Annotated in this window: 77 protein-coding genes, 2 tRNA genes, 1 other RNA gene and 1 pseudogene; 49 read left to right on the forward strand and 32 right to left on the reverse strand. The window is 57.7% G+C overall.

Annotated elements, in window-relative coordinates:
- The 6 genes from F591_RS30345 to F591_RS0112330 form a co-directional block, all read right to left on the reverse strand.
- Window positions 1-555: IS110 family transposase (locus F591_RS30345; RefSeq protein WP_019534906.1), on the reverse strand; the 555-nt coding region annotated here is incomplete at its 3' end.
- Between the two features lie 314 nt (window positions 556-869).
- Window positions 870-1,985 (reverse strand): efflux RND transporter periplasmic adaptor subunit, encoded by a 1,116-nt coding sequence (locus tag F591_RS0112310; RefSeq protein ID WP_019534907.1) that lies wholly within the window; start codon window positions 1,983-1,985, stop codon window positions 870-872.
- Window positions 1,986-2,011: 26 nt separating this feature from the next.
- Entirely contained in the window at window positions 2,012-3,391 is a 1,380-nt protein-coding gene (locus F591_RS0112315; RefSeq protein ID WP_019534908.1) for an ABC transporter permease, read from the reverse strand.
- Window positions 3,388-4,080: an ABC transporter ATP-binding protein gene (locus F591_RS0112320; protein WP_026326565.1), complete on the reverse strand. Its 693-nt coding sequence runs from the start codon at window positions 4,078-4,080 to the stop codon at window positions 3,388-3,390. The genes F591_RS0112315 and F591_RS0112320 overlap by 4 nt, the downstream gene beginning before the upstream one ends.
- Before the next feature lie 341 nt (window positions 4,081-4,421).
- Window positions 4,422-5,591: an MFS transporter gene (locus F591_RS0112325; RefSeq protein ID WP_019534910.1), complete on the reverse strand. Its 1,170-nt coding sequence runs from the start codon at window positions 5,589-5,591 to the stop codon at window positions 4,422-4,424.
- The gene (locus F591_RS0112330; protein ID WP_019534911.1) at window positions 5,588-6,961 is read right to left on the reverse strand and encodes a polysaccharide biosynthesis protein; all 1,374 of its coding nucleotides are present in this window, start codon (window positions 6,959-6,961) and stop codon (window positions 5,588-5,590) included. The genes F591_RS0112325 and F591_RS0112330 overlap by 4 nt, the downstream gene beginning before the upstream one ends.
- Window positions 6,962-7,178: 217 nt before the next feature.
- On the opposite strand from F591_RS0112330, the gene F591_RS0112335 reads away from it, so the two are divergent.
- From F591_RS0112335 to pfkA, 4 genes are all read left to right on the forward strand, one after another.
- Window positions 7,179-7,505, forward strand: coding sequence for a hypothetical protein (locus F591_RS0112335; RefSeq protein WP_425414357.1), 327 nt, complete (start codon window positions 7,179-7,181; stop codon window positions 7,503-7,505).
- 57 nt (window positions 7,506-7,562) lie between these two features.
- Window positions 7,563-8,168 carry a hypothetical protein gene (locus F591_RS0112340; RefSeq protein WP_019534913.1) on the forward strand — a complete coding sequence of 202 codons (606 nt, stop codon included), beginning with the start codon at window positions 7,563-7,565 and terminating at the stop codon, window positions 8,166-8,168.
- Window positions 8,169-8,214: 46 nt separating this feature from the next.
- Window positions 8,215-9,240, forward strand: coding sequence for a tetraprenyl-beta-curcumene synthase family protein (locus tag F591_RS0112345; RefSeq protein WP_051109185.1), 1,026 nt, complete (start codon window positions 8,215-8,217; stop codon window positions 9,238-9,240).
- Window positions 9,241-9,379: 139 nt separating this feature from the next.
- Window positions 9,380-10,345, forward strand: coding sequence for a 6-phosphofructokinase (gene pfkA, locus F591_RS0112350; protein WP_040741614.1), 966 nt, complete (start codon window positions 9,380-9,382; stop codon window positions 10,343-10,345).
- Between the two features lie 416 nt (window positions 10,346-10,761).
- On the opposite strand, the gene F591_RS0112355 is transcribed toward pfkA, so the two are convergent.
- The gene (locus F591_RS0112355; RefSeq protein WP_019534916.1) at window positions 10,762-12,390 is read right to left on the reverse strand and encodes an alkaline phosphatase family protein; all 1,629 of its coding nucleotides are present in this window, start codon (window positions 12,388-12,390) and stop codon (window positions 10,762-10,764) included.
- A 450-nt stretch (window positions 12,391-12,840) separates the two neighbouring features.
- On the opposite strand from F591_RS0112355, the gene F591_RS0112360 reads away from it, so the two are divergent.
- The 5 genes from F591_RS0112360 (at window position 12,841) to F591_RS0112380 (ending at window position 18,076) form a co-directional block, all read left to right on the forward strand.
- Window positions 12,841-13,377, forward strand: a complete 537-nt coding sequence (locus tag F591_RS0112360) for an NADPH-dependent FMN reductase (protein WP_019534917.1) — start codon at window positions 12,841-12,843, stop codon at window positions 13,375-13,377.
- Between the two features lie 150 nt (window positions 13,378-13,527).
- Entirely contained in the window at window positions 13,528-14,643 is a 1,116-nt protein-coding gene (locus tag F591_RS0112365) for a GntR family transcriptional regulator (protein WP_026326569.1), read from the forward strand.
- A gap of 106 nt (window positions 14,644-14,749) precedes the next feature.
- The gene (araD, locus tag F591_RS0112370) at window positions 14,750-15,439 is read left to right on the forward strand and encodes an L-ribulose-5-phosphate 4-epimerase (RefSeq protein WP_026326570.1); all 690 of its coding nucleotides are present in this window, start codon (window positions 14,750-14,752) and stop codon (window positions 15,437-15,439) included.
- Between the two features lie 30 nt (window positions 15,440-15,469).
- Complete coding sequence (locus F591_RS0112375; RefSeq protein ID WP_019534920.1) at window positions 15,470-17,152, forward strand: ribulokinase; 1,683 nt, start codon at window positions 15,470-15,472, stop codon at window positions 17,150-17,152.
- A 210-nt stretch (window positions 17,153-17,362) separates the two neighbouring features.
- Window positions 17,363-18,076, forward strand: a complete 714-nt coding sequence (locus F591_RS0112380) for a uracil-DNA glycosylase (RefSeq protein ID WP_019534921.1) — start codon at window positions 17,363-17,365, stop codon at window positions 18,074-18,076.
- A 404-nt stretch (window positions 18,077-18,480) separates the two neighbouring features.
- Here the strand turns inward: F591_RS0112380 and F591_RS0112385 are convergent, their stop codons facing one another.
- From F591_RS0112385 to F591_RS0112400, 4 genes are all read right to left on the reverse strand, one after another.
- Window positions 18,481-18,675 (reverse strand): hypothetical protein, encoded by a 195-nt coding sequence (locus F591_RS0112385; protein ID WP_019534922.1) that lies wholly within the window; start codon window positions 18,673-18,675, stop codon window positions 18,481-18,483.
- Between the two features lie 150 nt (window positions 18,676-18,825).
- Entirely contained in the window at window positions 18,826-19,659 is an 834-nt protein-coding gene (locus F591_RS0112390) for a YitT family protein (RefSeq protein ID WP_019534923.1), read from the reverse strand.
- A 50-nt stretch (window positions 19,660-19,709) separates the two neighbouring features.
- Complete coding sequence (locus tag F591_RS0112395) at window positions 19,710-20,411, reverse strand: DUF4247 domain-containing protein (RefSeq protein WP_019534924.1); 702 nt, start codon at window positions 20,409-20,411, stop codon at window positions 19,710-19,712.
- Between the two features lie 58 nt (window positions 20,412-20,469).
- Complete coding sequence (locus F591_RS0112400; protein ID WP_019534925.1) at window positions 20,470-21,009, reverse strand: DUF4178 domain-containing protein; 540 nt, start codon at window positions 21,007-21,009, stop codon at window positions 20,470-20,472.
- Between the two features lie 305 nt (window positions 21,010-21,314).
- Between F591_RS0112400 and cshA the strand changes: the two genes are divergently transcribed.
- From cshA to ssrS, 3 genes are all read left to right on the forward strand, one after another.
- Complete coding sequence (cshA, locus tag F591_RS0112405) at window positions 21,315-22,898, forward strand: degradosome RNA helicase CshA (protein ID WP_019534926.1); 1,584 nt, start codon at window positions 21,315-21,317, stop codon at window positions 22,896-22,898.
- A 440-nt stretch (window positions 22,899-23,338) separates the two neighbouring features.
- Window positions 23,339-24,220: a YesL family protein gene (locus F591_RS0112410; RefSeq protein ID WP_019534927.1), complete on the forward strand. Its 882-nt coding sequence runs from the start codon at window positions 23,339-23,341 to the stop codon at window positions 24,218-24,220.
- 131 nt (window positions 24,221-24,351) lie between these two features.
- Window positions 24,352-24,533, forward strand: a non-coding RNA gene (ssrS, locus tag F591_RS30350) — 6S RNA.
- 190 nt (window positions 24,534-24,723) lie between these two features.
- Here ssrS and xylB read toward each other — a convergent pair.
- Window positions 24,724-26,256, reverse strand: a complete 1,533-nt coding sequence (xylB, locus tag F591_RS0112415; RefSeq protein ID WP_019534928.1) for a xylulokinase — start codon at window positions 26,254-26,256, stop codon at window positions 24,724-24,726.
- A gap of 328 nt (window positions 26,257-26,584) precedes the next feature.
- On the opposite strand from xylB, the gene F591_RS0112420 reads away from it, so the two are divergent.
- Window positions 26,585-26,974, forward strand: a complete 390-nt coding sequence (locus tag F591_RS0112420) for a DUF1499 domain-containing protein (protein ID WP_019534929.1) — start codon at window positions 26,585-26,587, stop codon at window positions 26,972-26,974.
- 125 nt (window positions 26,975-27,099) lie between these two features.
- Here the strand turns inward: F591_RS0112420 and tpx are convergent, their stop codons facing one another.
- Window positions 27,100-27,618, reverse strand: coding sequence for a thiol peroxidase (tpx, locus tag F591_RS0112425; protein ID WP_019534930.1), 519 nt, complete (start codon window positions 27,616-27,618; stop codon window positions 27,100-27,102).
- A 102-nt stretch (window positions 27,619-27,720) separates the two neighbouring features.
- On the opposite strand from tpx, the gene gltC reads away from it, so the two are divergent.
- On the forward strand, window positions 27,721-28,611 hold the full coding sequence (gltC, locus tag F591_RS0112430) for a glutamate biosynthesis transcriptional regulator GltC (RefSeq protein ID WP_019534931.1): 891 nt from the start codon (window positions 27,721-27,723) through the stop codon (window positions 28,609-28,611).
- A gap of 49 nt (window positions 28,612-28,660) precedes the next feature.
- On the opposite strand, the gene F591_RS0112435 is transcribed toward gltC, so the two are convergent.
- Together F591_RS0112435 and F591_RS0112440 are read right to left on the reverse strand one after the other, a co-directional pair.
- Window positions 28,661-29,347 carry a zinc metallopeptidase gene (locus F591_RS0112435; protein WP_019534932.1) on the reverse strand — a complete coding sequence of 229 codons (687 nt, stop codon included), beginning with the start codon at window positions 29,345-29,347 and terminating at the stop codon, window positions 28,661-28,663.
- 41 nt (window positions 29,348-29,388) lie between these two features.
- The gene (locus F591_RS0112440; protein ID WP_019534933.1) at window positions 29,389-29,820 is read right to left on the reverse strand and encodes a MerR family transcriptional regulator; all 432 of its coding nucleotides are present in this window, start codon (window positions 29,818-29,820) and stop codon (window positions 29,389-29,391) included.
- 439 nt (window positions 29,821-30,259) lie between these two features.
- On the opposite strand from F591_RS0112440, the gene F591_RS0112445 reads away from it, so the two are divergent.
- The 3 genes from F591_RS0112445 to F591_RS0112455 all read left to right on the forward strand — a co-directional run bounded on the left by F591_RS0112445 (window position 30,260) and on the right by F591_RS0112455 (window position 33,840).
- Complete coding sequence (locus tag F591_RS0112445) at window positions 30,260-31,648, forward strand: ammonium transporter (protein WP_019534934.1); 1,389 nt, start codon at window positions 30,260-30,262, stop codon at window positions 31,646-31,648.
- Between the two features lie 233 nt (window positions 31,649-31,881).
- Window positions 31,882-32,949, forward strand: a complete 1,068-nt coding sequence (locus F591_RS0112450; RefSeq protein ID WP_019534935.1) for a DUF294 nucleotidyltransferase-like domain-containing protein — start codon at window positions 31,882-31,884, stop codon at window positions 32,947-32,949.
- A gap of 153 nt (window positions 32,950-33,102) precedes the next feature.
- Window positions 33,103-33,840 carry an exonuclease domain-containing protein gene (locus F591_RS0112455; protein ID WP_026326571.1) on the forward strand — a complete coding sequence of 246 codons (738 nt, stop codon included), beginning with the start codon at window positions 33,103-33,105 and terminating at the stop codon, window positions 33,838-33,840.
- Between the two features lie 30 nt (window positions 33,841-33,870).
- Here F591_RS0112455 and F591_RS27985 read toward each other — a convergent pair whose 3' ends face one another.
- Both F591_RS27985 and F591_RS0112465 read right to left on the reverse strand, forming a co-directional pair.
- Entirely contained in the window at window positions 33,871-34,305 is a 435-nt protein-coding gene (locus tag F591_RS27985; protein WP_019534937.1) for a M67 family metallopeptidase, read from the reverse strand.
- A gap of 210 nt (window positions 34,306-34,515) precedes the next feature.
- A complete protein-coding gene (locus F591_RS0112465) occupies window positions 34,516-35,841 on the reverse strand; it encodes an MFS transporter (RefSeq protein WP_019534938.1) in 1,326 nt (441 codons plus the stop codon).
- 154 nt (window positions 35,842-35,995) lie between these two features.
- Between F591_RS0112465 and F591_RS0112470 the strand changes: the two genes are divergently transcribed.
- A complete protein-coding gene (locus F591_RS0112470; RefSeq protein WP_019534939.1) occupies window positions 35,996-36,577 on the forward strand; it encodes a TlpA family protein disulfide reductase in 582 nt (193 codons plus the stop codon).
- Between the two features lie 132 nt (window positions 36,578-36,709).
- Here F591_RS0112470 and cimA read toward each other — a convergent pair whose 3' ends face one another.
- Window positions 36,710-38,329 carry a citramalate synthase gene (gene cimA, locus F591_RS0112475; RefSeq protein WP_019534940.1) on the reverse strand — a complete coding sequence of 540 codons (1,620 nt, stop codon included), beginning with the start codon at window positions 38,327-38,329 and terminating at the stop codon, window positions 36,710-36,712.
- Between the two features lie 203 nt (window positions 38,330-38,532).
- Between cimA and F591_RS0112480 the strand changes: the two genes are divergently transcribed.
- The 8 genes from F591_RS0112480 (at window position 38,533) to F591_RS0112515 (ending at window position 49,578) form a co-directional block, all read left to right on the forward strand.
- Window positions 38,533-39,876 (forward strand): DNA polymerase IV, encoded by a 1,344-nt coding sequence (locus F591_RS0112480; RefSeq protein ID WP_019534941.1) that lies wholly within the window; start codon window positions 38,533-38,535, stop codon window positions 39,874-39,876.
- A complete protein-coding gene (gene mobB, locus F591_RS0112485; protein ID WP_026326572.1) occupies window positions 39,869-40,393 on the forward strand; it encodes a molybdopterin-guanine dinucleotide biosynthesis protein B in 525 nt (174 codons plus the stop codon). Before F591_RS0112480 ends, mobB begins: the two co-directional genes overlap by 8 nt.
- An 86-nt stretch (window positions 40,394-40,479) precedes the next feature.
- Window positions 40,480-40,716, forward strand: a complete 237-nt coding sequence (locus F591_RS0112490) for a ferredoxin (RefSeq protein ID WP_019534943.1) — start codon at window positions 40,480-40,482, stop codon at window positions 40,714-40,716.
- A gap of 161 nt (window positions 40,717-40,877) precedes the next feature.
- Entirely contained in the window at window positions 40,878-42,680 is a 1,803-nt protein-coding gene (locus F591_RS0112495) for a CHASE2 domain-containing protein (RefSeq protein ID WP_019534944.1), read from the forward strand.
- The gene (locus F591_RS29580; RefSeq protein WP_083935458.1) at window positions 42,677-45,325 is read left to right on the forward strand and encodes a FecR domain-containing protein; all 2,649 of its coding nucleotides are present in this window, start codon (window positions 42,677-42,679) and stop codon (window positions 45,323-45,325) included. The genes F591_RS0112495 and F591_RS29580 overlap by 4 nt, the downstream gene beginning before the upstream one ends.
- A 20-nt stretch (window positions 45,326-45,345) precedes the next feature.
- Complete coding sequence (locus tag F591_RS0112505; RefSeq protein ID WP_019534946.1) at window positions 45,346-46,968, forward strand: stalk domain-containing protein; 1,623 nt, start codon at window positions 45,346-45,348, stop codon at window positions 46,966-46,968.
- A gap of 237 nt (window positions 46,969-47,205) precedes the next feature.
- Window positions 47,206-48,105, forward strand: a complete 900-nt coding sequence (locus tag F591_RS0112510; RefSeq protein WP_019534947.1) for a sigma-70 family RNA polymerase sigma factor — start codon at window positions 47,206-47,208, stop codon at window positions 48,103-48,105.
- A 57-nt stretch (window positions 48,106-48,162) separates the two neighbouring features.
- Window positions 48,163-49,578, forward strand: a complete 1,416-nt coding sequence (locus tag F591_RS0112515; RefSeq protein ID WP_019534948.1) for a L,D-transpeptidase — start codon at window positions 48,163-48,165, stop codon at window positions 49,576-49,578.
- Window positions 49,579-49,597: 19 nt separating this feature from the next.
- On the opposite strand, the gene F591_RS33265 is transcribed toward F591_RS0112515, so the two are convergent.
- Complete coding sequence (locus F591_RS33265; protein WP_019534949.1) at window positions 49,598-49,732, reverse strand: hypothetical protein; 135 nt, start codon at window positions 49,730-49,732, stop codon at window positions 49,598-49,600.
- A 467-nt stretch (window positions 49,733-50,199) separates the two neighbouring features.
- On the opposite strand from F591_RS33265, the gene F591_RS0112525 reads away from it, so the two are divergent.
- The 3 genes from F591_RS0112525 to F591_RS0112535 are packed head-to-tail and all read left to right on the forward strand — an operon-like array spanning window position 50,200 to window position 52,586.
- Complete coding sequence (locus F591_RS0112525) at window positions 50,200-51,303, forward strand: quinone-dependent dihydroorotate dehydrogenase (protein WP_019534950.1); 1,104 nt, start codon at window positions 50,200-50,202, stop codon at window positions 51,301-51,303.
- A 16-nt stretch (window positions 51,304-51,319) separates the two neighbouring features.
- Window positions 51,320-52,120: a GTP diphosphokinase gene (gene yjbM / locus F591_RS0112530; RefSeq protein ID WP_019534951.1), complete on the forward strand. Its 801-nt coding sequence runs from the start codon at window positions 51,320-51,322 to the stop codon at window positions 52,118-52,120.
- 58 nt (window positions 52,121-52,178) lie between these two features.
- Entirely contained in the window at window positions 52,179-52,586 is a 408-nt protein-coding gene (locus F591_RS0112535; RefSeq protein WP_019534952.1) for a DUF309 domain-containing protein, read from the forward strand.
- A 136-nt stretch (window positions 52,587-52,722) separates the two neighbouring features.
- Here the strand turns inward: F591_RS0112535 and F591_RS0112540 are convergent, their stop codons facing one another.
- Complete coding sequence (locus F591_RS0112540; RefSeq protein WP_019534953.1) at window positions 52,723-53,232, reverse strand: thioredoxin family protein; 510 nt, start codon at window positions 53,230-53,232, stop codon at window positions 52,723-52,725.
- A 444-nt stretch (window positions 53,233-53,676) separates the two neighbouring features.
- Between F591_RS0112540 and F591_RS0112545 the strand changes: the two genes are divergently transcribed.
- The 4 genes from F591_RS0112545 to F591_RS0112565 all read left to right on the forward strand — a co-directional run bounded on the left by F591_RS0112545 (window position 53,677) and on the right by F591_RS0112565 (window position 57,918).
- Entirely contained in the window at window positions 53,677-55,449 is a 1,773-nt protein-coding gene (locus tag F591_RS0112545) for an RsmB/NOP family class I SAM-dependent RNA methyltransferase (RefSeq protein WP_019534954.1), read from the forward strand.
- Window positions 55,450-55,452: 3 nt separating this feature from the next.
- Window positions 55,453-56,199: a pseudouridine synthase gene (locus tag F591_RS0112550; RefSeq protein WP_019534955.1), complete on the forward strand. Its 747-nt coding sequence runs from the start codon at window positions 55,453-55,455 to the stop codon at window positions 56,197-56,199.
- A 99-nt stretch (window positions 56,200-56,298) separates the two neighbouring features.
- A complete protein-coding gene (locus tag F591_RS32280) occupies window positions 56,299-56,598 on the forward strand; it encodes a hypothetical protein (RefSeq protein ID WP_026326574.1) in 300 nt (99 codons plus the stop codon).
- A 270-nt stretch (window positions 56,599-56,868) separates the two neighbouring features.
- Window positions 56,869-57,918, forward strand: a complete 1,050-nt coding sequence (locus F591_RS0112565; RefSeq protein ID WP_019534958.1) for a hypothetical protein — start codon at window positions 56,869-56,871, stop codon at window positions 57,916-57,918.
- Window positions 57,919-58,093: 175 nt separating this feature from the next.
- On the opposite strand, the gene F591_RS0112570 is transcribed toward F591_RS0112565, so the two are convergent.
- Both F591_RS0112570 and F591_RS0112580 read right to left on the reverse strand, forming a co-directional pair.
- Window positions 58,094-58,588 (reverse strand): small multi-drug export protein, encoded by a 495-nt coding sequence (locus F591_RS0112570; protein WP_019534959.1) that lies wholly within the window; start codon window positions 58,586-58,588, stop codon window positions 58,094-58,096.
- 343 nt (window positions 58,589-58,931) lie between these two features.
- Window positions 58,932-60,350 carry an RsmF rRNA methyltransferase first C-terminal domain-containing protein gene (locus F591_RS0112580; protein WP_019534961.1) on the reverse strand — a complete coding sequence of 473 codons (1,419 nt, stop codon included), beginning with the start codon at window positions 60,348-60,350 and terminating at the stop codon, window positions 58,932-58,934.
- A gap of 129 nt (window positions 60,351-60,479) precedes the next feature.
- Here F591_RS0112580 and queD point away from each other — a divergent pair, with 129 nt between their 5' ends.
- The 3 genes from queD to queC all read left to right on the forward strand — a co-directional run bounded on the left by queD (window position 60,480) and on the right by queC (window position 63,644).
- Entirely contained in the window at window positions 60,480-60,956 is a 477-nt protein-coding gene (gene queD, locus F591_RS0112585; RefSeq protein WP_019534962.1) for a 6-carboxytetrahydropterin synthase QueD, read from the forward strand.
- Window positions 60,957-60,991: 35 nt separating this feature from the next.
- Window positions 60,992-61,651 (forward strand): 7-carboxy-7-deazaguanine synthase QueE, encoded by a 660-nt coding sequence (locus tag F591_RS0112590; RefSeq protein WP_083935459.1) that lies wholly within the window; start codon window positions 60,992-60,994, stop codon window positions 61,649-61,651.
- Window positions 61,652-62,948: 1,297 nt separating this feature from the next.
- Entirely contained in the window at window positions 62,949-63,644 is a 696-nt protein-coding gene (gene queC / locus F591_RS0112600) for a 7-cyano-7-deazaguanine synthase QueC (protein ID WP_019534965.1), read from the forward strand.
- A gap of 250 nt (window positions 63,645-63,894) precedes the next feature.
- Here queC and F591_RS0112605 read toward each other — a convergent pair whose 3' ends face one another.
- Complete coding sequence (locus F591_RS0112605; protein ID WP_342665586.1) at window positions 63,895-64,332, reverse strand: helix-turn-helix domain-containing protein; 438 nt, start codon at window positions 64,330-64,332, stop codon at window positions 63,895-63,897.
- Between the two features lie 135 nt (window positions 64,333-64,467).
- On the opposite strand from F591_RS0112605, the gene F591_RS0112610 reads away from it, so the two are divergent.
- Window positions 64,468-64,677, forward strand: coding sequence for a helix-turn-helix transcriptional regulator (locus tag F591_RS0112610; protein WP_019534967.1), 210 nt, complete (start codon window positions 64,468-64,470; stop codon window positions 64,675-64,677).
- 91 nt (window positions 64,678-64,768) lie between these two features.
- On the opposite strand, the gene F591_RS31400 is transcribed toward F591_RS0112610, so the two are convergent.
- Complete coding sequence (locus F591_RS31400; RefSeq protein WP_019534968.1) at window positions 64,769-64,915, reverse strand: hypothetical protein; 147 nt, start codon at window positions 64,913-64,915, stop codon at window positions 64,769-64,771.
- A 495-nt stretch (window positions 64,916-65,410) separates the two neighbouring features.
- On the opposite strand from F591_RS31400, the gene F591_RS0112620 reads away from it, so the two are divergent.
- Window positions 65,411-66,409: a Gfo/Idh/MocA family protein gene (locus F591_RS0112620; RefSeq protein WP_019534969.1), complete on the forward strand. Its 999-nt coding sequence runs from the start codon at window positions 65,411-65,413 to the stop codon at window positions 66,407-66,409.
- Window positions 66,406-67,392, forward strand: coding sequence for a Gfo/Idh/MocA family protein (locus F591_RS0112625; protein WP_019534970.1), 987 nt, complete (start codon window positions 66,406-66,408; stop codon window positions 67,390-67,392). The genes F591_RS0112620 and F591_RS0112625 overlap by 4 nt, the downstream gene beginning before the upstream one ends.
- Before the next feature lie 191 nt (window positions 67,393-67,583).
- Here the strand turns inward: F591_RS0112625 and F591_RS0112630 are convergent, their stop codons facing one another.
- Entirely contained in the window at window positions 67,584-68,741 is a 1,158-nt protein-coding gene (locus tag F591_RS0112630) for a GGDEF domain-containing protein (RefSeq protein WP_019534971.1), read from the reverse strand.
- A 161-nt stretch (window positions 68,742-68,902) separates the two neighbouring features.
- Here F591_RS0112630 and F591_RS0112635 point away from each other — a divergent pair, with 161 nt between their 5' ends.
- Window positions 68,903-70,036 carry a glycosyltransferase family 4 protein gene (locus F591_RS0112635; protein ID WP_019534972.1) on the forward strand — a complete coding sequence of 378 codons (1,134 nt, stop codon included), beginning with the start codon at window positions 68,903-68,905 and terminating at the stop codon, window positions 70,034-70,036.
- Window positions 70,037-70,206: 170 nt separating this feature from the next.
- Here F591_RS0112635 and F591_RS0112640 read toward each other — a convergent pair whose 3' ends face one another.
- From F591_RS0112640 to F591_RS0112650, 3 genes are all read right to left on the reverse strand, one after another.
- Window positions 70,207-71,124, reverse strand: a complete 918-nt coding sequence (locus F591_RS0112640) for a DMT family transporter (protein WP_019534973.1) — start codon at window positions 71,122-71,124, stop codon at window positions 70,207-70,209.
- Window positions 71,125-71,172: 48 nt separating this feature from the next.
- The gene (locus tag F591_RS0112645; RefSeq protein ID WP_019534974.1) at window positions 71,173-71,934 is read right to left on the reverse strand and encodes an SDR family oxidoreductase; all 762 of its coding nucleotides are present in this window, start codon (window positions 71,932-71,934) and stop codon (window positions 71,173-71,175) included.
- Between the two features lie 132 nt (window positions 71,935-72,066).
- On the reverse strand, window positions 72,067-73,110 hold the full coding sequence (locus tag F591_RS0112650) for a YkvI family membrane protein (RefSeq protein WP_019534975.1): 1,044 nt from the start codon (window positions 73,108-73,110) through the stop codon (window positions 72,067-72,069).
- A 165-nt stretch (window positions 73,111-73,275) separates the two neighbouring features.
- Between F591_RS0112650 and F591_RS0112655 the strand changes: the two genes are divergently transcribed.
- Window positions 73,276-73,887: a DedA family protein gene (locus tag F591_RS0112655; RefSeq protein WP_019534976.1), complete on the forward strand. Its 612-nt coding sequence runs from the start codon at window positions 73,276-73,278 to the stop codon at window positions 73,885-73,887.
- Window positions 73,888-73,931: 44 nt separating this feature from the next.
- On the opposite strand, the gene F591_RS0112660 is transcribed toward F591_RS0112655, so the two are convergent.
- Window positions 73,932-74,633: a hypothetical protein gene (locus F591_RS0112660; RefSeq protein WP_019534977.1), complete on the reverse strand. Its 702-nt coding sequence runs from the start codon at window positions 74,631-74,633 to the stop codon at window positions 73,932-73,934.
- Between the two features lie 402 nt (window positions 74,634-75,035).
- Between F591_RS0112660 and F591_RS0112665 the strand changes: the two genes are divergently transcribed.
- Complete coding sequence (locus F591_RS0112665; RefSeq protein WP_019534978.1) at window positions 75,036-75,605, forward strand: xanthine phosphoribosyltransferase; 570 nt, start codon at window positions 75,036-75,038, stop codon at window positions 75,603-75,605.
- Window positions 75,606-75,788: 183 nt separating this feature from the next.
- Window positions 75,789-76,115 (forward strand): hypothetical protein, encoded by a 327-nt coding sequence (locus F591_RS0112670; RefSeq protein ID WP_019534979.1) that lies wholly within the window; start codon window positions 75,789-75,791, stop codon window positions 76,113-76,115.
- Window positions 76,116-76,189: 74 nt separating this feature from the next.
- On the opposite strand, the gene F591_RS0112675 is transcribed toward F591_RS0112670, so the two are convergent.
- Window positions 76,190-76,510, reverse strand: coding sequence for a hypothetical protein (locus F591_RS0112675; protein ID WP_019534980.1), 321 nt, complete (start codon window positions 76,508-76,510; stop codon window positions 76,190-76,192).
- A 164-nt stretch (window positions 76,511-76,674) separates the two neighbouring features.
- Here F591_RS0112675 and F591_RS0112680 point away from each other — a divergent pair, with 164 nt between their 5' ends.
- From F591_RS0112680 to F591_RS0112690, 3 genes are all read left to right on the forward strand, one after another.
- Entirely contained in the window at window positions 76,675-76,902 is a 228-nt protein-coding gene (locus tag F591_RS0112680) for a hypothetical protein (RefSeq protein WP_026326576.1), read from the forward strand.
- Window positions 76,881-77,633 carry an adenosylcobinamide amidohydrolase gene (locus F591_RS0112685; RefSeq protein WP_245581033.1) on the forward strand — a complete coding sequence of 251 codons (753 nt, stop codon included), beginning with the start codon at window positions 76,881-76,883 and terminating at the stop codon, window positions 77,631-77,633. The genes F591_RS0112680 and F591_RS0112685 overlap by 22 nt, the downstream gene beginning before the upstream one ends.
- 849 nt (window positions 77,634-78,482) lie before the next feature.
- Window positions 78,483-78,698, forward strand: coding sequence for a hypothetical protein (locus tag F591_RS0112690; protein WP_019534983.1), 216 nt, complete (start codon window positions 78,483-78,485; stop codon window positions 78,696-78,698).
- A gap of 85 nt (window positions 78,699-78,783) precedes the next feature.
- Here F591_RS0112690 and F591_RS0112695 read toward each other — a convergent pair whose 3' ends face one another.
- A complete protein-coding gene (locus F591_RS0112695; RefSeq protein WP_019534984.1) occupies window positions 78,784-78,999 on the reverse strand; it encodes a hypothetical protein in 216 nt (71 codons plus the stop codon).
- Between the two features lie 438 nt (window positions 79,000-79,437).
- Between F591_RS0112695 and F591_RS0112705 the strand changes: the two genes are divergently transcribed.
- Both F591_RS0112705 and F591_RS0112710 read left to right on the forward strand, forming a co-directional pair.
- Window positions 79,438-79,521, forward strand: a tRNA-Leu gene (locus F591_RS0112705).
- 37 nt (window positions 79,522-79,558) lie between these two features.
- A tRNA-Leu gene (locus tag F591_RS0112710) sits at window positions 79,559-79,645 on the forward strand.
- Between the two features lie 142 nt (window positions 79,646-79,787).
- On the opposite strand, the pseudogene F591_RS33270 reads toward F591_RS0112710, so the two are convergent.
- Window positions 79,788-79,883, reverse strand: a pseudogene (locus F591_RS33270) (tyrosine-type recombinase/integrase); the annotation flags it as partial.
- Window positions 79,884-80,073: 190 nt separating this feature from the next.
- Here F591_RS33270 and F591_RS0112715 point away from each other — a divergent pair.
- Entirely contained in the window at window positions 80,074-80,700 is a 627-nt protein-coding gene (locus F591_RS0112715; protein ID WP_281166695.1) for a restriction endonuclease-related protein, read from the forward strand.
- Window positions 80,701-81,577: the final 877 nt, after the last annotated feature.

The following is an 81,577-nucleotide window of genomic DNA, read 5'->3' on the forward strand; positions in this document are numbered from 1 at the left end:
CTCCGGTGTTCGTTCGAACCGGAGGGTACCGAGCCAGATCCGGTACGATTTGGTCCAACGTTTTTTGAGATGAGGGGGCTGATGGATTTGATGGCGCAGCAGAAATTTAATGAGCCGTTGCCGCGCACGATGTACATCTTCACGGATATCCTCACGGGCCCGAACCAAATCCCGCAGCGCCTCGTCGTCCCGATCGGGCACATAGATCGGAGTCAATTCGCCGGCACGACGCAGCTGAGCCAATTGCAGGGCATCTCTACGGTCTGTTTTTACCTGATCGCCTGCCCGTTTCGGAATAAGAGAAGGCGCGATGACTTCACAAGCTGCCCCCATCGATTGAATCCAACGGTACAATTCGTACCCGGTCGGCCCGGCTTCATAACAAAACGAAAGGGTGCTCGGATCTCCCAACTGTTTAATTAATTTCCGAATTGCCTCTGGTTTGTGAGGAATAGCTCCAAGATAACGAGGGGCTTCTCGACCGCTATCTGCCACCGCTACAGCAATTTTTTCTTTCGATACATCTAAACCAATGAATTTTGTGGCATACTTCATAGTAAACAGCTCCTTTTGCTTAGTAGCTCTGAAAATGTGTCCTACACTCACATTCTTAACCTACGATCGCTAGCAAATACGGAGCTGTTTTACGTTCATGTTAACTTACTCAAGCTCATTGGGCCCTTTTGGGATAAATAAGATCTTTTATCGTTCTTATTTTGCTTGGAGGCTACCCTGGACTGGACACGGTGACCCTGAGGTCAGGCTGGGGACTGGATCTGGTAGGCCGCATGCCGTACTTTATGGCGAGTTAAAAAAGGACGGCGGCAAATCTGCCGCGCGTCCTCATCAATTGCAGAGGGCGGCGCCTACTATTGCAGCACCACCGTTTCTCCTTCCTTCAATCCTTCGACAATTTCCGTCTTGTCCGGCGTCTCCAGACCGATCTTGATGTTGCGCCGCTCGACCGCGCCGTCGCTTTCGACCATGACGAAATCTTGACCTTGATCGCGCTGGATCGCCAAGGTCGGAATAACGAGCACGCCGGTTTTTTGAGCCGTCTGGATCGTCGCGGTCAGGCTGAGGCCGGCGATCAGCTGCTCGAACGGCTCCAGCGAGATGACGACCTCGAACTGGGCGGATGCCGAGCTGTTGTTCGTATTTGAATTAGAGGCTTCCTCCTTGGAGGTGCCGACTCCCTTGGCGAACTTGGACAGCCGCTCGACGGTGCCCTGCAGCTTGACGTTCTTGAGCGCGTCGATCTTCACCTCGACGGGCAGCCCTTCCTTGATGCGGAACAGGTCGTATTCCCCGACGTAGGCGATCAGCTCCAGCTGCGTCAAATCGACGATGCGCCCGACCCGCTCGTTCGCCTCGAGCGACTTGGGCTGTTTCGTTTTCTCGAACAAAAAGATACCGTCCTCCGGTGCGACAAAAACCGCATTGTTCAGCTTGTCCGTCTTCTCCCGCAGCTGAGTGCGGGCATGCTCCAGCTCGATGCGGGTAATCTCGTCCTGCAGCTTGCGGCTTTCTGACTGGGCGTAATGCCGCTTCGAGGCGTCCTCCGACAAGCCGCCTGCGGCCGCGTCGCCGGTACCGGTCGCTTCCTGAAATTCGGAAAGCTTCAGATCGGCTTCCTTCTTCTTGATCGTTGCCTGCAGCTCGGCGATCTCGTTGCGTAAGGAGGTATCGTCCAGCCGAAAAAGCGGCTCCCCCTTGCGGACCTGCTGCCCTTCGGCGACCGACCATTCCGTCACGTCTGCTCCGAACGGGGCATTGATGTACGTTTCTTTTTTATAGGACGACTTGCCTTTGACCTCGACGGTGCTGGACAAATCTTCGCGGGTGACCTCGAACCGGATCGCGTTCATGTTTTGCTGCATTGGCGGCTGCGGATTTGGCGAAGGCCGGCTTTGTATGTACAGGAACCCGGTGAAGGCTGCGACCAGGACGGCGGCCGTGGCGGCGATCCATTTTTTTCTGCTCATGGCTTACGATCCCCTTTCGGACGATGCTAGTCTCGTTTGATAGCTGTCAGCGCATCGGTGCGCGACGCTTTGACCGCCGGATAAATGCCGGAGACGATGCCCGTCATCACGGCGAAGAACAGGCCCAGCGGGAGAATCCACGGGCTGATGAACAATATTTCCTCCTGCGCGCCGGGCCGCGGTCCCGACAGCTTGATCACCGCGATGTTGATGCCCCAGATGACCCAATAAGACAGCAATATGCCGGCAAAGCCGCCGAGGAGTCCGAGCAGCGCCGATTCGATCATGAACATATTGCGGATTTGCCGCAAGTTGGCGCCGAGCACCTTCATGATGCCGATCTGGCGGCGCCGCTGGTAGGTCGACATCGTCATCGCCACGATGATCGAGATGGAGGCGACGAACAGGATGAACAAGCCGGCTCCGCCGAGAATGAGCCGAATAATCGCCATTTCTTCGTTCATCCGCTCCTGCATGCCAAGATTGGTTTCGGGCCTTAGCTTCAGCTTGCGCACGAGCTCCTCCACCTGCCGGACGTTGTCGGTATCGTCGATCTTCAGCCGCACTTGGCTGATTTCTTGCGAGTTCGCGCTGCTGCTGTCCGGCTGCATGCCTCCGTTCATTCGCTCCTGGATTTCCAGCAGCCGCTTGCCGAGAGCGGGGGAGACGTAGGCGGTCTTCTGGTTCATAATGATATCGTCGGCGACGCCCTGCGGTTTTTTCAAGATTCCGATAACCCGCAGCGGAATCGATTCCGGAGCCGTCGCCTCTCCGTTGCCGACATTCAGCGGCGTCAGCATGATCTGCTTTTGGTACATGGGGTACGGTATAAGCTGCCAAGACTCGATCGTATAGCTGTCCGAGTCCGTCTTCCCGCCCGCTGCCATTCGCCGGGCTTTAGCCATCTGCTCGTCGAACAAGCCCATCGTCGCCCCGTAGCTGAGAATGATCGCGTTGTCTTGATCGGACGCCTTGCCCTGCTGCAGCTCGACGCCGAAATCGTCCAGCGTATCCAGTTCGGTAGCGATGATCTCCCACACAACGCCGCGCTTGTTGTCTACGGTGAATTCAAACTCGTTCAAGGTTTGATAAGTCGCCGCCGCCTTGACGTGCGGCAGGCTCTTCATCAGCTCCACCTTGGCTTTCGTCAGCTCGTAAGGCTTGGCGGCGTTCGGATCTGCCGAATCGGAGCCTTCCGGGTTCCGGCCTTTGAACACGGTCATCTCGTCGGTTTTCAGATACATGCTCATCTGCACTTTGCTGTAGTGATTGACCGATTCGCCGAACGAAAGCGCCACGATGATCGAGGCCGAGCCGATGGCGATGCCCATCGCGCACAGCATCGTCACGACGATCCGCCGCCGCAGCTGCTCCCAGCCGAGCCGCAAGTAATCGTTCAGCTTCACTCCGCCTCACCTGCCTGTCCGCTTTCTTCGACCAGCTCCCCGTCCCTCAGCTGAATGACGCGTTTCGTTCTTCTGGCGACCTCCAATTCGTGGGTGACGATCACGAAAGTGATGCGCAGCGTTTCGTTCAGCTCGATCAGCAGGTCGATGATTTCTTTCTCTGTCTTCGTGTCCAGATTGCCTGTCGGCTCGTCGGCGAAGACGATGGCAGGCCGGGTAATGAGCGAGCGCGCGATGCTGACCCGCTGCTGCTGGCCGCCGGACAATTGCGACGGGTACATCTCCATTTTGCTGCCGAGTCCGACCCTTTCCAAGAGCTCGGCTGCCTTCGCCCGCCGTTCCTTCGCGCGGATGCCCTGAAAAACGAGCGGCAGCTCGACATTTTCCCGTACGGTCAGCTGAGGAATGAGCTCATACGCCTGAAAAATGAAGCCGATGTTGCTGCGCCGAAATTCCGCCAGCTGGTTTTCGTTCATTTTTTCGATGGCTTGGCCGTTGATCCGGATGCTGCCCTCGGTCGGCTTCATCAGTCCGGCCATCAGATTGAGCAGCGTCGATTTGCCCGATCCGGAGCTGCCGAGCAGAGCGACCATTTCCCCTTGGCTGACGGTGAAATGAACGTTTTTCAGCACCGTCGTATTTTCTCCGCCGTTCACAAAGCTGTGCGTCAATCGATCGACTTCTAACACGTCATCCCTCCGCCTTTCCTTGCAGTGCAGGAGCGTTCGTCCGCGAAAAAGCGGATCAGCGAACGTCCTGGGCGGCATCTCTATGGGGGCCGCCATCTATAAGACGTAAGGGCGGGCATTTTTTCCTTCGAATGACAGCGGGAACGCGCGAATTTAAGAAAAAGTTAAGGAGCCTGTGTCCTCTGTTGTCGAATGAGCTCGCTGCCGAGCCCGCTTCGGCCCGCCGCCGAGCGCCCGCTTGCAGCCGTTCGGCCACGCCAAAAAAGCTTTGCGCGAAAGCCGTGAGGTCAGGCGGTTCCTCGCACAAAGCTTGGGATGAGCGTATTCGTAGAGCGGTTCCGCTATGAAGTTCTGCCTGCGGAAACCGCATCGTCGCCGCTGCCCATCGCATGCAGCGCGATAAAGCCGATCATCGCTGCCAGCGCCAGCGCCGCGGCTGCGCCATATACCGCATGCGGGCTCCAGGCATTGAACAGCCAGCCGCCCATCAGGCCGCTCAGCAGCCCGGCCAGCCCCGACCACGTGACGGCGAAAACCGCTTGGCCGGAGGCGCGGTACCTGTCCGGCACGATCCGCTGGATGTACCGGATGGCCGTGAACAAAAAAATGCCGAACGAGACGGAATGCAGGCATTGGCAGGCCACGACCCATAGCGGGTTGTCGATCAGGCTCATCACCAGAAAGCGGATGCCATAGACGAGCGCGCTGACGGCCAGGAGGGGAAGCTCCTTGAATTTATGGCCGTACTTGCTGAGCAGGAAAAAGATCGGAATTTCGCTGACGGCCGACACCATCCACGACCAGCCGACGATCGCATCGTCGGCCCCGATCGCTTTCAGGAACAAGGCCAGGAATCCGTCGTTCATGCGGTGCGAGACCGATAAGGCCAGCACGACGCCCAGGAAGGCCAGGAACGGCCGGGATGCGACGATCGGGACGAGGCCGGAGAAGTCCGGCCGCGACACGCTGGCGTCTTTGGCGTCAAACAGCAGACAGGCCAAAAGCAGCGTGCAGGCGATCGAGCCCATCGTCAGCGGAGCGGTCCAGCCCGGCCCGAGCCTCTCCAGCAGCTGCCCGAATACGAGCGCGCCTGCCGCGAAGCCGATCGAGCCCCAGACGCGAAAGGAGGCGTAGCTTTTCTTCGTGCCGCTGATCGTCAGCAGCGTCAAACTGTCGTTCAGCGAGGTCATCGGCGATTGAAAAAAGTAAAAGCCGGCCATCAGCAGCATGAGCAGGCCGAACGTCCCGGTCTGAAACGCCAGGGACGCCATGACGAGCTGGCCGGTTAAGACAATGATCAGCACCTTCTTGACCGTGCGAAGGCGATCGCTCATGACGCCCCAGAACAACGTGGAGACGATCCCGATCATCGGGCCGACCGAATAGAGCAAGCCGATCTGCACGGTCGAGTAGCCCTGCGAGCGAAAATACAGCGGGAAGAACGAAACGATCACGGACATGGTCGTATAAAAGGAAAACAAAAACAGCTTCAGCATTCCGTCCCGGCTCATAGCGACTCCTCCTTGCCCTTGGAGGCTTGGAAAGCCGCACTCTGCCCGCCCCGTCCCGCTCCGATCCTTCCTTCCGCCTTGGCCGTCTCGCGCAGCACATAGAAGACGACAGCCGCCTCCGCCGCAAAGCCGAGCGACTGCGCCAGCGCGCCGATCATGCCGTTCCAGCCGGGCGCCAGCGCGACGCAGACGATAAGCGCAGCGAGCGTTGTCGCCACGTTGGCTCCCTGGGACCAGACCATGACCTTGGTCTGGGAGCGAAGCATCAGCAGCCCGTTGCCGAAATCGAGCCAGGGGAAGACGAGCGTCATCAATATGAAGACGCGCAGCGTATCCAGACTGGCCTCAAGCAGCCGCCCGTCCACGCCCATCACATGGGCCAGGAACCAGGGGCCGAGCGGAGAATAGGACAAGAGCGCCAGCAGCCCGGCCGGAATGAAGGCGAGCGTCACCGTGAACCTTCGCACGGCCACCGCGTCCTTGCGGTAGAAATTGAGCACGATCTGGTGAATATAGGAAAAGAAGCTCTGCATCAGCTGCGTCAAGCTGGCCGCGATCGCGAACGAGGCCACGGCGAGGCTGATGTTGGCCGTTTTGCCGAGCATCGCGTTGATAGCCGGACCGCCGATGACGGCGATGAGCGACGACAGCAGCATGGGACGGTAAAAGGCGAAGATGTCCTTCGTCCCCTCGACCGGATGCTCCGGCTTGACCGCCGGCATCGACCTGAGCAGCGAGCGGCCTTCGATGAAGCTGACGGTCGCCTCGATCATCATCCCGGTCAGGAAAATGATCGCGCCGTCCGATGCGCTGTCCACGCCGCGATGAATAAAATACAACGACAGCAAATACATGCCGGCCAGCCGCACCAGCATGCCGATCGTCAGCCATTTGGTCCGCATATTCGAAATGATGATGCCGTGAAAGACGCAGCGGATTCCGGAAAATATGCTGACGAACATCAGCACGCGGTAAGCGTTCACCATCGGCTGCACGAGCTTGTCCTCCGCGCCGAATACATGCGTGAAGACCCACGGGCCGATCGGGGTGTAGCTGATGAGGCCGCCGAGAAGGAAGATGGCGCCGAGCACATACAGGCTGACCAGCGCCATCGCCCGGAACGATCGCCGGTCCCGGACCAGCGCCGAGCAGGTTTGCCGCAGCAGAACCGCGGGCTTCTCGGTAAAGCCGAGAATGCTCAGGGGCAGGGCGTAGCTGGCGATCACGATCTCGGGATGCGCCGAGCGGGCCAGCGTGCTGTTGATAATGACGTGCGATATGGTCACCAGGCTGGCGGATATGCCGAGCGGGATGAAAAATTGCAGCAGCTGCCTGAAGGTGACTCGGGTCGTATGCAAAGGGTCGGCCATGATGCAACTCCTCGATTGGGCAATAGTGTCGCCGTGACGGCGATGCGTTCGTACGCAAGGCGGCAGCGAAGCCGCAGTCCACTCATTATAGCACGAACCGGACGGCGAAAGGACGAAAATTTTATGCCGCCCACTGGCAACAACCCGCGTCTTCATGGTACATTATTATAGATAATCTGCGTACGGCCGCCGTGCCTTTGAACGGATGGGAAGGGTGATGACTGGGGTGAGCTACTCTTTTGTAATGGATGAGCGTCTTGGCATTCCGCTGCCCGAGCTTCAGAAGGATTGGGAGGAGTATTCCCCGGCCGAGCAGGCCGACATGCTGCTGCAGTGGGAGGAAATCCGCGGGACGATTCCGGAGCAGATCAAGCGGCTGGAGCGCGTCATCGTCCACAAGCAGAATCAGCTGAACGTGGAGGACGATTTCGCGCACTCCTGCCGGCTGAACAGCGAAATTGCGGAGCTGGCCAGCACGATCAACGACCTTCATCTGTGGTTTAGAGTGAACCAGGATATGTCTGCTGCCAGAACCCATTATTAATCAGCGCCGGCGTCGAACGCGCCATGCGTTGCACAATCGACGAAGGAGGGATTTGCTATGGGTTGGACGGAAAGCTTGAATCGGCTGGCGGCGTCGCTGACGGAGCATCGGCCTTCGCTGTATCCCGAAGAGGAGCGGGACGATCTGGCCGATATCAAGATCGGCAAGCTGTCTGTCGAAGGGTTCACGGGGGAAAGCCGTTCGTATGCGCTGGCCGTGAAAGCCGGTCTTCATCTCTTCAACGAGAGCCTGGACCGTTCGCACGACCTGGCTCAGGAGATTCATAACCCGACAGGCAGCTATTGGCACGGCATCATGCATCGCATGGAAGGGGATTACGGCAACGCCAAATACTGGTTTCGCTTGGTTGGACAGCATCCCGTCTTCGTCGATTTGGAGGAGGCGGCGAAGCAGGCGTTCCGCTCGGCCGATTGGAGCGAAATAAAGAACGCGCCGCTGCGGGAACAGCTGCAGTCGTTCGCCGAGTCCGGCGCCTGGGACCCGTACCGTTTCACCGATCTGGTGGAGCAGCAGGTGACCCGGGTCAGGGACGAGGCGGCGGAGCGGTTGCTCATGCACATTCAGTGGTTGGAAATGAAGCTGCTGCTGCAATATTCATACGCGCAAAGCGGCGGCGAAGGTCGGTTGGTCGAGATTGGTTAGCCGCTCCGATTTCTTGGCCAGTTCGCCCCGCAACCCGTTTCAATTGATGGCGCGCGTCTATCGGCACGTCCTCCCGGGCGTTCGGGAGCAGCTTCAGTTCTGGCGGTCCAGAGCGGAAGCGATGCCGGACCCCGAACTGCAGCGGCAGGCAATCGCCAGCATGACCGCCAAGCAGTTCCACTGCCAGGGCGGAGCCGTCTATGCGGCTGTGAACCTGTCTCTGAAGCACGTGCTGATTCCGCTGATCGTCGCTTTTCAGACGATCAGCGATTATTTGGACAACCTGTGCGACCGCAGCACGTCGCTGGACCCGGAAGATTTTCGCAGGCTCCATCAATCGATGCTCGATGCCGTCGATCCCGCCGCACCGCTGCACGACTATTACGCCTTCCGCGACGAGAAGGACGACGGCGGCTACCTGAGCGATCTGGTCAAGACGTGTCAGGCCAGCATCCGGCTGCTGCCCTCTTACCACCTCGTGGAAGACAAGGTGCGCACGCTGGTCGGCTTGTACTGCGACCTGCAGGTGTACAAGCATATTCGCCGCGACTTGCGGGAGGAGGCGCTCGACGCCTGGTGGCAGCAGCACCGCAGTGATTACCCGGAAATCCGCTGGAACGAATTCGCTGCCGCTACCGGCTCCACGCTCGGCGTGTTCATGCTGTTCATGGCCGCCGGCGATCCGGGGCTGCAGCGCGAGCAGGCCGGAACGATCTTCGATGCATATTTCCCATATATATGCGGTCTGCATATTTTGCTCGACTATTTGATCGATCAGGAAGAGGACGAGCAGGGCGGCGACCTGAATTTTTGCAGCTATTACGAGGATGCGGATACGACGGTGGAGCGGATTGCCTTCATCGTCGCCCGCGCGCGCGACCGGGCCGGGCAGTTGGACGGTTCCGCCTTTCACCGCATGATCATCGAAGGGCTGCTGGCGCTGTATTTGTCCGACCCGAAAGTGAGCGAGCAGCGGCAGGTCAGGCGCGTCTCGCGGGAGCTGATGAAGGGCAGCCCGTGGATGAGAATCTTCTTCTTCGTGAACAGCATCTGGATCAGAAAAACATCATAGCTGCGCTGCGAACGGACGGGGCTTGGGGGCTTGGGCGGACAGCGATTCGAATGCATAGTTCGCCTCCCGTTCGTTCGGAGGGTCGCTTCAATCGTTCATTATGTATTTTTCCTTATACAATCATGAGGAGGACAAGATCATGTCAGTCAAAAAAATTGCGGTACTTACCAGCGGGGGAGATTCTCAAGGGATGAATGCCGCCGTTCGATCGGTCGTGCGCAGCGGGCTTTTTCACGGGCTGGAAGTGTTCGCGGTGCAGCGGGGCTACGCCGGACTTATTAATGACGATATTCGTCAAATGGACCTTCGCAGCGTCGGCGACATTATTCAGCGCGGGGGCACCATTTTGCAGACGGCGCGCTGCAAGGAGTTCATGACGCCGGAAGGACAGCAGCTCGCCGCCGACAACTTGCGCAAGCGGGGGATCGAAGGGCTGGTCGTCATCGGCGGCGACGGCTCCTATCAAGGCGCCCAGAAGCTCAGCAAGCTGGGAATCAAGACGATGAGCCTGCCGGGGACGATCGACAACGACATCCCGTTCACCGATTTCACGATCGGCTTCGATACGGCCGTCAGCATCGTTGTGGATGCCATCAACAAAATTCGCGATACGATGAGCTCCCATGAGCGCTCCTCTGTCGTCGAAGTCATGGGCCGCCATTGCGGCGATATCGCTCTGTATTCGGGACTGGCGAGCGGCGCGGAGACGATTCTCGTGCCGGAAGTGCCGTTCGATCTCGACGAAGTGGCCAAGCGGATGGCCGACAACTTCTCGCAAGGCAAGCGGCACAGCATCATTATCGTTGCCGAAGGAGTAGGCAAGGGCGAGGACATTGCCCGGGAAATTACGAAGCGCAACGGCATCGAACCGCGCACGACGGTGCTCGGGCATATTCAGCGCGGCGGCACCCCGACGCATAACGACCGGATTCTCGCCAGCCGACTGGGCGACTTCGCGGTGCGCAAGCTGATCGAGGGAGAATCGGGCAAAGCGTGCGGCGTTATCCGCAACGAGCTGGTCGCTACCGATATCGATCAAGTGGTCAGCACGAAGAAAGAATTCAACATGAACCTGTACGAATTGGCCATGCGCTTGTCTCAGTAAGAACGAGGCAGGTCCGCCGGAAAAAAACGGCCTAACTTGGGATCGGATATGCTCGATCTTGAGTTAGGCCGCTTTTTTTGTGAAAACCTGAGCGTGTGGATGCTGCTGAATGTTCAAGAAAGACGCCCATGCGGCTTGCGTGGCGGCATCAGATGATGAGAATGGTCCGCGTACCGATGATGTACAATGGTTTGTGTACCATGATTTGGGGCCTTCCAGGCGGCAAAAAGCAGGGTATCCAGAGAGATTGCGAAGTCACCTGAAAGGATGGAACCCTGCTCATGAATACTGTACACGAATTAGGCCCCCGTTCTACTTGAAAATCTTGTGCGGCACTTTGTTCAAGAGAAGATTGAACAACTTATGATCCCGCCCGCCTCGCACCGTCGGCCGCGCCTCTTCAATACCGCAGCATTTTACCAGTGAGCGCTGTCGGTGCGGCTTTGTTGCGGCGTTCCCGCATCAAGCAGGCGCAAAATCCAATCTCTCAAATCTTTAATCCTTAAATGCGCAGGCCTTTCTTCCGTGCCGACAGTGAGCAGCGGAACGAGCGAATCGAGCTTATGCAGCGAGCCGTGGGCGCCCCCGCCTTTGTGAACGTAGGTGCCTTCGCTGCGAAATTCCGACCGCTCTGCGCTTGTTGCGACGAGAAAGGAGCCTTCCTGCGAATGAAGGGCCCCGTATAGGCGCGCCAGGGCGTCGGGGTAATCCCCGTAGCTGACGCGGCCGCCGGAATAGTCCACGGTCAAGTCGAGCAGGCGAAGGTTCCCTTCGAGCGACCAAGTCTGCCCGTACGGATCGGTAGTATCGCCTGCGCGGGCATATACAAGCTCTCCTTCACGGTCTGCCAATCCCGACAGTACCCGGATTTTGCCTTCCGCATCCTTCCAGGCGATCACATCGATCCGCGGTTCCTTGCGCAGCGCTTCGGCTACGGCATCTGGAGCTAGCTGAGGATCGAGGAGGTAAATATAAGCCATTCGCTCGTTAACGCATATGACGAGCTGATCTTCGGGACGGATTTCCTCCAGCCCGGCGACCCGATAAGCGTCCAGCGTCTGCCGAATAGGGATCGCTTCTTCAGAACGGTCCGCCGCCATGGCCGCTTGACCGCTGTCCCCGATCACAATCCAGATGATGTCCTCCAGCGCCTTCTCCCAAGAACCGAACGCATTCAGCAAATTTTGCAGCTGCTTGTCCGCTTTCGCCAAGCCGCGCGGGTGAGCCGGCCCAAAGCGGTGAATATCCTGATCATTGCCGGGCAAATACAATAACGTAAACGGGGGAAGCTGACCTTGCTCGACCAAATAGCGGAATTCATGTACGGAATAGGCGTCGTTCATGCCGAGTTTTTGCCAGGAATGGGCGTGCTGCCTCCGCGAAGACGGATCGATCGAAGCGAAGGCGCCCAGGGAGAAGAGAGGAGGCCCGAACGTCTGATATCGCTCGGAGCCCGATGCGGCGGCGGCCACCGTCTTGGGAACCTCCAGCGTATGCGGCGACGGCCCGCGGTAAATGAGCGCATTGATCGAAGCGGAACGCATGCCTCTTGCGGCTAACGTTTCATGAAGCGTCGGCGTTTGCTTGCTGAGGTGCTCGTTGTTTAATGCAAACAAGCTGTCCGTTAAAACAGAATGAGGGCCGACCTTCATAATCTCAACCAGCGAGCTGCCGTAATTGACATAGCGGCGATGCGGGACGTCGAACCAGAACAAGCCCGGAATGCGGTGCTGGTCGGCGTAGGTTCCCGTCAGCAGCGTGCTGTCGATCGTGACGGACATTGTGGGGAACGAGCTGACCATGCCCGTCTCGTAACGCCCATGCTTCATGAGAAACGATAGCGCAGGCAGCTTGCCGCCGCGCAATGCTTCCTGCAGCGTCTCGTCCATGAGCGAATCGAGGACGATCAGCACGACGCGCTTGCCCGCGTGCGCGTCCGATTGCATGCGAAGCGGCGAAGTTGATTCCGGTCCGCTGCACGCCGCCATCCATCCGAGCAACAACCATCCGATTATGAAACGGCATATTAGATGTCTCGATTTCACCGCTGTCCCTCCTGGTCTGCTGCCGCAATCCGCGAAAATCCATGTTGTTCATAGGATTGCCAAAATACAAATAAAAAATTTTCGATTTCGTCTGCAGAGAAGGCGATGCTCTTGCGGAGTGGAGCGACGGAAATGCATACCGCGCAAACGCGGATGTTCGGCCTTGGCGTGATCTTGCCAATATCCTGGACTTTCGATAGGATATAAAGGAATCGCTGTTTGGCGGACGAAGCAGGCGGATGAAGCAGACGTACGAAGCAGACGTACGAAGCAGGCGGACAATGCAGGCGGATGATGCGGACGGACAATGCAGACGTACGAAGCAGGCGGACAAGCGGCCACCGCGGCAATAAAGCGGCCATCGGGCTATTGCGGCAAAATAAGCGGAATTAGAGGCAAATAAGCAGCTTTAGCGGCAATAGAGGAGAACATGGGAGAGGTGGAGTTCAGATGAAAATAGCGATGATAGCCGGAAGCAATCACAGTCAATCGACCAGTACGGCGCTGTGCCGATATATCGGCAAGGTGCTGGAGAGCAAAGGGCACGAGGCGGTTTTGTTCGATGTGTACCGCAAGCCGCTGCCGATGTATACGAATGACAGGGACGATTCCGAGCATGTCCATGTCGCGGAGCTGAGAAGGCTGCTGCTGGAATCGGACGGCGTCGTCCTGGCTACGCCGGAATATCACGGAGCCCCTTCGGGCGCGCTCAAAAATGCGCTGGACTTTACAGGCTTCGATCATTTTAACGGCAAAGTCGTCCTCAGCGTCAGCTCGGCCGGCGGAGCGGTAGGAGTCAGCTCGCTGCAGCAGCTGCAAACCATCGTGCGCAACGTGCACGGCATCAACTGCCCGGAATGGATCTCGATCGGGGCAGACCAGCGGCGGATGAACGAGCAGGGCGAGCCCGAGGATGCCAAGACGAGAGAGCGGGTGCAGCGAACCGTAGATTATTTTGTCAGCATGATCGAGAAATTTAAGGCATGACATCTTTCCGGTGCCGGAACAGGCGGATAGCCTTTCCGGTCGTTTTTTTGCTCAGCAGTGATGATGTACGTACAATGCAATAGCTGGTATAATGTCTTGTATTCAAGCTTCATTGTTACTTAAGAACGGTGTTTCGGAAGAGGTGCAGCGGTGGATTTGCAGTCGATACCCAAATATATGCAGCTGAAGCAGGAAATATTGCAATGGATCACCGGCGGAAGGCTGAAGCCGGACGACCGGCTGCCGACGGAATTCGAGCTGTCCGATACGTTCGCCATGAGCCGGCAGACGGTGCGCCAGGCCATCGGCGAGCTGGTGCAGGAAGGATGGCTGTATCGGGTTCAGGGAAAAGGGACCTTCGTCTCCAGCGCGCTGCCTCAGCAGAAGAAGAATGAGTCGGCGCCGGCGATCGGCATTGTCACAACCTATATATCGGATTACATTTTTCCGCAAATCGTGCGGGGAGCGGAAGCGGCGCTGCGCGGCAGCGGCTATCGTCTTGTGCTCTCTTGTACGGACAACGATAAGGATAAGGAAAAGCAGTGCCTGGAGATGATGCTGGAGCATCCGCTATCGGGATTGATCGTGGAGCCGACCAAGAGCGCGCAGGGCAATCCGAATCTCGATTACTTCCTGTCGCTCAATTTGTCCGGCATCCCTTATATGATGATCAACGAGCGGTATCCCGATTTGGACGCCCCGTGCATCAAGGTCGACGACGAGCTGGGAGGGTTTCTCGCTGCCGATCATTTGATCAGCCTTGGGCACCGGCGCATCGCCGGCTTCTTCAAGGTGGACGATCTGCAGGGCGTAAACCGCATGAAGGGGTTCATTCGCGCGCATAGGGAGCGTCAGCTAGGCCTTAGTCCGGACAACGTCATCCGTTACGTCACCGAGGAGAAGAGGACGAAGCCGTACAAGGAAGCGGAAGCGATGCTGGCGGGGAGCGGAGACGGGCGGCCGACCGCTTTCGTCTGCTATAACGACGAGCTGGCGGTGATGCTGCTCGAGGCGGTGCGTCGCATCGGACTGCGCGTGCCGGAGGACCTGTCGATCGTCGGCTACGACGATTCGTTCCTCGCCACCGCTACGGAGGTGAAGCTGACGACGCTGACGCATCCGAAGGAGGAGCTCGGCGTGAAGGCGGCGGAGATGCTTATGGCGATGATCGAGGCGAAGCGGCCGCCCGGCGAAGAAGAAGGGTACGTCTACCGTCCGGAGCTCATCGTTCGCGGCTCGACGTGCGCGCCCGGCGAAATGGCGTAGTCCGGTTTGTCCCATCCTCTGCAAAAATAATTGCTGACAAATTTGTACGTACAAATTATAATGGACGTAGCGAATTAGCGATAATTTTTGGGAGGAGGGACTTAAGTTGTTAGAACAACTGAAGAGTAAAGTGCTGCAAGCAAACCTCGATTTGCCCAAGTACGGTTTGGTCACCTTTACATGGGGGAACGTCAGCGGCATCGACCGGGAGCGGGGCCTTGTCGTCATCAAGCCGAGCGGCGTTCCTTACGAGACGATGACCGTTGACGATATGGTCGTCGTCGATCTGGAGGGGAACGTCGTCGGCGGCCACCGCAAGCCGTCGTCCGATACGCCGACGCATCTTGTGCTGTACCGCGCTTTTCCCGGCATTGGCGGAATCGTGCATACCCATTCCCCGTGGGCTACGAGCTGGGCGCAGGCCGGACGCGGCATCCCTGCTCTGGGAACGACTCATGCCGATTACTTCTACGGTGAGATACCGTGCACCAGACCGATGACGGAGGAGGAGATTCGCGGGGCTTACGAGCGCGATACGGGAACCGTCATTGTGGAAGCGTTTCAACAACGGGACCCGCTGCAGGTGCCCGGCGTGCTCGTGCATGCCCATGCGCCGTTTGCCTGGGGCACCGATCCCGATAATGCGGTGCACAATGCGGTCGTGCTGGAGGAGGTCGCCAAAATGGCCTGTCATACGTTCATGCTGAATCCCGCTTCCGGGCCGATGAGCCAGCATTTGCTCGACAAGCATTTTCTTCGCAAGCACGGGGCGAACGCGTATTACGGACAGAAGTAGCGCATAGCGACGAATGGGGGAGGAATTGCAATGACTCGAAAATATGCCATCGGCGTCGATTACGGCACAGAATCGGGAAGAGCGCTGCTTGTCGATGTCGCTACGGGAGAAGAGATCGCCACGCATGTGACGCCCTATCCGCACGGCGTGATCGACGAGAAGCTGCCGGGCACGGGGCAAATGCTGGAGCACGATTGGGCGCTGCAGCATCCGGACGATTATCTCGAGGTGCTGCGCCGCTCGGTTCCGGCCGTCGTGCGGGAGGCGGGAATCGATCCCGCCGACGTGATCGGCGTAGGCATCGACTTCACCGCCTGCACGATGCTGCCGGTCGACGAGACGCTGCAGCCGCTCTGCTTCGACGAGCGGTATGCCGCGAACCCGCACAGCTGGGTGAAGCTGTGGAAGCATCACGCCGCCCAGGACGAGGCGAACCGGCTGAACGCCGTCGCCGCAGAGCGGGGGGAGCGATTCTTGCCCCGTTACGGCGGAAAAATTTCATCCGAATGGATGTTTGCTAAAATATGGCAAATTCTGAACGAAGCGCCGGAGATCTACGAGCGGACCGACTTGTTCCTCGAGGCAACCGATTGGGTCATTGCGCAGATGACCGGCAATGCGCTGCGCAACAGCTGCACCGCCGGCTACAAGTCGATCTGGCATAAAGATGAAGGCTACCCGTCGCCCGAGTTTCTGTCCGCTCTCGATCCGCGGCTGGCGAATCTTACCGCGACGAAGCTGCGCGGCGAGATCGTGCCGCTCGGCACGAAGGCCGGCGGACTTAAGCCGGAGATGGCCGCGCAGATGGGTCTTCGCCCCGGTACGGCGGTTGCCGTCGGCAACGTCGATGCCCATGCGGCCGTGCCCGGCGTCGGCGTCGTCACGCCAGGCAAGCTGGTGATGGCCATGGGGACGTCCATCTGCCATATGCTGCTGGGCACCGAGGAGAAGACGGTCGAAGGCATGTGCGGCGTCGTCGAGGACGGCATCATTCCGGGCTATTACGGCTACGAGGCCGGCCAATCCGCCGTCGGCGACATTTTCGCCTGGTATGTGGAGCAGTGCGTCCCCGCATATGTCGAGAAGGCGGCACAGGAAGAAGGCATCAGCGTCCACGAATGGCTGGAGCGCCGGGCCGCTGCCTACAAGCCGGGCCAAACCGGGCTGCTGGCGCTCGATTGGTGGAACGGGAACCGGTCTGTCCTGGTCGATGCCGACCTCACCGGACTGATCGTGGGGCTGACGCTGTCCACGAAGCCTGAGGAAATTTACCGGACGCTGCTGGAAGCGACCGCGTTCGGCACGCGCAAAATCGTCGACGCCTTCCATATGAACGGTGTGGAAGTTCAAGAGCTGTACGCATGCGGCGGACTGCCGCAGCGCAACCGGCTGCTCATGCAAATCTACGCGGACGTGACCGGCAGAGAAATCAAAATCGCGGCATCGACCCAGACGCCGGCGCTCGGTGCGGCCATGTTCGGAGCCGTCGCCGCGGGCGGGGCTGCCGGCGGCTACGATTCGATCGTCGAAGCGGCTCAGCGCATGGGACGGGTGCGCGAGGAGACGTTCAAGCCGATTCCGGAGCATGTAGCCGTGTACGACAAGCTGTATGAGGAATACACCCGGCTGCACGATCATTTCGGCCGCGGCGGCAACGATGTCATGAAGCGGCTGAAAGTGCTGAAGGAAGAAGCATCGGCGCAGGCGCATTAATTAGGCCGCGGCGGCCGGCACAGACGCATGGTCCGTTCAGAGGGCAGCAGCTTCGCTGAAAGGCTTCCATTTCGGGAGCGGGCGAAGCTTGCTGCCTTCTATTTTTGCACTTGATTCCGGTCCCAGCGGCATGTCCTCTCATGGTATAATGAATCCGATATGAAGAGAGATATGAACAGACGCTCTCTGAAGAACGGAGGATACATAACGATGCCGCCTATTTTGAACAACGATTGGATGCCGCTGCTTGCGGCCGAATTCGAGAAGCCTTATTATTTGCAGCTCAGGCAGTTCCTGAAGCGGGAATACGCCTCGCGCACCATCTATCCGGACATGCACGATATCTTTAATGCGCTGCATTATACGGCCTACCGGGACGTGAAGGTCGTCATTCTCGGGCAGGACCCGTATCACGGGCCGGGGCAGGCGCACGGCCTCAGCTTTTCCGTGAAGCCCGGCGTCCCCGCACCGCCGTCGCTGCAAAACATGCTCAAGGAGCTGCAGAGCGATATAGGCTGCGCCATCCCCGACAACGGCTGCCTGGTGCCATGGGCGAAGCAGGGCGTGCTGCTGCTCAACACTGTGCTGACGGTGCGGGAAGGGCAGGCCAACTCGCACAAGGGTCAAGGCTGGGAGCAGTTTACCGACCGGGTGATCGAGCTGCTGAACGAGCGGGAGCAGCCGGTCGTCTTCATCCTGTGGGGCAGCCACGCGCAGCAAAAGGCGCATTTCATCGACGGGAGCCGCCACGGCATTGTGCGCTCGCCGCACCCGAGCCCGTTGTCAGCGCACCGCGGCTTCTTCGGGAGCAGGCCGTATTCCCAGGCCAACGCCTTCCTGCGCCAATTCGGCCGCGAGCCGATCGATTGGCAATTGCCGAATCTCGGCAGCTCCTGGAAGGAAACGGCTGCTTCCCGGGATTGAGGCGGGGGCGATCCAGCCTTTTTACCCTCTTGCCAATCATCGCATCCGGAATATATATTAGTGAGGAGATGATCCGGCGCCAGGCTGCAAGCCCCGACGGAATCGGCCAATACCTGTGCGAAAATGAGGGCCGATCAGCAATGAAGCCACTGTGGACTATGCGCGGATTGAATTTTTCCTATTATGCCACCTCCGCTGCGACGCCAGCGATACGGCTCGCGCTGACAGGATGCAGCAGAAAAAAAGGACGGAACCGGCCCTAAAGCCGATATCCGTCCTTCTTTCGTCTAATCGAATCGTCAAGACTTATTGTCCTGACATGCGCGGAGCGTTCTTAAGCGTTCGCGAAGGAGCGCCGGTATGGAAGGCTCCTTGCGGAGCGATAAAGCGCCCGCCCGAAAGCGTTAATGCAGATAGGCGCCTTTCTGGTGTTCGGAGATGCTGTGCTGGATGATTTCCATGGCGTCCTCGGCCTGCAGAGCTTCCAATCCGTTGCGCAGTACAATGACGGAATCCAGTTCATCCCGTTTCAAAAAATCGTACATTTCCGGTGTCAAGCGCATGACGATCGTTGCCAACTTTACCGTTTCCACATTCATCACCCTTCCCTTCCTTAAATTAAAGGTGTTCCGGAGGACAAAACGCGATAAACCAGGTAAAGCCGAGGACAACTTATCTGAAACTATTATAGCATAAAAGCGCGGGCTTATGGAGCCTTGTTTTTGCCCGGCGATGCCCGGAAATTGTTGTCAGGAGCGGCGGAATAATCCCATGACGCCGGTCGTTTCCACGATATTGACGAAAGCCTGCGGGTCCCACTGCCGGAGGATCGCCTGCACATCGTTCAATTCGTATCGGGTGATGACCGTCATCAGCATATGCTGCGGCTGCTTCGTGAACGCCCCTTCTGTCTGAAGGACGGTGATGCCGCGCTGCAGCTTGGACATTTTAGGCAGCAAAATGTCTTTTTTCCGCGTGACGACGAATACGGTGACCTTGACATGGCGGATATGAATCGCATCGACGATTTTCACGGTGATGTATATGGACAGCAGGGAGTAAAGCGCCAAATCCCAGTTTTGCTCGTAATATCCGAGGGCGACAATGACGATTCCGTTCATGACGAACAAAATCGCGCCGAGCGGAAAATCGCGCTTGCGGGTGAGGATATACCCGAGAATGTCGAAGCCGCCGGTCGAGCCTCCCGACCTCATCGCCAGGCCCGTGCCGATGCCGAGCAGCACGCCTCCCGTGACCGCGTTGAGGATCAGATCCTCGGCGACCGGAACGGCCGGAAGCCATCGGAGGAACAAGGAGGTCAATACGACGGAGACGACGCTTAGCAGGATGAATTTGCGGCCGACCGTGATGAGTCCCCAGATGAGCACCGGGGCGTTCAGCGCCATGTACAACAGCGATACATCCCACCCCGTTATGTAGGAGATGAGCATGGACAGGCCCGACATGCCGCCGCTCAGCAGCTGATGGGGGATCATGAAGAGATTGAAGCAGATAGCCGACAGGATCGCGCTGGCGACGGCCGCCAGCAACCCCCCGAGCCAGGAGCGCTGAAGCCAGAACAAGGAAAAACACCTCCTCAGACCTTAGTATGGGTCAGCGGAGGTGGCTTCAATCATCGGCGTCGGAACGAGCCCGAGCGCGAGCTCGTTTTCGGCTTGATGCTCTTCGGCGTGCTCTTGAAAGTCGGCGTGGAGCCGTCGCTTTTTCGTATTTTGCTCGAGGAAGACGAGCTGCTTGTCGTGCCGGACGACTTGCCGGCCGATCCGGAGGTCGTAAAGCTTCCCGTGCGGCTGGAAGTGGTCGGCGTCTGCTTGGTGTCGGATTTGGCGGCGGTACCGGTATTCTTGCCGCTGTCGGTATACGTCTTGGTCGACGTATAGCCGCGGTAATCGGTCCCCTTGTTGGACCAGCTGCTGCCAAACAGCGATTGCAGCAGGGTGGCGGCGATATAGCCTTCCAGGAACGAGGAATCGTAATGCTCCTTCGCATATTCGATGGAATCGACCTGGACCAGCGTATTGCTCTCGTTCTCCGTATCCTTCTGCACATTGACGATCTTGTTGTTATATACCAGGAACATCTGCTCGGCCGACTCTTTGCTGATTTCCTCCGGCTTCTCCTGCGCGGCGATCTCCTTGGCGACCGTCGGCACATCTTTGCCCTCGACCGAATATATTTTTGCTGTGCTCTTTCCCTGGCCCTGCACGTCGATCAGCGAATAATTGTGCTTGATATAATTGCTCGCGTCGCCGCATGCCGCCAGAACGAGGGCGAATACGAGCCAAATCGATATCCATTTGGACGTTCTCTTCACGGGAACGCTCACCTCCTGTTGCTTGTTGCCCGGGTGCCCGGATGACGGGGCCCTGCAGCTACAGCGATCCTTTCAAAAAACGAATCTGTCCGCCCGGCGTCCGGCTGCCTTCCATGGCGACATATTTGCCGTCCTGCCACTGCAGGAAGAAGTAACGCCCTCCGTCGGCGAAGTATTTCCAGATCATCACTTCATCGCCGCCGCGAAAATCGGTCCGGCCCTCCGTGCGCACAAGGTCGCTTCGGTTATGCTCCAGATAGTACATCGCGCCGTCTCCCATATCGAGCTCGGTCGGCACATCGTGCGGATCGTCCAGCGAGCCTTCGATAAATTCGCACAAGTAGCAGTCGTAGGTGCGGCCCTTCTCGACCAGCAGGCAGGCGTAATGGTTCCCGTTCTGCAAATAATAGGCGAACCGGTGCGGCGGAAAGCCGCGGTCGAAATAGACGGCTTTGCCCGATACGACGTACTCCTCCAGATCGACGGTAACGATATCGCCGACGGCCGTCTCCTCGAACGGGTTCGCTTCTTTGACGGGAGGCTGCGCCTGCTCTTTGTTGCTGTTTATGATGGAACGGACTCTTTTCCACAAGGACATGGACGATAACCCCTTTAGCCTGGAATAAGATGATACGTTTTCCTTGATGATGCGCTTCTCATATCGATGTTTCGTTACACAGATTATATACGATTTTCCCGACTTTCGGTTTCGTCTTCGTATTTTCTGGTATATGGATGACGGTTGTGGTATAATACTAAAGATATTCTTAAGTGCGGCCTTGAAGATTTCGCTTGCGACATGCACGCCAAGTCAGTTCATGTGAATGGAAGATAGAAAAGATAGGAGTCGGACTTAAGGGTATAAATAAATGAGACCCTCTACACAAAGGAGAATGAAATCATTTGAAAACATTCAGCGAATTCGGACTTGAGGCAAAGGTACTCCGCGCCATTACGGAAATGGGCTTTGAAGAAGCGACCCCGATTCAGGAAAAGGCGATTCCGGTGGCGCTGGAGAACCGCGACCTGATCGGCCAGGCGCAGACCGGCACGGGCAAAACGGCCGCTTTCGGCATTCCGCTCGTCAACAAGATTGACGTGAAGGAAGATCGCATCGTGGCGCTGGTGATGTGCCCGACGCGCGAGCTGGCCATTCAGGTAGCCGAAGAGATCGAGAAGCTCGGGCGGTTTAAAGGTATCCGCAGCCTGCCCATTTACGGCGGCCAGGATATCGTCAAGCAAATCCGGGCACTTCGCAAAAAGCCCCAGATCATTATCGGCACGCCGGGGCGTCTGCTTGACCATATCAACCGCAAGACGATCAAGCTGGACGACGTTCAGACGGTCGTGCTGGACGAAGCGGACGAAATGCTCGATATGGGCTTTATGGACGATATTCAGACCATTTTGAGCCTTGTCCCGGAAGAGCGCAACACGATGCTGTTCTCGGCTACGATGCCGCCGAATATTCAGAAGCTTGCCCAGCAGTTTTTGCGCAATCCGGAGCATGTGTCGGTCATTCCGAAGCAGATCAGCGCTCCGTCCATCGAGCAGGCGTACATCGAGGTGCACGAGCGCCAGAAGTTCGAAGCGCTGTGCCGCCTGATCGACATGGAGGCGCCGGATTTGGCGATCATCTTCGGGCGCACGAAGCGCCGCGTCGACGAGCTGTCGGAGGCGCTGCAGAAGCGCGGCTATACGGCGGAAGGGCTGCACGGGGACCTGTCGCAAAATCAGCGCGATAACGTCATGCGCAAATTCCGCGACGGCAGCATCGACGTGCTGGTCGCAACGGACGTCGCCGCGCGTGGCCTGGACGTATCCGGCGTGACGCACGTCATCAACTTTGACCTGCCGCAGGACCCGGAAAGCTACGTTCACCGGATCGGTCGAACGGGACGCGCCGGCAAGGAAGGCGTCGCGTACACATTCGTTACGCCGCGCGAAATCGACCATCTGTACTTCATCGAGAGAGTAACCCGCCATCGCATCGCCCGCAAGCCGATGCCGACGTTGGCCGAAGCGATCGAAGGCAAGCAGAAGGTGACGGCAGAGCGCGTCATGTCCGTGCTGCAGAGCGATGAGCACAACGAATACAAAGGCCTGGCGATTACGCTCCTGGAGCAGCACGATTCAGTGCATCTCTTGGCCGCTGCGCTCAAGCTGCTGACGGGCGACCGCAACGATGTCGTGATCGAGCTGACGCCGGAGGACCCGATCCGCGCGAAAAAGCGCCGCTTCGACGTCCGCTCGGCAGGCCGCAAGCCGTCGGGCTACGGCGGACATCGCCGCGATGGCCGCGGCGGCTACGATCGCGACCGCGGCGGTTACGGCGGAGGCCGCGGAGGCCGGAGAGACTACGGGCGCGATCATGGCCGCGACGGCCGGGACTATCGAGGCCGCCATTCGGAAGGCCGCGACAGCCGGGAAGGCCGCAGCAATTACTCGCGCTCGGGTGACCGTTCGAACGAAGGGTCGCTCGTCTAAGGCGGCTCCAAGAGCATATACAGCATGGACCTGGGCGAAGCTTCTGCGAAGAGGCTTCGCCCTTTTTTGGCAAATTTTCGGGCCGCAGGACCTCGCTTCGCTAGCCCTCCGATTTGCGTTTTTGCTAGTCGTGGGCTTACGTTTTGCCGGGGCGAATCTTAAGCTAACGCAAGCCACAGAGCTTGTTTCCCTCGAAACCATCGATTTGAAATGGGGAAAATCCCCAAAGGGACGTTTGTCACTGGCGTTAGAGAGGATATGGTGATTCATGGCTCGCTCTTCCTTGAATGGACGCCGATAGGCGTTTTTCTATTTTCCTGCAACGTCCGGGGGCGGACGGCTACCTAGTTCGGACAAAATACGGTATAATATGAGCTATAACGATGAGGTAAACGCTTGCGAATGCGGTTTGCCGGGCAAACTTCGAAGGGGGCATCGGTTTGGAATTTAAAGGCATGATGGGAGGGCTTTACCGCATCTCCGAGTGGATTATGCGGCTATCGGTCATCAATGTGCTGTGGATTGTGTGCGGGATTCCGTTTTTCTTTCTGGGACTTGGCCTGCTGCAGTCGCAAACGGCCGAACAAGTATTTTCAAATTTTGTGCTGATGGCGGCGGTCGCTCCGTTCACGGTGTTTCCAGCTACGTCGGCTATGTTTTCGGTCGCCCGCAAATGGCTGACGGGGGAAGAGGACGCTCCGTTGTTCAAGACATTTTTCAAATCGTATAAGCAAAACTATTTGCAAAGCATGCTCGGCGGCCTTGTATATATTGTGCTGGGGGTTGTGCTGTATACCAACTTCCGTTTTTACGGGGGGCAGACGGGAACGCTCGGCATTTTGCGCTTTCTCGTGCTGTCTTTGTCGGTGCTGCTGTGTATTTCGCTGTTTCACTTTTTCTCGATTTTGTCCCATCTTCATATGAAGCTGCTGCACATCGTCAAAAATGCGTTTCTGATCACGATCGGCAGCCCGGTTCGGTCGCTCTCGATGGTCGTGCTGAACGGTATCGTGCTGTATGTCAGCTTCACGAAGTTCACGTTTCTGATTCCCTTTTTTATGGGCAGCCTGATCGCAATTGTCTCGTTCTGGCATTTTAATCTTATTTTCAGCAAAATGCAGGAGCAGCAGCAGAAGCTGGCGGAGAAAGAAGCTGGGCAGGAGGAAGCGTCAGAGGAAGGAACAGAAGCGGAAGGAACGGCTGCAAGCTTGCCTGACGGAGGCCGAAGCGGCGATATGGACCGTGCTGAAGAAAGGGAAGGGCGAGACGCGGAGCGGTCCGCTGCGGAACGGAACGCCTTGCCGGACGAGCCGCGGAAATAACCTGTCCGGGTATAAAAGGGTGCAGAATGTGACAATCTATGATCAAGCCCCGACAATTTTCCGCTAATGGAAGCAGAATATCTCGAAACGAGGTTTACTTTTCAAGGGGAAGCCAATATAATAGGGTTAATCAAATCCTGCGATGTACGTTTCGATTTCTAGTGTTTTGAACCAATGGTTTGTTTCAAGGGAGTCCTACATTGAACCGCGGCTGGCATGCCCTCGAAAAGGGACGTCAAAATCGGTTCTGCGGACACCCACCTGCGAGAGCGGGTTTCGAAACAATAGGTCGGACGGCATATGCGGGGATTTTTTTTGTCCATTTGCCGATATGGACGGAGGGCATCAACAGCGAACGTTTAGGACAAAGCCAACTTGACGAGAGCAGTTGGCTTTTTATGTGTGTAACATTTTGGGTAGATATAGCAAAAGCCCTATTAGCGGGTCGTTTTCAGCGAATAGGGCTAATGCGCTGGCGCCACGGCGTGGCGCAGGAAGTCTGTTTAGCCTTCCGCGACAAGATCGGTCAGCTGGTGCGACGTCGCCTTCAGCGTGTCGTACAGCGTGCGATATACCGCATAGAACGACTCGTACCGGGAGCGGCTCGCCGGATTCGGCTCTGTGCGGGTGACGGGGCGTATCCAGCGGTCGCACAACTCGGTGATATCGACGTTCCGCACGCCGGAGGCGGCCATGACGGCGGCGCCGTAAGCGGGGCCGTCGGTCGAATTGACGGTGACGACGGGCAAGCCGAAAATATCGGCGATCATCTGCCGCCAGAACGGGCTGCGCGCGCCGCCGCCGTTCACGCGCAGCTCCCGGATTTGGATGCCGGACTGCTTGACAAGCTCCATCGAATCCCGCAGCCCGAAGGTGATGCCTTCGAGCACAGCGCGAGTCAGGTGCGCTTTGGAATGCCGGACCGTCAGGCCGATGAAGGCGCCGCGCGCTTTCGGATCGGGGTGCGGCGTCCGTTCGCCCGATAAATACGGCAGGAACAGCAGGCCTTCGCTGCCGAGCGGGGCCGTCTCGGCGAGGGCGGTCAAATATTCGTAGACGTCGCGGCCCTCCGCCTTGGCCTTATGCAGCTCTTCAAACGCGAAATGGTTTTTCCACCACTGGAACGATCCGCCGGCTGCCAGCATGACGCCCATGCGATGCCACCGTCCGGGGACGCCATGGCAGAACGCATGCAGCCGGCAGAGCGGGTCGGCCTCATACGTATCGTCGTGGACGAAGACGACGCCCGAGGTGCCGAGCGCGACCGAGGCGATTCCTTCGCGGACGACGCCTACGCCGACAGCGCCGCACGCCTGGTCGCCGCCGCCGGCCACGACCGGGGTACCTTCCGCAAGGCCTGTCAATTGCGCCGCTTCGGCGGTGAGGCGGCCGGCGATATCGTTGCTCTCGTACAGCGGAGGCAGCCATTCGGCGGGAATGCCGAGACGCTGCAGCACTTCCTCAGACCAGCGGCGGCGAGCGACATCAAGCAGCAGCGTGCCGCTGGCGTCCGCCATATCCATGCCGAATTCCCCTGTCAGCTGCAGGCGGACGTAATCTTTCGGCAGCATCAGGTGAGCCGTCCGGGCAAAATGCTCCGGCTCATGCTTGCGCAGCCAAATCACTTTCGGCGCCGTAAAGCCGGTCAGCGCGCGGTTGCCGGTCAGCCGGGCAAGCTCCTGCTGCCCGATCGTCGCTTCGATCCAATCGCATTCCGCGGCCGTCCGCTGATCGCACCATAAGAGGGCCGGGCGGACGACGCGCAGCTCCTTATCGAGGAATACAGAGCCGTGCATTTGGCCCGAGAGCCCGACGCCGGCAATCTCGCTGCCGGGAATGGCGGCGTCCGCGAGAAGCGCTCGGATGCATGCCGCGGTTTTCGTCCACCAGTCTTCTGGATGCTGCTCGGCCCAGCCCGGCTGAGGGGTGTGCAGCGGGTATTCCTCGCTCCTTGAGGCCGCTACGGCGCCGTCCTCGCCGACGAGAATGCACTTGACCGCCGATGTCCCCAAATCGATTCCCAAAAAATAAGCCATTGCATGTTCCTCCAGTCATCAGGCTTGATATTTAACCCCACGCAAACTTTGTTCAATGATTAAACAAAATCATGTAATATTATATTCGCACCGAATCCGCAAATTCCTGCCGATCCTGGCGAACGATTTTTGTCAGCAGGAATAAACGGTGCCCGCACCCGAAAAAATATGAACGATCGTGGATCGAATTGCCGGATTCCCCTTTTTCTCGAGGGCAAACAATGATATGATTAATGATAGTAATGACCGGAAAATGGTCCCTGCAACTGCTGAGTGAATGCTAACGAGGCAATACGGTGTCTGCTGCATACTATGAGGAGGGAAGGCATTGCTCAAACGAACCTTGATCGGATTGATCCGGAGCCAAGAGACGACCGGCGAGAAAGCCAAGGATCCGGCGCTGAAGACCCGCTATTACAAGATTTCTCGGGATCAAGCCTGGGACGAGGTCGTGAACATGTTCAAAAAGTTGAGCGGTTACAAGCTGCTCCACGAGGTGAAGAATGTCGGGGAGATCGTCGTAGAGAAAAAAACGATTACCGGCCGCACCCAGGACATTACGCTGACCTTGTTCGCCATCAATCCGGTAAAAACGGCAATCGATATTTATTCGGCGTCCCGGGGGTCGCTCGGAGATCTCGGTTCCAATTACCGCACCATTCTCGATATTTACAGACATATCGACAAGAGGCTGGCTGCGCATAAGGTGAACGATTGACACAAGACCCGCTTGCTTTCTTGCCGGCGGGATTTTTGCTGCCTTGACAGCCCCCGATACCGGCAAACCGGCACCAGCAAGAAGATCCGGCTTGCAGGCCGGATCTTCTTGTGCACGTATGCTGATTAAACGAGTTTTTTCACGGCTTCGATGGCTGCTTCGTAGTTCGGATGGTCCGTCATTTCCTTCAAATATTCCGTATATTGGATCGTGTTATCGGCACCGATCACGAAGATGGAGCGCATGAGCAGATGGAATTCCTTGATCAGCACGCCGTAGGCTTGTCCGAAGGAATGGTTCTTGTAATCGGACAGCGTAACGACTTTGTCGATGCCGGCCGCGCCGCACCAGCGGGATTGGGCGAACGGAAGATCGACGCTGATCGTCAGAACGACCACATTGTCGCCAAGCTTGGCCGCTTCCTCGTTAAAACGGCGGGTTTGCGCATCGCATACGCCGGTGTCAAGGGAAGGCACGACGCTGATCAGCTTAATTTTGCCGGCATAGTCAGCCAAAGAGGCGGTTTCCAGCAAGTTTTTGTTGACTGTGAAATCAGGCGCTTTGTCGCCTACGTTCAGCTCCGGTCCGACCAGAGTGATCGGGTTGCCTTTGAATGTTGCTGCGCCGGTACGTTCTTGTGCCATGTGTCCATGGGCCTCCTTCGATATGTATGGAATGATGGTCTTTCCCAATAAGTATTATAAGCTTTTTAATTGGAACTTGTCCAATGAAAGGAAGGGTTGCCGGTGGAACTGAGACAGCTGCAATATTTCGTCAAGGTGGCGAGGAAACAGCATGTGACGCAGGCGGCGGAGGAGCTGCATGTCGCTCAATCGGCCGTCAGCCGGCAAATTCACCAGCTGGAAGAGGAGTTGGGCGTCGAACTGTTCGTTCAGAAGGGGAGAAATTTGCAGCTGACGCCAGTCGGCAAGCTGTTTCTGAACCGGGTTGAGGGGATTTTAACCGATCTGGAGCGGGCGGTGAACGAAATTCACGAATTTTTGCATCCGGAGGCGGGCGAGATTCGCATCGGATTTCCGCACAGTCTCGGCATTTACTTGCTGCCGACCGTCATCGCTCATTTCCGCCACGAGCACCCGAACGTGAAATTTCGCCTGCGGCAGGGCACGTACAACAGTCTGATCCGGGACGTCTGCAAGGGCGAGATCGACCTTGCCTTCATCTCCCCGTTTCCTAAAGTGCACGAGCGCGTGACGGGCGAGCTGCTGCTGCAGGAGGAGCTATATGCGATTTTGCCGCAAGGACATGTGCTTGCGGAGTATCAGACGATCCGGCTGGAGCAGCTGAAGAACGATTCGTTCGTCATGTTCAGCGAGGAATACTCGCTTCGCTCCATCGTGCTGGAGGCGTGCGCCAAGGCCGGCTTCGTGCCGAGCATCGGCTTCGAGGGCGAGGAGACCGATACGATCCGCAGTCTGGTCGCCGCCGGGATGGGGGTCAGCATGCTTCCCGAAATGGCGCTGACGGAGATCAGCGAGCTGCAACCGGTCAAGGTGCGGGTCATCGATCCGGTCGTGACGCGGAGCATTGGGCTCATTCATCGAACAGGGGAACGGCTGCCGCTCGTCGCCGAAGTGTTCCAGCGCTTTCTGCTCGAATTCATCCGCAAAAAATAAAGCAACCGTCCGACATTAGCGATCGGACGGTTGTTCGTCTATACAGCGATTATTCTTCTCTGCTGTTGAAAATCATAATATACTTGAGCAGCTCGAGCACGGAGATCAGCGCAGCGGCGACGTATGTCAGCGCGGCAGCGTTCAGCACCTTGGCGACGCCGCGCTCTTCGTCATTGGAGATGAAGCCTTCGGCGACCATCAGCTCGCGCGCCCGGGAGCTGGCGTTGAATTCAACCGGCAGCGTAACGACCTGGAAGGCGACCGCCGCGGAGAAGAAAATAATCCCGAGGCCGAGCAGGAAGTTGAACTGCTGGAAGATCAGGCCGGCAATAATCAGCAGCGGCGCGACGCCGGAGGTCAGGTTGACGACCGGGAACATGCGGTGGCGCATAACCAGCATCGGATAGTGCACCTTGTGCTGAATGGCGTGCCCTACTTCGTGACAGGCGACCGATACAGCCGAAATCGAGCTTTCATAATAAACCGGCTCGGACAGCCGGACGACGCGGGCGATCGGATCGTAATGGTCCGTCAGCGCTCCGGGAATCGGCTCGACTGGCACATCGTAGAGGCCGTTGGCGTCCAGCAACCGGCGCGCCGCTTCGTAGCCAGTCAGTCCGGATTGAACCCGGGTGTCCGACCATTTGTTGAACGTTCCCTTCACGCGGAACTGTGCCCATATGGATAGGCCGAACGCAATGAAGATCAGGATATCCATTGGCCAATAAAAAAACATCGCTTCATTCCTCCATTATCTTATTTAAAGTAGCGATTCTTTTATGAAAGGGGACCTTTGCCCAACAGGAGAAGCAATGCCTCTATACAAGCGGCCGTCGGCTGGGTCAGCATCTTGTTCAAGTTCTTCAGCTGGGATGGCTTGAGCTTGTCGAGCAGCGGTCCGATCTCCTTCGCTTCCTTCTCGAGCTGACGGAGCAGCTGTTGAAGGGATGTAAGTTTATCTGCCACTATTTCATCCTTGCTGACCTTATTCCACTGACGGAGCGCTTCCCTGATTTCCTCAAGGGTATATTTCTCCCTTTTCATATGTTCAATACGTTTGAGACGAGTCAAGGTTTCATCGCTGTACAGCCGATAATTTTTATCGGAACGTTTCTCAGGCTCGATGAGTCCCAGCTTCGTGTAGTAATCGATCGTTCTCGGGCTGACCTCCGATAATTTGGCGAGCTCGCCGATTCTGTACAACTTCATAGCCCCATTGTTCTCACCTCTTATGTATGGCAATTACCTTATATAATAATGATACTGAATCAAAACCATACAGTCAAACGTTATGCTTTTCGTTCTCTAATTATTCACATATTGGCTTTGGGTGCCGCCGGGCGCATGGAAGCTATTTTTTGCAAATGTAAGGTTTAGGTTGTTTCATGTAAGGTTCTGTTGGCTGTGTGCAGGGGATTTACCGGTATGATGGATCGGCGAATGGTGACATTTGTTAAGTTTCATCATAACATTTACCAGTCTAATGAGGGAAAATACGAATTATGCCTGATATATGTCAGGTTATTTTTCGTTTTTGACTCTTTTTTTCGAAAAAATGTATTGCCAAACAAAAGTGATCTGTATATAATGACAATAAGAATTTCAAGAAATGTTAAATAAACTAACATTAAAGAGGAAGTGGTCAACCATGTTAAAAAAGCTGTTATTGACGACCGGTTTGTTGTCCTTATCGGTTCCCGCTTTAGCTTTTGCGGAAGACGGGCCGACGGCCGTGCAACTCCAAAATGCGGTTGACTCCGTCTGGGTTATGCTGGCAGCGATCCTCGTCATCTTCATGCAGGCGGGCTTCGCGCTGCTGGAGGCCGGATCGACCCGGATGAAAAATGCAGGCCATGTTGCAGGCAAGACGGTGCTCACCTTCGGGATTTGCGCGATTGCCTTCTGGGCGTTCGGCTTCGGCCTCGCTTTCGGCGACGGCAACGGCTTTATCGGCCTGAAAGGATTTTTCGTAGACGGCTCGGAAGAACAGGCGGCAGCAGCGTACGGCGTATTGTCCGGCTCCGCGATTCCGATCGGCATCAAGTTTTTGTTCCAGCTCGCCTTCGCGGGCGTATCGCTGGCCATCGCCTTCGGCGGCTTCGCAGAACGCGCCAAGCTGTCCGTCTATCTCATCTTCGGCGTCCTGTATACTGTCGTTATTTATCCGATCGTTGCCCACTGGATTTGGGGCGGCGGCTGGCTGGGCGACCACGGCAAGCAGGACTTCGCCGGTTCGACGGTCGTTCACTTGCAAGGCGCGACGGCGGCGCTGGTCGCCACGATCATGCTGAAGCCTCGTATCGGCAAGTACAACAAAGATAAAACGCCGAATTTGATTCCCGGCCACAACCAAGTGCTGTCCGTTCTCGGTGTTATCATTCTCTGGATCGGCTGGTTTGGCTTCAACCCGGGTTCCACGCTGAGCGCTATGGGTGACGGTTTCTTCGGATACGTCGCAATGACGACGAACATGGCTGCAGCCGCGGGCGCAGTAGCGGCGCTGCTCGTCGCCTGGATGTACTTCGGCAAAGCGGATATTCCGAGCATGCTGAACGGCGTTCTCGCCGCGCTGGTTGCCATCACCGCCTCCTGCGCATTCGTCACGGTAAGAGATGCCATCATTATCGGCGCCGTAGCCGGCATCATCACCTTCTTTACGGCGCAATGGTTTGAAAGAGCAGGCGTCGACGATCCGATCTTCGCCTTCTCGGTACACGGTATTGCCGGCGTGTGGGGGACGCTCGCCAACGGGATTTTCGCGACGCCGGGGCTGGTCGAGAAGGTTGGCGTCGGCAAGCCGGGACTCTTGTACGGCGGCGGCTTCGAGCAATTGGGCGTGCAGGCGCTAGGCATCATCACCTCCTTTGTGTTCGTAGCGGTGCTGTCCTTCGTCATCCTGTATTTGATTAAGCTGGTCGTCGGACTGCGCGTCACGGAAGAAGAGGAGATCGTCGGTCTCGACTTGTCCGAGCACGGCACTTACGGATACCCGGAACAGATGAAAAAAGCGGCATCCGGCGGTACCGCAACCATATAATAAGAATATAAGATGAAGCAGCCACGCCGATGACGAACGAATCTCTTCGTCACCCTGCTGTCGGCTTCGGTGCCTGAAGTCCGGTTCGTGAGATATTGCCGAATTTTTCAAGATAGACGCCTATGACGAGCGCTTCCTGTCGTCATCGGTCGTCACCTGCGGTGTTGAAAATTCAGCGTTTAGATAGCGCTGAATTTTCAAGGTAGATAGAGAGACGAAAGAAGGGGATGCTTATGGAACGTCTATCGGCAGAGTGGATCGAACGGGAGCTGGCTTCGGCACGCCATTGCGGGGAGCTGAGAGCCTGGCGGGACCGGCTTGCAGAGGCGTTCCCGAAGCATCTCCTTGCGGCAGATCCGCTCGGTTGGAACCGGCGGCTGAACCGGGTTCACGATGCGCTCATTCGCCGCGCCGTCGAGCTTGCCGAACGGGCGATGAAGGAGGAAGGAAGCGGAACGGCTCCGCTTCCTTACGCTTTTGTGCTGTACGGCAGCGGCGGCCGAGGCGAACAGACGATGTGGAGCGATCAGGACAACGGTCTCATCTATGCCGATCCGCCTGACGAGGAGACGGAGGAGCGCGCGAAACGCTATTTTGAAGCGCTGGCTGAGAAGATCGGGGCTAATCTGCTGCAGGCCGGCTATCCTCCTTGCAGCGGCGGCGTGATCTGCACGAATGTCAACTGGCGGAAAACGCTCTCTGAATATAAGGCTATGCTGCGCGAATGGCTGGACGATCCCGCATGGGAAAATGTGAGATATTTGCTGATCGCGGCAGATATGCGAACGGTATACGGAAACGCGGAGATCGGCGCGGCCGCTTTGGACGATCTGTTCGAACGGGTTGCCGCAGATCCGGCGATGCTTAAGTATATGCTGCATAATACGCTTTATCATAAAGTGTCGCTCGGGGTTTTCGGGCAGCTGATCAAGGAGCGGTACGGCGAAGATGCGGGAGGCGTCGATGTCAAGTACGGCGCTTATATCCCGATCGTCAACGGGCTGCGGCTGCTGGCGCTGGAAGCGGGCGTCCGCTTCACCTCGACGGAGGAGCGGATTGCGGCGCTCGTCCGCGCCGGGAAGGTCGATGAAGAGATTGGGGCGGACTGGGAGGAATCGCTGTCGATTGCGCTGAAGCTGCGCAACGAGACACCGTATCAGGAGCAGGAAGGATATTATACGACTCGAGGCAAGCTGACGGCCGAGCAACTGACAAAAGAGCGCGTGCGCGAATTGAAGCTGTGTCTTCGCATCGGCATTGACCTTCAGAAATATGTCAAAAAAGCGGTGCTGAAAGAATGAATAAGTCCATGAAATTTTTGTCGGCGGTTCACCGTCAATTTTTCAAAATTGAAGCTTATGACAAGCGATTTTTCCGTCATCGCTCGTCACCTGCACTACTGAAAATTCGCCGACGGGCTGCGTCGAATGATCAGGATAGGCGGTGAATAAGCATTGAAGGATATGAGACCGGCCGGCCGAATGTGGCATTTGTACAAAATGGGAGGGCTCACGTCGGCGATCACGTCGATGTTCGATGTACAGAGCGCCCAGCAGATGGCATTCATTCGGTCTGTCATGAAGGAGCAGCGCAAGCAATCGCTGTACGAGGTGTCGCTGGAGAATGTGGAACTGGTCGTTTTCGATCTGGAGACGACCGGCTTTTCGCCGTACAACGGCGATGAGATTATTTCGTTCGGTGCGGTATCGGTAATGGGCAATCGCTTACTAGAAGAGGAAACGTACTATAGTCTCGTCAATCCGAAACGGCCGATACCAAAAGAAATTACCGAATTGACCGGGATTACGAATGAGATGGCGCTTGCTGCGCCCGAGCTTATCGGAGCGCTGCGCGGCTTTCTCGAATTTGTCAAGCAACGGGTGCTTATTGCGCACGGAACGGGACACGACAAGCATTTTCTCAATTCGGCGCTGTGGCGTACCTCCAAAGTCCAGTTGACGCATCGGATGCTCGATACGATGATGATCGCCAAGTGGCTGAATCCGAGCCTGCAGCGTTACGATCTGGACACATTGCTAAATCGGTATGAAGTCGCCGTTACCCGCCGGCACCATGCCTTGGAGGACGCGCTGATGACGGCCCGCTTATGGGGGAAAATGCTGCCGGAAATATTGGAAAGAAACGTTCGCACGCTGGGGGATCTTTACTCCCACTTAAGCCATCAGCACTGAACTTGCGGCATGAGCACTGCTTGTGCCGATTCATCGATAATCGATGATCGTAAACGGAAGCTCCCGAAACGTTCCGCCCTCGTAGCGAAACGCCCGCGCCCGGGGTTCGGACGGAGAGGCCAACGATACGATCCATTGGCTCGGAACGGTATGCCAGGCGGATCGCAGATCGGCCGAAGATGGGACGGCTGCGGCGAGCGGATGAGAGTGCGCGATTCCTACAAGGATGGCACCCAAAGCTTTCTCCTCGAACAGCACGGCCGTTGTTATCCGCGGGCACATGCAAAAGGCGGTGCGCGGTTCGGAGGCAACGTTCGGAATCGGCCGAAATCGCTCGATCATCCAGCCCGATTCCCCTTCGGCGCTGCCAAACAGCAGTCCGCAGCCTTCCTCAGGCGCAAGCGACTTGCAATGCTCCAGCCATTGAACGTAAGCTTCTTTGCGAATTGCCAGCCGCGGCAGCATAATACCGTCTCCTTTCGTCTATCTTGAAAAATTGGACGGAACCCTCCGGCGAATTTTCAGGCACCGCAGGTGACGACCGATGACGACAGGAATCGCTCGTCATAGGCGTCGCAATGCGGTAACAATTATACTGGATTATACCAGAAAAATCCCGGCCGCGGCCGGGATTTACCAAGTTGCCCAATTTCCCATATTGTCCTTCCAGCCCGATTACCCGCTGAGCTGACCTTTCGGCTTGATCAGGAAGAAGACGAACGCCAGCGTCAGCAGAGCCATCGAGGCTACGGAAATGAACACAATGCGGTGGGAAATATCCATCATCCAGCTGAACAGCGGGGGGCCGAACGCGACGCCCAGAAACCGCAGACTGTTGTATATGGATGTGATCATGCCGCGCTGATCTCTTTCCACGGAGCCGGCGATCATCGTATTGAGGCACGGCAGAAGCAGCCCGCTGCCGATGCTGCTGAGCGTCAGCAAGCCGATGAACAGATAAATGTTTTTGTCGTAAAGAAAGATGCACAGGCTGAGCGCCACCGTCATGAGCGTCAGGCCGATATTCATGAGCCAGCGCATCAGCGTGCCGTTCTTTTTGATGTTGGCCCCTGTCGTGTAGGAAGTGACGACTTGCCCAAGCAGCGGAATGGCGAGCACAAATCCTTTCATGACGCCGTCGATGCTGTAGGGCGGCTTCTCCAAAATATCCGATAAATAGAAGAGCACGCCGAACAGCACGAACAGGGCCAGCGAGCCGGCAAAAAAGGCGGTGATGAGCCAGCTTCCTTTTTCCTTCAGAATCGCTCCGATCTGACGCATATATTCGCCGAGCTTGGGCGGCTCCTTCGTTTTTTTCGGCTCCTTCAGAAGGAATACGACAGCCAGCAGCGACAGCAGGCAAAAGACGGGAAAAGCGAAAAACGCCGCGTGCCAGACGATGAGCGCGAGCAGCGATCCAAGGATCGGACTCAGCACTTTGCCCGTTCCGTTGGCCGCTTCCGTAAGTCCAAGCGCCTTGCTTTCCGTACCGCCTTTATAGAGGTCGCCGGCCAAGGCCATGGCGATTGGCGCGGTGCCTGCCGCCCCCAGCCCTTGAATGGCCCGTCCGACGATGAGGATCGCGTATGAGTTCCAGACAGCGCCGAGTCCGGCTACAATGCCTGCCGCCCCGTAGATGATGAGCGATGGAATTATGATCGCCTTGCGGGAAAAGCGGTCTGACAAATACCCCGAGACGGGGATGACGAGTCCGGCCGTCACGGAAAACAAGGTGATCACCAGACTGCTTTGAAATTGGCTGACGCCCAGCTTCTCGCGAATATCCGGAAGCACGGGGACAATCATGGAATTCCCGAGCACAAGCACGAGGGGAACGCTGGCAATCGCAATAAATTCCCACAAGTGCCCTTTAGCCCCGGTCCCGGCTTCGTTTTTGGATTTTGGCCGCTTCGCTTTCGCCTGTCCGGTTGCTTCGTATTCCCGCGATATATCGCTTTCGAAGACAACGCTCAGTTTGCCTTTCGATTTCGCTTTTTCCATCGATAACCCTCCGGGGAACAGTTGATCTATGGATAATGTTCCCGTTCGCTTGTATCTCCATCCCTCCGTTTTTTTCCATACGATTAAGCTTGGAGACAAATTGGGCATGCTGATGACAAGCGAGTGCAATCGACCATTGCTTAGGGGGAGCGGAATGAACAAAAAAATCGCCTACATCATGCTGATTTCGGCGGGACTCGCGTTGCTGGGGTTATATCGGCAGTCCGCGCTGGACGACTTGAGCATCACCATGGCTCAAACCGCCGCGGCGCATCGCCCGGCCCCCGGCATTGCCGCTCCCGCATTCCGGCTGGAAGGGCTGGATGGCCGAACGTATGCGGTCGGCGGGCCGAGAGAGCGGCCGCTCATCGTCAATTTCTGGGCTTCCTGGTGCGGACCGTGCCAGGAGGAGGCGCCTGACTTGGTCCGGCTGTATGAGCGCTACAAGGACAAGCTCGATCTGTACGCGGTCAACGTTACGCAAGGGGACAGCTTGCCGGCCGTGCAATCGTTCGTGAAGCGCAACGGGCTGCCGTTTCCGGTCCTGCTGGACAAGCGGGGCAGGGCGGCGGAATGCTACCGGATTTTGGCCGTGCCTACAAGCTTTCTGATCGGAAAAGACGGTCTGATCAAGGAGATCGTACACGTTGTCAGTCCCGAGGAGTGGGTCAAGAAGGTGAACCGATTGATCGGGGAGGAAGGCGGCGGAGGGACTGCGCAAAGCTTGAGCGAGTAGAGGAACTGGTTGCGTCACTGGTTTGGGCAGGTGGAGTGGTGATTCTGCTCAAGCTTTAAGAGAAGTTAAACAAGCTGCCCCCGATCCAGGGACAGCTTGCTTGAAATGGATTTCCGATCAATGATTGACTACTCAATGATTGACTACTCCAAGCCGCTCGCGCGGCGCTTCCTTCGCCTCTTGGCTGCTGGATTCGCCGATCAGCGCGTAGCGCATGGAATCGATAAGCGCTTCCCAGCTCGCTTCGATCACGTTGGTCGATACGCCGACCGTGCTCCACGTATTGTTGAAGTCGGTGGACTCGATCAGGACGCGCACCTTGCCGGCTGTCGCGCCTTTTTCGTCCATGACGCGCACTTTGTAATCGGACAGATGCATCTGGTCGATTTTCGGGTAATGCTTGATGAGACATTTGCGCAGCGCGTTGTCGAGCGCGTTGACAGGTCCGTTGCCTTCCGCCGCGTTGTATACCGTCTCGCCGTGAATCCGCAGCTTGACGATCGCTTCCGAGACAACCGGCTGATTCTCGCTCTTGTTGACCAAAATTTTGAACGATTCGACGGTGAACACTTCCTCGAGCTTGCCGTATGCGCTGCGCATCAGCAGCTCCAGCGAGGCGTCCGCTCCTTCGAACTGGTAGCCCTGGTGCTCCATCTGCTTGATCTGCTCGATAAGCTGCTTCGTCTGCTCGTTGCTTGCGTCGAAGTTCAGTCCAAGCTCCTGCGCCTTGAACACCAGGTTGCTCTGGCCTGCCAGCTCGGAGACGAGCACGCGCTGCTTGTTGCCGACCAGCTCTGGCTTGATATGCTCGTACGTGCTGGGATGCCGCAAAATCGCGGAGACGTGAATGCCGCCCTTGTGAGCGAATGCGGCCGCTCCGACATACGGCTGGTTGACCGGCATATGCATGTTGGCAATCTCGCTGACGTAACGCGCGACCGCCGTTAGCGAAGCGAGCTGCTCCTCGCTGATCACATTATAATGAAGCTTAAGCTGCAAATTCGGGATAATCGAGCTGAGGTTCGCATTGCCGCACCGTTCGCCGAACCCGTTGATCGTTCCCTGCACCTGCTCGGCTCCGGCCATGACGGCCGCCAGGCTGTTGGCAACCCCGAGCTCGCAGTCGTTATGGGCATGAATGCCGATCGGCGTCTTCACATGCTGCTTCACGACGCGGACGATTTCCGTCACCTCGTGCGGCAGCGAGCCTCCGTTCGTATCGCACAGAACGATCCAGTCTGCGCCGGCCTCTTCCGCTTTCTTGATCGTCGCCAGCGCATATTCGGGGTTGTTCTTGTAGCCGTCGAAGAAATGCTCTCCGTCATAAATGACTTCAAGTCCGTGGCTTTTCAAAAATTTGACGGAATCGTAGATCATGGCCAGGTTCTCTTCCAGCGTCGTCTGAATAGCCTTGTGCACATGGAAATCCCACGATTTGCCGAAGATGGTGGCAACGGAGACGCCGACCTCCAAAATCCGGTTCAGATTCAGGTCGTTTTCGGGCAGCGTATCTTTGCGCCGCGTGCTCCCGAAAGCGGTAATTTTGGCATGCCTGAGCTTCAGCTCCTTCACCCGGTGGAAAAACTCGATGTCCTTCTGGTTGCTGCCCGGCCAGCCGCCTTCAATATAGGAGACGCCCAGCGCATCGAGCTTCTGGGCGATTTTTAATTTGTCTTCAACGGATAGGCTGATGCCCTCGCCTTGAGTTCCGTCGCGAAGCGTGGTGTCGAAGATTTTTACCGTGTTGGCCATGACCGTCCTCCTGATTCTACAATAAAGCTGATCTCCAAAGGATAATGTATACTATTATATCACATTCCTCCCCGCTGGACAGCACTGTTTCTATTCTTCCCCGCCGGATTCTTCCCTGCCGGACAGCGCCGTTTCTTGACCAAGCGCCAGATGGAGCGGTATGCTTGTCGTACGGATCATCCTATCGTACGGAGGCGAATGCCATGGAACGGTTCCCGGATGAAGACAAAGACAGCGTCCGGCGCGCGTATCCCGTAAGCGGCAGAGTCATCCTGCATATCGATATGAACGCTTTTTATTGTTCGGTGCACGAGGCGGTAGAGCCGGACAAATACCGCGGCAAGCCGATCGCCGTCGCCGGGAGCGTGGAGCTGCGGCGGGGGATCGTCGTGACATGCTCGTACGCGGCCAGAAAATTCGGCGTCAAAACGGGCATGACCGTGCGCGAGGCCAAGCGTTTGTGCCCCGAGCTGCTGCTGATTGCGCCGGATTTCGATCTGTACCGGCAGTTTTCCAGACGGTTCATGAAGCTCGCTTACGAATATTCCCCCTTGGTCGAAGCGGTATCGATCGACGAATGCTATGTCGACATCACCGGCTCCAAGGCGTTCGGAACGCCGCTCGACATTGCCCGGACGATCCAGTCGCGCATCCGCAGCGAGCTGCATTTGCCCTGCTCGATCGGCGTCGCCCCGAACAAGCTGCTGGCCAAGATGGCGTCGGACATGAAGAAGCCGAACGGCCTGTTCGTGCTGCGCAAGCGCGACGTGCCGGCCGTCCTGTGGCCTCGTCCGTGCGCGGAGCTGTTTGGCATCGGGCGCAAAACGGCCGAGAAGCTGAAGCGGCTGAACATTCACACGCTCGGCGCTTTGGCCCGGGCTGACGAGGGGTTGCTCACGGAGCAGTTCGGCGTCATGGGCAAGGCGCTGATCCGCGCGGCGCGGGGAGAGGACGATTCGCCGGTCAACCCCGAGCAGGAGCAGAGCAAGTCGATCGGGCATACGACGACGCTGCCCAAGGATGTTGTCGAACGGAGCGAGGCCCACCGCGTATTTCTCAATTTGGCCGATCAGGTCGGGCGGCGGCTGCGCAGGCAAGGGCTGATGGCTCAAACGGTGCAGATTACGATCCGCGACACGGAGATGAAGACCATTACGCGGGCGATGAAGCTGCAGGCTCCATCGGAGGATTCGCTGGAATTTCACCGCGCCGCCTGCAGGCTGTACGATCGGCATTGGCCCGAGGGCAAGCCGGCGCGGCTGCTCGGCGTTACGCTTCAGGGGCTGTCGCCGCGAACGGAGACGGCCGTGCAGCTCGACCTGTTCGATTATGAAAAAAGCGCGGTCAAGGAGAAGCTGACCCGGACGATGGACGAGCTTCGGGACCGCTTCGGAGAGTCGGCTTTGCTGACCGCAGGCATGCTGGGAGACGATCCCTCGGCCTTGATCCGCAACAAAAAAATCAGAGGCACTTCTCTCCAAATGGATCATTTGAAGGAACGGAGGCTGTATGAGGATGACGAGCCGGGAAGCCGGAAATATGAATGAAGCGGCACAGCGCCAGGTGACGGTCGTCGGCTTTGCCGGCTTCTCGAACAGCGGGAAGACGACGCTGATCGCCAGGCTGGTGCCCCGCTTGAAGGAGCGAGGATTGCGCCCTGCGGTCATCAAGCACGACGGCCACGACCATTACCGCGAAGCAGAGGGCTCCGATTCCGAGACGTTCATCCGTTCGGGGGCCGATGCGGTCGTCGTCATGTCCCGGGCCGCTGTCAGGAAGTTCAGACGGAGCAGAGCGACGCTGGAAGAGGTGATCGCCGGGCTGGAGGGCGAATGCGATCTTGTCCTGATCGAAGGCTTCAAGCGCGGCAGCCACCCGATGGTCGCCGTATTCCGCAGCCGGGAGCAGGCGGCCGTGCTTCGCGAATTGGCCTCGCCGCCGATCGCCTGGGTTACGACTTGCGCAAGCGATGCGGAGGAAGCGCCCGCATGCCCCGTCTTTCATCCTGACGAGATCGGGGAGATCGCCGCATTTATCGTCAGGCACATGGAAGCTTCAGGTTAGCTTTTGGCTACATTTCTATTTGAACTTTATACGGATTTATATTATATTTTAGGATGAGGTTACACATTAGAGGGAGGATATTAGATATGGCTAAATACACATGGGTAGATAAAGAGACCTGTATCGCCTGCGGCGCTTGCGGCGCTACAGCTCCGGACATCTACGACTACGACGACGAAGGTTTGGCGGAAGTCATTTACGAGAACGACGGCAACAGAGGCGTAACGGAAATTCCGGAGGATCTGTACGACGATCTGCAGGATGCGCAAGACGGCTGCCCGACAGACTCGATCAAAGTTGCCGATTCTCCTTTCAATAACTGATTCGGCTATATCTTCAGTTTCCCGAAAGTCTGCTTCCGGAGGATGGAAGCAGGCTTTTTTCGTAAATTTGCGGCTTCTTCCTGGTCTAGTTATGGTAATATAGAAAATACATACAATTTCGGGCTGATTTTATAAGCGAGCGTGTCAGGGGGCCTAATTTTGTGAGCGAGGGGATGAAAAAAGCTGCCATCATCGCCCTGGGAAATGCGATTATTGTACTATTATGCGTGATGCTGCTGCTGACCGGAGCGCTAAAGGTGCTGTCAGGCGGCATGTACGACTTTCAGCTTCGTCAGTCGATGTCGCATGCGCCGCACGGAGATATCATCGTAGTTGGCATCGATACGCTGTCGCTGAAGGAAATGGGGCCTTATCCCTGGGACCGCAAACTGTACGCGGAGTTGATTCGACAGTTGGAGAGCGCGGGGGCGAAGGTCATCGCTTTTGATATCGAATTTTACACGGACGGAGCAAACCCGGAGAGCGACCGGGCGCTGGCGGATGAATTGGCCAAGCATGACAATATTATTTTTCCATCCCATGCCGTGCTGGAGAACGATTTTGTCCGTTCCACCAAAGTGAAGGCAGGAGAAATGCTGACCGCCGCAGGTGTCGAGCAGCCGATTCCGATGTTCAGAGAGCATGTACATAAAGCCCATATCAACGCGGCTATTGACGCCGACGGCGCGATGCGTTCGAACTGGCTGTTCATCCGGACGCCGGAAGGCGCATTTCCGACCTTGGCGCTGGCGGCTGCACAGCTGGCGGGCGTTCCGGTCGACCGTTACCTGGACCCGCCTCTTATGGACGGCAGGCCCAAAGGCGAATTGCTGATAGGCTGGGATGCGACGGAGCGCGATTTTGAGACAGTGCCCTTCGTTCATGTTCTGGACGGGCAGATTCCTGCCGAAGCGTTCAAGGATCGCATCGTACTGGTCGGCTATACCGCTCCCGGCGACGATCAGGGCGTCACTCCGGTCGAGCGAAATATGCATCTCGTATACGCTCATGCGAACATTTTGGATCAAATCTTGAAGGGGCGTATGATTACGGTGCCGCCCAAGGCGCTGCCGCTTCTTTTGACGGCGCTTTTCATGGCCCTTGCGGGGTGGCTGACCTGGAGATTGAAGGCGATCGCCGGGATTGTCAGCGTGTTTGCCCTGCTTGCCGTGCTGCTCGCAGGCCAGTTCGCGGTGTTCCGCTATGCTTCCCAGTATTGGGACTTAACAGAAGCGGCTATAAGCGGTTTGCTGGCATATACCGGCAACATGGCAATAAAAACGTATTTTGAAACGAAGCAAAAAAATTACATAACCCGCCAGTTCGGCCGCTACCTGTCCCCCGATCTTGTCAGGGAAATCGCCCGCAGCGGGCAGGAGATTCGGCTTGGCGGCGTCAGCAAGGAGCTGACGATTTTGTTCCTCGACGTGCGCGGCTTCACTTCGCTGTCAGAGAAGCTGAAACCGGAGGAGGTCGTCGACCTGCTCAACCTGATGTTCAATCTCGTGACGGAGAGAGCGCTGGACAACCGCGGGACGATCGACAAGTTTATCGGCGACGCGGCGATGATCCTGTTCAATGCTCCGTTGGATGTGGAGGATCACCCGCAGCTTGCCGTGAAGACGGCCTACGAAATTATGAGGGGCATGGAACGGGTGCGAAGCGAAGTGCAGGACAAATACGGGGTATCGATCAGCTGCGGTATCGGCGTTCATACGGGAGAGGCGGTCGTCGGCAATATCGGCTCTTATCTAAGGGTGGATTATACGGCGATCGGCGACAGCGTCAACACGGCCGCGAGAATCGAATCCAATACAGAATCGGGGCAAATATTGGTGTCGGAGGCGACTTACGAAAGGACAAAGCATGCGTTCGATTACGAGTTTGTGGGCGAGAAGCTGATGAAGGGCAAAAGCTGGCCGGTGAAGCTGTATGAGGTAAAAGGAACAAAGGGGGCATCATGATGGAAATACAGGCCGGCACAAGCCGCGGCATATTCCGGTCTTTATTGCAGATTTTATTGTCATTTGCGCTGCTGTGGACGGTTGCCGCGACCGGGTTCCCCCCTTCTGCGCAAGCGAAGACATCCCGTGCGGCGATCGTCTCGGAAGTATCCGGGGAGGTCAGCGTCAAGAAAGCGGGCGGCCTCAAAACATACGCGGTCTACAAAAATATGAGCCTCAATCAGGGAGATGTGCTGATAACGGGCCAATCGGCCTATGTCGTGCTGCGCACCGCCGATCGCGGGGACGAGGTGACGATCGGAGAGAATGCGGAGGTCTATATCGCTGAATTGTCGGAGCAAGGCGGCAAGTCGTCCAAATTCAAGCAGTGGACAGGCAGCTTGTGGTCCAAGGTGAAATCGCTCGTCAGCGGGGAGGACGAATTCGAGGTGGAGACGCCGACGGTCATTATGGGTGTGCGAGGGACGCAGCTCTTCATGGCCGTCGATCCGTTAACGGGCCGGACGGTGATGCTGACCGGCACGGGCATCGTGCAAGCAAGGACGAGCGGAGCTTCTGCGAATAGCGGTTCGCCGGAGGCTTCCTTGAATTCCGTCACGGTTTATCCCGGTATGCAAATCGACCTGAATTCCCGGACGGCAGCGAAGCCGCTTAAAGCCAAAGTGGAATATATGGATTCGTCCCGCATCGCGGAGCTGGCTTCGCCGAAGGTGCTGGAGGCGATGCTGCGCAATGCGAACGATATTCAGCAAGAGAACGAGCAGGTGCTGGAGCGATTGCGGAATGCGCTTGAGCAAGGACATAGCTCGCCGGACGACGATTCCGTCCTGCATATACCGGATGACGCGACGCTGAACAAGGTGGCGGGCAACTATGATGCGTTCCTGCCGAATCTTGCGAAAGCGGCGGTCGCCGGCAAGAAGCTCGATCCCCGCCTGATCGACGAGATCAACGAGCAAATCTCCGATCCCGCGAGAAAAATCGATTTGCATCAAGTGCCGGATTTCGATCGTTCGGCGGGAATCGATCCGGCGATCCGGCAGCTGCAAAATCAAGTCGACACCGCCAACCCGGTCGATGCGGAGAACCGTCTGATCCGGGAAAATCAAGCGAGGTTGACAAGTTTGCTGCCGCGGATCGAGGACGACCGGAAGCGGCTGGAGGAACAAAACCGCCTGGCGGAGGAGGAAGAAAGCGGGCAGGCCGCCGTCGCCCTGCTCGAGCAATTGAGCGGCGAAGAGAAGCAGCGGTTCGAGGCGGCGGCCAAACGGAACGAGCAGTCGAGATCGGGCGGCGCAACGGCACCTGCCGATCTTTCCGGGCGCCCGGATAGCGGCTCAGGCGGCGTAACGGAAGCCGGCTCGAATTCCGGCCCTGACGATGCGGACGTTTCAGATGAATCGGATGATTGGAACGATTCGGAGGATTCCGATGATTCGGAGCCGAATCCAACCCCGAATCCAACCCCGAATCCGAACCCGACACCGGAGCCGACGCCGAATCCGGAACCGAACCCGCATCCGAACCCGGAACCGAACCCGCATCCGAACCCGGAACCGAATCCAGAACCGACGCCGAATCCGGAACCGAACCCGCATCCGAACCCGACACCGGAGCCGAATCCCGCCCCCGTTCCGGGCACAACGCGCCCTGACGCGCCGGTGTTGGTCGCCCCCTGGAAGCCGCTTGCGACGTTGAATCCGGTCGTTGTGAAGCTGAAAGCTCCGGCCGGCGCGAAGATTCGCATCGACGACGGAGAACAGACGCTCGCCACGGCAGCCGGCGCCGGCGATGCCGTGGTAGACATGCCGCTGGGCGAGCTCCCGGAAGGAACGTACCGCTTGACGGCCAGAACGGTGCACAACGGGGCCCAAAGCGAGCCGACGGCGCTTCCCGCCATCACGGTTGTCGAGCCCGGCGAGCCTCGGCTGATAAGCCCTGCGGAGCCGACGGCTTTTGCGCCTGGAACGATTCGCATCGAGGCGGCGGCGCCGGTCGGCAGCGAGCTCGTGCTTGTTAAGGACGGCGCCGAGCTTGTCCGCACTGCCGGACTTGGCGAGCAGCCGGCGGTGCTTCCTCTGCCCGACGGCGTCTACAGCGGACTTGCCTTGTACACGGAAAAGCAAGGTCTTCGCGGCCGCAAGTCCGTTCCGGTGCCTGATATTTCGGTTCAATCCACCGCGCCGGCCGAACCGATGCTGATCCTGTTCCAGCCTGAGGCGCCGGAGAACGGTCAAGTCAAGCTTCAGCTCGATTTGATCGATTTCGTCGGCAAGCACGAGCTATATGCGCTTCAAGTCCATCTCTCATACGGCCACGGTCTTCAGTATACAGGGCCGGATAAGCTGCAGGATGAGGAAGGCACCGTCTTTGACGGCGAGAATACGTGCGAAATGCTGAGCCAGATCGCCGGTCGTACGGAGAACATGCTGATCTATACGGCTATCCGGATTCCATCCGGCAGCGATGACGGCAATATTGCCGTGGAAGGGCGGCGAAAGCTGGTGAGCATTCCGCTAAAGGTCGGCGAATCGGCGGCCGACAAGGAACCGGTGCGGCTGCTGTATTTCCAAGCGGTCGACCGCAGCGGACAAACCGTCTTTGAGCTTGGAACTGCTTTGACGATTATGGTGAGCGCAAAGTGAACACGCGGAGGGAGTCCACTATGATACGGAATTTGACATGGAGCGCGGCCGCTTGTCTGCTGCTGTTGTTCGCAGGAACCGGAGCCGCCTCGGCCGCGCCCTTCCCCGGCCCCGTCATGCGGAACGGAGACGGCGGATGGATGGTGCGGGTACAGACGGCTGCAGGAGAAGGAAGCTTCTTGCACCGCGAAGGAGCCGGATTGGCCGCCTCTTTCCGGCAGCCTGCCGGTCTGGCTGTGGAGCAGGACGGCACGGTGCTTGTGGCAGACTCCCGCAACCACCTAATCCGCACGCTGGAGCCGGATGGGCGGGTCAGCACGAGAGCTGGCGTGCTGTACGACAAGGACGACATCGGCTTGCCGCTCGGCGGCTTGCTGGACGGAGCGGCCGACCGCTCGCTGTTCCATGACCCGCAGGGTATGGCGGTAGGCAGCGACGGCAGCGTGTACGTAGCTGACGCCGGCAATCATGCGATCCGCCGCATCGATCCCTCGGGCAATGTCTCGACGGTGGCCGGCAGCGGCGTCCTCGGTTTTCGCGACGGGGCGGGCCGGGAAGCGTCGTTCTACGCACCGTCCGATGTGGCGGTCGCTTCCGACGGCACGCTGTATGTCGCGGATACGCTGAACCACGCGATCCGGGCTATTGCTCCGGACGGCCGGGTCGCGACGCTGAATGCGAAATCCAGCCGCGTTGTCGAGGCGACGCCGGGCCAGGCCGTCTTCGCGGGAGATTACCGGGACGGGGAGCTTGCCGGGGCGTTATTCAACGAGCCGACGAGCCTCGTGTTGGACGACAAGGGCAATCTGTACGTGAGCGACTCCGGCAACCAGCTCATCCGCTATATCGATCTGCGGCAGCGGACGGTTACGACGGTGGCGGGTTCGGCGGTTTGCCATAGCTGTAAGGGCATCTATGAAGACAATGCGCTGTATGCCGCCGGCGATTATGCCGACGGTCCGGCGCTGGAGGCCAAGTTCCGTTTTCCGCGCGGCCTTGCATGGACGGCGGAGGGCGGGCTGCTGATCGCGGACAGCGAAAATCACGCGATCCGTTATTTGATCGGCGGCGAGGTCACGACGCTGGCCGGCTCCCGCGACCGGGAAAGCGGAGAGACCGACGGTACCGAGACCGGGGCAAGGTTCGCCCGCCCGATAGATATCGCCGTCAAGCAGGATGGCACTGTGCTGGTTGCGGACTGCTTCAACAACAAGATTCGCGAGCTCGCTCCGTACCGGCTCCCGGCAGGGAGCGCCGCAGATGATCGAATCAAGGTCGCGCTCGATGAGCGCCTGATCGAGTTCGCAGCGGAGCCGGAAATCGTGGGCACCCGAGCGGTGGCGCCGGTCCGGGCGCTCGGCGAGGCGCTCGGCTACGGCGTTGATTACGACGCAGCGGACGGCGTAGCAAGCTTGTCCCGCGACGGCGAGACGGTCAAGCTGCAGGTGGGACAGAACAGCATTCGCCGGCTCGTCAGAGGACAGCCGGAGGCCGTGATCGAAACGGATACCGCTCCGTTCATCCAGCAGGATCTCGTCTTCGTCCCGATTCGCTTTTTCGCGGAGGCGGCCGGGTTGGACGTTCAATGGGACGAAGCGACCCGAACAGCGATCCTGCGCCATCCGGCCGCGATCCGGCCTTAAGGAGCTTGCGAAGGCCGAGCGATAAGCCGGTATTCGTTCGCTCATAGCTATAAGCGTCCAGCGCGGACAGGACGAGGGCCCGCGTTCCGTCTACAGACGTTTGCCAATATAGGCGCCGATGACAAGCGAATCTTCTCGTCATCAGTCGTCTTTTTCGCTGCTGAATATTTGCTTATCAATCATCATCAACTGACCACGATTAGTCCGGATACAACGGGTACAGGGAGAGCTGCCAAGATGGAACTGGACACGATATACCAGCGCTATAAACGGCTGCTGCAGGCGATTGCCTACCGGATGCTCGGCTCTGTCGCCGATGCCGAAGATCTCGTGCACGATCTGTTCTTGTCGCTGGACCGCGTCCGGTGGGAGGACGTGGACAACGAGCGGGCTTATTTGGTGAAAATGACGACGAACCGCTGCCTGAACGTGCTGAAATCTTCGCGAAGGCAAAGGGAGGCATATATCGGAGAATGGCTTCCCGAGCTGCAGCGGGTTGGAGAAGGGGAAGGGGAAGACCCGGCAGACGGCTTCGAGAAGAAGGAGACGCTGTCCTACGCTTTCGTGGTGCTGCTGCAGCGGCTGTCCCCGCTGGAACGGGCAGTATTTCTATTGAAGGAAGCGCTGGACTACGACTACCGGGAAATCGGCGAAATGCTGGGAAAATCCGATGTCAACTGCCGCAAAATATTCAGCCGCGCCCGGCGCAAAGTGCAGCAGGAGCGATCGCTGGCCCCTGCGACCGCAACGGCGGAGCAGCTGGCCGACGCGTTCGCCTTGGCGGCGAAGACGGGACAGTTCGGCGACTTTCTCAAGCTCGTGACAGAGGATGCCGTCCTCATTACGGACGGAGGAGGCAAAGTGCGCTCGGCCATCTTCCCGATCTTGTCGCGCCGGCGGATTGCCGCTTTTTTGGAGGGCGTGTATGCGCGCGGCAATTTCTTCCGCGGCGAGCTAAGGCGCGTCCGTTTTGGCGGCGAGCAAGGCTTTTTGCTGCTTAAAGACGGGAAACCTGCGAAGGCGATCTGCTTCGGATGGGATGAGCGCGGCGAGCGGATTCGTGCTGTGTATGTCGTCCTCAATCCGGACAAGCTTCGACATTTGGCGAACGAGCGGCCCAGGACGATTCAGGACTAGAGACCCTTCATAATGGAAGCGAGGCGTCCGATATAGGGGGGAGTAGGTGCAAAGGATGTGTTCGCCTTGAAGGAGAAGGATTCGGATGAGAGGCTGAAATCGTTTTTTCGCGAGGATCCCCTTTATTTGAAAAAATATGTCCGCGAACGCCCCGACAACAAGATGGCCTGGTATTTGCTCGGCCGCGAATACGAGGCGCAGGGCAAGCGCGGCAAAGCGATGTACTGCTACGAGCAAGCCGGGGAAGTGTACGAAGCCTTTGAAAACCGGAAGATCGTGATCCCGGACGATACGCTGAACGATATCCGGGAGGAACGGCGACGGCACAAGCGGAGAAGGCTGCATAAGGCGTTGCGAACGGCGGTATTCGGTCTGCTCGCGGTTGCCGCTATCCTGTACGCTCCCGGGCTGGAGGAGCGGGACGCGGAAGAGCCTGCCGCAGCGACGTCCGGGGCGGTGCCCGCCGGCGAAGCTCCGCCGACCGATATTTATTATTTGTCTGCCGGCATATCGAAGGAATCGGTAGGCTCGGCGCTCAAGGAAATGCTGCTCGGCCAGCGAAGCGGCCGAAGCGCCTTGCTGGCCGGCGGAGAAGCGCTCGAGCCGGGGAATTGGATCGGCTGGTGGAAGCCGGCCAGCCCGCTGCTGTCGGTGGAACCGGGACACGACGCCGCCGAACGGCAAATCCGCTATTACGACGCGGCCAGTTGCGAATGCGAGCCGGCCGATGCCGCCGCCGCGCAAAGCCTGCTGACCGCATGGACGGCCGCCCAGGAGCAGAGGGCGGTGCTGCAATCGGCGCTGGCCGCTTACGCGCAGCGGTACGGCAGCTTGCCGGCCAGCCTGGAGCAGCTCAGCCGCCCGTATCCGGATAACGTGCTGCCTGGCGTGACGCCGGCGATGCAGCAGCTCTACGAGCAGGAGAGGCAGGCGCTCGAGCAGACAGCCCGAAGCTGGTCGAGCGGAGCGGCCGCCTCCCGGCCACCTTCCGCTCCGGCCGAACCGTCGGTATCGGGCGAGCCGCTGGCCGAGCCGATACGCCTGATCGTCGATAAACGGCAGCATCGGCTGGCCGTCGTCAGCGGCAATGTCATACTGCGGAATTACCCGGTCGGCTTGGGAGGAGAGGCTACGCCGGAAGGGGAGTTCACGATCTCGGAGAAGGTCCGCAACCCGAACGGGAAGTCGAACGGCGAATTCGGCAGCCGGGGAATGACCTTGTCCGATACGCAGTATGCCATCCACGGGACGAACCGGCCGTCCAGCATCGGCAAGGACGAATCGCTCGGCTGCGTCCGCATGCTGAAGGAGGACATCGAGGAGCTGTTCGACATGGTGCCGCTCGGCACGAGGGTGACGATCGGCAGCGGGCTGCTGCCTTCAGACATCGGACGCAGTCCCGGCGAGCCGTTCAAGTTGCCGCTGTTCACCAAGGAGACGAACCCGGATAAAGTGTACCGTTGGCTCGATTAAAGCGATGCGGCCGGCCTGCTTATTGATTGACGATTAAGAGCACGGCCATCAGGATGACAATGGCAGCGAAGCCGCCGCCGACCCAAGCGATCAGCTTGACGTTCGGACCGTCCTCTTTGCGCTTCATATACGAAGGCTGTTTGACTTTCTTCATCGTTTCTGACCCGCTTTCTATTTTGAAATTTGGCGGTAATCCGCCGACAAAATTTCAACCCCGAAGGTGACGACCGATGACGAAGGAAGCGCTTGTCATAGGCGTCTATTTTGAAATTTGGCGGTAATCCGCCGACAAAATTTCAACCCCGAAGGTGACGACCGATGACGAAGGAAGCGCTTGTCATAGGCGTCTATTTTGAAATTTGGCGATAATCCGCCGACAAAATTTCAACCCCGAAGGTGACGACCGATGACGGAAGGAGTCGTTCGTCATAGGCGTCTATCTGAAGTGATATACGTCTATTGTAGCATATTGCCGCGGAATTGGGATGCGTTTTTCGGCGAATTGCGCCGGCCCCGGCCGCGGCGTTTTTTTCCTGAACGGTACCTTTATTTTTGCGGCGCAAAGCGCTAAACTGTCTAAAGGAATATTTCAAGCGGTACGGGCGAAGGAGAATAGAAGTCATGTTGTACAAGCATATTGCAAAACCGGCTTTGTTTAGGATGGACCCGGAGAAAGCGCATCATCTGACGATTAACGGGCTGCATGCAATCAGCCGCTTCAAGCCAGGCCGCTGGCTGCTGCGGGCGATGTGGGGCGTCCCCGTCTATCCGGAATTGGAATCGGAGCTGTGGGGCATCCGCTTCCCCAATCCGGTCGGTCTGGCCGCCGGTCTCGATAAGAACGCCAAGGCGGTGCCAGGCTTTTGCAGCATCGGGTTCGGGTTCATGGAGGTCGGCACCGTCACGCCGAAGCCCCAGCAGGGCAACGAGCTGCCGCGCCTGTTCCGGCTTCCGGAGGACAGCGCGCTCATCAACCGGATGGGCTTCAATAACGTCGGTATCGACGGGATGAAGCGCCACCTGCGCAATGCAGCCGCCAGAACGGTGCCGCTGGCGATCAATATCGGCAAAAATAAAACGACGCCCAACGAGCGGGCGGAAGAGGATTACCGGGCCTGCATTCAGGCGCTTTACGGATACGGCGATTTTTTCGTCGTCAATATCAGTTCCCCCAACACGCCGGATCTGCGCAACCTGCAGCACGGCGACGAGCTTTCGCGCCTCCTGGCGGCGGTGAAGGACGAGATCGGCAAGCAGCACGCCCGGTTCGGCGGCCGGCAGAAGCCGGTGCTCGTCAAGATCGCTCCCGATCTAAGGAGCGAGGAAGTGGAATATATGGCGGAGACGATCATGAGCAGCGGCGTCTCGGGGATTATCGCCTCGAATACGACGATCGCCAGAGACGGGCTCACGCACCCGCATCGGGTGGAAGCCGGAGGCCTTAGCGGCCGTCCGCTTACCGCCCGGTCCACGGAGCTTATCTCCCGGCTGTATCGATTGACAGAGGGGCGCATCCCGATTATCGGCTCGGGGGGTATTTTCACTGCGGACGACGCATATGAAAAAATACGGGCAGGGGCCTCGCTGGTAGAAGTGTATACCGCATTAATTTACGAAGGGCCAGGCTTGCTGAGACGTTTGAACGAAGGATTGAGACAGCGGCTTCAGCAGGACGGCTTCCGTCATCTGTCCGAAGCGATCGGTTCGGCGCATCAAGGCAAGTAGAATGGAGGGACACCCGATGGACGGACGCGACTGGAAATTGTTTTTGCAGCCCTACGAGCAGACGGTGGAAGAGCTGAAGGTCAAGTTCAAGACGCTGCGCGCAGAGCTGAAAAACCGGGAGGAATACTCGCCGATTGAGTTCGTCACCGGGCGCGTCAAGCGCATCTCCAGCATTATCGAGAAAATGAAGCGGCTGAACGTGCCGATGGAAAATATCGAGACGGGCATTGAGGATATCGCCGGCATCCGCATCATGTGCCAATTTGTGGAGGATATTGAAGCGCTGGCGGAGCTGATTCGGGCGCGTGAGGATATGACAGTCAAGTATGTCAAAGACTACGTGACGAACAAAAAGCCGAGCGGATACCGCAGCTATCATATTATCGTGGAGTACCCCGTACAGACGGCGCTCGGGATGAAGCGGGTGCTGGCGGAGATTCAGCTGCGCACGCTGGCAATGAATTTTTGGGCGACGATCGAGCACTCCCTCAATTACAAATACCGCGAGAAGCTGCCTGAGCAGGTGGTGGAAAGGCTGAGCAGGGCAGCGGAAGCGGCTTATCTGCTCGACCGGGAAATGAGCAGCATCCGCGACGAGATTATGGAGGCGCAAAAGCTGTTCGAGGACAAATCGCGAATCGTGTCCCAGGTGCTAAGCGGCATTCAGCGGCTGTACTATTTCCATCGCGTGCGGGAGGCGGCCCAGTTCCAAATGCGCTTCAACGAGCTGTGGGATATCGACGACGTATGGCATTTCAAGGAGCTCTTGCACGATATCGAGGAAGCGATCCGCAGGGCGGCTGCGAAGAGCCCGTAAAAAAGCCCGTAACTAGGCGGGCACTGCCGGAAGACGCGGAGGCTGGAGGGTTGAGGCGATGAATCGCGATTATGATCCTTTGTACGTACAGTTTATACATTATTTCAATATTGAGCGCGATTATTTCGAGTGCCATGAGGTGATGGAGGAGCTGTGGCTCGAGGAAGGCCGCGATCCGGTCTACCAAGGGCTGCTGCAGGTCGCCGTCGGATTGTACCACGATGCGAACGGCAACCGGAACGGGGCGATCAAGCTGTTCGCGCAGGCGCTCGACAAGCTGGAGGGCGTGCAGGACGAAAGGCTCGGCATCGATCTGGAGAAGCTGGTGAACGACAGCCGTACCTATTACCGGAAGCTAAGCCGCGCCATGGATGAGCCGTTCGAGCCTTACGATCTCGATATCGTCATCCTCGACTCCAAGCTGCGGACGGCCGTCGAACGGCTGGCGGGCAGCGCAACGGAATGATATCTTTGGAAAATAGCGCGCCTTGCCGATTCGCTGGTTTCCGGCTGCTGCTTGCGTCCGATGGCGTTTTAGCGCATAAACCGAAAAAAACCTCCAGCCGCTACTCTGGCGGCAATGGAGGTTTTTGCTTGAAACGTTACTTGGCGTTATGCTTCTCCAGGAACTGCTTGTACGCATCTTGCGGATGGCCCGGTTCGCCGGAGACAGAGATGCCTCCCTCCATGCGCTCCGCTTCGACGCCGTCCTTATAATAAACGAGCGTCGGCGTATACTGAATATTATTTTTGTCCCAGGCGTCCGGGAATTCCTCCAGGTTGAACTGCTTGACGTCGATGCCCATCTCCTTGGCCATCGGCGCAAGGATCGGCGTTGTCCGCTTGCAGTGCGGGCAGGTCGAAGCGAAATAATAGACGAAGAACGATTCCTTGTTGTCGATTCTTGTCTGCAGCTCGTTAGGCAAAATAATATTTTGATAATTCGGATCGTCCAGCAGCTTCAGCGTTTCGGGATGCAGATCCTGCGGAGCGATGCCGTACACGTTGTTTTCGTATTTGGCGTATTTCGCCTTGTTGGCTTGCTGATTGAGAACAAACAGCGCGGCGAACAGGACGACGATAACAGATAAGAAAATCAGCAGCTTCTTCATTTCGATTCACCTCATTTCTGCACGGGATTGCACGGGATAATGAAAGTTGCGCCCATCCTATAACCATTCTTCGCTGAGCGCGGAGATTCCTGCCTGATATCATACCTCAAATTTGAAATAATTGCGACACCGGATCTCTCCGGCGCTTCGCAAGGCGCCAATAAAACGTCCGGAACTCGCCTGCGGCATCCGCTTGAAGCCGGACAGCCAGTCGGGCTCCCGGTCTGGTTCGGCCGAGCTGGCAGCGCTTTAGGAAACCGCTCATATGGACCTGATGCAAACGGGACGGCTATATATTATAATTTGACATATTGGCGACCGACCGCAGGACAGGAATTGCCCGGATGATGAGCTTGAACGGTCCGCTTATAGTAGTTTGAGAATGTTTTGCTAAGCTTGAAGGCTTTGGGCGACGAGACATAAACAGCAAAGGCGAGTGGTGACATGGGGACTGATATGCTGCCGGGAACGTTCCTGGGCCGGATGGAGCGGCTGCTTGGGGACGGTTTCCCGGATTTTTTGGCTTCTTATAAGGAGCAGCGGCAGTACGGACTGAGGGTCAATACGCTGAAGATTTCTCCTGACGCATTGCAGGAGATAGCCGGGGTCGGCCTGCAGCCGGTTCCTTGGTGTCCGACCGGATTTTATTATAGCGAGGCGGACCGGCCAGGCAAGCATCCGCTGTATCATGCCGGCCTGTATTATATCCAGGAGCCGAGCGCGATGGCGCCCGTGGAGCTGCTGGACGTGCTTCCCGGCGACCGAGTGCTCGATCTGTGCGCGGCCCCGGGGGGCAAATCGACGCAAATCGCCGCCAAGCTGGGCGGCCAGGGCGTGCTCGTCGTCAACGACGTGCATCCGGACCGGGTGAAGGCCTTGGTCAAAAATATCGAGCTGTCCGGCGTGCGCAACGCGGTCGTGCTGAACGACGATCCGGGCAAGCTGCAGCATGCGTTCAAGGATTGGTTCGACAAAATCTTGATCGACGCTCCCTGTTCGGGAGAAGGCATGTTCCGCAAGGAAGAGGATATGGCGAAGGCGTGGCGGCCCGACTGGACGGACAAATATGCCGAAATGCAGCGCCAGCTGCTCCGTCAGGCGGCGGCGATGCTGAAGCCGGGAGGGCGGCTCGTCTATTCCACGTGCACCTTCTCGCCGGAAGAAAACGAGCGGATGATCGCGGCATTTTTGGACGAGCATCCGGAATTTGCGGCCGTGGAGACGGGCAGCGGGACGGCGGCCGGACGCGAGGATTGGCTGCCTGGCCGGCCGGATTGGGCCGAAGGACGCCGGGCCGGCGAGACGGTGCGCACGGCCCGGCTGTGGCCGCACCGACTGCGCGGGGAAGGCCATTTTGCGGCGGCGCTTGAGCGTCGCGGACTAGATATCCGCGGCGGACAAGCGCCGCCGGGAGGGCCTGCAGCGTGTGCAGCAGCGGCAGCGGGCGGCCTCGCCGGATCGGGCCTTGCCCGAACGGGCGAGGGAGCCGGTGCAGCTATGCGGCTGGAGCCGGAGCCGGAGGCGGGGGCAAGCCCGGCGGGCGCGCGCGGCGATGAGGCAGCCGGGCGGACTGCCGCTGAGCGGGCGGCGGGCGGCGGCTCGGCGGCCACGGCCGGCGGCAAGCGCGGGGCCGACGCCGCGCCTGCCGGACGCGGGCGCGCGGAGCGAATCGCCGCCGGGCGGGGCCGCGCCGCGGGCGGCCAGGATCGGGGCGCGCGCCCGGAGCGCCGCGGCGGACGAGCGCCGCATAGCGGCTCCGCGTCCGCCGACGCGCTGGAGCTGTTCCGCCAGTTCGCTGCGGAACAGCTTGCCGTGCCGGCGGCCGGGCTTATAGCGGAGCCGCTCGTACGCGGCGAGCACCTGTGCGCCGCGCCGGCCGGGCTGCCGGAGTTGGCCGGCATCCGCGTCATCCGCCCCGGCTGGTACCTCGGCAGCGCGCGCCGGGGACGGTTCGAGCCGGCGCATGCGCTCGCGCTTGGCCTCAAGGCCGATGAAGCGCTGCGCTCCGCCCGCCTTCCCCTGGGCGACGAGCGCGTCATCCGCTACCTGCGCGGCGAGACGATCTCGCTGGCGAAGGAGGAGCTTCGCCTGGCCGGCGAGCGGGCTCAAGCCAAAGGCTACGCGCTCGTATGTGCGGGCGATTATCCTTTGGGCTGGGCCAAATGGCAGGACGGCCTGCTGAAGAACGAATATCCTCCCGGATGGAGGTGGACATAGGCAATGAAGAAGACGATGCGGCTGGACAAGCTGCTGGCGCATGCCGGCTACGGCTCGCGCAGCGACATCAAAAAGCTGATCAAGGCCAAGGCCGTGGCGGTGGACGGCAAGCCTGCGAAGGACAGCGGCATGCAGATCGATCCGGACCGCCATCGGATTACGGTAGACGGCGAGGCGGTCATGTACAAGGAATTCGTCTACGTTATGCTGAACAAGCCGCCCGGGTATGTCTCGGCCACGGAGGATGTGAGGGAACGGACGGTGATCGATCTCGTGGCGGACGAATACGGTCATTACGAGCTTTTTCCCGTCGGCCGGCTCGACAAGGATACGGAAGGGCTGCTGCTGCTCACCAACGACGGCAAGCTGGCGCATCAGCTGCTATCGCCGAAGAAGCATGTCCCGAAAACATACTACGCGGAAGTTGAGGGACAAGTCGGCGAGAGCGATGCGCAGGCGTTCGCGCAAGGAGTGACGCTGGATGATGGGTATGTTACGCTGCCGGCCAAGCTTAGGATTTTGCATTCCGGCAGTCCGGAAACGGAGGAGCTGTCCCGAATCGAGCTGACGATCGTCGAGGGCAAATTTCATCAAGTAAAGCGGATGTTCCAGGCCGTCGGCAAGCGGGTCGTTTATTTGAAGCGGCTTTCGATGGGGACGCTTGCCCTGGACGAGCGGCTCGGGCCTGGCGAATACCGGGAGCTGACGGCGGAGGAGCTGGAGCGGCTGATCAAAGGCAATGAGGCGTAACCGCTGAACGGTCGCCGCATCGTTGACGGAATATTGCCGGCACGCGGCGAAACGGCCGCTCGCGAGCTATTTGGCTTGCCTGGATTTGCGGCGGATGCAGTGGATGCGGCGGATGTGGTGGATGCGGCGGATGCAGTGGATGCGGCGGATGTGGTGGATGCGGCGGATGCAGTGAATGCGGCGGATGTGGTGGATGCGGCGGATGCAGTGAATGCGGCGGATGTGGTGGATGCGGCGGATGCAGTGAATGCAGTGGATGTGGTGGATGCGGCGGATGCAGTGGATGTGGCGGATGTGGTGGATGCAGTGAATGCAGTGGATGTGGTAGGTGCAGTGGATGTGGTGGATGCAAGCGAATGCGGCCAATGCGGTGGAAAGGGCAACCTCGTAAATCACTAAAAAAGCGAGGGGCCGCATCCTTTGGGGGGAAGTCGCTGTGATATCAGCCGAAGCGGGAACAGGCAGGACGTTCGTCCGGTTCCGGTTCAGATTCATGCGAATGAAGGAAGCTGCCGGGAAGGAAATGCTGGCGGCCGGCAAACGGGATGCTGGAGTATCGCCTCCCGCCGATTGCGAACCGAAGGGCATAGCTTGATCCAGGACGGGATATGCTATCCATATTGGCCCTGCGGGCCGATTCAATCCTGACATCCTTTGGAGGCGACGCTCATGGCATCCATGAAGCTAAGGCCGGATATCAGAACGGCCGGAGGCGAGGTTAACGACATATTGTACAACAATCGGTTTGTGGGCACGCTTACGTTAGTTTACCGGGATTCCGACCGGATGGCCGGGTCGCTCCAATTGGAACAAGAGGCGCTGTCCGAGCGGGAAAAGGACGATGTAAGCGAGCAGGTGCATGAATATGTGCAGGCATTGGTCGATGCGATGAACATCTCGAAGTGCGAGGTGATGGTTACTTTCAGCAGCTTCGATCATGTGCTGGCCTCGGAAAGCGAGATGGAGGAAGACCTGAGCCTCGGCGAAGAAGAAGACCGGGACACCGAAGTGATTTGGGTGGACGACAACACTCGGTTTGGCGACGAGGGAACGGGCGAACGGGACGAATATACGATGCAGGATTACGAGCTGGTCATTGTCGGCGAATCGCGCAACGCCGTGGAGTATCATGTTTACGGCGCGGACGAGGAATGGGTGGCCGAAGCGTTCATGAGCATCGTCGGCCGTCAGGTGAACGGAACGGTCAAATGGATGATGATGCCGGAGGAAGACGATTTGGACATCGTCGCAGACTTGATCGTCCGCGATTTCGATGAAAAAGAAATCGATTCGTTTGCGATCGAGATGAGGCATGGGGATGAGCTGATCGAGACGATCGAGCTGGCGCACGAGGAGCTGCTGGAGGACGAGGAAGACCTGCCGCAGGCCGGAGATGATGCCTATTCGCTGGAAGGGGAGTCTTCGCCCTATTCGGTTGCTCTGGTCAGAGACGACGGGGACGTGCTCCATTACGAGATCTACGAGCGGTCCCGCGGAAGGCTGCCCATCGGCACGGCTACGATCGATATCAGCCAAAAGCAGCTGACCGGCTTCGTCGATTTCCGCGATCCGGGAACCGAGGAAGGCCGGGAGCAGATTGCCGCTTTATTGATGCAGGAGCTGGATAAAGAGAAGGATTACGAGACGTTCAATGTCAGCATGATGCACAACAACCGGCTGATTGAGGAATTGCTGTTCGAAACCGAGCAGGTTCATTAAAAAAAAGCCCGAGAGGCGGGTCGTGTTCCTTGCGCGTTTTGGTTCGAACCGTTCTAGCAGACCGACCTCGCTCCCCTAAAAATACGCCCCCGGCGCCATTGAACTGCCCCCTTCTATTTGACAGGGAGCAGTTCACATTAACGGCCCGGGGACGTTTGCGCGATTTTCCTATGCTTTAGCCCTGCTTCAAAAATTTGATATAGCCGAAGCCGTAATAAGAGCCGACGGCCAGGATGACGGTCCATGCCGCGAGACCGATCGTGATCCAAAGCATGACCCACCGTTTGGAGGAGCCGAAGGCGAGCGCAAGCAGCGCCGCGATATCGGTGCCGACGATGACCGGAGCGATCAGCGCAAGGCCTGGCGTGCCGTAGCGGTCCCAAATTTTGCGGGCGCGGGACATTTTTTTGCCCGAGGTAAGAGCTTCCTCCTCGCTGATGCCGAGCTTGCGGGCGCGGCGCCGTTTCCACCAGCCGGAAATTTGAGTGAAAAAGAAGCCGATCAGCAGAACAGGTATCCAGTTGCCGATGAATCCGACGATGCTGACGGGGATCGGGGACAAGCCCCAGGCGATGCCCAGAGGCACTACAAGGAATACTTCGAGCCACGGCGCTGCGGCCAAACCAAACAAAGCTAGATATTCCCAAATATGCTCGATAATTTCAGTCATCATATCTCTCCTTTGATTTTCAAGTGTATACAAGTGTATAAGTAAAACAGGCGTGCCTCCAGAATTTCTTTGTTACATATATTTCCGAAAAAAAGTTTTATTTCTGGATTTTCCCGATTTCGATCGGCGAAGGTAAAATTGCAGGTACACAGGCAAGCGCCTCGCTTTTGCGGAACAGATCGGCTCCGGCCACCGTGCTGATTTTATAGGGATGCCAAATCACGAAGCCGTTTTCTTCCCCGGCCTGACCTCTTTTAACGGGTGGGCGCAGCGATCACCTTGAGCCATGCCGAAGTGGGTACCGAAAAATAGCAGCGGTACAGTCTGTTCAGGATGCCGTATATCAGCGGTGCGGCGCCGGGCGGCGCAGTCCTTTCGGATAATGGTTCTTCAGCTGCCCTTCCGAATGCTTGCCCCAGCCGAGCGGGAAACCGTCGACGGTGACGAGCGTCCACCCGCTGCCTGTGGAAAGCACGGGCAGTGTCAGCGATTCGCCGCTTAAGTATCTGTGCACCTCCTCGCTGTCCGAGGACAGCCGGATCGTCCGCAGCGCAGCGTCCTCCCGCGGCAGCGCCAAGGCGAGCGCATGCGCCGGCCGGGCGAGGCCCTTCTTCACTTCGGCCAGGTGCAGCCCTGGCCGCGGCGTTTTGAGCCCCTGCAGCAGGGCGGGGCTGAAGACAGCCCCCTCGCCGACGGGCAGCCAGTACAGCTGGTCGCCGAAGAGCAGCGGCTCGCCCGGCGGCAGCAGGTCGGCTCCGCCGGCCAGGTTGTCCTTGGCGAAGCGGCCGAACAGCCGCATCGCTTCTTCTTCGGGGCGCGATGCTTGGGCACGCCGACCGGCAGCGTTTCGCGGGCGGCCCGTCTGGCGCGTCGGGCGTTCGGGGCCTGGAGGCGGAGCAAGCTCTGCCTCCAGCACCAGCACGGCGACAAAATGCCCCTCGCCCCGCTGCCGATGTGGCCAGATTCGCTCGGTCTTCTCCAGCTTCAGCTGGGGAAACTCCGATAGCAGGCGCTCGATGGTCCCCTCGTTCTCCTGCTCATTGAAGGTGCAGGTGGAATAGGCAAGCCTGCCGCCGGGCTTCAGCATGCGGACGGCCGAACGCGCGATGTCGAGCTGGCGGGCGGCGCACATCTGGACATGAGCCGGAGACCATTCAAGCACCGCATCGGGATCTTTGCGAAACATGCCTTCGCCGGAGCAGGGGGCATCCAGCATGATTTTGTCAAAGTAGCCGGGGAACGTCTTCTCCAGCTGGTCGGGCCCGGCGTTCGTGACTATGGCGTTCGCGATGCCGAGGCGCTCGATGTTCTCGGCCAGCGCCTTGGCACGGGCGGGATGAATCTCATTGGCGACGAGCAACCCGCGGCCCTGCAGCTTGCCGGCGATCTGGGTCGATTTGCCGCCCGGCGCTGCCGCCAGATCGAGCACGATATCCCCCGGCTGCGGCTCCAGCAGCTCGGCGGAGGACATGGCCGAAGGCTCCTGAATATAATACAGGCCAGCGGCATGGTACGGATGCTTGCCGGGCCTCGTTTCTTCCGCGTAATAAAATCCCGTCGGGCACCACGGCACCGGCTCCAGGCCGAAGCGCTCCTTGAGCGGCGCGGCGTCCTGCGGGTCCAGCTTGAGCGGGTTCAAGCGGAGGCCGCTGGTTCGCGGCTGGCCGTAGCTGGCCAGGAAGCGCTCCGCCTCCTCGCCGCCGAGCAGTTCCCTCATCTGCCGGACGTAAGCTTCCGGGAGCTGTATGCTTAACGAACACATTGCTTACCATTCCTTTATGTCGAACGTATCTTTGTCTTGAGAGTATTATACAAGTTTCACCGTATTGTGAGAAGCGAATGCGCCATGATATAATAATCTGATGTTTTCGGGGGAGGGATGAATGGACGCATGATGTACGACATTCCGCGAAAAGTTCAGGTTTTGGGCGAAGATATCGGCGAACATCAGTTGAAATATCATGACCGGGAAGTGCTCGTATCGAAGGAATTCACCTTCGACAGCGCGCATCATCTGCACTGCTACGAGGGCAAATGCCAAAGCCTCCACGGTCATACGTATAAACTGCAGGTTGTGATGAGGGGCAAGGTCGATCATCGGGGCATTACGATCGACTTTGCCGACATTAAGCGCATCGCCAAGGAGCGCGTTGTTGACCGGCTGGACCACCGCTACTTGAACGAGGTGCTGCCGCCGATGAATACGACGGCGGAAAATATGGTCGTCTGGATGTACGAAGAGCTGGCGGCCGCGCTGCGGGAGGAGGGGTTGTACCCCGCCGTGCGGCTGGAGGAGGTGCGGCTGTGGGAGACGCCGACAAGCTACGCTGCGGTCACGGCAGCGATGATGGGGGAGACGGACGGGTGAGCGCAGAACGACAGACGCTGAGCGCGAAGCTGCCGATGGTCGAAATTTTCGAGACGGTAGAAGGGGAAGGCACGCGGGCCGGCTTCCCGACCGTGTTCGTGCGGCTGTTCGGCTGCAACCTTCGCTGCACGTGGTGCGATACGACGTACAGCTACCCGCCGGCGGAGGCCGAATTCGTCATGACGATCGGCCAAATCGTCGAGGAGACGGCCCAATACCGCTCCCGGCATTTATGTCTGACCGGCGGCGAGCCGCTGCTGTACGGCGAGAAGTCGGCGGCGCTGATCGAAGCGCTTGCCGGCACAGGCCGTTACGACGACCTGCACGTGGAGACGAACGGCGCCATTGACCTTTCGTATTTCCTGGAGCGCATCGAGTCGCCGATCGTCCGCTACATTATGGACTACAAGCTGCCGGATTCCGGCGAGCAGGACAAGATGATCGAGGCCAATATCAGGCGGCTGCGCAAGCAGGACGAATTGAAATTCGTGATCGGCAGCGAACGCGATTTTCAGGCGGCGCTGGACGTGCTGGCGAAGCATCCGACGAAGGCGCTGCCGCTGTTCAGTCCCGTATGGGAGACGATGCCTCCGGCTAAGCTTGTCCGGCTCATGCTCGATCACGGACTGCATCAGGTCAAGCTGAACATGCAGATGCATAAGGTGATCTGGGATCCGGCCGCTCGGGGCGTATAGCGGTCGGGCTCGCTGCCGTCACGCTGCGTTAGGCGCCGCAGCCCGAAGCCGGGCGCGGCAAGGGAGCGGGGGGCTGCGGCGGCAGTGGCGCTGGTCCATTGCTCGATAGCCGCCGTGCCGAGCGATTCTTTTCGCCATCGGACATCGTCAGCGATACCTGAAAATTTGGCTCGTGGATCATCGCCAAATTTTCATGATAGCCGCCCATGCCGCTGACGCAGCACCATCAGATGATGAAAGTGGGCTGCGGGCCCTGGGCGCTATTTTCAAGATAGCCGCCCATGCCGCTGGCGCAGCACCATCAGATGGTGAAAATGGGCCGCACGCCCTGGGGGCTATTTTCAAGATAGCAAATGTTGTATTTTGTACAACAAAATCGGGGGGATAAGCCCTACTTACGGCTAAAAGTTGTAGAAAGTGCAACATTTCGGGCGATGTTCCCGGGTTTGAAGCCAATCGCGCCCAAATTGTTGCACAAAATGCAACATTCCCCTTCCTCTGGTGCGAAGAGGGCGGAAAATGTTGCATTTTTTGCAGGATTTGTTGCCTCATGTGCCCGGGGAGGGGGCCGCTAAGGCGGAGTCTGAACGCTAACATGGTTCTCGCGCTGACGCTGGTTTCTGCACCAGGCAAAACTGCCGCACAAGCGCAGTCCTGCTCATCCGTTGAATGTGCTTCGATCGAAGCTTCTCTTCATGCCCGCTGGATCGATGCTGTTTTGCCGGGCTAACGCTGGCCACAGAGTTTATTTCACTCAAAACGCTCGATTTGAAATTGTAACGCAAGTGAGCGGCCTTATTTGGCATTTTTGCTGCCAGATTCAGCGTTTTTGGCAAAATAGCGCTACCCAGCCTACGTTACATTTTTCAAAGGCTGCTTTTCAGCAAAATAGCGTTTGTCACCAGCGTTAGAGATTCGGAAGCTTCGGTGGGAGCATTGGAGAAAGCGCAGGAAGGGCAGCACAGGAACGGCAGCACCAGAAAGAACAGCGAAGGAAGGAAGCAGCGCAGGAAGGGGCAGCACCGGAAAGAACAGCGAAGGAAGGGAGCAGCGCAGGAAGGGGCAGCACCGGAAAGAACAGCGAAGGAAGCAGCGCAGGAAGGGGCAGCACCGGAAAGAACAACGCAGGAAAAGCTCAGGAAGGATCAGCTGTCGAACAGAGCACGGCTTGGGCTGCGTGTGGAATATCCAATAGACGTCTATGGACGAGCGATCCCTTCGCCATCGGCCGTCACCTTAGGTGCCTGAAAATTCGCCGGAGGGTTCCGTCCAATTTTTCAAGATAGGGGTTGATTGTATGAAGAAAGCGATCGTCATCTTAAGCGGCGGTCTGGACAGCACGACGTGCATGGGCATAGCCAAGGCGCAGGGGTACGAGTTGTACCCGCTCACGTTCGATTACGGCCAGCGGCATAAATCGGAGATCGAAAACGCCCGCCAGGTGGCCGAATTCTACGGTGTGGCGCAGCGGCATAAGATCGTCTCGCTCGGCTTTCTGAAGGAGTTCGGCGGCAGCGCGCTGACCGACGAATCGATCGAGGTGCCGCCGGCCGGCGAAAGCGGCCCGATCGATTCCGATATCCCGGTCACTTACGTGCCGGGCCGCAACCTGCTGTTCCTGTCCATAGCTACCTCCTATGCGGAGGTAACGGGGGCAGAGGCGATCTATATCGGCGTCAACGCGCTCGATTACAGCGGCTATCCCGACTGCCGGCCGGAGTTCATCCGGAAGGTGGAGGAAGTGATGGCCTTGGCGACCCGGGTCGGCGTGGAAGGTGGGCCGATGCGCATCGAGACGCCGCTGATCCATTGGTCCAAGGCCGATATTATTCGGGAAGGCACGCGGCTCGGCGTGCCGTATCAGCTGACGACATCGTGCTACAACGGCCAGAAGGTTGCCTGCGGCGAGTGCGACAGCTGCCGTCTGCGGCTCAAAGGCTTCGCCGAGGCCGGCTTGACCGACCCGATACCTTACCGAACGAGCGCCCGGTAATATGATCGCACGACTAAAAGCCCGCTATGCCGCTTTGCGGTATTGCGGGCTTTTGGCTGCGCGCGGGGCGGCGCGAAGCGGCCTGGTCCAGGCTGGCACTAACGGCCATCAAGCCGGCTTGATGCAGCCCCCGTTCGAGGCCGGTCGATTCGGTTGTGAACACGGTCGCCGCGGCCTTGATGCCGAACCCGTCCGGGGGACAGGGCTGCTTATGCCGAGAGGCCCGTCGGTATCCCGCACGGGCTGGGGATCATTTTGGCTTACGCTGCTTGTCGCGCCAGAACAGGACGGTCAGCATCCGCTCGATCCATTCCTTGTCCTGCTCGGTCAGCTCGATGCCGTCGAAGATCAGCTCGTTCTCTTGCAAAAACCTCCGCAAATTCACTTTCGGCCGCACGTAGTTCTCGTCTTTCTCGCCGTCCGGCTTCTCCAGGTAACCGGCGATTTGCATAAGCTCGGTGTACGGTATGTTCAAGCCCTCCGACAGCTTCATCAGCACGTCGGGCGAAGGAACGCCGCGATTGCCGTTCTCCAGCTGCGATATGTAAGCGGCGGATACGCCGGACCGGTCAGCCAGCTCGCGGATCGTAAACCCCTTCATTTTACGCATGTCCCGCAATTGCTCATAAAAATCCATGAAAACACCTGCCAGGCTATAAGGTGATAACCTATAAAAAAAGGTAAACATTGGTGAACATTTTTATATTAACAGTAAACAAAAACGTAAGCAACGTGAAAAAAATAAAACATTAGCAAACATATATGGTTGCAAAAGTAAATGCAGGTGTTATAATGGAAACAGATATTCGTATGGGGGGCGGGTATGTTGAAAATTAGAGCAAAATCGATGGCCATTGCGAGGGCGCGGGCGGTCAAAGGAATGACGCAGAAAGATTTGGCACGGATGTCCGGCCTTAGCTGCGCCTATATCAGCCTGCTGGAGCGGTCGGTGAAGTCAGTCGGTCCGGGGACGGCAAAAAAGCTGTGCGAGCTTCTGGACAAGCCGATGGATGAGTTGTTTACGCTGGAATAATCGAATAGCGAATGAGACCCGTATGGCGGGAGATACCTCATCATCGGTTGTCGGCCGTCGGTCGTCAGTCGTCCCTACCAGTTGAAAATCGTCACTCTGGCGTCGGCAATCGGCGCTTGGCGGCAAGGATATACGGCTGTCCCTGCGGCAACGCCCGATGCCGCAGGTCCGGGGCCGTTTCGCGTTCCTGTACGCCATACAGCCGGAGCTGCTGGGCGAGCAAACGAATCCATCGCATCGGTCGTCACCTTCGGTGCCTGAAAATTCGCCTGGCGCAGAGGGGGCATGACGTCAGCGTCGTGGTGCCCGCCTCCGGCATCATCGCGACATCAAAGAACAGCGATTTCGTTTGCGGACTTGAATGACTGCTTCTCGAGGAATGGGTCCAGGGCACTACTATAATCATAATGGCTTATCCGCCTGTCGGCAAGCATAAACGCCGCGCGGGCGGCGATATTTTGTGGCGATGTTCCTCGATATTTCTCGATATTCCTCGATGTTCTTCGATGTTCTTCGATGTTCTTCGATGTTCCAGCGTTTTTGGTGATCGACGGGCAATTGTCCGGAAAAACGATTGACAGCGCTTGGAAAGCGGGCATATAATGGTCTTATCACTCGAGTGAAATTTTTGATTTAATGCTAATTTGTCATGACACGGAAAGTCGCACTTCGCTTGCCATGCTGCAGCGAAGTTAAACTTAGCGGCGTGTTATGTTCAACAAGGAGGCCGACGATGAGAGTTGCCGTATTGGGCGCCGGAACGATGGGCTCGACCTATGTGCAAAATTTAGCCAAAATGAAGGATGTGCAGCCTGCGGGGGTGTGCGACATTCGCCGCGAAGCGGCCGGGCAGGCGGCAGAGCTGTGGGGAACGAACGCCTACGAATCGCTGGAGGCGATGGTGGAGCGGGAACGGCCAGACGTTGTCTGCGTCTGCGTGCCGACGTTTCTGCACAAGGAGTATGTGCTGAAGCTGGCGGCTATGGGCAAGCATGTCATTTGCGAGAAGCCGATCGCGCTGCATCGCGAAGACGCCGAAGCGATGATCCGGGCTTGCCGGGAAGCCGGGGTGCGGCTGTATATCGGCCATGTGCTGCGCTTTTTCCCAAGCTACAAGGATCTGCGCGTCAAAGCGACAAGCGGCATCGTCGGGACGGTGCAGGTGGCGCATGCGAAGCGGCTGAGCGCTTTTCCGAAGGGATGGAACCGGTGGTTTGCCGATGCGTCGCTCAGCGGCGGCGTCATTGTCGATCTGATGATCCACGACCTGGATTTTTTGCGGTGGACGATGGGCGACGTGCAGAGCGTGTACGCCAAGCTCCACAAGGATGACCATATGGAATATGCCAACGTGACGCTTCAGTTCCAAAGCGGGGCGCTCGCGAATGTGGAGGCGTTCTGGGGATACCCCGGCGCGTTCACGACGGGAGCGGAGCTGGCCGGCACGCGCGGCGTGCTCCGCTTTGACAGCTCCAGTTCGCCGACATTGGAGGTGAGGCGGTTGCGGCGGGAAGAGGATGGCCGGGAAGGAAGCGGCGTCCCCGTGCCGCGAACGCCGGCCAAGCATGATCCGTATTATTACGAGCTGCGCCATTTTCTCAGCTGCATTGCGGGGGAGAGCGAGCCGGTCATTACGGCGGAGGACGGTTACGCCGCGCTTGATATCGCACTGGCTGCGGTGCAATCGGCGTCGACGGGGCTGCCTGTCCGCATGGGAGGTGTTTTGGCATGAGCAAGCTGAAGGTGGGCATGATCAGCTTTGCGCATCAGCATGCCGTCGGTTATTTCCATCTGCTGCGCCGCCATCCGGATGTCGAGATCGTCGGAATCGCCGACGGGGTCAAGGAGCGGGTGCAGCGCTATGTGGAGGAGAGCGGCGTGCCCTATTTCGAGCGGTACGAGAACCTGCTGGCAACCGATGCCGACGCGGTCGTCGTCTGCTCGGAGAACAAGCATCATGCGGAGCATACGATTCGCGCAGCCAGAGCAGGCAAGCATGTGCTGTGCGAGAAGCCGCTTGGCCTTTCGCGCGAGGAGATGGAGCGGATGATCGCGGCCTGCGAAGAGCATGGCGTGCAGCTGATGACCGCTTTCCCCTGCCGATATTTGCCGGCCGTCGTGGAGGCCAAGAAAGCGGTGGAGCGCGGAGAGATCGGGCGCATCGTTGCCATCAAGGGCACGAACCGGGGAACGATGCCGGGCAAATGGTTCGTCGACCCCGAGCTGGCGGGCGGCGGCGCCGTGCTCGACCATACGGTGCACGTCATGGACCTGATGCACTGGTTTACCGGCTCCAGGGCAGCTCAGGTGTTCGCCCATGCGGAGACGCTGTTCCATCCGATTCCGACGGACGATGCGGGAATGGTGCATGTCACGTTCGAAAACGGAGTGTTCGGCGTGCTCGATCCGAGCTGGTCCCGTCCGAAGTCGTTCCCGACGTGGGGGGACGTGACGATGTCGGTCATCGGCACGGATGGCGTCATCCATATCGACGGCCTGGCCAGCCGCAACGAGGTATATTCCGACGAGCGGGACAAAGCGGTCTGGAGCTATTATGGCGACAGCATGGACGAGTGGATGATCGACGATTTCGTCGCCGCGATTCTGGGAAGGAAGCCGGTGCCGATTACCGGTCGGGACGGCATGCAATCGGCGCTTGTCGCGCTGGCAGCTTACGAATCGGCGAAAGCGAAGGCGCCGGTCGACCTGAAATAACAAGCGGCCGCATCGCGAAAGCTCTGCCGCATGTCTGCGAAACGTCTTTCACTGTCCGGGGGGCAGGGGGCAGGCCACCTCGACCGCTGCCCGCGGCACGTCCAGAAACGTCTTCCACTGTCCCGGGGGGCAGAGAAGACGTTTCTTCCGTTTATAAGCGCTGCCGTGAAAGCGTCTGCAGGCGCTGCAATTCATAGCGTCACGATCTTGTTCTTGCCCGTCGTCTTGGCCTGGTACATCGCTTCGTCCGCCAGCTTGATGAGATCGTCCGCCGTCTGCCCCTTGCGCAGCTTGCTGCTGCCCATGCTGACCGTGACGACGGTCTCCGCCTCCACGCGGGCGCGAATCCGCTCGGCGACCGCTCTCGGGTCGGTCTCGGGATCGACGATCAGCACGACGATTTCCTCGCCTCCGTAGCGTCCGCAAATGCCGATATCCTCCGTCTCCTCGCGGACGATATGCGATACCTGCATCAGCACCTCGTCGCCCGTATGGTGCCCCTTCGTATCGTTCAGCTTCTTGAAATTATCGATATCAATGAAAATAACGGACACCGGCTCGCGCATTCGGACATGCTGGTTGACCCGCTGGTAGAAATATTTGCGGTTATACAGCTTGGTCAATTCGTCTTTGATCGAGGAGTTGTATATCGCCTGCATGATCTCGATAATTCTCTCGAAAATTAACAAAAACAGAACGGTGTGGCACACAAACGAAGCAACGATGCCGAGCATGCGCAGCGTGGGCTGCTCCCCCTTGAGCAAATAGACGTCGATCATATGTATCGTCTGGTTGAAGAAGGCAAGCGTCAGCAGCACCTGATATTTGCCGTTCTGTCCGATGCGGGGGTTAACGAGCAAAAAGCCCGAAAAAATGAGCAAAAACATATACAGCTCGATGCCGAGGGACTGAACGAGCCGCATCGAGCCGTTCACGCCGTCCAGCCACCCCGGCAAATACCAGTAGCTCAGCGCCACGCCCAGGCTGACGACGCCGATGACCGCAAGGACGAATGCGTCCCGCTTGCGGGTGACGTTGTACAATTGGTAGATGCCGAGATGAAGAAGCAGGAAAGACAGCATTTTGAGCGACAGCTCGATAAAATATTGCATGTCGCTGTCGATCGGCCATAGCGTCCGGATGATGATCTGCACGTTCTGAACGATCATAATGAAGATCGCGAGCACCATGGACAAATAACCGATCTTTCTGCGGTTCACCAATAGTCTGAAGGAAATGATGAAGGTCATCGCCAGAATGACCAGAAGCATGGCGTACAGGAAAACGGCGCCAAGCGGCCCGTTCCAGAACGCCGACCACGACATGGAGTCGGTCGGGGATGAATCCATTGGCAAGTTGGTAAGCCTCCGTCGAGAAACTAAAAAGAAAGGAACGCGAGTTTATTATACCAAACATATATTCGAGCCGTGAAGTCTTGTTCTGCCAATCGATACCTGTTACGATGGAAAGAGAACGTTTAGCTTTTTCATCAAGGGGGGACTCACCCGAAATGCGCATACTTCAAGCGTTGTTTTTTCCTCCCGAGCAGCCGGGCGGGGTATCGTCTATGGTTCCGTTCATGCTGGACCGCTTCAACAAGCGCGGCTGGGAGATGGAGCTTTTTTTCCTGCCCAAGAGGATACGCGGCAAAGGAACCGAAGAAGTGCAATTTTCCACCTTCGATTGGCAGGCTTACGCAGGGAACCGGGTGGTGGACAAATATATTCAAACCTTCAAGGACTACATATGGTGGACCAAGCTTCGCATCCAGCAATCCTATGATCTGATTCATGCCCATCATCCGATCGCCTGCCTCGTCATGAAGCGCCTGTTTCCGGATACGCCGGTCGTCATGACCGTTCACTCCAGCTATGAGCGAGAGCTTATTCTGAATGGCAAAATCCGCGAGAACGGGCCGGAGCACCAGTTCCTCACATCGCTTTACCGCGAGCTGGAGGAGTGCGCCGATCAGCTGATCACCGTCTCGAACGCGTTCAAAAGCTACTTGGCGGATTATGTGCAGGAGCCGGAAAAGATCGGCGTCATCCCGAACGGCTTCGACGAGAAGCGCTTCAAGCCGGTTCAGCACGAGAACAAGGTGCCGCAGCTGATCACCGTATGCCGGCTCGTTCCGGCCAAAGGGCTGGATGTGCTGCTGCAGGCGTGCGCGGAGCTGAAGCGGAAGGGCCGCCCGTTCGTGCTGCATTTGATCGGCGACGGGCCGATCCGGCCGGAGCTTGAGGCGCTGGCGCAGGAGCTCGGCATTTACGAGGATACGATCTTCTACGGCTACATGCTGCACCCCGAGGACTTCATGCCGTTCTTCGATATTTTTGTGCTGCCGTCGCGCGCGGAGGCGTTCGGCTCGGTGTTCGCCGAGGCCGCGCTGTGCGGACTGGCGCTGATCGGCACGAAGGTCGGTGGCATCGCGGAGCAGATCGAGAGCGGCAAGAACGGCCTGCTCGTGCCGGTGGACGATCCGTCCGCGCTGGCGGCCGCGCTCGAGAAGGTGATCATCGATCCGGCTTATCGCTACCAGCTCGCCCGCGTCGCCCAGGAGAAGGCGCTGAATACGTACTCCATGTCCCGCGCGGTACGGCAACTGCGCGCCGTATACCGCTCGTACCGGACAAACGACGAATAAGCCGGCTCGATGGCGATCCGCGATCCGTGATCTGCGGGCCGTGATCCGCGGGCCGCGGGAGGCGCAGGGGAGGAAGCTGGCAGCAAGGGCTGCTGCCTCCCCGCGAAGCGTGCGCTCCTCTCCCGGCCTGGCGGATGCGGCTCACGCCGCTGCCGCTTGCGCCTTCCATGTCAAGCGGCGAGGCGAAGCAGGATGACGCCGGCGACGGCGCACACGAGCCCTGCCGTCTCCCGCCGGCTGAACGTCTCCTTCAGCCCGAAGCGGGCGTACAGCAGCACAATGACGACGTTCATCGCGATGATGGCGGAGACGAGCCCGGTTACGCCTTCGCGGAAGGCGGGCATCACGAACATCATGCCGCAGACGTTCGTCAAGCCGACGACCATGCCCCAGACGACTGTCCGCCCTGCGCTCCATGGAGCCGGAGCGGGACGTGCCGCCGCTGCGGCGCCGCTCTCCGCGCCATCCGCTGCGGCGGCCGCCTCCCGGGCCGGCGCCGGCTTGGCGCGTCCGGCCAGCCAGGAGACTCCGAACAGCAGCGAGCCTGTCGTGAACATCATCGTCAGCACCGGCAGCGTCTCCGCGCCGAGCAGCGTGGCCTGCTTGCTGGTCAGGTCGGTCAGGCCGAAAGACAGCATCGCCAAGGCGCCCCACTGGGCGCCCTTCAGATTGCGGAACGAAATATCGCTTGAATAGCGAATCAGCAGAAGACCGGCGATAATGACAAGAAACGAAGCGAGCTGAACGGCGTTCAGCTTTTCGTTCCATAAAAAATAAGCAAGCGTGACGACGACGACCGGCGGCATAGCGGTCAGCAGCGCGACGAGCGACGCCCGGCCGACGGCATATCCTTTGTACATCGAGGCGTTCCCCATAAAAGAAAAGAGCCCCAGCAGCACGCCGATCCAGGCCGCCTGTGTCCACGCTTGTCCGGCGAAGCCGTTTGCCCCGACGACAATCAGCGTGCCGGACAAGTACACGCCGAACAGCAGCAGGTTGCGGTCGATCGGCCGCTGTGAGGTCCATTGGTACAAAATGCCCCTCAGCCCGAAGCATAGAGCCGAGGCGGCAGCGAATACAAACCACATCTGTCCATTCTCCTAGCAGTCCACTCGGACGGTTGTCCGTCCTTGGTGTTATTCTTCGTAGATCATCTTCACTGTCATGCCCCCGTCGATCACGAGGTTTTGGCCTGTCATGAAGCCGGTATTGTTGCCGCACAAGTACAGGCAGGCGGCGGCGATATCCTCCGGCCGCCCGACGCGGCCGACCGGATGCTGCAGCCGGTCCCGCTCCGAATGCACCGGCACAGTCCGGCGGGACGCCTTCTGCCAATCCCGCGTCTCGATCCAGCCTGGGCTGATCGCATTGACCCGGATGCCGTAGGGGCCGAGGCTTACTGCCATCGCATGCGTCAAGGCCAGCAGCCCTCCCTTGGAGGCGGAATAGGCTTCGGTATCCGCTTCGGACATGAGCGCGCGGGTGGAGGCGATATGGACGATCGAGCCTCCTCCCTGGCGTTTCATGAGCGCAGCGGCCTGCCGGGAGCAGAGGAACGGGCCGCGGAGATTCACAGCGAGCACCCGGTCGAAATCGCTGACAGGCAGCTCGAGCATCGACCCGCCCCTGCTGATGCCGGCATTGTTGATCAGCGCGTCGACCCTCCCGAACTCCTCCGCAATGACCCGGAACCAGCGCTGCACCTCTTCCTCGGCGGACACGTCCACGCACAGGAACATCCCTTGCCGGCCCAGCTTCCGGATGTCCCGGATCAGCTCCAGCCCGGCTTCCTTGTCGATATCCGCCGCGGCGACATCGTAGCCGGCCTGCGCGAAGGCCAGCGAGATCGCCCGGCCGATCCCTTGCGCGCCGCCGGTGACGGCCGCCACTTTGCGCATAGGCACACCTCCCATCCAGCCATTTGCTTTTTGCTGTAATTATCGAATACTATAAGAATAGCATAATTGGAAGAAAAGAAAAGAACGTCGAAGCCTCGCGCCCGAAGCTCGCGACATGCAGGCGCATGCGCGCTATGCCTCGGCGGCGGGGTCCTTGCGCCAGATCAGCAGCGTCATCCAGGCCATGCTGAGCAGGCCGAACAGCGGGTAAAGCGAAGCCAGCAGCGCCTTGAAGCCGATCTGGCTGACGACGAAGCTGGCGGCCAGCAGGAGCAGCACGATCGTCCGTTCGGCCAGGCCTGTTCGCTGGGAGATTTGCAGGGAGAGTCCGTAGATGTCGGCGAGAAATGTGGTGAATATTTCGCTGTATATAACGAAGACGAACAGAAGCTGCAACACGCCGCCCATCTGCTGCGTCAACAGGCCCATCGGAATATCGTAACGCAGAATATCCGGCATTTGGGCCGATAAGGCGAAATGCCCGGCCAGCAGCATGAGCCCGATGAGGATGCCGCCCAGGGTGCCGCCGCGGATCAGGACGGAGCGGTCGCGTATCGCCGTCCCGAGCGGAACGAGCACCGCTTGCGCCATGGACAAGTTAAAGGCTGCATACAGCAGCGGAGCGAGCCAAATCCGCAGCGTCGAATGGCCGGTATCGAGGAGCAGCCAGTTCGCAGCGCCCGGAGAAGGGTAGGCATAGATGACGGCCATGACGCTGAATAGCGCCATCATCGGGACGACCAGGCTGTTGACGGCCAGTATCGATTTCATGCCCTTGATCAGCAAGAGGTAAGTGAGCGCCATCGTGAACAGTAGCCCGGCCTGATATGGAAGCTTAAGCTGCTCGGCAAAGACGGAGCCGGCGCCGGCCAGCATCACGGTGGTCACCCCGAACAAAATGACCATCGTGAACAGGCTGACCCACTCGCCGATCTTCGGACCGAACAACAGCTTGTTCAGATCCTCGTAAGATTTGGCGTTCAATTGGCCGGCCAGCAGCATCAGCTTGATTCCAAGCCACACGAACAAGGCGGAGGCGACGCCGATCGTCAGCGTGGCCATCCAACCGTACCGGGTGAAGAACTGCAGAATCTCTTGGCCGGTGGCAAAGCCGGCTCCTACGACGGTCCCCACGTAGGTAAAGCTGACCTGCAGAACGCTCCCCCATTTTTTCATATCGAATCGTGTCCTCCTTCGTACAGCTTGTATACTTACAAGTTATGTACAGGGGCCAAGCCTCATGACACGAACTTCGGAACCGCCTTGCGGACCAGCTGAAGCGCTTCGATGCCTGCGTTCCCTTTTCGACCTAGACTATTCTTGATACAGGAGCGTGCCGCTGTGGACCTGCTGTTGCCATTCATAGATCAATATGGATACATCGCATTATTCGTGCTTTTGTGCCTCGGCATCGTCGGAGTCCCGGTGCCGGACGAAATATTGATGACGACGGTCGGTTCGTTGACGGCAGGCAATGAGCCGATCTTGTCGTACGGACCGTGCCTTCTTGCCAGCTTTGCCGGCACGATGACAGGGATGATGACCAGCTACATGCTCGGCCTTAAGGTGGGCAAGCCGTTCCTGTACCGGTTCGGCCGCTGGTTCAAGCTGACTCCCGGCAGACTGGCCGTGGCGGAAGGCTGGTTTCAGCGGTATGGCCTGTGGGCTGTCGCGTTCGGATATTACATTCCGGGGATTCGCCATTTTACTTGCTATTTGGCCGGGGCCAGCAATGTCAAGCTGTGGAAATATGTGCTCGTTGCAGGAAGCGGCGCTTTCGTCTGGTGCCTCACCTTCCTGACGCTCGGACATGTGATCGGCATTAATGCGCCGGCTATTCTGGAGGCGATACACCGTTATTTGAGCATCTGCGTTGCGGCCGTCGTCATCGTGGCTGCCGCCGGCGGATACGTCTATTGGCGGTTCCGCAAACGAACTGAGCCCGGGTCGTAACGACAAAGGGACGGTTCCCCGGATAGGGGACCGTCCCTTCGCGCTTATTCGGCAAACAGCTTGATGGAATTGATGACCTGTGTCTTCGGATCGATGTCGAGCTTGAGCAGCGCGCCTTCCGATTCGTAGGCAATGACGTAGCTCGTGTTCGTATCGGGCTGGCCGAGCGCCTTGATCGCATCGGCAACCTTGTCGCCCAGCTTCAATCCGTTCAGTCCGGGGTCGACATCCTTGCTGCGCACATCGATAAACTGGAGCTCCTTGGCACTGTTAAAGCCTACCAGAAAATCGGTGTAATCGTACACGATAATCGTCTCTTCCTCTTCCATCAGAAACTGGTCCGCCGGCTTGCCGAGCTGGCTTACAATGTCGTCCGCCTTCGTCTTCAAGGCCAGGCCGAGCAGCGTGGGCTTCTCCTGCGTATACGGCTGCTTGATCTCGAGCTTCGGCTTGCCCGGCGGAGCATCGGCCGGCTCCTGTGCAGCTTCGCTGCTCGCCAGCGATACCTTGTCCCCGGACGGTTCCGGCGGTGCAGGCGCGGTCGCCGGCGGTGCGGACTTTTCTTCCGGGACGTTGTCGGTGGGGGAGGCTTGCCTTACCTCCTGATCATGGTTATGCATGGCTGGCGCCGGTTGAGCCGGCTGATGCTCCATGGCGACGGGCTCCTTGGAGCCGCAAGCCGTTGCGAAAGCCAGCAAAGCGATCAATGCGGACAAGCAGCCGACAATGCTTCTTTGTGTTTTCATCCCGGTAACCCTCTTTTCGTCTTAATCTATCTTGAAAAATTGGACGGAACCCTCCGGCGAATTTTTCAACACCGAAGGTGAAGACCGATGACGACAGGAAGAGCTCGTCATAGGCGTCTATGTACCATAGCGCTTGTTTGGGCGGCATTACTAATCATACTCTGCGCCTCGCATTTGCTCAAAGAGCAAATTGAGTCAAAATTAGGCAAAAACAATGAAAATATGCAAAATTCGATTTCAAAATGGCTGCTGCTCGAGCGATACTTTACCTTTTAATATATTAGACGAAATTTATACAGGAAAGTTTCAACTTTTTTCAAAAACATGCCGGCGGCTGCTTGAATGTCCCCTTGCGAATGTGATAAGTTTACGAAAAAGATTGGATGGAGGAACAGCGGAAGCATGGAACTGTTGAAGGAGAAAATTAAGGAAGTCGGCATCGTCGTCTCGGATGAGGTGATCAAGCTGGACGCCATCCTGAACCACGCGATCGATCCGGTATTGACGACAGCGATGGGGCGCGAATTCGCGCGCAGGTTTGCCGAGGACAAGATCACGAAGGTGGTGACGATCGAATCGTCGGGAATCCCGATTGCGTTCGCCGCGGCGCAGGAGCTGAACGTTCCGCTCGTTTTTGCCCGCCGAAAAAAGACGCTGAATACCGCAACGGACACCTACTGCGAAAGGGTGCCTTCTTTTACGAAAGGCATGGTCACTGACATTATGGTGGCGAAGGAATTTTTGCACGAAAGCGACAGGGTGCTGCTGATCGACGATTTTATAGCGAACGGAGACGCGGCGAAAGGACTGATTCGCATCATTCAGCGATCCGGCGCAACCTTGGTCGGGGTCGGCATCGCGGTGGAAAAGTCGTTCCAAGCCGGGGGACGGTCAATCCGCGAACAGGGCATTCGCGTGGAGTCGCTCGTGCGCATCGCCTCTCTGGCCAACGGAGCGATTCGCTTCGAATAACAACATTTGCATAAGCGGCTTTTTGTCTTAACGCTTCCCTCTCCGAGCATTTTTTTATATAATGATGACATCGACTTGAGATTTAGCGGAATGGGGAAGCAACGTTACGAGCCGACAGTTGCGTGGCAGCTGCGTGAGAAAGATCGAATTCGAGCCGGAACTAGCTTGGAGGAGGGGGATACCATGGAAAACAACATGATTCCGGAGCAGTTTATGATGAACAAGCTGGCGGAAGCCAAGGTTCATTTCGAGCGGGCCCTGGATTGCAAGCATACGGAGTTTGACGACTTGTACCCTTATATGGTCGAGCATCCGCAATTTTTCTGGTACAAACGCTACGTGGCCTGGTCGGAGCTGCTCACCGTCGTGAAGCTGTGCCGCGAGCTGGACATCGATTGGACCACAGCCTTCTCCGCTCAGCAGGCGGAATATATTACGAAGCGGGTCATGTCCAGCAAGGTGCTCGATTACTGGTACGAAACGAACGATTCGAGGGAGCATGTCGGCTAAGCGGAAAACTTATGTTGCCTGATCATATAACAACCTGTACTCCGGATGCGGAGCACAGGTTGTTTTTTGTCTTGTCAATCCAGGACCTTCATGCTTTCGATCTGCTTCTTCGTCTCGGGCGTGCCGAGCTCGTAAAGCTTGCGGTATATGGCCTTGAGCGACTGGCTGTTCGCTCTCTCCAAATCGTCGTCATATTTGGACAGCACATAAGACGAAAAGCCGAGCATCGCTCCGGCGGACGTCTCGTCCCATTCCTGCGCATCCTCGAACATCTCCTGCAGTTGGTCGATGTCCTCTTCGGTCGCCTCGATTTCCAGCTCGTAGTTGCCGATCACGTCTTTGGGCTCCAATATTTCCGCAGAGCCAACGGTGACGTAGTACGTTTTTTTCTCCACAGCGCAGCGCCCCTTTCATCTTGCTATCGTTAAAGTCCACAATTTGCGGCTGGTAAAGTCCCCAATCCCGATTTGTTTATTGTATGCCCCAAAACATGATATCTTATAGATACGCGGTGCATTTTGTACCCGAAGAGATCATGCAGGAAAGGACGAAGCCGACGATGATCAGCGAAGAGCAATTGGATGAATATCGCGTTCAGGGAACGATGCTGCGCGTCGTGCGGGATGCCGATCCCGCCAACGATGTCAAAGGAATTGTCGTCGCCTGGAACGACAAGCATGTGCTGATCCGGCGTCCGAATCGGCGCGTTGTGCAGCTGGACAGGTCTTATCATTATCAGCCGTTCTCGGAGCCGAGGGCCGACTTATGGGGGACGAACGAGCCATGACGAAGGCGGGAGCGAATCGGGCCGCGGACGGAAGCGGGAGCCTGTATGCAAGCGACAGCGGAATAAGCGGCGTTCGTTACGGAGTGGCCGATGTCGGTGGCGGACGGATACTGGCGATCGAAAGCTCGGCGCCGCTTCATATATTGAATTCGTCGGTATGGAACGGCGGATTCGCGAAAGTGACAAGCATCGTGAACCGGCAGGTCGACAGGTCGTACGACTGCGCCGATCCGGCGGCAGAGATGAAGCGGTTTTTGCAGCGCAGCGGTTTTGAACCGGAGCGAACGGCGGCGATGCTGACGGCAGCAAACATTCGGGGCTACGGGCGGAAGCTGGCAGCGGCTGGAGGCGGCCCCGCTGTCTGCGCCTGGGTCACGGCCGGACTCAGCAACCGGTCGCGGGCCGGCAGCCTGCGGGCCTCGGACAAGCTGTACCCCGGCACGATCAACACGATCGTCGTCATCGACGGCGCTTTGACGGAAGCGGCGCTCGTGAACGCCGTCATTACGGCGACGGAAGCGAAGGCGGCCGCTTTGCAGGACATGGGCGTGCTGACCGATGACGGGCTGCAGGCCACCGGCACGACGACCGATGCGGTCATTATCGCAGCGGTTCCGCGAGGGGGCCCCATTCGTTATGCGGGACCGGCCACGACTGCGGGAGCCGCTATCGGCGCGGCGGTCTACGAGGCGACGCGGGCCAGCCTCCGCGGCGACTTGGGCGGGAGATAGCCGGCTAAGCCGGACGAATTCTACCGCCATCGGCTGCCCGCCTGCGGTGTTGAAAAATCGGCGTATGGATGCCGCTGATTTTTCAAGGGAGCAGCCGATGACGGGCGCATCCTATCGTCATCGGCCGTCACCTGCGGTGTTGAAATTTTGTCGGCGTATATCGCCAAATTTTCAAGATAGACGCCCATGCCGCTGGCGCGGCACCATCAGATGGTGAAAATGGGCCGCCTGGGGCTATTTTCAAGATAGCCGAGCCACAAAAGTTGTATTTTGTACAACAAAAACGGGGAGATAACTCCTATTTGACGCTCAATGTTGCACTTTGTGCAATATTTTGAGCGATGTTCCCGGGTTTGAAGTCAATTGCGCCCAAATTGTTGTACAAAATGCAACATTTCCCTTCCTCTGGTGCGAAGAGGGCGGAAAATGTTGCATTTTTTGCAGGATTTGTCGCCTCATGTGCTTGGGGTCGCGTTCCTGGGCCATTTTAGGATAGCCGCCCAGGATGGGTGCAGCCTTCCGCCATCGGCTGCCTGCCTGCGGTGTTGAAAAATCAAGCGAACGGATGTCGCCGATTTTTCAAGATAGACGCCCATGCCGCTGGCGCAGCACCATCAGAAGATGAAAATGTGCCGCGGCGCACCAAGCGCTATTTTCAAGATAGACCCCCATGCCGCTGGCGCAGCACCATCAGAAGATGAAAATGTGCCGCGCACCCCGGGGCTATTTTCAAGATAGGGCCGAATGCTCCGCAGCTTTCCTGCGCAAGCTAGGTATCAAGGATGCGGCAATTCCTGGAACAGTTCATGCAGCAAGCCGGATGATTGCGGAAAGGAGCACAGCGACCTTATGAATGAAAGCTCAAGCACAGACCAGATCGAGCTCGATGCCAATCATGTGCTGGTAATTCAGCGCAGTGAAGCAGGGCTCGGCGGGCAGGTGGTCGTGCGCGACCGAGGCCAGCCGGGCAGGGGCACGCAGCTGTTCGACCTTCCGCCGCAGCGGAATGCCGAAGCGCTGGTCGATCTGGCGTATATGTCGCTGCAAGCGGTGAGAGAAGGGTAGGCAGGCTGCAGGCAGGGCGGATCGACAGGCTGCAGCGGTAACGGCAACAGGAACGGCGGCGGCAGCGTAATTCCGCCCCGTTCTGTCAAGGCCGCAGCCCGGCGATAATGAGCAGCACTCCGAGCGTGGCGGCGAGTCCGACCAGCAAAAATATGAAGCCGCCGAGCACAAGCAGCAGTCCCGGGAACATGAGGACGAGGCAGATAAAGCCGAGCAGTCCGAAGAAGGTTTGGAGCATCCATTTAAGCCAATGCCATATAATCAGCGCCAGGATGATCCCCAACGCAATCTGCAGCATCATGCGCATCCCCTCCGCCAAAAGTATATGGCGCATCGGACAAAACATGCCTGGGCGTGTCATCAAAGGCTTGAACGCTGCATACAATGCCATTATCCATGCCGACAGGCGAAGGAGGGGTTACGAATGTCCCGCGAAAGCTCTGCGCTCAAGGGGGTCGTCTACGGCATATTGTTTACGCTTCCAATCTGGGCAGGCGTCGGATGGCTTCTGTGGAGGTGGCTCGGTTAAAAATGACCTGGAAATTTTGCACAAAGTGCAGGATTTTCTTAAAAAGCAGCCAAGTGCTCCGGGTTTTGTTGTGCAAAATGCAACTTTGGCTGGAAGCTGGGCGCATGCAGCTAAAAAATTTTTTCAAAAACCGTTTGACAATAGCTTTGAAGGGTGCTATGATAGTTTTTGTCCGCTTCGTGAGATTGACGAAATGCGGGTTCGATACATGCGGTCATGGCGGAATTGGCAGACGCGCTAGATTCAGGTTCTAGTGGTGTAACAACCGTGGAGGTTCGAGTCCTCTTGACCGCATTTCGATTCTTTCATATAGTTCCATCGTTCTATGTATGCGGTCGTGGCGGAATTGGCAGACGCGCACGGTTCAGGTCCGTGTGGGCTTACCCCCGTGGAGGTTCGAGTCCTCTCGACCGCACCAATTCAACAATGAACGAGCTCTTGAATTTTCTCTTGCAGAGGTTCAGGAGCTTTTTGCATATTTGGAATCTGTAATGTAGCGCTCATCACTTGAGCCGAAGAAATTTTCGAGCTGTAGTCGAGATGAGCATAAATGTTGGCTAATGGCTATGCCCCAGCCATTCTTGAATCTCCTTTAAGCTGACACCATTAGCAAGCAGTAAGCTGGCACAGCTGTGACGAAGATCGTGAAACCGAATGGTAGTAGAAACGGAGATGGAGCAGGAACGTTTATTCGATGAACTAAAGAAAGGAAAGCAAGACCAATATGTCGCCTATAGAAAATTTATTATTGAAAAACAGCATCGGGTGATGAAGAAGGATGAAGTGAACACTTTTATGCAGGATTTTAGCGTGAAGTTCGGGGATATGGATATGGCAAAGAATGTGATGACTGCGGCCTATGAAAGTGCTGATGTCATTGATGGCCCTAAACTGACCATATGTAAAAGATGCGGATGGACGGTTGCTTTCGACCGAGAGAACAGAGGAATTTGTTCGGATATACGATGCAGAAACTACACGAATAATTTTACTGATGTCGAGGTTGTCGAAAGCCCTCCTATTCATTACTATCGGCAAAGAAAAGGTATCGTACAGTTTGTAGGAAATCCGGGGGTTATTGAATTGGAATTGGAAAACGAGTGTCGGAAACTTGGGTTGCAAACGGAGTTGTGGCCGGATAAAGATAGTTACGATCTCAAGATCACATTTCATGACGGTGAGTCATGGGCCGTGGACGCCAAAGATTATTCAAGAGCGTTTCTGTTAAAAGATAAGATTGAGAAGGATGGGAAGGCTATCCCCCAATCTCATCGTTGGGAAGCCGGATTTATTGTTGTGCCGGATGAACGTGTACGTGAGAATCGCCATTATACTCGCATTGTCGACCAAGGGATACGGCAAGTTGGACAAAGAGAAACGGTGCGTTGTTTAAAGTTCACTGATTTCATGGAAGAAGTGAAAAAACGCGTGGGAGGGGATTCCTTTGAGATTGGTTCGAAGCAGATTATATGAGATTTCTCGAAAATTGGCTCCCCATCTTTCTACGAATTCCGGCTTATCCGAAGTTGGATTTGCCAAGATTGAGTTGCTCTTGTACCTCTTCCATCAATATACGACTGGCAAAGATGTGAAGAAAGCATACTTGTTGTTATCTGGCTTATTTGATCGGCCTTCGGAAGCCTAGTAAGCAGGACTATGTGCTATTGAACGCAAGGAAACTGTTGCGAGGCCTGCATTCAAAGATTGACTGGGAAGATCAGATGGGGAAATATTTCCGGATCAAAGACTCGATTCGATTATTCTTGCTATCTGATGATGACAAGTTGAGTTACTAAACCCCTTTTCGACTGCTTCACAAGTCCTGAGTTTCGAGCCCATTTTTACCTCTCCTTTCATTTATCTCTTATTTGGTAAATAGGAACTGGATAGCAAAAAGGCAACTTCAATTAGTGAAAATAAAATATCCCTCCGCAGTTCCAAAGGCCCAAGAAAATCGGGTCTCAAAGAATCGGAGGGATTTTCATGCTGAAGTGATTTTTATGAAAGTAATTTAGTCGAGTAACGAAAATATGCCTTTAAAAAAATTTGCCTCAATTTTTTAAAAAATGAATGCAGCCCAATAAAAAAAGGGGGGGTTAACAAAACATCGGGCACACCATTATTAACCTGTACTCCGTAAACAGTAAGTATCCTGCAAAGCTATTGTACTTATTTGAGACCATTATATGTTAATGAAGAGCAACGAACAGAAATCCGTTTCTTTTTGGTCATTCTGGAATCAGGTATGAAGATGAATAGCGATATCCGGATTCGGTGGTGTTATCTTTCCGTATCCAATGGTAGGCCTTAACACGATAGTAATAGCCAGATAATACAGAGATATCGCGAA

It is taken from the genome of Paenibacillus ginsengihumi DSM 21568 (assembly GCF_000380965.1).
In the GTDB taxonomy this organism is placed as follows: domain Bacteria; phylum Bacillota; class Bacilli; order Paenibacillales; family NBRC-103111; genus Paenibacillus_G; species Paenibacillus_G ginsengihumi.

Excerpts from the sequence above, each read along its gene's own strand:
- F591_RS0112685 (WP_245581033.1), top strand. The coding sequence starts at position 76,881 with ATGGGGGACGAACGAGCCATGACGAAGGCGGGAGCGAATCGGGCCGCG.
- queC (WP_019534965.1), top strand. The coding sequence starts at position 62,949 with ATGAAGAAAGCGATCGTCATCTTAAGCGGCGGTCTGGACAGCACGACG.
- pfkA (WP_040741614.1), top strand. The coding sequence starts at position 9,380 with ATGTCAGTCAAAAAAATTGCGGTACTTACCAGCGGGGGAGATTCTCAA.
- F591_RS0112325 (WP_019534910.1), bottom strand. The coding sequence starts at position 5,591 with ATGAGCCGGGACGGAATGCTGAAGCTGTTTTTGTTTTCCTTTTATACG.
- F591_RS0112545 (WP_019534954.1), top strand. The coding sequence starts at position 53,677 with ATGGGGACTGATATGCTGCCGGGAACGTTCCTGGGCCGGATGGAGCGG.
- F591_RS0112535 (WP_019534952.1), top strand. The coding sequence starts at position 52,179 with ATGAATCGCGATTATGATCCTTTGTACGTACAGTTTATACATTATTTC.
- F591_RS0112470 (WP_019534939.1), top strand. The coding sequence starts at position 35,996 with ATGAACAAAAAAATCGCCTACATCATGCTGATTTCGGCGGGACTCGCG.
- F591_RS0112665 (WP_019534978.1), top strand. The coding sequence starts at position 75,036 with ATGGAACTGTTGAAGGAGAAAATTAAGGAAGTCGGCATCGTCGTCTCG.
- F591_RS0112620 (WP_019534969.1), top strand. The coding sequence starts at position 65,411 with ATGAGAGTTGCCGTATTGGGCGCCGGAACGATGGGCTCGACCTATGTG.
- F591_RS0112680 (WP_026326576.1), top strand. The coding sequence starts at position 76,675 with ATGATCAGCGAAGAGCAATTGGATGAATATCGCGTTCAGGGAACGATG.
- F591_RS0112435 (WP_019534932.1), bottom strand. The coding sequence starts at position 29,347 with ATGTTTTTTTATTGGCCAATGGATATCCTGATCTTCATTGCGTTCGGC.
- F591_RS0112590 (WP_083935459.1), top strand. The coding sequence starts at position 60,992 with ATGGTCGAAATTTTCGAGACGGTAGAAGGGGAAGGCACGCGGGCCGGC.
- F591_RS0112310 (WP_019534907.1), bottom strand. The coding sequence starts at position 1,985 with ATGAGCAGAAAAAAATGGATCGCCGCCACGGCCGCCGTCCTGGTCGCA.
- F591_RS33265 (WP_019534949.1), bottom strand. The coding sequence starts at position 49,732 with ATGAAGAAAGTCAAACAGCCTTCGTATATGAAGCGCAAAGAGGACGGT.
- F591_RS0112400 (WP_019534925.1), bottom strand. The coding sequence starts at position 21,009 with ATGTCCTTGTGGAAAAGAGTCCGTTCCATCATAAACAGCAACAAAGAG.
- F591_RS0112645 (WP_019534974.1), bottom strand. The coding sequence starts at position 71,934 with ATGCGCAAAGTGGCGGCCGTCACCGGCGGCGCGCAAGGGATCGGCCGG.
- F591_RS0112345 (WP_051109185.1), top strand. The coding sequence starts at position 8,215 with ATGGCGCGCGTCTATCGGCACGTCCTCCCGGGCGTTCGGGAGCAGCTT.
- xylB (WP_019534928.1), bottom strand. The coding sequence starts at position 26,256 with ATGGCTTATTTTTTGGGAATCGATTTGGGGACATCGGCGGTCAAGTGC.
- F591_RS0112510 (WP_019534947.1), top strand. The coding sequence starts at position 47,206 with ATGGAACTGGACACGATATACCAGCGCTATAAACGGCTGCTGCAGGCG.
- F591_RS31400 (WP_019534968.1), bottom strand. The coding sequence starts at position 64,915 with ATGCGATGGATTCGTTTGCTCGCCCAGCAGCTCCGGCTGTATGGCGTA.
- F591_RS0112605 (WP_342665586.1), bottom strand. The coding sequence starts at position 64,332 with ATGTTTACCTTTTTTTATAGGTTATCACCTTATAGCCTGGCAGGTGTT.
- F591_RS0112360 (WP_019534917.1), top strand. The coding sequence starts at position 12,841 with ATGAAAATAGCGATGATAGCCGGAAGCAATCACAGTCAATCGACCAGT.
- F591_RS0112440 (WP_019534933.1), bottom strand. The coding sequence starts at position 29,820 with ATGAAGTTGTACAGAATCGGCGAGCTCGCCAAATTATCGGAGGTCAGC.
- F591_RS0112660 (WP_019534977.1), bottom strand. The coding sequence starts at position 74,633 with ATGAAAACACAAAGAAGCATTGTCGGCTGCTTGTCCGCATTGATCGCT.
- F591_RS0112490 (WP_019534943.1), top strand. The coding sequence starts at position 40,480 with ATGGCTAAATACACATGGGTAGATAAAGAGACCTGTATCGCCTGCGGC.
- F591_RS0112690 (WP_019534983.1), top strand. The coding sequence starts at position 78,483 with ATGAATGAAAGCTCAAGCACAGACCAGATCGAGCTCGATGCCAATCAT.
- F591_RS0112380 (WP_019534921.1), top strand. The coding sequence starts at position 17,363 with ATGCCGCCTATTTTGAACAACGATTGGATGCCGCTGCTTGCGGCCGAA.
- F591_RS0112480 (WP_019534941.1), top strand. The coding sequence starts at position 38,533 with ATGGAACGGTTCCCGGATGAAGACAAAGACAGCGTCCGGCGCGCGTAT.
- tpx (WP_019534930.1), bottom strand. The coding sequence starts at position 27,618 with ATGGCACAAGAACGTACCGGCGCAGCAACATTCAAAGGCAACCCGATC.
- F591_RS0112715 (WP_281166695.1), top strand. The coding sequence starts at position 80,074 with ATGACTGCGGCCTATGAAAGTGCTGATGTCATTGATGGCCCTAAACTG.
- F591_RS0112580 (WP_019534961.1), bottom strand. The coding sequence starts at position 60,350 with ATGTGTTCGTTAAGCATACAGCTCCCGGAAGCTTACGTCCGGCAGATG.
- F591_RS0112525 (WP_019534950.1), top strand. The coding sequence starts at position 50,200 with ATGTTGTACAAGCATATTGCAAAACCGGCTTTGTTTAGGATGGACCCG.
- yjbM (WP_019534951.1), top strand. The coding sequence starts at position 51,320 with ATGGACGGACGCGACTGGAAATTGTTTTTGCAGCCCTACGAGCAGACG.
- cimA (WP_019534940.1), bottom strand. The coding sequence starts at position 38,329 with ATGGCCAACACGGTAAAAATCTTCGACACCACGCTTCGCGACGGAACT.
- F591_RS0112445 (WP_019534934.1), top strand. The coding sequence starts at position 30,260 with ATGTTAAAAAAGCTGTTATTGACGACCGGTTTGTTGTCCTTATCGGTT.
- F591_RS0112335 (WP_425414357.1), top strand. The coding sequence starts at position 7,179 with ATGACTGGGGTGAGCTACTCTTTTGTAATGGATGAGCGTCTTGGCATT.
- F591_RS0112340 (WP_019534913.1), top strand. The coding sequence starts at position 7,563 with ATGGGTTGGACGGAAAGCTTGAATCGGCTGGCGGCGTCGCTGACGGAG.
- F591_RS29580 (WP_083935458.1), top strand. The coding sequence starts at position 42,677 with ATGATGGAAATACAGGCCGGCACAAGCCGCGGCATATTCCGGTCTTTA.
- F591_RS0112565 (WP_019534958.1), top strand. The coding sequence starts at position 56,869 with ATGGCATCCATGAAGCTAAGGCCGGATATCAGAACGGCCGGAGGCGAG.
- F591_RS0112570 (WP_019534959.1), bottom strand. The coding sequence starts at position 58,588 with ATGACTGAAATTATCGAGCATATTTGGGAATATCTAGCTTTGTTTGGT.
- F591_RS0112625 (WP_019534970.1), top strand. The coding sequence starts at position 66,406 with ATGAGCAAGCTGAAGGTGGGCATGATCAGCTTTGCGCATCAGCATGCC.
- F591_RS0112670 (WP_019534979.1), top strand. The coding sequence starts at position 75,789 with ATGGAAAACAACATGATTCCGGAGCAGTTTATGATGAACAAGCTGGCG.
- F591_RS0112640 (WP_019534973.1), bottom strand. The coding sequence starts at position 71,124 with ATGTGGTTTGTATTCGCTGCCGCCTCGGCTCTATGCTTCGGGCTGAGG.
- mobB (WP_026326572.1), top strand. The coding sequence starts at position 39,869 with ATGAATGAAGCGGCACAGCGCCAGGTGACGGTCGTCGGCTTTGCCGGC.
- F591_RS0112635 (WP_019534972.1), top strand. The coding sequence starts at position 68,903 with ATGCGCATACTTCAAGCGTTGTTTTTTCCTCCCGAGCAGCCGGGCGGG.
- F591_RS0112375 (WP_019534920.1), top strand. The coding sequence starts at position 15,470 with ATGACTCGAAAATATGCCATCGGCGTCGATTACGGCACAGAATCGGGA.
- F591_RS0112540 (WP_019534953.1), bottom strand. The coding sequence starts at position 53,232 with ATGAAGAAGCTGCTGATTTTCTTATCTGTTATCGTCGTCCTGTTCGCC.
- F591_RS27985 (WP_019534937.1), bottom strand. The coding sequence starts at position 34,305 with ATGCTGCCGCGGCTGGCAATTCGCAAAGAAGCTTACGTTCAATGGCTG.
- F591_RS0112385 (WP_019534922.1), bottom strand. The coding sequence starts at position 18,675 with ATGAATGTGGAAACGGTAAAGTTGGCAACGATCGTCATGCGCTTGACA.
- F591_RS0112330 (WP_019534911.1), bottom strand. The coding sequence starts at position 6,961 with ATGGCCGACCCTTTGCATACGACCCGAGTCACCTTCAGGCAGCTGCTG.
- F591_RS0112650 (WP_019534975.1), bottom strand. The coding sequence starts at position 73,110 with ATGAAAAAATGGGGGAGCGTTCTGCAGGTCAGCTTTACCTACGTGGGG.
- F591_RS0112465 (WP_019534938.1), bottom strand. The coding sequence starts at position 35,841 with ATGGAAAAAGCGAAATCGAAAGGCAAACTGAGCGTTGTCTTCGAAAGC.
- F591_RS0112550 (WP_019534955.1), top strand. The coding sequence starts at position 55,453 with ATGAAGAAGACGATGCGGCTGGACAAGCTGCTGGCGCATGCCGGCTAC.
- queD (WP_019534962.1), top strand. The coding sequence starts at position 60,480 with ATGATGTACGACATTCCGCGAAAAGTTCAGGTTTTGGGCGAAGATATC.
- F591_RS0112695 (WP_019534984.1), bottom strand. The coding sequence starts at position 78,999 with ATGATGCTGCAGATTGCGTTGGGGATCATCCTGGCGCTGATTATATGG.
- F591_RS0112505 (WP_019534946.1), top strand. The coding sequence starts at position 45,346 with ATGATACGGAATTTGACATGGAGCGCGGCCGCTTGTCTGCTGCTGTTG.
- F591_RS0112610 (WP_019534967.1), top strand. The coding sequence starts at position 64,468 with ATGTTGAAAATTAGAGCAAAATCGATGGCCATTGCGAGGGCGCGGGCG.
- F591_RS0112450 (WP_019534935.1), top strand. The coding sequence starts at position 31,882 with ATGGAACGTCTATCGGCAGAGTGGATCGAACGGGAGCTGGCTTCGGCA.
- F591_RS0112630 (WP_019534971.1), bottom strand. The coding sequence starts at position 68,741 with ATGGATTCATCCCCGACCGACTCCATGTCGTGGTCGGCGTTCTGGAAC.